The organism is Nocardia gipuzkoensis, assembly GCF_021183645.1.
GTDB classification, from domain to species: domain Bacteria; phylum Actinomycetota; class Actinomycetes; order Mycobacteriales; family Mycobacteriaceae; genus Nocardia; species Nocardia abscessus.
In genome coordinates, this window is the sequence record NZ_CP089225.1 from 7,371,231 (window position 1) to 7,486,573 (window position 115,343).

Below are 115,343 nucleotides of genomic sequence, written 5' to 3' on the forward strand. Positions count from 1 at the left end.
CCGGGCCTCGGGCGGCCCTGTGGAGGAACTCGGCGGCAGTCCGGCGGGGTGGGACCGCCGCCGACGTGAGTGCTGCCGGAATCAAGGACGACTGTCGCGGAGGAAGTCGCGGATGAGGACCGCCCACTCCTCCGGCCGCTCGATGAAGGGCAGATGCCCGGTGGCGATCTCCGCGTAGCGCGCGCCGGCGATGGCGTCGGCGAGTTGGCGGTGGTGATGCGGCGTGACGAGCTGATCGAGCGTGGTGGAGATGACGAGGGTCGGCACCGCGAGCGCGTCGAGGTCGGCCCGGACGTCGACGTGGTCGATGAGCAGATCGAGATGCTCCGGCGTGCCGGGCGGAATCGTGGCCGCAGTGGTCGCGATGGCGGTGTCGAGGTCGGTCTGGGCGACGACGTCCAGAGCCGATGCGCTGAAGCCGATCAGGGCGATGAAGGCGGCCAGGTGCTCCAGGTCGCCTGCGCGCAGCAGGTCGCGCCAGAGCTGCGCCGCCAGCAGCAACCGCGGGTTGGGATAGGCGAAGCCCGCGGTGAGGACCAGGGCGGTGACGCGGTCGGGGTAGCGGGTGGCGGCACGGATGGCGACCGGGCTGCCCAGCGAGTACCCGGCGATGGCGAAGGTCTCCACGCCCTCCTCGACGGCGGCGGCGACCAGCTCGTCGGCCAAAGCGTCCAGGGTGAGCGGTGCATCGGCGCGCTCGGTGCGGCCGGTGCCGGGATAGTCCGGGCCGACGACAGTGTGGTGTTCGGCCAGCGTGCCCATGATGGGGCCATAGTTGGCGTCGATGCCACCGCCGGCGCCATGGGCCAGCAGCAGGCCCGGACCGTTGCCGCGCACGACGCGGCCAAGACTGGAGGTGGGCAGAACAGTGGACGTGGTTTCCTCGATCATGACCGCTACGCTAAAGTCTCACATCAGTGTGAGAGTCAATGCGGCGAGGTAGAGGTCACATGCGCATCGGAGAGATGGTCCGCCGCACCGGAGTGAGCGAACGGCTGCTGCGCTACTACGAGGAGCACGCACTGTTGGCGCCGATGAGACTGCCCAGCGGCTACCGGGTCTACAGCGACGCGGACGTGAACACCGTCCGGCGCATCCGCACCCTGCTCGCCGCCGGTCTGTCGACCGCCACCATCGCCCAGGTCCTGCCATGCGTCCGAGACGACGGCCCGAACCTCGCGCCCGTATGCTCCGACCTGGTGGCACAGCTGCGCCGAGAACGCGAGCGCATCACCCACTCGATCGAGCAACTGCAGGCGTCGCAAGGCATCCTCGACACCGTGATCGCCGCCGGACCGGCCGACGCCGATCCCGACGCCACAATCCAGCAGCCATTGCCGGGACGCTGATGCGAGGGAGACGGTAGGGCATCGGCCGCCCGCCGTCCCCCGACCTGCCGACCGAGTGCGCTCAACCACATCGAGGTGGGCGGAAGAATTCCGGCCAGAAGCGCGGCCGGAGTTCGGGACTCGGTGAGCACGCCCATCCGTTCGGCGTCCCATACCTGCGGCGAGCGGCCTGCCCGGCCCGCACACCGCTCAGCGGCGCCGCCCACATCGGCAAAGAACGCCGCTTCGCCTACTCACACCACAGTGCACCCAGTAAGACCGGTGATCCAGCCAAGCCGGCACACTCCGCCACCGTCAAGCAGTCGGCGCGGGCTCGCGCTCGCTGACCTCGACCTGCTCGCCGGAGTCGACAGCCGCCCGAGTCACCGTCACCCACGTGTTGTTCACCGCCGCCGTCCCCGAAAACGTGTCCGTCAACGCCGGATCGTGCAGCAGATTCACATTCGCCCCCGGCAACGACGCCGCCACCGTCCACCCGACACCGGGCTCCTGATGCCCCCACCCGTGCGGGATCGCGACCGCTCCGGCCCGAATATCGTCACTGACCTCCAACGGCACCACAATCGACCCGGTCCGGGAACGCACCGTCACCGGCTCACCATCCCGCAATTCCCGCGCCGCCGCATCGTCCGGATGCATCAGCGCGGTGCAACGATCGCGCCCCTTCACCATCGACGGCACATTGTGCAGCCATGAATTGTTGCTGCGCAGATGACGGCGACCGATCAACTTCAAGTCGTAGCCCTCGGCCGGCGTCGTCAACGCCTTCCCCTGCTGCGCGTCCGCGAGCACATCACGCGCGGCGGCCACGAAATCCTCCGGCGCCAGATGCACTTTCCGATCCTTGGTACCGAGCAGCGAACGCAGCCGCGGCCGCAGCGGTCCCAGATCGATGCCACCGGCCGCCGCACGCGCCTTCGCCACGGTCAAACCCTTGCGGCCCCGCCGCAACACCCCGTACGGACCCGCCGCCACCCCGAGCGCGGCGATCCGCACCGGACTGACCCGATCGAACAACCCATTCAGCACCCGCGCGGTGAACCGGCGAGCCGGCAGCGGCACCATCTCGGTGATCAGCCGCGCCATGATCTGCCAATCCTCCAACCCGTCGGCGGGCGGCTCGAACACCCGCGCGTCGAAACGCAGATTGTTGCGCACACTGAACACCGGGAACAGGATGTTGACGTCCTCCCGCTCCAACGGCGAAATCGGCGGCAGGATGATGTCCGCGTGCCGCGTTGTCTCCGTGACGTACATGTCCACGGCCACATAGAAATCCAGCGAATCCAGCGCCGCCCCCAACCGGCCCCGCTGCGGCGTCGACAACACCGGATTGCCCGCATACGTGATCATCGCGCGGATCCGTCCCGGCCCCTCGGCCAGGATGTCCTCCGCCAATGCCGCCACCGGCAACTCCGAACGGAACGACTTGTAGGTCCCGGAACGATCCGTCCACGCCCCGTACCCCATCGGCAGATACTTCCCATACCGTGGCGCATCGATCGGCGGCGTCGCGAACATCTGACCACCCGCCCGATCCAGATTCCCCGTCACGGCGTTGATCGTGTTCACCAACCAATGCGTCAACGTACCGGTCACCTGCTGACACACCCCGATCCGCGCGTACAGCACCGCCGAGGACGCCGCCGCGTGCTCCCGGGCGAGCCCGCGAATCGTCTCCGCGTCCACTCCCGCGTACGCCGCCATCCGCTCCGGAGACGCCTCGCTCACCAGCGCACGCAACCGCTCCCAGCCGGTGCTCGACGCGCGAATCGCGTTCTCGTCACACAAACCCTCGGCCACCAGCACATGCAGCATCCCCAGCAGCAGATACACGTCGCCACCCGGAGCCACCGAGACATGCTCATCGGCCAGCCGCGCCGTCTCCGTGCGCCGCGGATCGATCACCACGACCTTCCCACCGCGCCGCCGCACGTCCCGAATCCGCTGCTTCGCATTCGGCATCGTGGTCACCGACCCGTTCGACACAGCCGGATTCGCGCCCAGGATCACCAGACGATCGGTCCGATCGATATCGGTCACCGGCATCAGCACATTCGAGCCGAACATCCGCCAAGCGACGAACTCCTGCGGGAACTGATCGATCGAGGACGCCGAGAAGAAATTCCGGGTCAACAGCACCGCCCGCAGCATCCCCGCGTACAGCACCGACGAACTGTGCGCGGCCGGATTACCGAGATACATGCCGATCGCGCTGTGCCCGTGCTCGCGACGCACCTTCCGCAACCGCTGCCCGATCTCCCGGAACGCCTCCTCCCACCCGATCGGCTCGAACGACGAACCCACCCGCCGCACCGGCGTCCGCAACCGATCCGGATCATGATGCAACCCACCCATCGCCGTCGCTTTCGGGCAGATGTACCCCTTCGACAGCACGTCCTGCGGATTACCCTCGATCCGCGTCACCTGATCGCCGGAGACCGTGACGAGAATTCCGCAGTGTGCCTCGCACAAGGTGCACTGCCGGGCAATGGTGGTAGCACTCATGAATTTTCACCTTCTGCCGGATCGCTTCCCACAGGCTAACCGGGACGCCCACCTTCCGTACAGGTCTGTATGTCGGACGGATCCGGGCGTGCACATGCATGTCGTGCCACCCGTCCGCGTGCAACGCGGCGCCGCACTTGACACCTTCCAGCGCGAATCCCGCCTTCACCGCCGCACGACATGACGGCAGATTGTGCACCGAATGCAGCACCTCCAGCCGATGGAAACCCACCTCGAACGCCCACCGGGCCACCCGATCCACCGCCGCAGGCGTCACACCGCGGCCCCGCCACTGCGGAGCGGTCCAATACGCGATCTCCGAGACCCCCTCGGACGGCGACATGTTCCGCAACGCGACCCGCGCTGCCACCACGTCATCAACGACGACCGCCCACTGCGGACCGGAACCATTCGTCCATCCCGCCCGCCAGCGCGCGATCAACTCCAGAGCCTCGGCTTCGGAGTCCACACTGCGAACATGCCAGCGCTGTATGTCCGGATCCTGGTAGACGGCGCGAACGACAGCAGCGTCGGCATTCGACCAAGGCCGCAACAGCACTGCCGCACTCCGCAGTGCGGGCTGAGGTCCCGCGGCGAACACCTCGGCAGCGACCACTTCGGGCAGCAGAGCAGACACACCCGGATTGTCCCCGGGCCCGCCGACCGCCGCCACGAAATATTCGAGACTGCCGACCGTTTCACCGACGATGCAGCCACCCTTGATGCATCAGGTCCGACATTCCGATCTGCGACAACTTCGTCACGGTGACAACTCAGCATTCGGTCGCGGAGAACCAGCAGGGGAGCGTGCCACCGGCTACGTGCTCGCAACCTCGGCGACGGCACCGGCCGCGGGTTCCGGCCTCGGTGACTCGAACCCCGGCAGAAAGCGGTCGACCGCGGGAATCATCAGGTGGATCAGCGGGCCGATACCGAAGGCGTACACCAGCGTTCCGATGCCGACGCTGCCGCCGAGGACGAACCCGGTCGTCAACACCGCCACCTCGATCGCCGTGCGCACCACCCACACCGACTTGCCGGTTCGCCGGACCAGTCCAGTCATCAGTCCATCCCGCGGCCCCGGCCCCATCCCGGCACCGATGTACAGCACACTCGCCACCGCGTTCAGCACAACAGCGGCGATCATGGCGCCGACCCGCACCGCCAGCAGATCCCACGACGGCAGCCACGCCAACCCCGCGTCGACCGACAACGCGATCACCACGACATTGCTCACCGTCCCCAACCCGGGCACCTGCCGCAGCGGAATCCACGCCAACAGCACCGCGACGCCGGTAACCGCCGTCACAGCGCCGAAACTGATCGGCACATGCCGCGCCACGCCCTGATGGAACACATCCCACGGATCCAACCCGAGCCCCGCCCGCACCATCACCGCCATCGACAACCCGTACAACCACAACCCGACATACAACGCGATCAACCGACGAACCAGCACCCATCCAGCGTGCCCACAACGAAGTCCCGGAAAAAGGGCCGCTTGCGGGGTACTGGACCGCACATGGGAGCCGAACACCGCCCCGGCGAAGCTTCATACCGAGCAACCCACCGACAGCGTCGCCCTGACGCACCGTGCGATCAACCAGTCGGCAAGTCGCTCAGAGCGGGCATCACGCTGGTATCGATGCCTTCCTTCTCGAGAAGTCGGTACACTCTGTCGTGCTCATCGCCAACGAGGCGCTGGACATACTCGATGCCGTCGAGGTGGTCCAACTCATGCTGGAGAACTCTCGCCAGCAGTTCACTGGCGGCGATTACCACCAAGTCGCCCGAGGGAGTCCACGCTCGCAGCAGGATTCTGCGGGGCCGAACCACGGTGGCCGAGCTGCCTTCCACCTGGAGCGATAGGCATCCCTCGCGATACTCCCAGCAGCCACCGCGAGAAATCAGTTCCGGATTGACCAGCACGTCGGGAGCGATCTGGGGGAGTGCATGCGCCAGCGCCCGAACCCGCACCCCGACTTGATTGGCCGCCAGCCCGATACCGCTCGCCTGCCGCATGATCCGACGCAAGTGCTCACCGAACTCCTCTACCAATTCGGTCAACTCGCCGACTGGCGTGGTGGCGCAGTGGATGGCCGGGTAGCCGACCGGTACCACGCCTTGTTTCGCCCACGCCGATTGCGCCGTCGAAGGCCAGCGGTTGTCGATGAGTTCGGTCGCCAGCCGCGCTCCGGTCAACGCTCCATCGATCAGCTCCCACCGCCTGGCGACAACCTGCCTGCGCAGTGTTGCTCGCTGGCTCACCGATAAGGGGAACCGGCGCCCGCAACTACACGCGGCGTAGGTCAGCGGTATCGCCTGTCCCGGCGACTGAATCAACACCTTGTTCAATGGAGCGCACGGGGCGCTGCCGCGCCGCCGGCAGGGACCGCCCGCCCGACTGAGCGGCTGCTTGCTGCCTTCACGCCGTTTGCTGGTTCGTCTCGCCGAAGTCATCCCGTTTCGTCTCCGCACCCTCGTGGTGATTCTGCAATTCCCCATCGTCCGAGCTGGAGTCGGCGTCCTGCTCGTCGGATGAATCCCCGGCCAACGCTTTACACAGCACGTCGACCAAATCATTCGGCCATTTCGCGCGTTCGCCAGTGGTCTTGATGGTTCGCAGGCCCTGCGTTCGCTGCCGGACGGAGGCCAATCCGTGCGATCTAGCCATCAACCTGACAGCGAAGCCGTGCTTCCCGACCATGGCGGCACCCAGGCCGGCATAGAACCAGTGCACAGCGCTGCGAGGTTCGAGGAGCACTCCGAGCCCGGCGGCGTTGTACAGCTGCGTTCCTTCCAGCGCACCCAAATGGTCCTTCTCGAGCTCCCCGACCTCGGATACGTTGCCGAGCAGATGAATCGCAGCATCTGCGCCTCGTGCCATCCCGTACGAGACCACGTAGACATGGCCCTCATACGGCGGCCAGGTACTCACCATGGACGCGGCGAAAGTGAGCAGTGCGCGCGCTTCGGCACAAAGAATGACCTCCCGGTTCTCATGGAGGAACTGCACAGATTCCGCGATCTTCCTGGCTACCGTCTTGTTGACCCACTGGTCGAGAACTTCGGCCAGCGCGCTCAGATGCTGTAGCGGGGTGGTGGTGTCGTCGGGGACCAAGACGGGCAGCTGAACTCTGTCTCGGCGCAGATCTTCCGACAGTCGCTCGATCTCCAACGCACGCACTTCCGGCATGCAGTCTTGGATCAAGCTCTGCATAGCCTCTTCGACGCTCTCGCGGTTCTGATGCCCGCGAGTAGGAGCCAGCACCCACCGGAGCCGGGACCAAACCCGCTTCGTCAAAAGACTATTGACGAACTGCAGTTTGCGACCTCTATCCGCATCCGAGGACCAGGTGACGCCGGCCGCCTTCAACCAGTCCGCATCGACTCGGATTTCATCGTCCGGCAGAGAGTCACGCCGCATCGTCATTTCCGCGGCCCCGGATATCACACCGAGACACGACTCGACGAGGTCCGCCTCGGCTCGCGCGCTCGAAAGCGCATCATGCAGTGCCGAGTAACAGGTCTGAGTGGAATCCACGAGTCCGAGAAGTTCATCCGCCATCTCGATGACACCTCGCTGGGCGAGGTGGATGACAAACGCCGAGCGAAGATATCCGGGTATCCGCTCCTCCAGGATCGGGGCAGCGAGCTTAGCAGCCTTGATCGAGGAGACTCCCGCCATCGCGATCACCGCGATCATTCGGCCTTCCACCCGAAGTGCCGTGGCACGCGACACTTCCCCGACCGCTCGCTGACCGGTCGCCCCGCTGGCAGCCAGCCCGGTACACAACGACATCCACGTATCGTGCCCCCGGTCGAGCCGGGTCAAGAATTCGGCAACAGCCGCGACGGCCTCGTCGACATGCGCGGACGCCAGAGCGACAAGCAACTCGACCTGAAAAACATCCGAGTCCTCGTTCGGGGCGGTCGCCAAGGTGACAACCGCGTCCAACGTCTCGCGGTCCAAGGAAACCTTGTTCTGGATCAACGCGGTCGCGAGTCGGCATCGAACCCAAGTCGGATACCCAGTCGTCAAGACGAGGGACCTCGCCTGTTCGATCTCCTGGCTCTGCTCGGCACGGATGAGCTCGATGAAGTTCCGAACCTTGTAGCCGATCGAGATCCAGCCGACCGACAGTTGATCACGCAGGACCCGAATACCGATCTCGCCGAGCTCAGCGAGCAGCCGTGCGGTCACAGCGCGATCTGTCCAGGCAACGTTGTTGTTGGTCAGGATGTCACGGGCAGTGTCGACCACCGCGAGCTCACCACAGCGCAGCAACGCGTGCACCAGCGGCACCAGCCGGACAGTCGTCAGATTGGGGTCGCTCTTCATCCGCAAACCCAGGGGAACCAAGTCATCCGCACCGCCGGTGATCAGCTCTGCCAGCAACGGAGCACGGACGTTCACATCCCCGAACGCGTCGGCCACCACCGCACGGACATGCGCCACCTCGGCGCCCCCCAGATTGAGCAGCGCCTGACCGGCTCGGATTCGCGGCGCGGGCTGTAAGTCCTGCTGTCTGAGCACACCCAGCACCAACGCAAGGCCACCAGGCGCCTCGACCGGTATCCCGGCGGCGATGTCAGCCTGGTCCGCCGGCCCAACCGAGCGGATGAAACCCATCACGCCGGCAACCGCGTCGTCGGCCCCACTCAGAATGAAAGCGCGCGCCAGAGCAATGCGCGCTGAACCGGTCAGTCCTTGATTATGAATGTTGGCTTTGGTCAGACTCAACCCACTCGCGTCACCCCGCTCGGTCAGCGCCGCGATGAGTGAGAGACGTACCAGCGCCGGAGTGTCCTCATCCATCGCCGCCGCCCTGGCCCGGCTGACAGCCTCCGGAACCTTGCTACGGACCAACGCCGCCAGAGCCTCCACACCCCGGTTCCAGTCGAAAATCCGCAGTGACCCGAGCATTCCGCATACCCGATCAACTACCGCTTCTCGACTTCGCGGCGAAGCCGGATTGGCACCCCGATGGGCCGCCGCCAAGCATCGCGCGGCAATCAGGGTCTGCTCGTTCCATGGATCGTCGTCGACGAGCAACCAACTCAGCAGCGCATCGACGTCTTTGACGCGCTCGGCGACCGCCGGAAAGACCTCACGCCATGCAGGATCGAACCAGCGGTGTTTACCCAGCATCGAATACATCCGCTCCGCGGGCAGATCGCTCAGGTACACGGCCGCGCAGTACTCACCCAGTATGGGATGCGCGAAGCGAACGCCAGGCCGATCCGACCGTCGAGTGTCCGCGACGAGGAGCCCGTCGAACAGGTACTCCCACATCACATGGTCACCCGGAGGCTTCAGATTACTGGCGCGCCGCAGGTCACAATAGGCGTTCCAGCGCGCCTCCGCGTTCACCCGCAGGCGCGCGTAACGCGGGGTCTCTCGAAGTGCATCTTCCAGATCCCCTCGAACGAATCGCTCGGTTCGCGCACGCCACTCATCGGTGATCTGCCCGATGGCCGTAGCCAGCGAGGCCAACCGCATCGCCGCGTCCGGCGGACTGATCGGGTCGAACGCTTGCTGAGCCGCGTTGTCCCGCCACCGGCCGGACAGCATACCCAGCAGCACGGCCTGATAGACAGCGTTCTGTGACGTCGGCAGATCCTCGACATCGCTGACCTCGGCCTCGTGTGTCAGCAGACACAAAAAGCTCGACAACAATGGCACACGAGCCAATATCCGCAGCTCCGGCGATTCGACAAGCTTGGCCTTGAGCGCCAGAGCCTTCTGCGGCGCACGCTCGAACCAGCCCTCGATGAACGACGTGATCTGACTCGGGGCGAAGCCGGTCACCCGGACGTGTAGCGGCTCCTTCAGCACAATCTTCAAGTCCGCGGTCAGACCGGCATCCGGGCGCGAGGACAGCACAACCTGATTTCGCCCCTCGGTCAGGGCCGTCAGCGCTTGCTTGACCGGCTCCTTGCTCGAGCTCGGCAACTCATCGAAGCCATCCAGGCAGACGATCAGCAAGCCGGCTTGATGGGCCACCCTGATCACGGCGGCCGCTTGATCCGAATGCACATCCGACGTGTTGTCCATGTCATTGACGAATGCCTCGATCACCGCTTCCACCGGAGAGTCGGGCGTGTGCCTGAGCGCTTGCGCAAAAGCAGGGCACGTGATCAGCAGGGGAACCTGGACGGCCGCGAATATCCCATCCTCCTGCTCCAACCGGGTCAGTGAATTACGCGCAACAGAGGTGGTGTGCGTCCGAAGCAGCCAACTCTTCCCATAGCCCGGCAGGCCGTGGACGACCACGGCGGGCCACGGACTGCGCAACGGGTTCCACTTGAACGCCGCCTCCGGTGTCGGGCTTGCCTCGTCCACAGCTTTCGGCGTCGTGCTGCGCACCCGAGTGATCTCGGTATCGCTCGCCAACTCGTTGCCACTCAGCGGATAGACCCATGGGGGTTGATGGATCCGGTCGGGCTCGACATCAGAAGGCAGCAAGCTGGAACGCATGTCACTGCGGGCGATGATTGCGCGAAGCACGTCGGCAGTTACCCCGACCAGGTCTGCATCACCGCCACCGTCTCGTGCGAACACCCACCGCCGGTCGACTCTGTGGAACTCCTCGTTCGCCAGCCAGACATCGGGCCAGCGCTCACGAATTTCCGTGGCGGAGACAGCCACTCCGCCCATCGGCCCTTCCCTGCCTCTGCGGGCCTTGACGATTCCGACAACACGCCCCGTAGCACATTCCAGTAGCGGGCCCCCGCTTTGTCCGTCGGTGATCAGGCCATCGGCAACACTGATGAGCGAACCACCCGGTTCGGTGCGAAAGGTCTCGAATCGCAACCGGGTGCTATCCGCGGCGACATCGATGGTCGCTCCGGACGAATACCCCTCAGCGAACATGTCCGGGCTTCTCGTGCAGGTGCCCAGTTGCACGCACGGATGTTTGGGCGCGTCGTCCTCCGACAGCGACAGGAGCGCGAGATCCGGGAGCTCGAAGACACCCTCGCGCGTCGGCCAGTACGGCTCGATCTTCGCGATGGTGACCGGCCCTACCTTCTTGCCGTCCGCCAGGACCACGAACACCTCGTCACGCACACCGGCCAGGACATGAGCTGCCGTGACCACGCTGTTGGGTCCCACGAAGAACCCCGAACCCGCGAATGTGCCGTCAGGGCCGACAATTTGCACGGTACAGGCACGCAGCAGTTGCTCCAGTCCGACGGAGTCGTACGTGACGGGCATCTGAATCAACCCCGCGTGAAAGTGGCTACCACCTGAACCGATGCTTCACCATTGGCGGTGACAAAGGCCTCGATAGCTTTTCCCGCCCCGGTGGTGATCTTCACGCCGAAGGTCAACTGCAACGTGGACAAGCGCAGGGCATCAGCATCTCCCGGATCACGTCCGTCGTCGACTTCGGCCACCACCTGATCGATCAGCTCCGCGACCGTCTTCCCGATGATCTTTCCGCTCATGCGGACCGCCGCCTCGCCAACAACGGTGGCGCCCCGCGCCACTCGATGTCGCGCGACATCGGAATAGCCATCCGACGAGGTCCGGCTGAGCGCTACCACTTCTTCCGACGTTCCGAAAAGTTCGATACCGATCTGCGAGTCACTGCCAGCTGTCGAGCTCATGAAATACCTTTACGGCGAGTTGAATATGATGACAAGAACGTCAGATGCCGTCCGTGAGCTGGGCGGTGCTACTTCATCCGAGTCGATGTCGCCAATTCTATGAACCCGCAGCATCGGACGACAGAATTATGGACGGCAATTATCGACCGTCTCCGAGAATCACCGAGCACCATAGAGCACGAATTCACGTGCGCGAGCAACATATTGCTCGAGACCACCGCACGCACCCCCTGTGCGGGGCACACCCGGGGGAGTCGCCCCCCGAACCGAACCGTGCGGTTTGCGCCGATAAGATCGCCACCGGCCAGATGCCCCGATAGCCGGAGGTCGCTCGAGACGTTCACCGATCGTCACAGCAGGGTCGCGCGCAGTTCCACTCAGGCAAGAGCCCGTGCCCCATGATTCGTCACAGTGACGTTTGCGTGCTTCCACCGAGGCGCAGCCAGGAGAGCGAGGTCTAGGAAAATTCCAAGATTGATCAATCGAAGGTAGAAACACCGAAAAATTTCCACCAAACGGACAAAGCGCCGATTGGAGGCGTGACAACAGAATCACCACCCAGGCGTCGAGCCGGAACCGATCCAGCTCGGCACGCCGGCCCACGAACACGAAGAGCGGCAACGACATACAGCACATATCCGCTCCGCCGACCCGCGCCGAATTTCCGCCGATAATCAACATTATGTCAACTAGAGCGTCGGACGGGCTGCCGGACCCTTCCCCGCGGCTCACTCATCGCGCGAGCCGGTCCCAGTGCTGAGGTGAGACGTCTCGGCGAGACCGAGCATCGTGCGGTTGCGCCAGTAGTCGTCGTGCCGCAGATGCGTGATCGCGCCGGGCTCGGTCGCGAAAGACGCGAAGCCGACTGCCTCGACCGGGATCATCATCCATGTGGTGATGACGAACGTCAGCGCGTAACCGTGCGTCACGACGATATGGTCATGCTCTGTGTCGGCAATCAATTCGTGGACGCACCCACCCACCCGGGTCGCGACCTCCCGCCGTGTCTCGGCGCCAGGAACAGGTCCGCGATGATCGAGGCGATCATGATCGGGTGCGGGTACTTGACGCTGGGCAAGCCACGCGTTCGGCCGCCCACCCGCTTCCCCGAAGCTGATCTCCCGCAGCCGCTGATCCGGCGTCACCGGAACGCCTAGTGCCGTCGCCAGAATGCGGGCCGTCTCGGTACAACGGGCGAGATCGGAGGTCGTGATCCGGATCGGCCGCGACGCGCCGTCACGTCGGCGGGCCAACTCTTCGGCTATCCGGTGGGCGTCACGCCGACCCCGCGCCGTCAGCTTCGAGTCGTACCAGCCGCCGACGAGATCGCGTTCGGTGTGCTCCGCGTGCGGGTGACTCACCACATAAAGGTCCTGCATGCCACTCCCCTTGGCTCGCTACCCGAGACCCGGCCCGGATCCTCTCGCGGCTCACCATATCGTCACCGAACCGCACGTTCCCGCCTCGACGCCAGGCCCATCCCCGAAACACGGCCTGGCGCCAAGCCATCCGAACTCAGGCCAAGGTGTCGGCGAGTTCCGCGTGCAGATCGAACAAGGCGGGGATTTGATCCGCTGGCCGGCGGCCCATGCCGCACTCGGTGGCGATGCCGAACTCCGCGATCGTGCGGCGGGCGGTTTCGATGCGCTGGAGTGCGCCCGCACGGCCGTCGGTGGCGTGGACCAGGCCGAGGTGCAGATCCGTTTCCGGTGGAAGAGCGAGGTCGGCAAGCGGTGCGAAGTATTCGGCGTCGGTGCGCGAGCGCGGGACCGGCAGGTGAATCCAATTGACCGGACGATCCAGCCCCGCCAGAACGCGACCGGCGACAGCCGCGAGCCGGCCGGTGTCGGAGGGCTCCGCGAAATGACGATGACCGAAATCGCCGTAGCAGAGGTGATAGCCGAGTTCGACGGGCTCGGGCACCGCAGCGCCCAGCCGTACGAGCCGCTGCCCTACTTCCTCCAGCTGCGTCGGGTAGTCGGACCCGAACCAGGAAGGAAAGATGCCCTCGAAGATGGCGAACTCGACCGCGGCATCCCATTGCACCGCAAGGTCATCCGGCGGAATCGCAGCGATGATGACACCGAGTTCATCGAGCAGCCGCGCTTCGTATCTGCGCTCCAACTCCCCCTGCGGCCCAGCGACGAACGCCCCGATCACCGCGATAGGCGTAGGCAAGCTGACCTGGAACCGGGTGCCCGCCGGGATCGTGCCCTCCTCGCGCAGCTCACGGAACACCTGCCAGGAGTCGAGGGCGGCCTCCGCGTAACCCAGCGGACCGAAGTCGATCGATGCCGCGTCCACGCCGGGCTTGGGTTGCACCCGTTCACTCGGCCCGTACTCCGGGCTCGGCGGCGGAACGGTTTCCAGGTCCGGATGCGCCTGCATCTTGGGCAGCTGCCACACCACCCAGTTGTCGCGCACTCCGGTCTCACCGTCCGGAATACGCTTCAGATGCGTCCCGATTCGCTGCGCCGCCTCCGAGAAGACCGTCCGCGCATCCGCCAATGGGACACTGCCGCACAGATGAACTCCACGCCCCTTACCCACCGCAACCTCCTACCCATGGCCTATCACCGGTCGAGCCGACCTGGTCGAAACCAGACGGTTGCCACGTATCCACGTCGAGCCTGGAGTGCGCAGCAGGCAATTGATCAGCTCGCGTTACGCGATGCAGCGTAGGCGCGAATCACCGCGCCAGATCCCCACCACTGGGAAATCCTCAGCGACCAGTTCACCGGCCGAGCCGACGCTGCCGCGGCGACCGAACTCCCCGCCGCCGATCCGGTCGATTGGTTGCGTGTGTGCGGTAGCCATCTGAGCGGATCCGCGCTTCGACAGGGACTCCGTCGCAGCGACTCCACCTTGCCGATCACCGCGACCGACAACAACAATCACGCCATTCGTCGGCCCGAGGCTCTCGGCTGTTCTGGAGGTTAAGTCACCATCTGCGAACTACTCGTCCTCGTCAACGGCCTGCCTGGCTCCGGGAAATCCACCTTGGCTCCGGCATTGGCGCGAGAACTGGGCGCGCATTTGATCACCAAAGATGCCATCAAGGAGGCGCTGAGCGCCGGACTCGACCACGGCTCCGTCCCACCGAATATCGGCGCGATCGCGATGGAAGCGGCATGGGCGCTCGCCGCCGCGCTATCCGGTGTCGTACTGGTAGACTCGTGGTGGTTCAAACCCCGGGACACCCGGTACGCCGCCGCGGGCATCGCGACTTCCGGCGCGACCCGAACCGTGGAGGTCTGGTGTGCGGTTCCCTCGGAACTCGCCCGTGCGCGATACCGCGGTCGTACGCGCGCGGCCCTGTACCACGACGACGCCCACCTCGCCCACGACTGGGACCGCTGGGCGCGACTGGCCGAGCCGCTCGCCCTCACACCGGTCGTCGTCGTCGACACCACCGTGCCGGTCGACTGCCCGGAACTCGCGCGGCAGGTGATGGCTGCGGCCACCGTCGCAATCGATGACGTTCTCTAGACCAAAGCATTTGCCGCGCACAGCTGTACGCCCCATCGCGCGGAATCCCTACGACCCTAGGTTTCAAGGCGCGCACCGAGTCCCACCACCGTCTCGCGACGGATGACGAGTACTCCAGCCCGGGTCCACCCGTGCTGTCCTTGTGGTTTTTGTATTGTCCGGGTCGTTGTAGGCGAGTGTTCAAGTAGAGGTATAGATGCATATATACGCACAGCAGCGTATCGCAATCATTCACACCATATCTGCGACACCGCTGAGTCGACCTCCCTCCGAGAAGCACCGCACAGCGGTGGCTGGTATCGGCGCGCAGATTCATCGTCCGCACAGCACCCCGAGCTCGCGCCGGTACCCGAGCACTCCCCTACCCAACCGCCGGTTCTCCTCGGTTTTCGCACCCCACAACCGTATTCGCCTACCGATAGGAAGCTGAACTAACGTTCGAATGGTGCTTGGACATTCACATGCGACCAGTGGCGCGCTGGCCTGGTCTGCGGCAGCGGCGACGCTGCCGGTAACGATCTTGACCTATCCGGCTCTACAGGATGCGACGGGGCGCCTGGGCACCGTCGATCTTTTGCTGGGAGTTTTTCTCACGGCCGGGGCCGCGCTGCTGCCCGATGCGGACCACCCGGACGGGACGATCTCGCACACGCTGGGTCCGATCACGCACACCGCATGCAAGCTCATCTCATGGGCTTCGGGCGGCCACCGCGGCGCCACCCACTCCCTGGCCTTCGTCGCGGCCGCGGCCTACGGCACCTGGGCAGGCGAGCACTGGCTCGGGCGCTGGTTCACGCTGAGCCTGGTCTTCTTCCTACTGGCTCTCGCCGTGCGCGCCCTGCACCTGTGCCCCTCCGGCAACAACTTCAAGGCGTGGGGGCCGATCGTGGTCCTCGCTTCCGCCGGCACGTTCGCGATGGAGCACTGGATCGCCGACAAGCCGGTCTGGCTTCCCTTCGCCGTCGGACTGGGCGCCTTGGCCCACCTGATCGGTGATTGCCTCACCGATCGCGGCTGCCGCCTGTTCTGGCCCTTCGGTCTCCGGGTCCGATTCCCCCTCATCGATCGCACCGGGAACTTGGTCGAAACACTTGTCGTGGCGCCATTGTTCACGCTCGGAACGCTCGCCATCCTTTGGTACACCATCACCCACCAGCCCTGACAGTCGCCGCGCTGCTGCCGACCTCCGATGCCCCGGCGAGATGATCACCGCCGACTCGCAGACCCGGCAGCAGCGCCGACCAGCTCGTCCGCCGAGACCCATCTCGCCAGCCCCTCCCCTGGTTTCCATGCTGTTGTTGAATCGGCATGTTGTCGATTGGCGATCGCGGGTGGATTTGGTGATATATGAGTAGATGCGCATATCTACGTAAGACAATGTATTGTAGCTGGGTAGGCAGGGGCAGCATCAATGACCCGCTCGGGCTCCGCTACCTGCCTCAGACGTATTCCACTCGCCTATCCCGCACCGTTTCTCACCGGAACTCCGCACTCCTCCGGCTACCCTGATGGCCATGCTCGCCTCGACAATGCGGCCGCAGCGTTGGACGCCACCGCCCTCCCCTGCCCGCGCTCGCCGAACTCGCAGCACCCCACCCCTTCCCGAGCTCAGGCGTCTCGAATTGCCGGGCAACGGCCCGGAGGATGTCGTGCTCTCCCCCGACGGCAGGATCATCGCGGGCATCGAGAGTGGCGCGATTCTCAGCATCGATCCGGCGACCGGTGATGTACGCGAGCTCGCGAACACCGGCGGCCGCCCGCTCGGCCTGCACGCGGACGCCGACGGACGTGTGCTGATCTGCGATTTCGAGCGCGGACTGCTCGAGCTGGACACCGACGGACGCCTGGCCGTCCTGGTCGACGAGATCGAGGGCGAGCGCCTGCGATTCGCCAGTAATGTCGTGCGCGACGTGGACGGCACGATCTACTTCTCGGCGTCGTCGCGCCGGTACGCACTCGACGAATACATGGGCGACCTCCTGGAGCACTCGGGCACCGGCCGCCTGTTCCGCCGCGACCCCGCGGGCAAGGTGGAGACGCTGATCGATGATCTGCAGTTCGCCAACGGTGTTGTTGTGGCGCCCGACCGTTCCTGCGTGGTCGTCGCGGAAACCGGCGGGTACCGGCTGACGCGCTACTGGCTGACCGGCCCCGAGGCGGGCACGCAGGAACGGCTGATCGAGAACTTGCCCGGCTTTCCCGACAACCTCGGCCTGGGCAGCGACGGCCTGATCTGGGTCACCCTTCCGTCACCGCGGAATCCGTTGCTGGACCGGCTTCTTCCGTTGCCCGGCATTCTCCGGCGCATCGTGTGGACGCTGCCGGAGTGGGTGCAGCCGAAGCCGGCTCGGACGGTGTGGGTGCTGGCGGTGAATTTCGAGGGCGAGATCGTGCACGACCTTCAAGTCGAAGGCACCGACTATTCGTTGGTGACCGGTGTGGTCGAGCAGGATGGTGTGCTGTATCTGGGCAGCCTCACCGAGTCCGCGGTGGCGGTATCGCGGGTGCCATAGGGTTCCCGCACTCAATTCAGTGAACACTTGTACACTGAACCCATGACGAACGACGTACGCCAACGGCAGGCGGAGGTCAGGGCGCTGGCCCGGCTCGCCGGTGACGAACTCGGCGGCGCTGTCGAAGGGATCGCGGCGGTGCACCGGGCGATCGCGCACCGCGTGTTCGCCGCGGCGCGCTGGGGCGTGGGACCGGCGGCGGCTCCGGTCGAGCTGATGCACGATGTGATCGCCGAGGGCGTCTACCGGGTGGTCAGCGGGTCGGCGGTGGCGGCGGGAATGGTCGCGGAGCGAACCGCGGATCTGCCCGGCGCCGTGCCTTCACGCACGGTGTACGGCTCGGGGATCCTCGCCGCCCTGCAAGGTTTGATCGGTGACGATCTCGAGCGGACCCGACCGATACTGGCGGGGCCGATGTCCTTTCGTGTCGACGGCGCTCCCGTGCGCGCCGAGCTGGTCGGTGCGCGGATCCGGCGGCCCGGTTCGCATGTCGTGGTCTTCTTGCACGGGTTGGTGGAGACCGAGCATGCGTGGCGTTTCGGCGGCGGTTCGACTTACGCCGAGCGATTGGAGTCGGACACCGAGTGCACGGCGTTGCACGTCCGGTACAACTCCGGTCTGCACATCTCGGAGAACGCCGGGCAGTTCAGTGAGCTGATGCGGTGTCTGGTCGAGCGGTGGCCGGTGCCGATCGAGCGGGTGTCGCTGGTGGGTCATTCGATGGGTGGGCTGGTCGCGCGCGGTGCGTGCTTCCAGGCGGCTGAGGCGGGGCTGCCGTGGGTGCGGTTGGTGCGAGAGGTGGTGTGCCTCGGTTCACCTCATCTGGGCGCGCCGCTGGAGCAGTTGGTGCACTACGCGTCGGCGGCGCTGGTGCGGGTGCCGGAGACCCGACCGTTCGGGCGTCTGCTGCGTCGGCGCAGTGCGGGTATCCGGGACCTGCGGGACGGTTCCCTGGTGGACGAGGATTGGCGGGATCTGGACGTGGACGCGCTGCGTCGCCGGGTGGTCCGCGAGGTTCCGCTGCTGGCGGGTGCGAAGCACTATTTCGTGACCGCCATTGTCACGCGTAGTCCGCGGCATCCGCTGGGCCGCGTGGTCGGTGACGGGCTGGTTCTCACGCCGAGCGGCTCGGGTCGTGGTCGCGCCCGTCGCATCGGTTTCGACGTCGATCACGGCATGCATCTCGCGTCGGCGCATCACTTCACGTTGCTCAATCATGAGGCGGTGTACCGCGCCCTGCGCGGCTGGCTGGCTCCCGGAGCGGCCGGCCTCGCCGAGGAGGCCGCCCACTGAACTGTTGCGGGCGGGACAGGGCGCGGCCATGTCCCGCCCGTGGGCTCAGAGGAGGTCTTCGGGGTCGGCGTCGGCTTCGACGCGGACGTCTTCGGCGAAGCGGCTTTCGGCATCGTCGTGGTCGGTGTGGGCCGCGTAGAGAAGCAGGCAGCCGCGGATGCCGTCGAGGAGGTCTTCGAGGAGGTCGAGGGCGGGGCGGGCGGGGTCGAGGCGGCTGATGCGGAAGCCGGCGAGCATGGCCTCGCGGGTGTCGGCGTCGACGCCGAATCGGTGGGCCTGCGCTTCCATTTCGGCGACGCGGGCGACGAGGGTCCACGGGGCCGGGATGCGGCCTTCGTGCACGGCCATCGCTTCGGCGATCAGGTCGAGGACGACTTCGGTCGGGGTGTCGCCCGCGGCGAGGCGTTCGAGGACGAGGGTGGGTGTCTCGACTTGGAGTGCTTCGATCTCGTCGGCTTCGGCGACGACGTCGGTGGTGGGTACGTTGGCGGCTTCTCCGGCGACTTCGGCGGCGGCGTAGAGCCAGTGCGCGGCGGCGACGGAGGCGGAGGCGGGGTCGAGTTCGGTGAACAGTTCGATGCTGCCGAGCGGGTCGGTGCGCAGGAGCGCGTCGGCGGCGTGGACCTGGGCCGGGGAGACGTCGGGGCGGGACAGTTCGACGGCTTGGCGGGCGCGACCGGAGAGGTCGCCGCGTTCGGCGGATTCGATGGCTTCCTGTTCGGTGCGGACTTCGGCGGCGACGGTGTCGCGCAGGGCGTCGTCGTCGATGTCGTGCAGGGTGCGTCCGATGCGGTGGGCGGATTCGACGACGCCGCTGTAGGAGACGAGCAGTCCTTCGTCGGTGGGCAGGTTGGGGCTGCGCAGGCCGGTTTCGACCTCCTTGAAGTTGCGGCGTTCCTCGGCGCGGCGCCATGCCTCGCTGTTGGGGACGTCGGGGTCGCCCGCGGCGCTGGCGGGATGGGTGTAGGTGCGCCATTGGAAGCGCGAGAGGGTGGTGAGGTTCGACGCCAGATCGGTTGCCTGGTCCGTGGTCACCTGCGGAGGCAGGGTGGCCACCGTCTGGGCGAGGTCGCCTCGTCCGGTCGCCCAGGTGGCGACGAGGGCGGCGCGGTCGGCATCGAATGCGTATCTGGTCACCTTGGCCAGTCTGGTCGATCGGCGGCGTCCGCGCTCGGCCAATTGATGCGCAGGTGTGATGAGGTGCGGCGTTTCGCGGGGACGCGCTGGCAGGATGGGGGCATGACTGTCGATCATGGTGATCCCGGCGACGGGCCCTCGGTGCCGCCGCCGCTCGCGCCGGTGCTGCATCCGGCTCGTCCGTCGGCGGCGGAGGAGGCGAGAACCGTTGCGGCGGCGTCGAATACCGCGACGCTGGCCAGTCTCGCCGAGGATGGTTCGCCGTGGGCGTCGCTGGTGACGTACGGGTTGCTGGAGGGGCAGCCGGTGTTGTGTGTGTCGCGGCTGGCCGAGCACGGGCGCAATCTGGCCGCGGACGGTCGGGCGAGTGTGGCGGTGGTGGCGCCGGATCCGCCTGCGGATCCGTTGGCGGGTGCCAGGGTCACGCTGGCGGGGGTGGTGGAGCGTCCGGTGGGTGCGGAGGCGGTGGCGGCGCGGGAGGCGTATCTGGCGGCGGTCGCGGCGGGGCGGATGTACATCGATTACAGCGACTTCTCGTTGTGGGTGTTGCGGGTGCGGCGGGTGCGCTGGGTGGGTGGGTATGGGCGGATGGATTCGGCGAGCGCGCAGGAGTATGCGGCGGCGGAGCCGGATCCGGTGTTGCCGGTGGCGGCTCGGGCGGTGGCGCATCTCAACGACGATCACGCCGAGGCGTTGCTGGGTATGGCGCGGCGGCTGGGTGGATATCCCGACGCCACGGAGGCGAGTTGTGAGCGCGCCGACCGTTACGGCTTGGATTTGCGGGTGGTGACGCCGCGGGGTGTGGCGCGCACGAGGGTGGGGTATGCGGCGCGGCTCGATGGGGTCGAGCAGTTGCGGGCGGCGACGGTGGAGTTGGCGCGGCGGGCGCGGGCGGAGTGAGAGCGGAATCGTGACGATGGTGCGACCGGCGACACGCGGACTGCTGCCAGGGAAGCCAGCAATTTGACAGTTACGCTACGGCGATGCGTATACGCACTGGGCGGCGCGGGTTCGCCGCGCTGTCGGCCGCTGCGGCGATGCTGATGACTTCGGGTGTTTCCGCTGCTCAGCCGAGCCGGGAGTTGCCTGCGTTCGGTGCGGACTTTCTGTGGGGTGTGTCGTCGTCGGGGTTTCAGTCCGAAGGGCATGCGCCCGACAGCAACTGGTCGCGTTATATCGAGTCGGGCGCGACGGCGGATCCGTATCGCGATTCGGTGGATTTCGCGCGCCACTACATCGGTGATGTCGAGCTGGCGGCGCGTCTGGGTGTGCGGGTCTACCGGGTGGGTATCGAGTGGGCGCGGTTGCAGCCCGCGCCGCATGCCTGGGACGAGGCGGCGTTCGGGTTCTACGACAACGTGATCGCGCGGATTGTCGCGGCGGGGATGCGGCCGATGCTGACTTTGGACCATTGGGTGTATCCGGGGTGGGCGTTGGACCGTGGCGGGTGGCGTAATCCGGGCATGGTGGCGGATTGGCTGGCGAACATGCGCAAGGTGGTGCACCGGTATTCCTCGCGTGATCCGTTGTGGGTGACGTTCAACGAGCCTGCCGCGTATGTCGGCACCGAGTTGCGCACCGGTGGGATCAGTGTCGAGGAGGCGCCGGTGATGGTGGATCACATCGCGCAGGCGCACAACGAGATCTACGACGTCATTCATAGCGCTCGGCCGGGTGCGCAGGTGACGAGCAATCTGGGCTATGTGGCGGGTGCGGAGACGGAGGTCAATCAGCCGATCGTGGATCGGATCTCGGCGAAGTTGGACTTCATCGGTGTCGATTACTATTTCGCTCCGCTGCCGCAGGCCGGGGAGTCGGCGCAGGGCGGTGCGGAGGGTGGTCCCGCGATGTGGGAGCTGCCGGTGCATCCGGAGGGTATCTACTACGCGTTGCGGCATTACGCGCGTCAGTTCCCGGATCGTCCGCTGTATGTCGTGGAGAACGGTCTTCCGACGGAGAACGGGCAGGTCCGGCCGGATGGTTATACCCGGGCCGATCACTTGCGGGACACGGTGTATTGGCTGCAGCGGGCGAAGGCGGACGGGATGAACGTCATCGGCTACAACTATTGGAGTCTGACCGACAATTACGAGTGGGGTTCTTACGCGCCGCGGTTCGGGCTCTACACGGTGGATGTGCTGACCGATCCGACGTTGCGGCGCCGCCCGACCGACGCGGTCGGGGCCTATGCGGATTTGATCCGCGCGGGTGGTGTGCGGCCCGGTTATCAGCCGACGCGGGCTCCGGTCCCCTGTGTTCAGATCGATGCACCGGAGATCTGCACCGGGGATGGCCCGGCCTGAGCGACGGCGCTGGGCGATGGTGGTTGCCGCCGCGAGGGGGGGTGTTCCGGTAACGTCGGCTCGAGAGCATGTCGTTCGCGGGGTGGTGCACGCTCCGCCCGGAAAGGTGATTCATGACGACCGACAGTCACCTGCCGCTCGGCTTGGAGTACCCGGCGGCGTCCTTCTCGGAGTATCTGCGCCGTTACGCGCCGCAGTTGTTGCCCGATCAGGGCTTCGGCGCCGGTGGTGGCGTGGCGCCGCACGGGACGACGATCGTCGCGATCAGTTATCACGGTGGTGTGCTGGTGGCCGGTGACCGGCGGGGCACGATGGCGAATCTGGTGGCGACGCGGGATATGCAGAAGGTCTTCGTCACCGATACGTATTCGGCGGCCGGTTTCGCGGGCACGGTGGGGATGGCGTTGGAGATGATCCGGTTGTTCGCGGTGGAGCTCGAGCACTACGAGAAGATCGAGGGGGCTGCGCTGACGTTCGACGGCAAGGCCACGAAGTTGTCGGCGATGGTGCGCGCCAATCTGCCTGCGGCGCTGCAGGGTATGGCGGTGGTTCCGCTGCTGGTCGGCTATGACCCGGATGCCGCGGACCCGCGGCGGGCGGGGCGGATCGTGTCGTACGACGCGGTGGGTAGCCGGCACGAGGAGCGTTTCGGTTACACCGCTGTCGGGTCGGGGTCGGTGTTCGCGGAGTCGTCGTTGAAGAAGACCTATCGCCGCGATATCGATGCGCAAGGGGCGCTGCGTCTGGCGGTGGAGGCGCTGTTCGACGCGGCCGATGACGATACCGCGACGGGCGGTCCGGATCTGCTGCGCGAGATCTACCCGACCGCGGTGCTGGTCGACGCCGAAGGTGCGGTGGAGGTTCCGGACGAGAGTCTGGCGGAGATCGCCCGTGTCGTCGTCGACGCGCGTGCGTCGGCGGGGCGTTGAGCAGCGGGGTTCCGCCTCTGGTACTGCGCCGGTCCGGAAGGTGTGGTCGGATGTGGCTTCCGGAGCGGGGAAATATGTTCGCGCCCGGCCCGAAGGACTGATCCGCTGAGGGTGTCGAAATCAGGGCTGCACGGGTGGGATTCGGGATATCCGGCCGGGATTCGTGCGCGTGTGGCGGAGATTTGTGACCGAAATCCCACTGCGCACATGTTAAGCGTGTCACAGCAATTGGCGGGGGCCTGGTTCGGCAATGGTGCGGTGAAACGGCAAAGGCCGAGGCCAACGCGATGGGCAAAATGTTACTCATCGGTTGGGTCGCTTTCCGCTCGTATGCCGCTGGAGCTGCGGTGATGTGTGGGACATCGATCACGCTTGCCCACGGTCGCGGCGGTGCATACGGTGATTTTCGTCGATGGTCGATGACGCCCGTATCGAATTACACCTCATTCATGTGTCGCGATTTCGACCCCTGGGCAATTTCACTGTTATTGCGTTGGGCGGCAGCGAATTTCACGCGGCACCGGCGAAACCGGAGCAATGGTACAAAACACCCCCTGGCAGGCAACCGAAGCGCGACACCGTGGGAGCGGCGGCTCCGATCATCCGGCACGCGGCGCGACACCACCACGGGGGTTGGACTGGGGTTTTCTGTACGCCGCGGCCACGAGTCTCGCCGCGTTCGTCCTGCTGTTCCAGCCGTGGCTCTCGGCGTCGGGCTCGGGTGGCGAGGCGCGCTCGGACGCGTTCGGCCGGATCACCGGTTTCACCGAGGGTTTCGACGAGTTTTCGGTGTCGAAGTTCCGTGATGTGAACATCAGTGGCGCCTGGGGTCTGCTGGCCGCCGCCGCGATGGTGGTCACCGTGTTCGCCGTGCTGGCGCAGGCGCGGTCGCGTTCCCGTGCGCTGGCCCATCTGGTGATGGGCTCCAGTGTGGCCGTGGCGATTCTGGTGCTGTGCGGGTTGCTGTACCTGGATGCCAGGGGGCCGGAATTGCGGGTCCTGATCGACCAGGGCGAAGGCTTCGGTGCGGGGTTGCTGCACCGGGTGCTCGACGAGGCGGCGACGAGCGGGTCGGGTGAGCGCCGGATGGCCGGAGCCGGGCTGACGCCCGTGGCGTTGGCTGTCGGCGTGATGACCGCCGCGGCCGCGGTGGTCGCGGTCGCGCAAGGCGCCCGCCGCTACGGTCTCAGTCCGATGCGAGCGCTGACGTGGCTCGTGACGCCGCTGCCCGCCGAGCAGCAGCAGGCTCCGGCGGCGGCCACCGAGGCGCCACGCCCGGCGGAGCGACCCGCGCCGGAGACCGACCAGGTGCTGTGGGACGAACTCGTCTTCGACGACGATCTGGTCGCCAACATCACGTGGGTGCGGAATACGAATCCGCCACAGCACGACACCACCGCTGCCCCTGTCAAGACGCCGGTTCTCACCCGCTAGCGTTCGGTGGTCCGTCCAGCCCGCGCACGCGCGCACGTGTTTCGGCCGACCACTGGACGTATTCCAGCTGTGCGCCGTCGGCGTGACGGACGTACACAAACGTTCCGGTGGCGCTGGTGAACGGTCCGGCGACGAGTTCCGCGCCGTAGTCGGTCACCGTCCGCAGGAGTGCGTCGAGATCGTCGACGACGATCGGGCCGACGGTGCTGCGGTACTTCTCGACGTCTTCCGGCTTGCCCGCGATGAGCAGGAAGTCCCCGATGGCGGCGAGTTCGGCGTTCTCGAAGCCGAAACGCAGGTCCGCCGGTGCGCCGACCAGCCGTTCGTAGATCGGCAGGGCGGTGTCGAGGTCGGCGACGAAGGCTCTGGCATAGGTTTTCAGGATGCGCACGCAGTGGTCCCGGTCAGCTCGGTAGCGGGGGAAGTTCGAGGTTCTCGCGGAAGGTGGCGCCGACGTAGTCGGAACCGACGATTCGGCGGCGGCGCAGTTCCGGCAGCAGCCCGTTGACGACGAAGTCACGGGTGCGGTCGTCGGCGAGCCCGCCGAGGGAGATCACATCCAGGACGCCCGCGTCGTAGCGTTCTTCGATCGCGTCGGCGAGCTGTTCGGGAGTTCCGACGGCGGCCCAGTGGCCGGTGTCCTTGGCGGCGATGATCAGTTCGCGCAGCGTCTTTCCCGACCGCGCGAAGTTGCTGAAGATCTCCACCCGCCCACGCCTGCGGTGTACCGCGGTCACGTCGGGAAGCAGGGTCTGCGGTAGCGGCTTGTCCAGCGGCAGGCCGGACAGGTCGACGCCGCCGCCGAGCATGTCGGCCAGGGCGGCGCGTCCGGCCTCGAAGTCGGTCGCCTCCGCTTGTTCCCGCGCCAGGCGCCGGGCGGCGGCTTCGGTCGCGCCGTAGGTGGCGTGGAACGAGCTCATGATCAAGGGCAGGCCCTCGGCGCGGCCGAGTTCCCCGGCGCGGGCGCGGATGCGCTTGGTGTAGGTGACCGCGTCTTCCAGGGTGGGCAGCGAGGTGAACACGACTTCGGCGAACCGCGCGCCCAATTCGATACCCCCGGCGGATTGCCCTGCCTGGAACTGGACCGGCCTGCGCTGCGGCAGCGGCGGGATGTTCAGCGGCCCGCGCACGGTGTAGTACTGCCCCGTGTAGTCGATCGGGCGGACCCTGCCGGCATCCAGGATCGCGCCGCCGCGCCCGTCGGAGGTCAGAGCGCCCGGCTGCCAGCTGTCGAACAGGGCGTTGACCACTTCGAGGGATTCGGTGGCGCGTGCGTAGCGCTCTTCGGGGCTGGGCAGTTCCTGATCGCCGTAGTTCTCCTCCCCGACCGAGGAGGTCACCGCGTTCCAGGCCGCGCGTCCGTTGCTGATGTGGTCGAGTGTGCCGAACAGCCGCGCGAGGTTGTAGGGGTGATGGAAGGTGGTGGTCACCGTCGCGATCAGCCCGACATGCGAGGTCACGGCGCTCAGTGCGGAGAGGAAGATCAAGGGTTCCTGCGCTCCGATCGCGCCTTGCGCGCCGAAGCTCAGCAGGTCGGCGGCGAAGAGGGCGTCGAACTTGTGCCGTTCGGCGATTTTCGCGACCTCGATCGACGACGCGACCGTGGTGGCGGCCGGATCGATGGCCGCGGCGTAGACGCTCACCGCACCGCTCACTCCCGTGACGGTCTTCAGCGGTCGCCGCCGCCTTCCAGCATGGCCCATTGCGGCGACGCTACCGGCGCGTGCCGGCGCCGTCGTGGGTTGCGCTCAGCGGGATGTTTTCTGCCCGAGTCGGAGAGCGGGCACCCCAGCAGTGTCCGGACGCCGAGGTTCGCGGTTCTATGCCCGCTCCGGCCGGGCGCCGTCGCGTTCGTCTGATGTGGGGCGGTCCGCTCGCGGCACTCGCACCACTCCGGTGTCGAGGTCGATGTCGAACCGCGGCGTGTGGGGTTGCCCGGCGCTGTCCTCGCTGCCCTCATGGGTCAGCTTCTTGCCCGGAAACAGCTCCCCGATGACGCCCATACGATCACGATACGCGTCGGCGGTGTCCGAGCCGCTGGACCGTCTCGCCGCCCGGGTTCGTGCTGCTGGTCGCCCGGTCGCCGGCCGATAGCCAAGGGGCAGTCCCATTTCGGCACCCCTGGGGCGGCGGCTGGGCTAGCATCGGGTTTGCTTCGATCGGCCGAGGACCGCGGCACGGGGAGCACTGGGCGACCGACAACGAATCGAACGACAGATCGGCCCACCGCATGGAACAAGACGCCGACCTCGCCCAGGCCCGGGTCTTCTTGGAGTTGCTGACCGTCCGCGCCCAGACGCTGGCGCGCGAGCTGGGATTCGCCTATCGCGACGCCGCCGCACGGCACGAGTTGCACACCGAATTGTGCGCCGTGCGCCGCTACATCGAGCGGCTGCACCGTAGATTCCCGGAAATTGCCTCGCCCCAAGGTAATCGGCCGCTCACCGCGCCGGGATACGGTTCCGGGTGGCCCCGGACGTTGGGGTGAGGATCCGCCGCCGGCGCCGCGTCGCCGGCCATGGGCGGCCGTGAGATGCCGTGTCACGACGGGGCGCCGTGCCGGGTCTCAGCGTCCCGGCGCGGAGGCTGTGTGCGCGCGGACGGGCACGGTGAGCATGGCGACGATCATGTCCACGATCTCCGCGTCGTCCCCGGGGCGGGCGGTGCGGATGCCCGATTCCAGGGTGCGCTCGTAGTCGGCGATCAGCGCGAGCATGACGGTGGTCATGGTTTCCAGGCGCTGCCTGCGCAGACGTCCCGGCAGGCCGAGCGCGGCGTCGAGCCGGGTGGCGATGATCCGGACCGCCGCCCGGTCGGCTCCGGCGAGGCGGCGGGCGTCGGCGACCACGGGATGGGTGCGCACGACTTCCAGGAACCGCCCCAGATGGGTCACTCCGTCGTGGCCGAGCAGTTCCAGGATGGGCGTGGCGAGCATGGCGACGAGGGTGGGCAGGTCGTTGGCGCCGCCCGTGGCCTCGTGGGCGGCCAGCAACTGCATGCGCCGGTGTTCGAGCCAGTTCATCCGCCGCTCGACGATGGCCTCGATCAGTCCGGTGCGCGAATCGAAGTAATAGTGCACGGCGGAGTTGTTGCGCTGACCTGCCGCGGCGGCGATGTCGCGCAGCGGCACGTCGACGCCGCGTTCGGCGATGAGGCGTTCCCCGGCGTCGAGCAAGGCGGTGCGCGAAGCGGCGCTCGGCATACCCGCACTGTACTAAACACGAGTATTGACGATGTTAAACACAGATGCTTAATTAAACGTTGTGGATAATGTGGCGGTGGTCACCGGTGCCGCGTCCGGGCTCGGCGCCGCGCTGTGCCGCCTGCTGGCCGCGCGGGGCGTCGCGGTCGTGGCCGCCGACACCGATGCCGCCGGGCTGGTGGGTCTGGCCGCCGATACCGCGATCCACACACAGGTCATCGATGTCTCCGACGACGAGCAGGTGCGCCGCCTCATCCACAGCGCCGTCGCCGAGTTCGGACGCATCGACTTCCTGTTCAACAATGCCGGTATCCGCCTCGGTGGGGCCGTCGAGCACATCCCGTTGCCGCAGTGGCAGCGGATCGTGGACGTGAACCTCTGGGGTGTGGTGCACGGTACACGCCACGCCTACCCCCTGATGCGGACGCAGGGCTCCGGTCACATCGTCAACATGGCGTCCATCGCGGGACTGACACCGGTGTCGCCCTCGGCCGCCTACGCGATGACCGAGCACGCGGTGGTCGGACTGAGCACCGCGCTGCGGGTCGAGGCGGCCGCGGCGGGGGTCAGGGTGAGCGTGGCGGTGCCGGGAGGGGTCGCGACCGACATCGTCGATTCCGGGATCGACCTGCCCGGGTACTCCTTTCGCGGACCCGTGCGCCGGATGCCGATCGGGATGATCAGCTCGGAACGGGCCGCGGCGCACATCCTGCGTGGGATGCGGAAGAACAAGCCGTACATCGTGTTCCCCCACTACAACAAGGCGGTGGTCGCCGCCTACCGGTGGTGTCCGAGCCTGCTGGGCCGCGCCGGAGGACGCCGATGATCGCCGGCGGGCCGATCTTTCAACTGTGCTGGGTGGTGGAAGATCTGGGCGCGGCGTGCGAGAGGTTCACCACCCGGTACGGGGTCGGCGAGTGGTTCACCATCCCGGATGTCCACTTCGGGCCCTCGGCCGCCGAACTGCGTGGCGCGCCGGCCGATTACACGATCAGTGTGGCGCTCGGCTACGCGGGCGGCCAGCAGCTGGAATTGATCGAGCCACGGGGCGGGGTGAGCCTGTACGCCGAGCATCTCGACCGTCTCGGCCCCGGGCTGCATCACGCCGCCTGGGTGCCCGCCGACTATGACGCCGCGCTCGCCGAGGCCGCCGCGGCAGGTATCGAAGTCGTCGCGCGCGGCAGGTTCGAAGGCGTCGGGATGGAGTTCGCCTACCTCGACGGCGGGCCGATCGGGTCGCACATCGAACTGATGCGGCTGTCGCGGGAGATGAAGGCCGTGTTCGACCACTTGATTCCGGAAGGCTTCACCAACCCATGGCAGTAGGCGGTGACCTCTCGGGTGACCTCGACACCATCGAGGCCGCTTCGAGCCGCTTGCGGCAGTTCCCCTCACGTCTCGGCGACGGCCCGGTCCGCGGGCACCGGCGCCGGGACCCGCGCGGCGCGCACGACGCGCCAGGAAGGCGAGCACTATGCGCTTCACCTACGCCGAGACCATGACCGATCCGTCGTATTACCTCGCTCTGGCCAAGGCCGCCGAGGAGGCCGGTTACACCTCGATGGCAGTCGCCGACAGCGTGGCGTACCCGAAGGAATCCGACGCGAAATATCCATACACCCCCGACGGTAGCCGGGAGTTCTTGGAGGACAAGCCGTTCATCGAGGCGTTCGTGCTCAGTGCGGCGATGGCGGCGGTCACCACCACCCTGCGTTTCACCCCGTTCGTGCTGAAGCTGCCGATCCGGCCGCCGGTGCTGGTGGCCAAACAGGCCGCCTCGGTGGCCGCGCTGAGCGGCAACCGGTTCGGGCTCGGCGTCGGCATCAGCCCGTGGCCGGACGATTTCGAGATCATGGGGGTGCCGTTCGACAAGCGTGGTGCGCGGATGGACGAATGCATCGACATCGTGCGCGGGCTCTCGGCGGGCGGATACTTCGAATACCACGGGCAGTTCTACGACATTCCGCCGATCAAGATCAGCCCGGTGCCGACCGAACCGGTGCCCATCCTGATCGGCGGCCACAGCAAGCCCGCGCTGCGCCGGGCCGCCCAGCGCGGCGACGGGTGGATGCACGCCGGTGGCGACGGCGCCGAACTCGACCGGCTGCTGGCCGAACTGGACGCACTGCGCGCGGAGTACGGCACCCGCAAGGATTTCGAGGTGCACGTCATCTCGCTGGACGGCTTCACCGTGGACGGCGTCAAGCGCCTGGAGGATAAAGGCGTCACCGACGTGATCGTCGGTTTCCGGCTGCCCTACACCACCGAGCAGGACACCGAGCCGCTGGAGACGAAGATCGCCAACCTGTCCCGCTTCGCGGAGAAGGTCATCGCGCGGGTCGACGGGTGACCGGCCGATCCGGTCAGGACGCCAGCGCCGCACCGGCCGCGGCGAGGGCCTGCGCGCGGTAGCCCGCGCCGAACAGCACGACGTGCACCAGCAGCGGATGCAACTGGTGCAGCGGCGTGCGGGTGCGCCAGCCGTCGGCCAGCGGATGGGTCTCGTGGTAGGCCGCGCGGATACGGTCCAGGTGCGGGGCGCCGAAGAGGGCGAGCATGGCCAGGTCGGTCTCGCGGTGGCCCGCGTGCGCGGCAGGATCGATGAGCATCGCCCGCCGCTCGGTCCACAGGATGTTGCCCGACCACAGGTCGCCGTGGATGCGCGCCGGGGGTTCGGCGGGTCCGGCGAGGTCATCGATGCGGTCGATGACGCGCTCGACCAGGCGGGTTCCGTCGGCACCGAGATGCGCGGCGGCAGAAGGAAGATAGGGCGCGAGACGATGTTCGGCGTACCACTGCGACCACGGGCCGTCCATCGGGGTGTTGGGCAGCGGCAGGCTCGCGATCCAGCCTTCCCACGGCGCACCGAACCGGGCGCAGCCACCGGCGTGCAGCGCGGCGAGTTCGCGGCCGAGTCGCTCGGCGGCAGCGGGCGTGGGTGCGGTTTCCGCCAGCCAGGGCAGCACCAGCATCCGATCGTCGGCGGCGAGCACCTGCGGCAGCAAAGCGCCGGTCCCGTCACCGCGTGTGCCGGTTTCCGTGTTTCGCAGCCAGGCCAGACCCGCCGCTTCGGCCGTGAAGACGGACGTCGGGGTGGCCGAGGCCTTCACGAACACGGTTCGGGCGTCGGCCAATTCGGCGCGGTGCAGCGTCCACGCATGGCGCGCGCCGAGATCGGTGACGGCGCGCACGGGCAGGCCGAGCAGTGCGGACAGCTGGGCGGCGCGGCTCACCGGGCGCCCGCGGTGAGGCGTTTCATGGTGTCCTCGTCGGCGGGGAAGAACGACTCGATGGCCAGTTCGGCGACGGTGACGTTCATCGGGGTTCCGAAGACCGTCGTGACGCTGAGCAGCGACAACTCGTCGCCGTCGTGTTCGATCCGCAGCGGGACCACCGCCTGGTCGGGTTCGGGAACCGCGAGCTCCACTTCGCCTCCCGGGTAGGACCGCAGCTCCTCGAGCAGGTCGGCCAGTTCCCGGGAGCCGGTCACCTCGGCCTGGCGCGCCAGGCGGGCGAAGATGTGGCCGCGCCACTCGGCGAGGTTGCGGATGCGGCCGGCCATGCCGTCGGGGTGCAGGCTCAGTCGCAGCGCGTTCACCGGCGGTCTGGTCAGCTCCGGGTCGATGCCCGCGATGAGCACGGCCACCCCGCTGTTGGCGTCGATCATCGTCCAGTTCTGGTCGATGGCCAGCGCCGGGTAGGGCTCGTGCCCGGCGAGGATCTGGCGCATGGCCCCGCGGACGGCGTCCATGGCGGGGGTGTCCAGGCCGGGTTGCGCGTAGGCGGGGGCGTAGCCCGCGGCCAGCAACACGCGGTTGCGTTCGCGCAACGGGATCTCCAGATGCTCGGACAGGTGCACGATCATGGTCCGGCTCGGTGTGGCTCGTCCGGTCTCGATGAAGCTCAGGTGCCGCGCCGAGGTATCGGCCCGCCCGGCCAGCTCCAGTTGGCTCAGTCTGCGTTCCAGACGCCAGTGCCGCAGCAGGTCACCGGCCGTTGGGGTAGTCACGCCCCGATCCTACGAACAGCCCTACGGCAGGGCGATTACTTCTCGGGTAAGCGACATCCGTACCCGGGACGAACCGTCCGGGTCGTGGCACCGGGGCATCCGGCCGGAAGCCCGTCTTCCGGCCGGGTGTCGGGTGATCTCAGGCCATCTCGGGAACGCGCAGGTGCGCGAACGACAGGTCGAACTCTCCTACTTCGAGCACGTTGGCACCCACCTGTTGGGTGGCCTGTGCCCTGATCCGATTGGTCTGCTCGCGGCTGCCTTCCATCGCCGCCCGGGATTCCCATACGGTCGCGCCCACCGCGCGGCCGCTCGCCCGGTCGATGAACAGGCTTGCGCTGCAGAATCCGTCGAGCATCTCCGTCTGCGGCAGCACTTCGGTCTTGAACGTTTCGGCCAGCCGGTCGAGCTGGCTCGGGTCGACCTGCACCCACGAGCACCGGGCGCAGGCATTGTCGCCGGACGGATGGTCACGGTGCATCACCGCGATCTCCCATTCCTCGACCCGTTCCACCCGGCCGCCGAGCTGCCGGGCCAGGCCCTCGCGCAGCTGCTGAACGCGGCCTCTGCTGGCGTGCAGTGCCTGCTCGGACTCCCACGACGTCGTGGCGATGCAGCGTCCGGTCGACCGGTCGGTCATCAAGGACATTCCGACCCACCCTTGGATCTCGGGCAGATTCGGCATCACTTCATCACGGAGGTATGCGGTCCCGTCGTCGATCGACGACGCCTGGGCCGCAATTGTGCTGGAACGTGCGTACACGGGCCACCTCCCACCTGGTCAGGGTGGCGCCCCGGTGGCGCCACCGGACATAACTCACCTTCCTCCAGGCCGCGCCCACACGCAATGCCCCCGTGGTGCGCGAATCGACCGGTCGATTCCGGCCGACGGGATTCCTTTGCGCAGCCGGAGCAGGGTGAGCACGGGCACGTGCGAGGCGTGAGAGAGTGCTCGGGTGACTACGGCCATAACGCCCGGGGCGGGGTTGGTGGTGCTGTGCACGGTCATGGTCGTGGGTGCGGCGGCGGTGTACCGGGTGGCCGGGCTGGGGCGGGTGTCGGTGGCGCCGGGCGCGGCCGTGCGGGGCGCGGCCCAGCTCGCGGCGGTGGCGCTGATCCTGACCGCCGCGCTGGCGCAGCTGTGGTCGTCTTTCCTGGTGCTGGCGGTGATGTTCGGCGCGGCGGTGGCGACCGCGGCGCGGCGGGCCCGCGCGGGGCGCTCGGCGCTGTGGCTGACTGCGGCGCTGGGCTCGGGCCTCGGTGTGGTGCTGCCCCTGCTGCTGCTCAGCGGCGTCGTGCCGCTCACCGGCGTGGCGCTGGTGCCGATCGGCGGCATCGTTCTCGGCGGCACGATGACGGCGACCTCGCTCGCGGCGCGGCGCGCCCTGGACGCGATCGAGCAGCGATGGGGCGAGGTGGAAGCCGCGCTCGGTCTCGGGTTCAGCGAGCGCGACGCGCGCCTGGAGATCATCCGGCCCACGGCCGCCGACGCGCTGCTACCGGGCGTCGACCAGACCCGCACGGTGGGGCTGGTGACCCTGCCGGGGGCCTTCGTCGGCGTTCTGCTCGCGACCGGTTCCGCGGCACAGGCCGCCGCGGTGCAGGTCATGGTGCTGACCGGGTTGCTGCTGGCGCAGTCCTGCGCTGTGGCGGTCACCATCGAACTCGTCGCCCGCAGGAGGGTGCATCGCCTCGCCACCGCGGCGCGGGCCGACCGCCCCTCCCCGAGCCGCGTGCACGGTTCGCCCCGGTGATCCCCCGTCGACCGTGCCGGTGCGATCGACGCCGCCGTAGCCTGGGACGATGCCCGATCTGGTGGAGCTCGAGGACTCCGAGTCGCTGCGCCTGGCGCGCCTGTTCCTCGGCCGGACAGTGGATCTCGTCGTCGACCGTCCCTACGGGAGCCGTCACCCGCGGTGCGGATTCCGGTACCTGCTCAACTACGGCTACGTTCCGGTCACCCGCGCACCCGACGGCGAGGAACTCGACGGCTACTATCTCGGACCGCCCGAGCCGATACCGTGGGCGCGCGGACTGTGCGTCGGGATCATCCACCGCCGCTACGACGATGACGACAAGCTGATCGTCGTCCCGACCGGCAGCCCCGTCCCGGACGACGCGGCGATCGCCGACGCCGTCGCGTTCCAGGAGACCCCGGTCACTACGTCATCGCCCGGCAGTGACCGGCAGGCCGCGCGGCCGCGCCGATTGGGCGCGCGGATAGCGGGTAGGCCCCTGCCATGGAACTGTTGGTGATTCTCGCACTCGCGGTGCTGGTCGGCGCGGTGATCCTGTATCGCAAGAGGACCGGCAAGCGGCCCGGCGCACCCGAGGTACCAGGAAACGACGGCGAGTAGGGAGCGGTTATGAGCGCGATGGATCCCGATCCGGCGAAAACCCCTGATCTGGAGCCGGGCGGCGGGGTGCCGCCGGGCGCTACCCCGCCGGACACACCCCAGACCTCTGGGCTGTCGGCGCCGGAGCCGAGCACCAGACACCATTTCCCGGTCACCGGGATCATGGCGATGCTCATCGTGGCGGTGGTGATCCTGCTGTTCGTCGCCGCGGCGGTCGGGATCGTGGTGTCGATGCTGTGACCTGCCCCCGCTGGCGGCCGGCCGATCAGACAACGGCCGACCGCGCGGGTGGTCGCGCCCGGAAGGTCACAGAATCGGCCGGCCGCCGGTGACCGCGATGCGGGCGCCGGAGATGTAGCTGCCGTCCTCGGAGGCCAGCAGCACGTAGGTGGAGGCCAGTTCGGCGGGCTGACCGGCACGGCCCAACGGCGTGTCGTCACCGAAGTGGGTGACCTTCTCGACGGGCATGGTGGAGGGGATCAAAGGCGTCCAGATCGGCCCGGGCGCGACGCTGTTGACCCGGATTCCCCGCTCGCCCAGCAATTGCGCGAGGCTGGCGGAGAAGTTGGCGATGGCGGCTTTCGTCGCCGCGTACGGCGCCAGGGTGGGCGAGGGCATATCGGAGTTCACCGAGGAGCTGCCGATGATCGATGACCCCGGGGGCATGTGCGGCAGCGCCGCTTTCACCAGGTAGAAGTAGGCGTTGATGTTCAGTTTGACGGTGTGCTCGAATTCCTCGTCACTGATCTCCTCCAAAGTCTCGTGCGTCATCTGGTAGGCCGCGTTGCTCACCAGCACGTCGACTTTCCCGAATTCCCGCACCGCCCGATCGATCACGGCGCGGCAGTGGGCGGCCTCGGACAGGTCGCCCGGCACGAGCACCGCTTTGCGGCCGGCCGCCGTCACCAGGTCGGCGACTTCCTTCGCGTCGTCGTCCTCGTCGAGGTAGGAGATCAACACGTCCGCGCCTTCGCGCGCGTAGGCGATCGCCACCGCCCGTCCGATGCCGCTGTCGGCGCCGGTGACGACCGCGGCCTTGCCGGTCAGTTTGCCGGACCCGCGGTAGCTGTCCTCGCCACAGTCCGGCACCGGGGTCATCTTGGCCTGGACACCGGGAACGTTCTGCTGCTGGTCGGGAAACCCCATGTCGGGCTCCTCCTTCTCCGCTTCGGGGTTACGGGTGCTTCACATGTCCTGCTTCTGCCGCCAGTCGCGCACCGCGTCGCGGGCCCGGTCGAACAGCGCCAACGGCGGTCCGGCCAGGAGGTTCGCGGCCGCGGACTCCCCCGCGTGCGGGTGCGGGCGGGTGGGCGCCACGGCCTCGGCGGCGCGCACCGAGCCCGCCATCCGCCGCAACTGACTGGTCGGGAACTGCGCGCGCAGCAGGGTGAACTCTTCGGTTTCCTCGTGCGCGGCGTGCTCGGCCACGGCGTCGGCGAACTTCGCGAGTTCGGTGTCGAAATCGGGATGGTCCACCCCGAGGTCGTACAGGTCCGCCAGGGCGCGTTTGGCGGCGTTCTCCTCCTCCAGCCGCGGCTGCACGATGTCGGCGTCGGCACCGAAGCGGGCTCGCCCGGCGACGGGGTGCACGACCTCCTCCTCGGCGCTTTCGTGCACGGCCAGCAACCGCACCAGCTCGGTGAACAGCTCCTGCTTCGTGCCGTTGCCTGCCTTCAGTCGCGCCAGCAGCGCGAAGATCTCCTCGTGCTGGGCGGTCAGCAGTTCGACGACATCCTGATCGGTCATCGCACACTCGTTTCTGTCGCTACGGAATGAACTCCTGGACTTTGGTTTTGGCGCCCTGCGCGATGAGGTGCCACGCGTCCGGGTCGCCGCGCAACACGGCTTCGGCGGTGTCCTTCATCTGGTCCCAGGTCGCGTGCGGCGGAATGGGCGGCACGTCGGGGTCGCAGTGCACGTCCAGCAGCACGGGGCCGTCGGCGTGCAGGGCGCGGTCCCAGGCCGGGCCGAGTTCCTCGGGTGTCCGCACGGTGATCCCCGCCAGGCCCGCAGTGCGCGCGAACTCGGCATAGGAGACGTCGGGCAGGGTTTGTGATTCCTCGAATTTCGGGGCGCCGCCCATGGCGCGCAGCTCCCAGGTGACCTGGTTGAGGTCGTTGTTGTGGAAGACGCACACGACCAGGCGCGGGTCGCTCCAGCGCGGGCGGTAGCGGGCGATGGTGAGCAGTTCGGCGAGGCCGTTCATCTGCATGGCGCCGTCGCCGACCAGCGCGATCACCGGACGGTCCGGGTGGGCGAACTTCGCTCCGATGGCGTAGGGCACGCCGGGGCCCATGGTGGCCAGTGTGCCCGACAGCGACCCGCGCATCCGGCCGCGCAAGCGCAGGCAGCGGGCATACCAGTTGGTGGAGGACCCGGAATCCGCGGTGACGATGGCGTCGTCGGGGATGCGCTCGGACAGCTCCCAGACCACCCGCATGGGGTTGACCGGTTCGGCGTCCAGCAGGCATTGGCGTTCGACGGTCTGCCACCAGCGGGCGACGTTCTTCTCGATCCGTTCCCGCCATGTGCGGTCGTCCTTGCGCCGCACCAGCGGAATCAATTCGGCCAAAGTGGATCTCGCGTCGCCGACCAGGTTCACCTCGGTCGGGTACCGCATGCCGATCATGGTGCCGTCGATGTCGATCTGCACCGCGCGCGCCTGCCCGAACTCGGGCAGGAATTGGCTGTAGGGGAAGTTCGATCCGACGATCAACAGCGTGTCGCAGTCACGCATGAGCTCGTAACTGGGCCTGGTGCCGAGCAATCCGATCGCGCCGGTGACGAAAGGCAGATCGTCGGGCAGGACGTCCTTGCCCAGCAGCGCCTTCGCCACGCCCGCGCCGGTGCGCTCGGCCAGCTCGACGACTTCCTCGGCGGCCGAGCGGGCGCCCTGCCCGATCAGGATCGCGACCTTCGATCCGGCGTCGAGCACCTCCGCCGCGCGCCGGATGTCTTCGTGCGCGGGAATCACTCGCGCCCAAGCCGATCCGGGCGGGCTCGACGGCACCTGCTTGAACGCGTGCTGCGGTGGCCGGTACTGCTCCTCTTGCAGATCCGCAGGCACGATCACGGCGGTCGGGGCCCGTCGGGCGGCCGCGACCCGGAAGGCGCGGTCCAGCGCGTTGGGCAACTGGCTTGCCACGTTCACCTCGACCAGGTAGTCCGAGGCGACGTCTTTGAACAGGCTCTGCAGATCGACTTCCTGCTGGTAGCTGCCGCCCATCGCGCTGCGCGCGGTCTGCCCGACGATCGCCACCACCGGGACGTGGTCGAGCTTCGCGTCGTACAAACCGTTGAGCAGATGGATCGCCCCCGGCCCCGAGGTCGCGGTGCACACGCCCACCTTGCCGCTGAACTTGGCGTATCCGGTGGCCTGGAACGCCGACATCTCCTCGTGGCGGGCTTGGATGAACGCCGGCTTGTCGTCCGCGCGGCCGAAAGCGGCGATCAGGCCGTTGATCCCGTCACCGGGATAGCCGAAGACCTGCTCGACGCCCCATTCCCGCAGACGCTGCACCACGTAGTCGCCGACCTGTTGAGCCATCGGGTTCCTCCTGTCCATGTGCCGGTGGCAGGGTCCGTCGCCAGGCGGGTACCCGGGCGGTCGGACCCCAATCAGCGCCTGCCGCCGCCCCTAGGGGGTGGCCGGCTGGGACAGCAACCCGGGAAGCAGCGCCGCGGCCGCGGTGGCGGTCACCGAACACGTGGTCGCGATCCCCCACCCGACCGGATCCAGCGGGCGGCAACCGAAGTAGGTGCACAGCCCCGGCGTCATCACCACCGCGCCGAGCACCGCGCCGCTGGCGGCCGTGGTGATCCACACCAGGGGGCTGCGGTAGCCGGAGACCAGGGTCTGGCCGAGTTGCGTGCCGATGAGCGCGACCAAGCCGATGGTGGCGGCGCGGCGCTGGGTGCCGGTCATCCGGCCGAGGGTCCAGGCGACCGACGCGCTGGTGGCGGTGGCGACGCCGCGGACGCCGAGGGTGCGCAGCAGGTCCGTGCCCAGGTGCGCCCGCGGGAGTTCGGCGAGCCGTTCGGCCGCCCGCTGCGCCTGCGACTGCGGATCGTCGGTGTCGTCGGGATCGACCGCGTCGCCGTCCCGCGCCAGTGCCAGCGCCATCGCCGGGAACATGTCGGTGAGCATGTTCACCAGCAGGAACTGCCTGGTACCCAGCGGCGCCTGGCCGCTGACGGCGGTGCCGTACAGGGTGAACGCCACTTCGCCCGCGTTGCCGCCGACCAGTACGCCGACGGCGTCGGTGACCCGCTGCCACATGCCGCGCCCTTCGACGAGGGCGTGCAGCAGTACCAGCGGGTCGGGCCGGGTGAGCACCATGTCGGCGGCGTTGCGGGCGGCGACCGAACCCTGTGCGGCCAAACCGATTCCGACGTCGGCGGTGCGGATCGCGGCCGCGTCGTTGCTGCCGTCGCCGGTCATGCCGACGACGTGACCGGCGCGGCGCAGCGCCGCGACGATGCGCACCTTCTGTTCCGGATCGACGCGGGCGAAGACCGTGCCGTGTTCGATCAGCTCCGCCTGCGCGGTCTCGTCGAGACCGTCCAGATCCGCGCCGGTCACCACTTCCCGCGCCTCGATGCCGAGCTGGCGGGCCACCGCCGCCGCGGTCACCGGATGGTCGCCGGTGATCATGCGCACGCTGATCCCGTTCCGCTGCAACGCGGTGACCAGGGGCAATGTTTGCGGGCGCGGAGCGTCGGCGAGTCCGAGGAACCCGAGCAGGGTGAGTTCGACGACCGCCGCCTCGACGTCGTCGGGTTCGGCGCGCAGGTCGCGGCGGGCCACCACCAGCACCCGCAGGCCCTGCTCGGCGAGATCGCGCACCGCCCGTTCGGCGCGCTCACGCACCTGGTCGTCGAAGGGATGATCGGTGTCGTTCGACCGCACCTTGGTGCAGCGCGACAGCACGACCTCGGGCGCGCCCTTCACGATCAGCCGCAGCTTGTCGGCGGTGTGCCCGAGCGTGGCGGCGTAGCCGCGGTTGGATTCGAAGGGGATCTCCTCGATCGGGTCCCAGTGGCGGACGTCGTCACCGAGCACCTCGTCCGCGGCATCCAGCACCGCACGGTCGGTGGCGTGCACGATCGGGCCCTCGGCGGGATCGGGGCAGGCGCGAGCCGCGGCCCGCAGGAGCCGGTGGGCGTCCTCGGAGTCGGCGTCCGGCGACCACTGCGCGTCCAGGCCGGCCAGGGTGGTCAGGCGCAGCCGCCCCTCGGTGAGGGTGCCGGTCTTGTCGAAGCACAGGGTGTCCACCCGGCCCAGCGCCTCCACGGTACGGCTGGCGCGCACCAGCACACCGTGCCGGGAGAGCCTGCGAGCGGCGGCGAGCTGAGCGACGGTGGCCACCAGCGGCAGTCCCTCGGGCACCGCGGCGACCGCGACCGCCACACCGTCGGCGATCGCGGTCCGCAGCGGCCTGCCACGCAGCAGGCCGAGCCCGGTCACGACACCGCCGCCGGTCAAGGTCAGCGGCAGGGCGCGGTCGGTCAAGCGGCGCAACTGCGCTTGCACGCCGCCTTTCTCCGGCGGGATGGCCCCGGCGGCGGCGCGGCCGGCCTGGGTGTCGGAGCCGACGGCCACGACGACGGCCCGGCCGGTGCCGTTGACCACGGTGCTGCCGTCGAAGACCATGCAGGCGCGGTCGGCGACCGACGCGCCCGGGGTGGCGGGAACCTCCTTCTCGACGGTGATCGACTCGCCGGTGAGCCCGGATTCGTCCATCTCGAGGTCGTCGGCGCGCAGCAGCCGTGCGTCGGCGGGGACCACGTCCCCGGCGCGCAGCACGATCACGTCGCCGAGCGTCAGCAGGTTCGCAGGCACCCGGCGCTCGTCCGGTTCACCCGCGTCGAGTTCGGTGCGATCGATCACCCGGGCGGTGAGCCGTTCGCGCTCGAACAAACGGTGCAGCGCGTCCTCGGCGCGCTGGCGCTGCCAGGCGGAGACCAGCGCGTTGACCGCGAGCACCGACGACAGCAGCACCGCGTCCGACGGCGCGCCGAGCACGGCGGTGGCGACCGCGCCGACCCCGAGGATCGGGGTCAGCGGGTCGGCCAGTTCGCGGCGCAGTTGGCCCGCGAACGACGCCGCCGAGGCGATGACGTTCGCCCCTGGGATGCGGGCGGCGGCACTGGGCTGGGCTCGCTCGTCCAGCGCGACGGGCTCGGGCAACCGGCTCAGCACCTCGTCGGGTTCGAGGGCGTGCCAGGGCAGCAGCGGGGCGAGCGTGACCGGTGGCGGCGTCCGTGCCGAACGCCAGCCGGTGTAGGCGCCGCTGAGCAGACCGGTGTAGTGGGCGGCGGTCATGGGTGAGGACCTGCCTGCGCTGCCCGGCGCGACGGCCAGCAGCAGCCCGCCCAGCGCAGCCGCGGACAGGGCCAGCGAGCGGCCGCGTTCACTCACCTGACGCGCCGGGGCCACGGCGGCCAGCACCCGGTGCACCTGGCCGAGGTCGCGGCAGACCGCGTCGGCGGTCCAGGGTATCTGCAGCGCGTTGTCCTCCCGGGTGGCGAGCCCGACCGCCACATCGGCGAACGCCAGTGCCTTGTGCGCGCGGGGACTCAGCACGGCGACGACGTGACCGTCTTGCTGCAAGGTGCGCACCAGCTTGCTCAGCGACCGCGACGGGGAGACGCATTCGTCCGCCAGCGACCGCAACTCGGCGGCGTCCTCGCCCGCGACGAGGGTGATGCGCAGGCCCGCGCTGCGGGCCCGGCCCAGGACGGCGTGCGCTCGCCGGTCGAGTTCGCGTCCGACCAGCACTCGCCCGACCGGTGTCCCGTTGTCGTGCAGTTCCCGCCATACCGGGCGGCGCGTCCCACCCTGATCGACCTTGCCGGTCGCGGGGTGCACCAGCCGCCGCCGGCCGTCGGATGACCGGGCGTGGCCGTTGGACCGGAAGTCGCCCTCCGGGCCTGCGGCGGTCTCCTGATCCCATAGCAGGCGCTGGCCGGCGCTCCACACCTCGGCGAGCGACCATTTCTCGTCGGTCGATTGGGCTTCCAGCACCACCCGGCGCGAGGTCAGCAGCGACTCTCCGTCGACGACCAGTGCCGACAATCGGTCCAGCCGCCGCCATACTCTCGGGTGGATCGTCAGCACTCCCGCGCGGCCCAGCACCGTCGAGACGATGGCGCCGTAGGCCTCCCGGCTCGCCCGCGCCGCCTTGGGCGCGCCGAGCTCCAACGCGTCGGCCGCGCCGAAAAGGCCACGGCCGCCCAGTACCGAGGTGACCGCGCCCGCGAGGGCGCCCACGGCCGTTTCGTCGGCGACCCGTTCGATCGGTCCCTGCGGCATCTCCACGATGCGGGTGGGCGGCGTCAGCGGTTCGCGCACTTCCGCGGGGCGGCGGTCGATCTCGGCCTCCCAGTTGCGCCATTGCGCGTATCTGGTCAGCGACTCGGTCAGGGTGAAACCGCGGTGCACCGCGTCGATCAGGAGGTTCGCCGTCCCCGCGGCGGCGCTGTTGCCCAGGGCGTTGCCGATGGCGTTGGCGGTGGTGAGCACCAAGTCGGTCCGTGTCCGGCCGAGCTGTTCCTCGAGCTGTTTACGCAGCCGGGGCTGGGTGTCGACGAAGGCGGCCGCCGCGCGCAGGACCCGGGCGGGCGCACGCAGCGGAAGCACCGCGCTCACCGTGGACAGTCCGATCGCGCACACGTCGCCCGCGACCTGGATTCCGGCCGCCAGCAGCGGTTCCCGGTCCCCGGGATGCTCGCAGCCGCGGCTCCAGTCCAGGTCGCCCACCGCGGTGTCGGCCTCGACGGACTCGATGGCCGCGACCAAGGCGGGCAGGTCGGCCGCGCCGTGCGCGAGCGCCGCGACGACCCGGCCGGTCACCGCGTTGACCCGCCACCAGCGCACATCGCGGCGCTTGTCCAGAATCTGGTGCAGCGCCTGCGTGACATCGCCGCTCTTGCCGGAGTCCAAACCCCGGACCTCGACCGTGGCGCGGTCCTCGTACAGCGCGACCCGGCGGCGGGAACGCAGCGCATGCGGATCGACCAGTGCCGCCAGTTCGTCGCGCAACTCCTCGTCGCGGCGCAGATTCAGCAGCGACGCACCCGCTCGCGCGCCCGCGGCCACCATCTGCACCGGCGCCTGCGCCGCTTTGGTCCCCAGATCGACGGCCTTCTCCACACCCGCGCGGGCCATCTCCGCCGCGACGGAGGTCGGCGCTTCGAGCCACCACGGTGAGACGACTCCGCGTAGTAAAAAGCTCATACCCGGCGAGCTACCCAGGCGCGGACAGAGCAAACCGGACCGCCTGCGGTCGCGGACGACCGCGGCCGGGTCCGGTGCGGACCCGCTGCCCCGGTCAGTTCGTGGCGGTCGGGTCGAGGACGATCTTCACCGCACCGTCGGTTTTCTGCTGGAACATGGCGTAGGCCCGCGCGGCGTCGGCCAGCGGCAGGCGGTGGGTCGCGAAGGACTCCACACCCAGCGGGTCGCCGTCGCGCAGCAGCGGCATGATGTCGCCGACCCACCGTTTGACGTTCGCCTGACCCATCCGCACCTGGATCTGCTTGTCGAACAGCACCCGCATCGGCAGCGGGTCGAGCATGCCGCCGTAGACGCCGATCAGCGAGATCGTGCCACCGCGACGCACGATGTCGATCGCGGAGTGCAGCGCCGCGAGCCGATCGATGCCCGCGGTATCCATCACCTTCTGCGCCACCGCATCCGGCAGGAACGCCGCCGAGCGCTGCGCCACCGAGGCGATGGGCGAGCCGTGGGCCTCCATCCCGACCGCGTCGATGACCGAGTCGGTGCCCCGGCCGTCGGTCCAGCCGCGGATGATGTCGCCGACCGGCTCGTCGACCGACTCCAGGTCGATCACCTCGACGCCGCGCTCGGCCGCCCGTGCCAGCCGCTCGGGCACCCGGTCGACGCCGATCACGCGATAGCCGCGATGGGCCGCGACCCGGCAGGCCATGTCCCCGATCGGGCCGAGGCCGAGCACGGTCACCGATCCGCCGTCCGGCACCGCGGCGTACTCCACCGCCTGCCAGGCGGTGGGCAGCACGTCGGACAAGTACAAGAACCGCGAATCGGGCGGGCCGTCCGGCACCTTGACGTGGGTGGCGTCCGCATGCGGCACGCGCAGATACTCCGCTTGGCCGCCGGGCACCTGCCCGTAGAGCTTCGAATAGCCGAACAGCGCCGCCCCGCAGCCGTACTTGCGGACCTGGGTGGTCTCGCACTGGGTGGGCAGGCCGGTCCGGCACATGTAGCAAGAGCCGCAGCTGATCTGGAACGGGATCACGACGCGGTCGCCGCGGGCCAGGTCCGTGACGGCCGAACCGGTCTCCACCACCCGTCCCATCGGTTCGTGGCCGAGCACGTCGCCGCTGCTCATGTACGCGCCGAGCACTTCGTACAGATGCAGGTCGGATCCGCAGATGCCGGTGGAGGTGACCTCGATGATCGCGTCCGTCGGGGCCTCGATCCGCGGGTCGGGCACCGTCTCGACGGCGATCTTGCGTCGTCCTTGCCAAGTCACTGCCTTCATCCGGCACTCCTCGGGTCGGGGTCGATACGTCCCGGTCCTACCCGGGGACCTCCGCCCGAAACTTCGGCGGCGTATGCCCGACCGGCGGCAGGGTAGACGCCGGGCCCGCGGGGCCCGCATTCGCCGCGTGCGTCACCGGCCTGCACGCCGGACGTGTGCCGCGGCCGATTTCGGGTAGGCGGAAGCCGTGGACCATACACGAGCTCCTCTGCTGGAAGCGCTTGCCGACTATCACCGGCTGGGCCGGTACGGCTTCACTCCGCCCGGACATCGGCAAGGACGCGGGACCGACGAACGCGTCCTGGACGTCATCGGCCGCGACGCGTTCGCCGCCGATGTGCTGGCGATCGCCGGCCTGGACGACCGGCTCGCGCGCGGCGGCTATCTCACCCGCGCCGAGGCGCTGATGGCCGACGCGGTGCGCGCGGAATCCGCGTTCTTCTCCACCTGTGGCAGTTCGCTGTCGGTCAAGGCCGCCATGATGGCGGTCGCGGGCGGACACGAGGGCGGCCTGCTCATCCCGCGCGACAGCCACAAGTCGATCGTGGCCGGTCTCATCTTCTCCGGTGTCCAGCCGCACTGGATCACGCCTCGATGGGACGCCGAGCACCACCTGTCGCATCCGCCCTCGCCCCAGCAGGTGCGCGAGGCGTGGGAGGAGTATCCGGACGCCGCGGGCGCGCTGATCGTGAGCCCGAGCCCCTACGGCACCTGCGCGGACATCTCCGCCATCGCCGACGTGTGCCACGAGCGTGGCAAGCCCCTCATCGTCGACGAGGCGTGGGGCGCGCACTTGCCGTTTCACGAAGACCTGCCGACCTGGGCGATGGACGCGGGGGCGGACGTCTGCGTGGTCAGTGTGCACAAGATGGGCGCGGGCTTCGAACAGGGCTCGGTGTTTCACCTGCAAGGCGATCTCATCGATCCGATCCGGCTCAGCGAATGCGCCGACCTGCTGATGACCACCAGCCCGAATGTCCTGGTCTACGCCGCGCTCGACGGCTGGCGCAGGCAGATGGTCGAGCAGGGACACGAACTGCTCACCGCGGCGCTGCGAGTCGCCCAACAGGCCAGGCGGCAGCTGGGCGAGATACCCGGCATCAGAGTGCTGGAAGACGAGCTGCTCGGCGCCGAAGCCTCGCACGACCTCGATCGGCTGCAGGTGCTCATGGACGTGTCCGGCACCGGAGCCAGTGGCTACCGAGCCGCGGACTGGTTGCGCGAGCACCGCCGCCTCGACGTGGGACTCAGCGACCACCGCCATGTGCTCGCCACGCTGTCGATCGCCGACGACAAGGACACCGTCGACACCTTGGTCGACGGCGTCGCGGCATGGCGCGACCAGCTGACCGATCCCCAGCCGCCCGCCATCCACCTGCCCTCACCGCAAGACCTGCAATTGGACACCGTGATGCTGCCGCGCGACGCGTTCTTCGGCCCGGTCGAGCCGGTGGACGCCCACGACGCCGTCGGCCGCGTCGCCGCCGAGCAGCTCACGCCGTACCCGCCGGGCATTCCGGTGGTCGTGCCCGGCGAGCGGATCGACGCGGCGGTCGTCGACTACTTGCGCACCGGGCTCGACGCGGGAATGAACGTGCCGGACGCCACCGATCCCCAGCTGCGCACGATCCGTGTCGTGGCAAAAGGTTGAGCCCGGAACATGCTGTGATCAGGAGGTTTTCCCTATGGCCGGACCGACAGCCGTCGCCCTCGTGTGCACGCTGAAGAAGTCACCCGCCGAGTCCAGCAGCGACCTCATCGCCCGCCAGGTGCTCGATGAGCTGGCCCAGCACGACGTGCAGGGCTCGGTACTGCGCGTGGTCGACTACGAGGTGCTGCCCGGAGTCACCGCCGACGAGGGCCCCGGCGATCAGTGGCCTGCGATTCGCGAACGGATCGCCGCGGCCGACATCCTGCTGGTCGCCACACCCACCTGGGTCGGGCACATGTCCTCGGTGGCGCAGCGGGTGCTGGAACGATTGGACGCCGAATTATCCGAAACCGACGACGAGGGCAGGCCGGCGATGGTCGGCAAGGTGGCCACCGTCGCGGTGGTCGGCAACGAGGACGGCGCGCACAAGATCGTCGCCGACCTGTATCAAGGGCTCAACGACATCGGATTCACCATCCCCGCGCAGGGCTGTACGTATTGGAACGATCAAGCCATGGGCGGTACCGACTACCAGGATCTCGACTCGGTGCCCAAGGCGGTGGCCTCGGCGACCGCGGCGCTGGCCAGGAACGCCGCCCACCTGGCCAAGGTGCTCGACACCCAGCAGTACCCGCCCGCGGGGTGATTCCGCGGCGACCGGTCCCGCGACCTCCCGCCGGCCACCGGCGGGAGGTCGCCGCGTTCAGGCCAGTACCGCGTCGACCGTCTTCTTCAGCGCCGAAGGCTTGGCGGGCGAGGTCGGCGCCTTCTTCCGTAGTTCCTGCAGCCGGGCCCCGATGTCCTGAAGTTGCTTGCGCCCCAACTGCTCTCGCACCTTGGGGAACCAGTCGTTCTCTTCCTCATCGATGTGGTGGTCGACGTTCTCGATCAGCACGGTGGCCTTGGCGGTGAAGTGCTCGTCGTCGGGCTTCATCATCGCCAGCTCGGTAACCAGCACATCGGCGACGTGATGCTCCTCGTAGGACTCCAGGATGTCCTCCTGGAGCCCGGGAACGAGTTTGCGCACCTCCGGATACATGCACTCGTTCTCCAGATAGGTGTGCACGGTGAGCGCCTCGATGATCTTGTTCACCACCTCCCCCTTCCGCTCGACGGCGTCCTCCCCCTCCTTCTCGAACTCGCGGAACAGCTTCCGGATCGCCTTGTGATCCTCGCGCAGCAGTACGATCGCGTCGGTCGTCATCGCTTTCTCCTCGCCTCGGATGCCGGTCTGTTGCCGACATTCCCGGCGCCACGGCGCCGAAACACCACCGGATGCCGTGCGGCCGGACCGGTATCGGGCCGTAAGGTGGGCAGCAGACAGCGCAGGAAGGACGCAGATGCCACAGGCGGACGAGTACGCACACGAACTGGCCGAACTGGCGCGGGGCGCGCAGATCACCGTCGCGGTCGCCGAATCGCTCACCTCGGGCCGGTTGTCGGCCACGCTGGGGGCGGCGTCGAACTCGTCGGAATGGTTCCGCGGCGGCCTCGTGGCCTACAGCTCGGAGGTCAAGCACACCGTGCTCGGGGTGCCCGACGTGCCGGTGGTGTCGCAGACCGCGGCCGAAGCGATGGCCACCGGCGTGCGAGAGTTGCTGAACGCGGTTGTGGCCGTGGCGGTCACCGGTGCGGGCGGCCCTGATCCGCAGGACGGCGAACCGCCGGGCTCGGTCTGGTTCGCCATCGCCACCGAGCACGCCGTGCGCGCATGGCACCGCCGGTTCGACGGCGACCCGTCCGACGTGGTCGCCCAGACCGTTGCCTGCGCGACCGAGTCGCTGCTGGACACCGCGCGCGTACTGCGCTCGCATCATTCGCCCGCGTGAACGCCGGTCATGACGAACGGCGATGCTTGCGGTGGCTGGTGTCGCAGAACGGATAGTTCTTCGAGCGCCGGCACAAGCACAGCGCCACCATGAACCGGTCGCAGCGGATCGTCCGGCCGTCGGCGGTGACCAGCTCCACCGGGCCCTCGATCAACGCGGGACCGTCGGCGGTGAGCGTCACGCGGCGCCACTGCTCATTGTCGGATGCGGTCGGCACGGAGCACCACCAGATCTTCCATACGCTGGCCGGGCTCGATCAGCCCGGCCGACTCCAGCCACCCCGCGCGGCGGCGCAGCACCGGCCCGAACGGCACGGTCGCCCGTGCCACGACGGCGGCCTTCAACTCCAGCGCGCGCAACTGGTCCAGGGTCGTATCGGGATCGCACAGTGCCGAATGCACGATCAACGCGACCCCCCGTGGTTTCAGCAGGGCGGGCAGCGCCGCGCACAACTGGTCGAGTATCGTCCTGCCGCCGGTCCCGGCGTCCCACGCACGTGCGATACCGCGGGTGTCGGTGCCTTCGGGAGCGGGGACATAGGGTGGGTTGGCCAGCACGAGGTCGAAGCTGCGTCCGCCGAGTACCGCGCCGAAATCACCGCGCAGCACCTCGGCGTCGATGCCGCGCAGCCGGCAGTTCAACCAGGCCGACACCACCGCGGAGCGGGATACATCCACCGCGGTCACTCGCGTCGCTCCCGTTCGCGCGGCGGCCACGGCCAAGGCGCCGGTGCCGGTGCACACGTCCAGGGCATGTCCGCCGCGCGGAACGCCCGCCTCCGACAGGGCGCGCACGAGCAACCACGTGTCCAGCTGCGGCGGATAGACGCCGGGGGGTCGAATCAACATCACTTTTCGCGGATAACCCGCTGAACGCCGCTTAATCGTCCGCGCCGACGGCTCCGCTCCCGGATGCGCGCAACGAGCTGCGACCCGCGCGCCAGGCGTCCAGCACATGATCGGCGAATCGGTCTTCCAGCAAGTTCGTCACCTGGATGCCGAACGCCACCGACTCGGTGAGCCCGGGTTCCTGCCGCAGCAGGTCGCCGATCACGCCGGTCCGCATGACCTGCTCGTGCACGGCGTCGGCTTCGACGTGCTCGCGATAGAACAGCACACACGCCGGATCGGCGTTCAAACGCCGCAACGCCTCCACCATGCGCTGGGCTCCGGGCGGCGAAGTGATCTCCACCGTCGCGAAATGGCCCACCAGCGCCCCGCGCCACGACCGGTGCAGACCGAACAGCGACATCATGTTCACCAGCGCCAGCATCGGCGCGGGAACCACGTCCAGATAGTGCAGGTACGCCGGATCCAGCCCGGCGCCGACCAGCAGATCGGCGTACAGCTGCGCGTGCACGCGTTCGCCGCGTCCACCTCCGAACTCGTCGAACTCCACCGCCACCAGCGATGCCTTGGCCTGTCCGCGCAAGCGCGGGATCACCCAGGCGTAGGGGTCGGCCTCCTTGTGGTGGTAGATCGAACGATGCACGAAGTACTCGCGCATCTGCCACCACTCGCCCTCGTCGCGCAGGAACCGGCTGACTCCGGCCGGGTCGGCGGGAGTGACCAGCAACTGATCGAGTTCGGCGTCGAGATCGGCTCCGCCGGGCACGTCCTCGCGCAACGCCCCCAGGAACCGCTGTTCCAGCGCGGCGCGCAGACCGAGCAGGCCCGGGTCCCATTCCCATCCCGCGTCCACCGCCGCGAAGCCGTGATAGTGCAGCTCATAGCAGGTGTGCAGGGCCAGATGCAGATCCTCGCCGTACGGATCCGCCGGACCCGGCTCCGGGACCGAACCGCCCGGTTCGCCGCGCAGCAACTCCACTACCGCCTCGGACAGCTCGCCGCGGGGCTGGGGCAGTTCGTGTGTCTGGGCGCCTGTCATGACCGTCATAGTGGTCGCTTACCCCGGTCCGCCGCCGTTATCGCGGCCCGGCACGGAAAGAATCCGCCTGCGCGCCTCCCGCGCCGCCGCCGCGGCGGCGCGGGAACTCGCCCGGAACTACCCGTTCGCCTTTTTGTACGCCTCGACGACCTCGGCCGAGATCCGGCCGCGCGCCGAGACGTCGATTCCGTTTTTGCGCGCCCATTCCCGGATAACCGTGGCCTGCTCCCGATCGTTCGCCGAACGCAGGACACCGCCGCGCCCGCGCCGCGTGCGACCGACTTTGCGGGCGTACGGAACCCACTGGTCGAAGAATCCGCGCAACTGACCGGCATTGTCCGCCGACAAGTCCATCTCGTAGGCCACGCCGTCCACGGCGAAAGACACAGTTTCCTCGGCCTGAGACTTGCCGTCGTAGTCATCGACCAGAGTCACGACGACCTTGCGTGCCATAGAGATAATCCCTTCACGGTTACCGAGCGCGTGCAGTCGAAAAAACAATCGTAGCCAGTAGATAACAGATCAGTTCCACCACGGGAACAGCGGGGTCCCTGCCGCGGCACGAGACGCGTGCGGCGAACAGTGCACCGCCGGGACAGTGGAGCCTTCACATATTGCACGCGCAACCGGCCGACCGGCAAACGGCACCTACCGGAACGCCCCTGCCGTACTCCGACGGCGGCGTTGCGCGGCGACGCGCGGACGCTCGGTGCGGCGCGGCCCGCACCCGGATCTCGACGCTTCCATGGCGGCAGCCCAGCGCGCTCGGAAAATCCTGCCGCACGGACGCCGAATGCGTCGGCGCCGAGTACCTGCCGCCTCGGACCACCCGACGTAATCGCAAGCGGGCCGCCGCATTCCGCATGCGCGGTGGAGAGGCGGAAACCTCCCCACAGCTGAGAAGGCGACGACGCGGACGCCGCCTTAGTCTGGACGACGCCCGGTCCAGCCGGAATACTGGCGTGCGCCGGTTTCGCCGGAGTCGACCACCCCGGGTATGGCGCATTCGGTCGACTCACCGCTCGGAAGAAAGGACCATCTCCCGATTCTGCAGACAGGCAGTCGGCCCGTTGAGGACGGCGGGGGGCCGAGTACCGTTCCGAACTCTGTCGAGCGAGTGGGACGTCCGCGCGACGCGGATCCCAGCAACGAATCAGATGTCGGCCGATTCGCGGAATTCGGCCAGACGAGCCCAGTGCACGAGCGGAAGTCGATAGTATGCGTGTGGCCTTGTTGCCCGCAGGTACCAGGGGCGATCATCAACCGTATCTCGCGTTGGCGGACGAGTTCCGCGCCCGCGGGCACGACGTGGAAATCACCGCCACCCGCAATCAGGCGCACATCGTGCGCAATGCGGGCTTCGAACCCCATGTGATTCCCTTCGACGCCGCGGAATTGCTCGAGACGCCCGCGGCCAGACAGGCATTGGCCTCCGGCAGGACGCTGCCGTTCATTCGCATCATGCTCGACACGGTGAAGATCATCGAGGGTGGGCGCGGGGTGGCGATGCACGAGGTGCTCGCGAAAGCCTGCGCGGACGCGGATGTCGTCGTCGCCTGCGCGTCGACATTGCCCTGGGCGATGGAGTTCCGGGAGAAGACCGGTACGCCGGTGATCGGCTGCCTGCCCTACCCGCTCGAGCGCACCGGAGAGTTCCCGTCGTCGTTCATGGCGAAGAACATGACGTCGTCCCGGATTCTGTCGCGCGCGAGTTATAGCCTTTTCGAATTGTCCTATACGTTCCTGTATCGCAAGGTCGATCGCCAATTGCGTCAGCAGATGGGGCTGCCGGGCAAGCCACGCAATCCTTTTCGGCGACTGCGCGACGAGCGGATACCGCTGGTTCACATGGTGAGCCCGGTGCTGTTGCCGAAGCCGCACGATTGGCCGGAACGCGCGACGGTCGTCGGCGCCCCCATACTGCCGCAGCGGCTGCGGGACGCCTGGGGTGAAGCGGTCATCGACCCGGAACTCGACGCCTGGCTCGGCGAAGGCGAACCACCGATCTATTTCTGCATGACCGGAATGCCCGTCGTCGACCCGGTGGAGTGCCACCGGATGATCGCCACGGTCTGTGCGCGACTGGGCGCGCGGGCCCTCGTCACGGTGAAAGGCGAGGGATTTCCGAAGGGATTCAGCGCCGATCGCGCTCTGCTGGTCATCGATTCGTTCGACTACGACCGAGTGCTGCCGCGCTGCCGCGCCGTGGTGCACCACGGCGGCAGCGGAAACACCCACGACGTGGTGCGCGCGGGAATTCCGGCCGTGGTGATCCCGGTGCACAGCGATCAATTCTTCTACGGCTGGCGCATCGCCGGGCTCGGTATCGGAGCAACGTTCCCGTATCGCCGGATCACTCCGGATCGCCTGTACCAGGCGCTGGCCCGAGCCCTCACGCCGCAGGCGCGGCAGCGAGCCGAGGAGATCGGCCGCACGGTCGGGGCGGAGAACGGTGTGCTCGCCGTGGTCGACGCCGTCGAGAAACTCGCCACCGCGGCCACCTGACCATGAGACGCCGGACGGCGCCCGTGGGAATCGCGGCATCGTCCGATGAGCGCACGACCCCCGTGACAGTCGAGTTCCGAAGGTTGTACCGCATGACCGAATACCGTTCGTTCGTCGATGTGCTGCTCACCCGTGGTGAGACGTTGAACGCCGGGACCGCCTACCGATTCCTGCGCACCGGTGACGCGGACGGCGCCGTCGACGACATCACCTACGCCGCCGTGTCGGTCCGCGCGCGGGCGATCGCCGCCGCGTTGCAGGACGGCGGCGTGCGCCGGGCCCTGCTGCTCTATCCGTCCGGATTGGCTTTCATCGCAGGGTTTTTCGGCTGCCTGGCCGCCGACGTGGTGGCCGTGCCCGCACCGCTGCCGCAGCTGGATGCCCGGTCGCTGCGGCGGCTGCGGCACATGGTCACCGATGCGGGTGTCGACGCGGTACTCACCACCGCGCAGGTCCGCGCCGACGCGCGCGCGGCGATCGAGCAACTGCCGGAACTGGCCGCGCTGACCTGGCTGGCGACCGACGAGATCCCCGACGACGCGGCCGCGGCGTGGCGCCGGCCCGCCGTCGGCCCCGACTCGGTGGCCTTTCTGCAGTACACCTCGGGTTCGACCAGCGCGCCGCGCGGCGTCGTGGTGACGCATGCGAACCTGCTGCACAACGAGCGCGCCATCGCCTCGGCCCTGGGCCATACGCCGGATGTGGTGGACTCGCTCACCGACGCGCTGTTCGTCAGCTGGCTGCCGATGTACCACGACATGGGGCTCATCGCGCCCGTGTTGCAGACGATGTTCGTCGGCGCGAACGCGGTGCTGTTGTCCCCCCAGCATTTTCTGCAGCGCCCCGAGCGCTGGCCGCAGGCGGTGGCCGCGTTCGGCGCGCACACCAGCGGGGGGCCCAACTTCGGCTACGAGCTGTGCCTGCGCCGGATGTCGCCCGCGCAGATCGACCGGCTCGACCTGCGCGGCTGGAAAGTGGCCTTCAACGGCGCGGAGACGGTGCGCCCGGCCACGGTGCGCCGGTTCGCCGACACCTTCCGCAGCGCGGGTTTCCGGGCGGAGTCCTTCCAGCCGGTCTACGGCTTGGCCGAGGCGACGCTCATCGTCAGCGCCGCCGAAATCGGCGCGCAACCCACGGTGGTCCTGCCGCCCGGCCGGTCGGAGCTGGTCGGCGTGGGGCGCCCCGCCGAGGGATTGTCGATCGCCATCGTGGATCCGGAGCAACGCACGGAGTGCGCCGAAGGCGCCGAGGGCGAGATCTGGGTGTCCGGAACCAGTGTCGCCGCCGGATATTTCGGCAACGAGCAGGCCACCGCCGAGACCTTCCATGCCAGGCTCGGCGACGACGACCGCGCGTTCCTGCGCACCGGCGATCTGGGTTTCCTGTCCGGCGGTGAGCTGTTCGTCACCGGGCGGCGCAAGGACCTGCTGATCATCGACGGCAAGAACCATTACCCGCAGGATTTGGAGCTGACCGTCGAAACCGCGCACGACAGCGTCCGGCCCGGGTGCGTGGCGGCGTTCTCGGTGGACGAGGGCATCGACGGGGAACTGCCCGTCGTGGTCGCGGAGGTGCGCACCGAGAACCCCGCCGAGCTCGCCGACGCCGAAGACGCGATCCGCGCCGCGATCGGTGCCGAGCACGGGCTCACGCTGCGGTCGGTGGTCTTGATCCGTCCCGGTGAGCTGCTGAAGACCAGCAGCGGCAAGGTGCAGCGGCAGGCCTGCCGCGCGGCGTATCTCGACGACGAGTTCTCCCCCGTGCTGCCCGTGCGCGGCGAGTTCGAGGACGCGCCGACCGCCGACCCGTCGTCGGCGGCGATCACCGCCGACGAGATGCAGACCTGGCTGGTGGAGATCATCGCCCGGTTGGCGTACCTCGATCCCGCCCGGATCGACGTGCACCGCCCGCTGGTCGAATTCGGCCTCGGCTCCGCGGATCTCGTCGAACTCGTGGTGGAGCTGTCCGACCGCGTCGGGCATACGCTGGACACGAATCTGTTCTTCGAGCACCCCACCATCGCACAGGTGGTCGCGGCGCTGCACCGCACCGAAGCCGATGCCGCGCCGGTCCAGCACCAGGAACGCACCGGCGACGACGCCATCGCGATCATCTCGATGGCCTGTCGTTTCCCGGGCGGCGCCGACGACCCGGAATCGCTGTGGCGCCTGCTCGACGAGGGGCGCGACGGGCTGTCGGACGTGCCGCCGGGCCGCTGGAGCGTCGACGGGCTCTACGACCCGGACCCGGCCGCCGAGGGCAAGGCGTACACCTTCCGCGGCGGATACCTCGGCCAGGTGGACGAGTTCGACGCCGCGTTCTTCGGGATCGGGCCGCGTGAGGCGGCGGTGATGGACCCGCAGCAACGGCTCATGCTGGAACTGAGCTGGGAGGCGATCGAACGGTCCGGCCGCGACCCCAGGCAGTTGCAGGGCAGCATGACCGGTGTCTATTTCGGGGTGTACAGCACCGGCTATCTCGCCGATCCCGCTCCGCACCAGTTGAACGGACAGGTCGGCACCGGCCTTTCCCCCAGTGTGGCCTCCGGCCGGGTCGCGTACACGCTCGGCTTGCACGGACCCGCCGTCACTCTCGACACAGCGTGTTCGTCGGCGATCGTCGCGATGCACCTGGCCGCCCAGGCGCTGCGCGCGGGCGAGTGCGATCTCGCCCTGGCCGGCGGCGCGACACTGCTGATGGGCCCGACCGCGCACGTGGAGCTGTGCAAACTCGGTGTCCTGTCGCCGTCGGGACGCTGCGCGCCGTTCTCGGCGGGCGCGGACGGCACGGTATGGGCCGAAGGCGCCGGCTTGGTGCTGCTGAAGCGGCTCGACGACGCCCGGCGCGACGGCGACCGGGTGCTGGCGGTGGTCCGCGGCTCCGCGGTCAACCAGGATGGCCGCAGCCAAGGGATCAGCGCCCCCAGCGGATTCGCCCAGGAGCAGGTCCTGCGGGCGGCGTTGCGCGCCGCGGGCGTGGCGCCCGAGGACGTGGACTACGTGGAAGCCCACGGCACCGGCACCGCGCTCGGCGACCCCATCGAAGCACGCGCCCTGGCCCGCGTCTACGGTCCCGGCCGTACGCCGGATCGCCCGCTCGGGGTGGGCTCGCTGAAATCCAATCTGGGGCACACGCAAGCGGCGGCCGGAATCGGCGGCGTCATCAAGCTGGTGCTCGGTCTGCAGCACGAGCGGATACCGGGAATGGCCTACGACGGGCCGCCGACCCCGCAGCTGGACTGGGCCGGAAGCGGATTGGTCGTGCGCACCGATCCCGCGCCCTGGCCCCGCGCCGCCCGTCCGCGTCGCGCCGGAGTCAGCGCGTTCGGGCTCAGCGGCACCAACGCCCACCTGATCCTCGAGGAAGCTCCCGCACTCGACGACCCGTCCGACGACTTCGACGACGAGCCGGACTACAGACAACTGGCGCTGCTGCCGATCTCGGCCCGGAACCGGACTTCGCTGCGCGGTCAGGCGCGGCGTTTGCTCGAGCACGTCACCGGAGACGTCACGCCGCCGCCGGCCCTGGTGTCCCGCTCCCTCGCCATGCAACGTACCCCGTTCGAATGGCGGGCCGTCGTCGTGGCGGCCGACGATGCCGAGATGCGCTCGGCGCTGGACGATCTCGTCGGCGAACGGTCGGCGCCCGATGTCGTGGTCGCCGCCGACGCGGCGCTCACCGCGGGTAAGACGGCGTTCGTCTTCCCGGGGCAGGGCGTGCAGTGGGCCGGAATGGCGCGTGACATGCTGGCCCGCTCGGAGGTCTTCCGCGCCGAATTCGCCCGATGCGACGAAGCGTTCCGGCACCGCACCGGATGGTCGCTGGCGACCGCGCTGTTCGGGCTCACCGCGGCGCAACTCGGCGACTTCACCGTGGTGCAACCGCTGCTGTTCGCCACGATGGCGGCGCTCGCGGCGACCTGGCGGGACGCGGGTGTCACACCGGATGCCGTGATCGGGCACAGCCAAGGCGAGATCGCCGCGGCCTATGTCTCGGGTGCGTTGAGCCTCGACGCGGCCGCCCAGGTGGTCGTGGCCCGCAGCCGCCTCATGGCCGGCATCGCCGAGGAGGGCGCGATGGCGATGGTCGGCCTGCCCGCGCAGCGGCTCGAACAGCGCTTGGCGGCGCTGCAGCCGGCGGTGTCGATCGCGGCGATCAACATCCCTCGCTCGACGATCGTGGCGGGGACCCGCCATGCGGTCGAGACGCTGGTGCGTGAGCTGGAGGCCGAGCAGGTCGAGGTGCGGATACTGGCCGCGGGACCGGCGCTGGCCGGACATTCCGTTCTGCTGGAACCGATCCGGGAGCAACTGCTGGACGAGCTCGCCGGGGTGACCGCCGTCCCACCGGCCGTCGCGTGGTACTCGACCGTGCTGGGCGAACAGTTGGCCGACGCCTGCGCCGACGCCGCCTACTGGTATCGCAACGCACGCGAACCGGTCCGCTTCGCGAGCACCATCGAGCGCATGATCGGCGACGGGTTCCGTTATTTCGTGGAACTCGGGGTGCATCCGCTGCTCACCACGGCGGTGCGGACAGTCGCGGAGGAGTCCGGCCGGGAAATCGTCGCGGTCGGGTCGCTGGTGCGCGACGCCGACGGGCCGCGCAGCCTGGCCCGTGCGCAGGCCGCGCTGTGGGTGGCGGGCCGCGACCTCGACTGGTCGCGGCTGGTGCCCGCCCAGGGCAGCGTCGATCTGCCGACCTACGCCTTCGACCGGCGGCGGTTCTGGACCGAATCGGTGTCCGAGGACGCCTCCGCGCTGGGGTTGCAGGCCGCGGGCCATCCGTTCGTCGGCGCCGTCGTGCCGCAACCGGATTCCGGCGGCGTGACGCTGACCGGCCGCCTCTCGCTGCGGACCCATCCGTGGCTGGCCGAGCACGCCGCGCCCGCCGCGGTCGTCGTGCCCGGCACCGGGCTGGTCGAACTCGCCATCCGCGCCGGTGACGAGGTGGCCGCCGACGTCGTGCGGGAACTCGTGCTGCACGCTCCGCTGGTCGTCCCGCAGGACGCGGCGGTGCAGATCCAGGTGGTCGTGGGCGACGCCGACGCCACCGGCGGCAGGCCCGTCTCGATCCACTCCCGCTGGGAGCGAGATCTCGACACCTCGTGGACGCTGCACGCCCGCGGGGTGCTGGCGGCGACCGCCGGAACCGATGCGGGCGCCGTCGACACCACGCGGTGGCCTCCGGCGGACGCGGCGGCGGTCGACGTCGAGGACATGTACGCGCGGTTGTCCGAGCGCGGGCACCGGTACGGCCCGCTGTTCCGGTCGGTGCGGGCGGCGTGGCGGCGCGGCGCGGAGGTCTTCGCCGAGGTGGCGCTTCCGGAGCATGCCCACGGTGATGCCGCGCGGTTCGAGATCCATCCCGCCCTGTTCGACTCCGCACTGCACGCGGCGCTGCTGCTCGGCGCGGGCGAAAGCGGTTCGGCGCTGCTGCCTTTCGCCTGGACCGGCGTGACTCTGCATGCCTCCGGCGCGACGGCGTTGCGGGTGCGGATCACCCAGGCCGGCGACGGGGTACGTGTCCTGGCGAACGATCACACCGGACAGCCGGTCGTGTCGGTGGAATCACTGCTCCTGCGGCCCGCGCCCGCGGCACAGGTACTCGACGGGGCGCTGTCCGCCGCGCACCGCACCTTGTTCCGGCCGGAGTGGACACCAGTTCCCGCCCCTGCGATCGTCCGGCCGGTCGTCGCGGTGCCCTGGTCGCGGCTCGGACCGCACGACGCGGCGCCGGACGCGGTGGTCATCGAAGTCGCCGAGGGTGATTCGATCGACGCGGTGCACGCCGCGGCACGGCAGACCCTCGAGGCCTTGCAGGCCACACTCGACGACCCGCGACTGGGCGCGGCGACGATCGTGGTGCGCACCCGGCAGGCGATGGCGCTGCCCGGGGAGGACGTCCCGAACACCGCGGGAGCCGCGGTCTGGGGACTGGCTCGCACGGCGCAGTCGGAGAACCCGGACCGCGTCGTGGTGGTGGACAGCGCCGACGCCGAGGTCGACATCGCGGCGGTCCTCGCCTCCGGTGCGGCACAAGTCATGGTGCGTGGCGGTGCCCTGTTCGCACCGCGGCTCGTGCGGCCTGCCGCGGCCGGGCTCGCGCCGAGTGGACCCGATTTCGGGGACGGTTTCGTGCTCGTCACCGGAGCGCCGGGACGGCTCGGCTCGCTGCTGGCCGCGCATCTGGTGCGCGCCCACGGCGTCACCAAGCTCCTGCTGGCCAGCCGGCGAGGCTCCGACGGCCCCGGTGCGGACGCCTTGCGCGCCGAACTCACCGGTCTCGGCGCGCAGGTGGTCTTCGCCCGGTGCGACGTGGCCGATCGAGCCGCGCTGGCCGAGGTCCTGCGCGGACGCACGCTCAGCGGCGTCGTGCACGCGGCCATGGTCCTCGATGACGTCACACTGGGATCGCTGACTGCGCAACGGCTCCGAGCGGTCCTTCGACCGAAGGTCGACGCGGCGTATCACCTGCACGAGCTGACCTCGGACATGGACCTGGCGTGCTTCGTGCTGTTCTCCTCGGTCGCGGGCGTCCTGGGCAATCCCGGTCAGGCGAACTACGCGGCCGCCAACGCCTACCTCGATGCCCTCGCCACCCATCGGGCAGCGCAGGGGCGTACCGCGCAGTCGCTGGCCTGGGGTCCGTGGAGCCTCGATATGCACGAGGTGATGGCGGCGGCGGACATCCGTCGCATGGAACGCACCGGTGTGCGCCCGTTCGCCGCGCTCGACGGCTTGGCCGCGTTCGACGCGGCGCTGCGGCGGACCGAACCGGTGCTGGCGCCGATGCGGATCGACGCCGACGCGATGCGGCGCGCGCCGATCGTTGCGCCGATGCTGCGCGGACTGATCCGTCCGTCGACGCGCCGCACGGCCGTCCACCGCGCGGCCACCGACCCGTCGGCGCGGTCGCGGTTCGCCGAGCGGCTGCGCGGATTGCCGCCCGAAGCGGCGGCCGCGGTCGCGGTGGATGTGGTGGCGCGCTGGGCCGCCGACGTGCTCGGTCACGCGGGCGCGGACGCCGTCGCGCCGGACCGGTCGTTCCAGAGCCTGGGCATGGACTCGCTCATGGCGGTGGAACTGCGCAACCGGTTGCGCGACGACACCGGAATCCTGGTGCCGCTCGGCGAGATCTTCACCCACCAGAGTCCGGCCGCGCTGGCCACCTACCTCGTCGAACAGGCGGCACGCACGGACGGCGGCGTGCCCGCCGTGGCCGAGGGCGCGCAGAAGGTCCCCGATGTCGTCACTCTGCCCGTCACCCGGGACCTGATGCGGCTGCTGCGGACACAGCGGCAAGGCGTGCCGAGTGCCGCCCAGACCGGCGGACTGGCCATGCGGCTGCACACGGCGGTCGAACGCACCGAACTGGAAGCGATGCTGGCCCGCCTCGCCGGACGCCACGCGGCGCTGCGCACGGTGATCGTGCCGAGCGACGAGCACGGCACCCAGCTCCAGGTGCGGTCCGCGCCGGGCGGGCCGCTGCTGCGGTGGACGGTCGTCGAGCAGCTCGACCACGCCGTCGCGCGAGCACGGTTGCGCGAGCTGATGAGCGAGCCGTTCGACCTGGCGAAGGGACCGCTGTGGCGGTTCGAGCTGTTGGTGTCCGGTTCCGGCGAGCAGATGCTGATCTTCGGCGCACACCACGGCATGTGCGATGTCCAGTCGATGTTGCTGGTGGCCGGGGAGATCGACGCCGAGCTGTCCGGGACGCTCTTCCCGGATACCCTGTCCAACAAGGACATTCACGATCTGCTCGCGGCGCAGGCGCCGCAGGGCGAGCCCGACGCCGAGTGGCGAAGGGAGTTCGCCGGGTGCCGCCGCCTCGACCTCACCCTCGCCCGGCCCAGACCCGCGCAGCGCAGTCACAGCGCGGGAGAGGTGCTGCTGGCACTGCCCGCCGAGCTTCAGGACGGTGTGGCGCGGCGCGCTCGGGAGCTGGGCATCACGCCCGCGGCGTTGTTCCTCGGCACGCTGACCGTGCTGCTGGCCCGGCGGCAGGACAACGATCGTTTCGCGCTCGCCGTCCCGGTGGACACCCGCATCCACGCCGACGCCCCCACCGGCGTCGGCTACTTCGGCGTGCCGGTGCCCTATCCGGCGACCGTGGAGCCGGGCGAGTCGATCGATGACCTGCTGCGCCGTGCGGGAGACCGGCTGCGGCGCCTGCTCGTACCGGGAGCCGGCTTCTCCGACGCCCTCGGTGCGCTCGCCGCGGAAGGCCTGTACCGGGACAACGCGCCGCTGGTCGAGGTGTACTTCAACTATCTGCGGGCCAATTCCGCCGTGCACCGCGCGGAACTGGTCCCCGTGGGAACCGGGTACTCCGATCTCGATCTGATGGTGGCCGTGCTGGCCGACGCGGGCCAGGTCTGGTTCACCTACAACGCGGACATCATCGATGACGCGACCTGCACCCGCCTCGGCCACGACTACCTCACGCTGCTCGGCGAGGTGATCGAGCACCCCGGCCTGCCGGTGCGCCCGGGGTCGCGCGCGCCGAGCCCGGCCGTACCCGGCGGCGTCGCGTTCGCGGCCACGTTCGCGCTGGGCAAGCTGCCGGATCTGTATCACGCCGCGTCGGCGCCCGCCCACGGCGAGGACGGACCGACCGTGCTCGAGGCGCCCTATCACCACGTCCTGGCCGGATTGCGCGACCCGTCCGGCGTCTTCGCGCAGCCGTCCACCGCCCTGGGCATCGTCTTGCTGCGGGCGGCGGACCTAGAGCGATTCGGTGCGCTCACCGACGACGCGCTCGCCGAACTGACCGAGCAGTACCCCGCCGCCGTCCGGGAGGCGTCCGAGCGTGCCCGGGTGCCGATCATCGTCGGCTTCCTGCCCGCACCCGATCTGGACGAGCGCCTGCGCCACTGGGAGCACCGGACCGCGGGGCGGCTGCGGGAGATCCCCGGCGTCGCGGTGCTCACCGAGCCCGACTGGACACGGGACCATCAGGTAGCGCACCGTTTCGACGCGCAGACCGACGCGCTGGCCCATCTGCCGTTCACCGAGGAGTTCCAGGCCGCGGTGGCGCTGACGCTCGCGGCCGTCGCACGCGTCGCTCTGCTGCCCGCGCCGAAGGTCATCGCCGTGGACGGTGACGACACCCTGTGGAGCGGCGTCGTGGACGAGGTCGGCCCCACGGCGGTCACCTTCGACGCACCACGGCTCGCGCTGGCGCGGCGGTTGCGGCAATGGCGCGCCGCGGGCACCCTGCTGGTGCTGATCAGCAACAACGACGAGGAATCCGTCCGAGCCGTGCTCGACCGCCCGGACAGCCCGCTGCGCGCCACCGACTTCACCGTCGTGTCCACCGGATGGGACAGCAAGCCCGAGCGGCTGGAAAAGGCCGCGCGGACAGTGGGATTCGCCCTCGACGGCGTGGTCTGTCTCGACGACAACCCGGTCGAGATCGCGAAAATACGAGCGCGTGCACCGGAAGTGCTCGCGGTGACCTGTCCGCCGGCCCGGGAACTGGAGGCGTTCCTCACCCGGTTGTGGCCGGTGACCCCGGTGGCCGTGACCGCGGAGGACTCCGAGCGCGCGGAGTTCTACCGGCGCGAACGCGAACGCGACCTGGCCCGGGAGCAACTGGACTTCGCGCAGTTCCTCGACGGCCTGCAGCTGGCGGTGACCGTCGAGCCGCTGTCCGAGCAGAGCATGCCCCGCGCGGTCCAGCTCGTCCGGCGGACCAGCCAATTCGTGCTGGGTGCCGGCACCGAGGAGGATGTCGAGCGGTGGCGGGAGGACGGCGAGGTGTGGACCGCATCGGCGCGCGATCGGTTCGGCGACTACGGCACCGTCGCGCTGCTCGCGCTGCGCACCGACGGCGCCGCGTTGCGGTTGCGCGGATGGCATCTCAGCTGCCGCGCCCTCGGCCGAGGGGTCGAGGAACGCCTGCTCGGCTGGCTGGCCGAGCGCGCGGCGGCGCTGGGCTGCGCGACGGTGCGGATGACCGTGCACCGCACCGCGCGCAACGTGCCCGCCCGCCGCTTGGCCGCCGCGCTCGGCGGCGGCGCCATCGATGCCGAGCGACTCGAGGTCGAAGTACCGCTGGACCGCCTGCGGACGTTCCGATCCTGGGCGCAATGACCGTGGCCGACAAGGAGTTTTCCGTGCGCAGTCCGAACGGCGAGCACCCACCGCATGCCGAGCGAGCCGATCGGCGCGCGCTCGCCGAGGCCATCGAAAGCGGTGGCGGTCTCGACGTGTCCGCGTTGCTGGCGCGCGCGGGTGGGCCGGTGACCACGCGGACGGCGATGGAGAGTCCCGGCCGGTGGAGCCCCGAGTCGCTCACGGCGGCGGTGACCGGGGTGGCGAACCGATTCACCGCCGAGACGATCGGGCCGGAGACGGATTTATTCGACGGCGGCGGCACGTCCGTCGCCGCGGTCGAGTTCGTCGCGGCGCTGGCCACCGAACTCGACGTGCATCTCGACCTGGACGACGTCTTCGCCGACGCGCGCCCGCGCAGGCTGGCGCAACGCTGGTTGAGCGCTCACCCCCCATCCACCGAACGCGATCTGCCCGTGGCGGAGACAGTTGCGGTGGACGAAGAGTTCGCGCAGCTCATGTCCGATGTCGCCGGAGCCGACCGGCTCCCTCTGGTCGACCCGCCGGACCGGGTCGTCCCGCGGTGCATCCTGCTCACCGGCGCCACCGGTTTCCTGGGCAGCCATCTGCTGCTGGACCTGTTGCGCAGCAGCGACGCGCAGGTGGTCTGCCTGGTCCGCGCGCAGGACGACGCGGACGCCCTCGACCGGCTGGCCGCCGCGCTGACGCGGTTCCTGCTGCCGTGGTCCCCGGAGGTGCGCAGGCGGGTGACGGTGCTGCCCGGTGACCTGCGTGAGCCGAACCTCGGCCTGTCCGAACAACGCTGGGCGGCGCTGGCGGACGAGGTCGACGCCATCGTCAATGTCGGCGCCGCGGTGGACTTCCTGCGTGGCTACCGGTCACTGCGCCGCGCGAACGTCCTCGGTCCGCTCACCCTGGCCCGGCTGGCGGCGACCGGGAGACCCAAACCACTGCATCACGTCTCCTCGATCGCGGTGTTCAACGAGCTCGGCATCGCCGCCATGGGTGAGGACGATCCGGTGGCGAATATCGGCAAGCTGGTGATCGGCTACGACCGGACGAAATGGGCGGCCGAGGCGGTCATGCGGCGGGCGCGCGAACACGGACTGGTCGTGACGGTGCTGCGGCCCGGCGGCATCGGCGGCCACCGCGAGACCGGCGCACACAATCCGCGCGACCTCAACAGCGGCATCATCGCGGCGCTGTCGCGGTTCGGCACTGTCCCCGCACTACACAATCTCCATGTCGCGCCGGTGGATTGGGTGAGCAAGGTCGCGGCGGCGATCGTGTGCGCGCCGACGGCGTGGGGCCACAACTACCACCTCACCGGCACACCCACCACCCTCGAGCAGATGCTCGGCGAATCCGCCGCGATCGGCATGGACATGCGGGTACAGCACTGGGCCGCGTGGTGCGACGAGGTGGTGGAACGGATCCGCACCGAGCCGGTGCCGGAACTGGAATCGCTGGCACAGGTATTGCGCAGCCCCATCGCGCGCCATCCGCTGGAGACGATGGCATCGGTGCCCGCCGCCACCGACGAGCGCACCCGCGCTTTCCTGCGCGCGCACCATCTGCCCGCGCCCATCCGCTACGGCGCGCAGTCGCAACGCAAGACGCTGGAAATGCTCGCCGGCACCGGAGCGGCGCGGCTACCGCAACCGGAAGACGCACCCTATCTGTGGTTCTCGGAGACATTGGCGGGGACGCTCGGGCCCGCAGGCGCACCGGCCGGCACGTCCTGCACCCTGAATCTGCGGCTGTCCATCGCGAGCACCCACCAGCTGGTGGCCGGGCGCACCGTCGACGTCAGCGGCGAACTGCGGTGCACGCTGCTGCACGACGCGCCGCTCACCGTGACCGGTGCGCTGTCGGTCCGCCCGCACGACGGCATCCCGATACGGCACGGGCTGAAGCACCCGCTCATGCACTACCGGCTGTCGCTGCGCGACGCCGACGGCGGCACGTGGTGGTTGTCCGGCTACAAATACGCCGAGGCGCGGCGCACCCTGATCCGGCAGGCGCGCACGCTCACCGTCGAACTCGGCCGCGACGGCGAACCGGCGGGCTTCGCGGGCGAGGTCGCCGTCCCGCTGGACACCTACCTGCGCGATCAGATCGACGGCATCCACGTGGATCCGCGGTTGTCCGAGCGTCAGCGACGGACCGCGAAACTGTTGTGGCTGAGCTGGTTCGGGTCCCAGCTCGGCAAGGGCCTGCTGGAACCGGCGCTGCGCTTGGGCACCGAACTGCTGGATCTGCGCCGAAACGCGAAGGAGTTCCGCTGATGCTCACCCCGATCCGGCCGGGCGCCGGGCTGACGGTGCAGGAGATCCCGTTCCGGACCACCGACGGCACCCGGTTGGGCCTGCGCCGCGTCGTCGTCGATGATCCCGACCGGCCCGCGGTGCTGCTGGTGCACGGCCACGGCGTGTCCTCGGAGATGTTCCTGCTCCCCGAAACCCGCACGATCGTCGACGCGCTGGTCGACGCCGGATACCAGCCGTGGCTGCTGGACTGGCGCGGCAGCAGCCGCCTGCCGTACAACGCCTCCGGGCCGCGCTTCAGCTTCGACGACGTGGCGCTCTACGACCTGCCCGAGGCCGTCGGGGAGATCCGGCAGCGCATCGGCGACCAGCCGTTGTTCGTGGTCGCGCACTGTGTCGGGGCCTTGGCGCTGTCGATGAGCATGACCGCGGGACTGGTACCGGGTTTGGCCGGAGTCGTCGCCCAGGGCGTCTTCCTCACGCCGAAGGTGAGCAACGCGGTGCGGATGCGGGTACTGGTGGGCGGCGAACTACTCGGCTCCCGGCTGCACCACCTCGAATCCGACTTCCGCAAAGTCGGGCTGTGGTCGCGGAAAACGCTGCTGTACGCGCTGCTCACGCGGAAAGGGGAATGCACCGACCCCACCTGCCGGATGGTCCACGGCAGCTGGGGCATGGGCGCCGAACTGTTCGTGCACGACCACCTCGACCCGCGCACCCACGACCGCCTGGCGGAGCTGTTCGGCCCGATCCCGGTGCACGTGCTGCCCCAGCTGCGGCGGATGGAGCTGGCGCACGCCGTCCAACGATGGAACGACAACGACGACCGCTACCGCGTGCTGCCGGAGAACGCCCTGGACCACGCCGACCGGATCGACTGCCCGGTACTGCTGCTGTCGGGCAGCCGCAACGAGGTCTGGCTCGATTCGAACAAGCTGTGCCACGACGTGCTCACCACCCGCAACCCCCAGCTGGACATCCGCTACGCCGAAATCCCCTCCTACGGTCACCTCGACACCTTCCTCGGTCGCGGCGCGGCCCTGGACGTGTACGGGCACATCCTGGAATTCCTCGACGACTGCGGGCGTCCCGCGTCCCGATCGGTCGGCACGGCGTGAGCAGACACACCCGCGACAGCCGTTCGCTGCGCATCGCGATGTTCGCGGATTTCCACCCGGCCACCCTCGGTGGGATCCAGACATCGATGCGCGCGCAACGCACGGCGTTGGAGCGGCTCGGCCATCGCGTCACCGTATTCACCATCCCGCCACCGGAACTCACACCGCCGGACCCGGGAATCGTCGTTCTCGCGACCACGGGTGGATTGGCCGTGAACGGCTACCCCGTGGCCCTGCCGACCCGCAGGAACGCACGCCTCATCGATGCGGCGTTCGCCGAACGCGGCTTCGACCTCGTGCACGCGCAGACCACCTACGGCGCGGGCGTGGCCGGATTGCGCGCCGCGCGCCGCCACGGCCTGCCCCTCGTCCAGTCGATGCACAGCCGCGACGACTCCTTCATCGAACGCAATTCCCCGTTCCCCTACCTCGCCGCGCTCACGATGCGCGTCCTGCACGGCGGGTTCGTCGGCCTGCGCACCGCGATGCCGCGCCTGCCCGAAAGCCGGACGGCGCGCCATGCTTGGCGGCCGCTGGTCGCCCAAGCACAGGCCGCCGACCACGTTGTCGTGCCGACCCGGCATTTCGCTCAGCGGTTGGCAGCGCACGGCGTGGACCGTCCGATGCACGTGGTGTCCAACGGAGTCGACGACGATCTGGTGCGCGCCCTGCCGCAGCGCTCCAGCGACCGGGGTCGGCTGCTGCGCGTTCTGTGGTGCGGTCGTTTCTCCGCCGAGAAGCGGCCGCTGGAGGCCATCGAAGCGGTGCATCGGGCCGAGGGCTGCCTCCTCGACGTCTACGGCGCGGGCGCGCTGGAGCCTCGCCTGCGCTCGGCCGTCGACCGCCTCGGGCTGCGCGAGCGGGTTCGGCTGCACGGTGAGGTGAGCCAGGCGGAGTGCCTGGCGGCCATGCGCACCCACGACGTGCTGCTTTTCCCGTCCGCCGGGTGCGACACGCAGGGCATGGTGCTGCTCGAGGCCGTCGCGGCGGGCCTGCCGGTGCTGCACTGCGACCCGGACGTCACCGAAACCGTCCCCGCGGGCGGGGAATACCGCGCCCGCGATGCCTCGACGGACGCGCTCGCCGAAGCGCTGCGCGAACTGGCGGATCATCCGGACCGGCTCGACGCCATGCGCGAGGTGCTGGCACGCCACGCCGACCGGACCCTGCAGTCGCGGTTCACCGCGCGACTGGTGTCGGTCTACACCGAGGCGATCGCCGCCGCCGCGTCAGCTCGGTTGGCGTAGCGGCAGGCCCGCGGCCGTGTAGATCGCATCGATGACGCTCATCGTCGCCACGGCGTCCTCCGGCGAAGTGAGCACCGGCTCACCGTGGCGCACCGCCGCGACGAAGGCCTCGAGCTGATAGGCGTACGTCGTGCGGCGCGAGGTCTTCTCGGTGCGGCTGCCGCGCTCCGAACGCACCGACAGCCTGCGCGGCAGCTGCGGCGCCACGGGGTTGACCACCCGCATTTCGCCACGTTCGCCCACCACGCGCGCGCCGATGCGCAGCACATCCGACGACCACATCGAGCAGCGGATCCGCCCGGTGTGACCGGAAGGGAAACGCAACTGGGCGCTCATCGCGCGGTCGATGTGCGGGCCGCGCAACTTCGCGGTCGCCGCGACGACTTCCGGGTCCTCGCCGCCGAACACCCTGGCCATGTGGACCGCGTAGCAGCCCGCGTCCATCAACGCCCCGCCGGCGAGCGTGTAGTCGTAGCGGATATCGGAGAATCGCGGCAGCGGAAAGCACATGGCGGTGTCCACGCGCACCAGCTTGCCGAGTTCGCCGGAGGCGATGATCTGCTCCGCCCGCCGGGTCATCGGGTGGTAGCGGTAGTGGAACGCCTCCATCACCACCCGGTCCGACGTCGCGGCCAGCGCGGCGATCTGCCTGGCCTCGGCGGCGTTGGCGGTGAACGGCTTTTCGCACAGCACGTGTTTTCCCGCGGCGAGTGCCTCTTTCGTCCACCGGCCGTGCAGACCGTTCGGCAGCGGGTTGTAGACGGCGTCGATGTCGGGCGCGGCCACCAGGGCCGCGTAGCTGTCGAAGACCTGCGCGATGCCGTGCTTGCGCGCGAACGCACTCCCACGTTCCTGATCGCGAGCCGCCACAGCCGCCACCAGCACGTCCGGGTTCTGCCCGGCGGGACGCACCAGTGCGGCCGGTGCGATGCGGGCGGCGCCCAAGATGCCGATCCGCAGGGGCGGCCCGGAGTGTGTCATGCGCGCGACTGTAGCAATGGATCCGATTGCGCCGCCGGGCGATCCGTCAGGCAGACGGCGCATCACCGTACACGGTGAGCCAGATCGCCCGGCCCAGCGCCTCGGCCAGCGCGTCGTCGGTGACCCCGGAACCGGAGGAGAAGCCGACGGCGATCGCGCGTTCGACCATCGAGGTCAGCACCACAGCGGTGGCCTGCGGATCGATCGCCGGGCTGATCCGGCCCGCGGCGCGGTCGTTCTCCAGCCGGGACCGCACCACCTCCACGAACGACGCGACCCGGCCACGCCAGTAGGCGCCGACGTCACGGTCGTAGGCCGCCACCTCGCTCAGCGCCAGCAGCAGCGACCGGTGTTCCCGGAACCCGGCGATCATGGTGCGCACCGCCGTCACGACTCCGGCCTGGCGATCGGTGTGCTCGGCGATCCACCATCGTTCGGCGGCCTCGAACAGATCCGCCGTGGCCAGTTCGGCCATGCGGATCAGCAGCTGACTCTTGTCCGGGAAATACCGGTAGAACGTCGACCTGGCCGATTGGGATGCGGCGGCGATCCGGTGGACGGCGATCTCGGTGTAGGGCGTGCCGTCGGCGAGCAGCTCCTCCACCGCGGCGAGGACTCGTCGCTCGAACTCCGCACGCCGGTCGTCGACGGGTTTGCGCGCGTTCCTGGGGATCCGGGTCAGCGAGGGCATCCGGCTCCTCTCTGCGGCGAAACGGCCGCGTCGTTCGGCTGTGCCGGTCGGGTGCGTGGCACCACGGCCTCCATTCTGCCGACACGGCACCGATATTGACATTCGGACAGGCACCGTCCACCATCGATCGGACACAGTGTCCGAGACTATATGACCGAGGTGTTCGGGCATGCACGGATCCGCCGCCCCGGCAATCGAGCACACCGACGTGGTCGTGGTCGGCGCGCGATGCGCGGGCTCGGCGGCCGCGATCGCGTTCGTGCGCGCCGGCCGTGACGTCGTCGCACTGGACGCGGCGCGCTTTCCCTCCGACACCCTCTCCACGCACCTGCTGTGGCCCGGCGGCCTGGCCGAGCTGGGCCGCGCGGGCGCCCTGAAGCGTGTCCGGCAGCTCGGGGCGCCCGCGCTGACCACAGCCTTGGCCGACGGCGGCGGCTATCAGGTCCGGTCGTCCTTCACGCCGGTGGACGGCATCGACTACGCGATGTGTATCCGGCGAACCGGCTTGGACGCCGCGCTCGTGGCGACCGCCGTCGACGCCGGGGCCCGGGTCCGCGAGGGCGTGCGGGTCACCGATCTGCTCTGGTCCGGCGATCGCTGTGCCGGCGTCCGCTATACCGACCGCGGCGGCGTGCACGAGGTGCGCGCCCGCCTGGTAGTCGGGGCGGACGGCCGCCGCAGCACGGTGGCCCGGCTGGCCGGCGCCGAGCGGCCCCGGCTGACCGCACCGAGTGGACGGGACTGCTACTTCGCGTACTGGCAGGACGGATCGGCCGACCAGCGGCACGTCGCGGCGCAGTGGCGGCGCGGCCCCGACCTCGGCACCGCGTTTCCCTGCGACGACGGGTTGCTGCTGAGCCTCGTGCAGCCGCCCGCGCGGCCCGGCACACCGGGCGCCGGACGCGCCGAGCGCCGGTATCAGGAGGCTGTGGAGCGGTTGCCGGGACTGCAACTGCGGCTGCGCGACTGCCGCCGGGTGGGGCGGGTGCGTTCGGCCACCGGCCTGGCGTCCTACTTCCGGCGCTCGACCGGACCGGGCTGGGCGCTGCCCGGTGACGCCGGGCATTTCAAGGACCCGGTGACCGCGCAGGGCATCCGAGACGCGCTGCGCTACGGGCGATTGCTCGGCGAACTCGCCGCTCCGGCGCTCGACGACATCGAGCACCTCGACACCGCCCTCGCCGCGTGGGAACGGCTGCGCGACAGCGAATGTCTGGGCGTCTACCAGTGGACCAACCGGCTGGCCCGGGGCACCGCGATGCGCCCGCTGGAGATCGAACTCTATCGGCAGGCCGCCGCCGACCCGGCGCTGGCCGACGCGGTCACCGCCATCTTCTCTCGCACGGTACATCCCGAGGACGTCTTCACTCCCGCCCGCGGCGCGGCATTGGCGGCGGGTGCGCTGCGCGATTCGTGGCACACCCCGTGGCCCGTGCTCGCGGATCTCGTGGGCGAATGCCGCGACACGATCTCCGAACGACGGGAGGCCCGCGCCTTCGCGCGCACCGATCCCGCCACCGTCATCCCGTCCCGGCCGCCGCGGGGCTTCCTCGCGGCATCTTCAGGAGATCGACATGCATGACCCGCGCCTTCGGCCGACCATCGACCTCACCCGCCGCGACCTGTTGCGCGGCGCGCTCGCGGCCGGAGCTGCCGTCGCCGCCGCCCCCGCGCACGCCGCAGCACCCGAAGCGCGCCGAACGCCCGGGCTGCGCACCGGGGGAAAGTCGGTCGCGGTGCTCGGCGGCGGGGTAGCCGGGCTGTCGGCGGCCCACGAACTGATCGAGCGCGGATACCAGGTCACCGTCTACGAACCGGCCTTCCTCGGCGGCAAGGCACGCAGTATGGGCGTGCCGGGCACCGGCACCGACGGCCGCATGGATCTGCCCGGCGAGCACGGCTTCCGGTTCTTTCCCGGCTGCTATCAGAACCTCCCGGACACCATGCGCCGAATTCCCTTCCCCGGCAATCCCGATGGCGTCGCGGGCAATCTCGTCCGGGTCGAGGGCACCGTGGCGGGCTTCCGCGGCAGGCCGCCGATCTTCGCGCCGGTCGAGCTCGCGGGCATCGATCAGCTCACTCCGCACCGGTTGCAGAACACCCTCATCGGCGCCTTCGGCTTCATTCCGGAACTGCCACCGGCCGAGCTCGCGTTCTTCGCCAAACAGATGGCCGTCTGGTTCACTTCGTGTACCGAACGGCGTTTCGGGCAGTGGGAATACGTGACGTGGGAGCGGATCCTGCGCGCCGAGGGCAAGTCGGCGGCATACCGCGAATATTTGGTCAGCGCCCTCACCCGGATCACCGTGGCGGCCAAGCCCCAGGTGAGTTCGGCCCGCACGATCGGCACCATCGGTGAGGCGCTGGTGCTGGCGGGGACCGGGGCGATCCCGCAGTACTCCGCCGGGATCGATCGGATTCTCAACCGCCCCACCAACGAAGCGTGGATCGATCCCTGGGTGAGGTATCTGCGGTCCCGGGGCGTGCGATTCGTTCCCGGGCAGCGGGCGGCGGGGCTGGAGTTGCGCGCCGGCCGCATCGCTTCGGCGACGGTGACCGATGCCGACGGCCGGTCGACCCCGGTGACCGCGGACTGGTACCTGTGCGCCATGCCGGTGGAGAAGGCGGTCACGCTGCTCAGCGACGAAATCCTCGACGCCGACCCGCATCTGGCGGGCATGCGGCAGCTGCGGACCGACTGGATGGTCGGCATCCAGTACTACCTCACCCGATCCACCGACCTGCCGGAAGGCCACATCGCCGCGCTCGGGTCACCGTGGGCGCTCACGGCCTTGCGCCAAGCCCCGATGTGGGTGGGTGACTTCGCTGCCCGGTACGGCGACGGAACGGTGCGCGAATGCCTGTCGGTGGACATCTCCGACTGGGACTCCCCCGGCATCCGCTTCCGCCGACCCGCCAAGCAGTGCACCGCCGCCGAGATCGCCGAAGAGGTGTGGGCTCAGCTCACCGAATGGCTCAACACCGCGACGGGGTGGCTGCGCCCCGAGGACATCCGCTCCTGGCATCTCGATCCCGGGGTCACCTGGACCGCGAACGGAGTCCACAACGAAACCCCGCTGCTGGTCAACACCGTCGGTTCCTACGACCACCGGCCGGAGGCCCGCTGCGCTGTGCCGAACCTGTTCTTCGGCGGCGACCACGTGCGCAACAATATCGATCTCGCCACAATGGAGGGCGCCAACGAATCCGGGCGCGCGGCGGCCAACGCGATCTTGGACGCCGCAGACGACCCCGCACCCCGGGTTCCGGTCTACCCGCTGGTGTCGCTGCCGATCTTCGAGCCGTGGAAACGCATCGACGCCGACCGGTACCGTGCCGGTTTGCCGCACCTGCTCGACATATGACCGGCCGGAACACGCCGCGGCGCGATGTTCCGGCGCCGCGGCGCCGGAACGCGCCCGAGCATGCCTAGGACGCCTCGGCGGCAGTGATGCTCGTGGTTGCCAGGATCGTCCGCGCGACCAGCCGCGGGTCATCGATCATCGGCACGTGACCGGTGCCCGGCAGCACGGAGAACACGGCTTCGGGCAGCCGTGCCCGGGCGATCGCCGCGTGGATCTCCTCGGGAAGAACACGATCGTGCTGCGCCCACGCCACCGTGATCGGGCACGGCAACGGATCGAGCCGGGCCACTTGCTCGTCGGTGCCGAGCAGATCGGCGGTGACGGTGCAGCCCAGCAGGTCGCGTAAGAAGGTCATGGCTTGCGCCGCGCTGGCGCGATCGCCGTGCACGGCGATGTTGCGTAACGCCACTCGCCGGGCCACCGCACTGCGCAGTGCGAGCGGGGCGAACAGGCCCAGCAGCCGCCCGGTGATCGCCTCGCGGGCGATGCGGCGCGTGGCGGCCTTCTGGCTTCTCGCGCCGGATTCCCAGAAGCCCGCGGGCGAGAGGGCGCAGACGGTCTCGGCACGCCCGCGGCGGGCCAATTCGATCGCCATCCATCCCCCCAGCGAATTGCCCGCGATGTGCACCCGGCGCAGCCCCAGCGCGTCCAGCCGCCGCTCGATGTCGTCCACCAGATGCTCGACCCGCGCCGGCCGCCGCAGGGCGGGCGGGCCGCCCCGATGCCCGACGGCGGTCGGCGTGATCACCTCGTGCCGCGCGGCGAGCAAGGGCGTGACGTCGTCCCACACCCGTTCGGACATGGTGACACCGTGCAGAAGAACGAGCGGGGGCTTGCTTGGCATTGGCGTCCCTTCGAGTTCGTAGTGCGATCTCGAAGGTGGATACCACAACGGCACCTACGGTGCCAGCGGAAACCCCACTTCACCGGTCGATCGCGGCGACCGTCGCCGGCGTTTGCCCGGCGCAATGCTGACCGGCTGGAGCGGTATCGCCACACTGCTCGACACCGCGACCGCATCGAGCCGATCAGCCCGCACCGACTCGCCCGGTCAGACCGCCTCCGGACGCCAGGTCGCCACCGCCCAGATCACGACGACGTTCAGCGCGATCACCAGGATGGACCATGCCGGGTAGTACGGCAGCCACATGAAGTTCGCGATGATCGATAGGGCCGCCAAGCCGATCGCCACCACCCGCGCCCACGTGGCGCCGGTCATCAAGCCCAGCGCGGCGATGACCAGGAGGATGCCGAGCACGATGTGGATCCAACCCCACGAGGTGGTGTCGAACTTGTAGACGTATTCGGTGCCGACAACATACAGATCGTCCTCGGCGACGGCGGAAATGCCCTCGAAGATCGATAGCACACCGACGGTCAGCAGCAGGATCGCTGCCGCTATGGACGTGCCCGCCGCGATGCCACGGCGGACGGGGTGTGCCTCCGGTTCGCTCATGTGCGTCATCGGTCGCCCCCTTTCTCGGGAAGTTTGTGGACGCCTTCCGAATCTCCACTACTCGCACCGGTCGGCACTTCACCCGTTTCGGGTGACTCCGGCGCTTCCGGGCACGGGGGGATGAAAATTCCATAACGACCACCCACGACGGGATCGAGGGGACTTTCCACCGGGTAAGTTCCGCTACCGAGGCGCGGTAGTGATCTGTCAGCACAGGGCCCGGGAGGCACGGTGACCACCTCGCACGTCCCCGCTCTACGCCGCATCCCCGCCGCGGCGGAATCCGTTGCCGAAATACCCGTATCGCCGTTCACTCCGATCCCCCGGCCGGACCTGTCGGCCGCCGCCGACGAGGTGACCAACACCCGCGATGGACACGTGCTGCTGCTGTGCGCACCGGCCGGAACCGGAAAGTCGGTGCTGATGGCGGACTGGGCAGCCCGGCGCGCGACAGGCACCTCCGACGTCGCGTGGCTGACCGTCACCGCGCAGCTCGACGACGCGGCGGCGCTGTGGACCGTGCTGCACGCACGCTTCGGCGTCGCGGCCACCGAACGCTCGGGACCGCCCACCGCGCAGGCCGCCGCGCTCGTCGAGACGCTGTCCGCACGGGCGAGGCCGACCGTCCTGGTGCTCGACGACGCCCACCTGATCACCGATCCGCCCGCGCTCGCCGGTCTCGAATATCTTCTGCAGCACGCGCCGCCGTCCGTCACGACAGTGCTGTGCGCCCGCTTCGCGCCGCCGATCCGCTGGCACACCCTCGGTCTGCATTCCCGGCTGACCCGCTGGGGCATGACCGAACTGGCCTTCACACCGGATCAGGTCGACACGCTCTGCCGCGATCACGGCTGCGAACTCACCGGCGCCGAACTCGACGCGCTCTACGCGCTGACCCGCGGCTGGGCCGCGCTCGTGCGCATCGCCGCCACCCACCTGAGTACCGGAACCGACGACCGCGCCGCCGCGCTGACCGTGCTCGCGCGCCCGGCGCGGGCGGTCGCCGATTTCCTGAGCGACGAACTCGTCGAGTCGCTGCCCTCCGCACTGCGCCAGTTCCTCATCTACACCAGCATTCCCGTGTCGTTCACCGAGCAGCTCGCCGACGAACTCGTCGGCGGCGGCGCGAGCCATCATCTCTACGAACTCGATCGGATCGACTTCCCGATCGATTCCGTCGTGCACGGCGGCGAGATGTGGTTCGCCTGTCATCCGCTGTTGCGTGCCCATTTTCTCGCCGAAGCCCGCCGGCTCGGACCGCAACTGTGCGCGGACCTGCATCGCCAGGCGGCCCGCTGGTTGCGTCGCGCGGGACTGCCCGCGGCCGCGCTGCCGCACCAGCTCGCGGTCGGGGACCGGGCGGAGCTGTGCGAATTCTTGTCCACGTGTGCGTTGCGCATCGTTCTCGACGGCGAGGGCGCGACGCTGTTCGAACTGGTGGCCCGCTCGGCGCCGGGCTTGCTCGACGATCCCTTCCTGTGGCTGGTGCGCGTGGTGGACGCGCTCGTCGCGGGCAGCACCGCCGCCGCGGTCGCGTGCCTGGACACCGCGACCGCGCGACGTGCCGCCATGCTCTCCTTCGCCTCCGCCGAACGGCTGGACACGCTCACCCTCGCCGCGACGATCGACGTCGCGGCGACCACCGGGGCCGTCCTGCCCCGTTTCCCGGCCGAGGTCGCGCCGACCGGCGACCCCGATCTCGACGCGTATGCCGCGATCCAGGTCGCCACCGCCTTCGTCGCGGACGGCGCGGTCGCGCACGGCGAACAACTGCTGCACGCCGGACTCGCGGTGGCCGAGCACGCGGGCCGCCCCCGTCTGGTGCTGCGTGCGCTGACCCGGCTGGCATTCGCCGCCGACACCGTCGACGCGGCCACCGCGATGCGCGACCGGGCGGCGCGCGCGCTGGCGGTCGCCGACGAACACGGCCTGTCGGAGGCATCGGACGCCGTGCAGGCGGCCGCGATGGCCGCCTACGGCGCCTACCTGCAAGGCGAGACGCCCGACGCGGCGCAGATCTGCGCCGTGCTCACCGAGCGCGTCGATCACGACGGGTCCTACGGTCCGGTCGCGGGGTGGCGCGGCCACGTCGTGGGCCGTCTGCTCCAGCTCGAGCAGGCCGAGGAACAGTCCGCCGCGGTCGACGCACTGCGCCGCAGCCTGCTGGTCCTGCTGGAGCACAAGGCGGTGCCCGCCGCGACGGGCAGCCTGATCCTGCCGGTGGTCTGGGCGCTGCTGCGGGTACACGATGCCAGGACCGCGCAGCTGCTGGTCGAGCGCGCCCGCGGCATCGTCGGCGAACTGCCCGAGGTCCGGTTGGCCGACGCGGCTCTGCACGCCGCGGCCGATCGCCGCAAGGCGACCTGCGCGATCCTCGAACCCCTGCTCGACCCGGCGAGCGAACTGCGCCCGGTCAGTGCGATCACCGGATGGCTGTTGTACTCCGCGACGCAACACGAGGCCCGCGCGCCGGCCAAGGCCCTCGCCGCGCTGGAGAACGCCCTGAGTTCCGCCGCACCGCATCGGCTGTTGCGGCCGTTCCTCGACGTGCCCGCCGCGATGGGATTGCTGGACAGCTACGCGGGCCGTTTCGGCCGGTCGGAGACGTTCGCGGAGTCGATCCGGCGTCATCCCGCCGCGCGCCGCAGGCCCGCCTACCCCGCCTTGACCCACACCGAGATGACCGTGCTCAAGCAGTTACCGTCCGGACGCACCGCCCAGCAGATCGCCGAGGACCTCGGCGTCTCGGTCAACACCGTGAAGACCCACCTGCGCGGGATCTATGGCAAATTGGGGACGAATTCCCGGGTCGAGGCCCTCGACCACGCACGCCGCGGCGGACTGCTCTGACGCGGTGACCCGTCGATGCCCCCTTCCCGGCGCCGTGCACGGCCTTACGCTGAGTCATGGCCCTTTCACGTCGGAGATTGTTGCGAGTCGGCGCCGCGGGGTCGGCCACGTTGCTGGTGGGAACAGCCGCGGCGAGCAGTGCCCGATTCCCCGCCCCACGCCGGCTCGGCGACCCGTTCGCCTTGGGCATAGCGTCCGGCGATCCCGCTCCCGACGGGGTGGTGCTGTGGACGCGGCTGGCCCCCGACCCGCTGGCGCCGGACGGGCTCGGCGGCATGCCCAGCGGCCCGGTCACCGTCGACTACGAAGTCGCGCACGACGAGCACTTCCGCCAGGTGGTGGCGCGCGGGTCGGCGGTGGCCACGCGCGCACTCGGCCACAGCGTGCATCCGGAGGTGCACGGATTGGCGCCGGACCGCTGGTATTTCTACCGGTTTCGGGCAGGCTCGGCCGTATCGGCGGTCGGCAGGACCCGCACCGCCCCGGCGCCCGGGCAGGCCATGGCGCGGTTGCGTTTCGCGTTCGCCTCCTGCCAGTCGTGGAGCTCCGGCTACTACACCGCCTACGAGCACATGAGCCAGGAAGACCTGGACCTGGTGGTGCATCTGGGCGACTACATCTACGAGCGGGCCTGGGTGCGGGGCCGGGCGGGCGTCGACATGGGGCCGAATTTCCGCGACGAGGCCGTTGACCTGCCCGGCTACCGCTTGCGCTACGCACTGTACAAATCGGAGCACCCGCTGCGCGCCGCGCACGCGGCGTTCCCGTGGCTGGTCACGATGGACGATCACGAGGTCGACAACAACTGGGCGGCGGGCTCGCCCGGCATCGGCCTGGACATCTGGCGCGTCCCGGCCCTGTTCCGCCGCCGCCGCGCGGCCGCCTTCCAGGCCATGTACGAGCACCAGCCGCTGCGGCTGGCGCAACTGCCGACCGCGGCGGGGATGCGGATGCATCGCCGCTTCCGGTTCGGCGACCTCGCGGAGATCACGATGCTCGACACGCGCCAATACCGCACACCGCAGGCTTGTGACGGTGCCGTGGTCGACGGCTGCGCCGAGCGGCTCGCGCCGGATCGAACTATTCTCGGTGCGGCACAGCGGGAGTGGCTGATCGACGGCTTGACCCGGTCGACGGCCCGCTGGCAGGTCCTCGGCAACCAGGTCGGCATGAGCCAGAACGACTCCGACCCGGGCCCGGCGCTCAGCGTCTCCACCGACTCCTGGGACGGCTACGTCGCCGATCGCAACGCCGTGCTGGGCGCCGCCGCGGCGCGCGGCGCGGGCAACCTGGTGGTGATCACCGGTGACCGGCACGAGAACCAAGCCGCCGATCTGCGGCGCGACTACGCCGATCCCAGCTCACCGGTCGTGGCGGCGGAATTCACCGGCACCTCGATCACCAGCAACGGCGACGGAACCGATCTGAGCGACAAAGGCCGCACACTGCTCGCCGCGAACCCGGATATCAAATTCTTCAACGCCCAGCGCGGGTATGTCCGGGTCGAACTCGACCATCAGCTGTGGCGCAACGATTTTCGCGTCGTTCCCTTCGTCCGCCGTCCCGGCGCGCCCATCCACACGCGCGCCGGTTATGTCGTCCAGAACGGGATTCCGGGTGTCGTCCAGGCATGGGATCCCGGCACCCCTGCCCCACCGGAGCCTTCCGCCGACACCGCCAGTCGAGCCGACACCGACCGCGGCCACCGATGACGAGGCGGGCGGACCCGCCTGCTCTCGAGCCGGGGCTCAGCCCGGCGCGGAGTCCGAACGCAGGACGAGCACGGTGATCTCGCTCGGGGCGAACACTCGCAGCTGCGGCCCCCAGAAGCCGGTGCCCCGGCTGGTGTAGAGCTGGGTGCGGTCACCGTGGCGGCTCAGCCCCGCGACGACAGGCTGTTCGAGCCGGACGAGATAGTGGAAGGGCCAGATCTGGCCGCCGTGAGTATGGCCGGAGATCTGCAGCGCGACACCCGCGGCCGCGGCCTCGCGGACCTGCCTGGGCTGATGGGCCAGCAGCACGACCGGCGCGTCCGGGTCCGCGCCCGCCAGCGCGGCGGGCAGGTCGGGGCCGTGACCGGTCAGGCCGATGCCGGTCGGGTCATCGATGCCCGCGATCACCAGTTGATCGTCGCCGCGGCGCACGGTCTCGTGCTGGTTGTGCAAGGGCTGCCAGCCGAGCGAGGCCATGTGATCGATCCAGCCCTGGGCGTCGCCGAAATACTCGTGGTTGCCCGTGATGTAGAACCGGCCGAGTTCGGCCTCGACCTTGCCGAGCGGATCCACCTGCGCGTGCCGCTTCGCCACCGACCCGTCCGCGAGATCACCAGCGTGACAGGCGATGTCGGGGTGCTGCGCGTTGACCACCTCGACCACGCGTTCCGACCAGCGCAGCCGGTCGAGTGCGGCGTAATGGGTGTCGGTCACGACGACCATGCGCAGTCCGTCCAGCGCCGGTCCGAGACCGGGAATGGTCACCTGCACCGTGCGCACCCGCGGCACCCGGCGCGCCTCGAACACACCCCACGCCACCAGCACCGTCGCGGCCGCGAGCACGCCCACCGCGACGATCCGGGAGCGCGCCGGATCACCGACGCCCGCGACGGTCAATCCGGCGCGCGCGAGATTCCCGAGCACCGACCAGCTGAAGAACACCCACATCACGCCGAGCAAGGTGTCGCCGACGATCGCCGCGACATCCGACTGCGCGGGCCCGTGACCGAGGAACATCGACGCGGGCAGGCAGGCGAACCCGAGCAGGAACAGTACGGAACCCAGCCAGAACAGCGGGCCGGATTCCTGGGTCGGCGCCGCTACCAGAGTCCACCAGGGCAGCAGGAACAGTACGGCGGGAATCGCCAGGAACAAGATCAGGCGGGGCACAAACTTCAAGAGGGCTCGTCCTCGTGCGCGGGTGTAGCGCGCGGTCCCTCTCCGGCGCCATGGGCGCTCTCGACCATAGCAGCGGTTACGCCACCCCGAGCCGGTCCGCGGCGACGGCGAGATCCTTGTCACCGCGGCCGGACAGGCACAGCACGATCACCGAGTCCTCCGGAACCTCGCCGCGGCCGGCCATCTCCATCAGGTAGCCGACGGCATGGGCGGATTCGAGTGCGGCGAGGATGCCTTCGGTATGGCTGAGTGCCTGCATGCCGCGCAGCGCGACGGCGTCGGTGGCGGCGCGATAGGTTACGCGGCCACTGTCCTTCAGGTGGCTGAGTTCGGGACCCACGCCCGGATAGTCCAGCCCCGCCGCGATGCTGTGCGTGCGCGCGATCTGGCCGTCCTCGTCCTGCAGCAGATAGCTGTAGGACCCGTCGATCTCCCCGGGGCTGCCCATGCAGAGGGTCGCCGCGTGCTCGCCGGTGTCGACCCCGAGGCCGGCGGCTTCGACACCGATCAGCCGCACCCCCTGATCGCCCGCGAACGGATGGAAGACCCCGATGGCGTTGCTGCCGCCGCCCACGCAGGCCAGGACGTAATCGGGCAGCTTGCCCTCGGCGCGCACGATCTGGTTCCTGGTCTCCGCGCCGATCACCGTCTGGAAATCCCGCACGATCCGCGGATACGGCGCGGGCCCGGCAGCGGTGCCGAACAGGTAGTGGGTGGTGTCCACGTTGGCCACCCAGTCGCGCACCGACTCGGTGATCGCCTCCTTCAGCCGTCGCGAACCGATGTCCACCGGTCGCACGTCGGCGCCGAGCAGCTTCATCCGCACCACGTTCGACGCCTGCCGCCGCATGTCCTCGGTCCCCATGTAGACGACGCAGGTCAGTCCGAGCATCGCCGACACCGTCGCGACCGCGACGCCGTGCTGGCCCGCTCCGGTCTCCGCGACGATCCGCTGCTTACCCATCCGCCTGGCCAGCAACGCCTGCCCGAGCGCATTGTTGATCTTGTGAGCGCCCGTGTGGGCCATGTCCTCGCGCTTGAGATACACCCGGGCGCCCGGCACACCCAGCAACTCCGTGAACCGCCGTATCTGATGCAGCAATGTGGGCCTGCCCACCCGATCGCGCAACAGCTCCCGATACTCGGCCATGAACCCGGCGTCAGCCCGCGCGAGGCCGTAGGCGTCCTCCAGAGCCAACAGCGCCGCCATCAATCCCTCGGGGACGAATCTGCCGCCGAACACGCCGAACCGCCCGCGTTCGTCGGGGAACATCTCGTGCCGGTAGCCGCTCACCGCCACGTCGTGGTCAATCCTCATCAACACCAACGCTTTCACCGCCAAAGAGCCGACGGGTCAGTCTGTTCCGCTAGCGCTAGCACAACCCCACGGGTTGGCAACAAGCGAGTTAACAGACTAAATCGTTCGGATCGCTAAGGTGTTCTCACTGGTGGAGGCGCTCGGCGCGGCCGGGCACGGCGCGCGTGGCTACCGGTCGGCAGGCACGGTGGCGGAGACCTGCGCGACCAGCCGCCACGGCCGCTCGGTGTCGGTCGTGGCCTTGCCACTGGTGAGGATCGCACCGGACAGTCCGCGCGCCGGGTCGGCCCAGCCGTACTGCGTGGTCAATCCACTTCGGCCGAAATGCGACCCGGTGTCGCGGCCGAACTTCGACCTGCGCCCGCCGAGCTCGAAGCCGGCTCGGCTGACCCGTCCGGCCACACCGGGTATCCGGCGGGCCGGTCGCACCGCCTCGGCCAACGTCTCGGGCCGGATGATCCTGCGGCCGTCCGGTGCGCCGCGCGTGAGAATCTCGTAGAACCGGGACAATTCGGCCGCGGTGGTGACCAGATTGCCCGAGGGCAACTCGGCGGCGAGGAAGGCGTCGGTGGCCGCGCGTGAGGCGCGGTCCATTCGTCCGCCGATCGCTTTGCGCGCCAGATAGCTCGCGGTTCGTGACGGAGCCGGACCGGTCTTCACGCTGGGCACGACCTTGTCGAGATCCTCGGGCCGCACGCCGAAGTTGGTCCAGCGGAACCCGAACGGCTCGAGCACCTGCTCGGCCAGATGCTCGCGCAGACGCTTGCCGGTCGCGCGCTGCACCAGCAGGCGCAGAACCAATCCGAGGGTCAGCGCGTGGTACACCCGGAACCGTCCCGGCTTCCAGCTCGGGACGAGGTCGGCCAGCGCGCGCACGGCCAGTTCCTCGTCGAGGACCAGGTCGACGCCCTGATACGGCGGGGTGACGAACGGAATCCCGGCGGAGTGCGAGAGCAGGTCACCGATCGTGATGGCGGCCTTGCCGTTCGCCGCGAACTCCGGGATGTAGCCGGACACCGGCTCGTCCAGAGTGAACGCGCCCTGCTCGACGAGCATGAACATCAGCGCACCGGCCACGCCCTTCGCGGTCGAGAAGCCGCAGAACGGAGTGTCCGGGGTGGCCAAGACCTTGACCGCGTCCGGCCCGTCGCCCGGCGCGTTGCCCCAGCCGTGGCCGATGGTCCGGTTCAGCACGATTCTGCCGTCGCGGCGCAAGCAGAACTGAATCGCCGGGGTACTGCCCAGGCGATACCACGCCTGGACCGACTCCCACAGGGATTCCACGCCGGAGCGGCTGAGCCCGGCCGCCGCGGGATCGTCCTCGGGGCCCCGGGTCGTCACCGCGTCCAAGTCCTCGACGATCGTCACCGATCCAGCCGTTGCTGTGCTCACCCGGCCAGCTTATCCACCGTCGGCGGGTGCCGCCGTGCCGCTCACAGCGGCGCCGACCGCCACCACTGGTCGAACAGGTCCTGACCGGTGTGGTGATCCCAGGACACGTCGACGACGACCCATGCCAGGGCAGGGTCGTCGAAGCCGACGGTGAGCAGTCCGGTATTGCCGCCCGGGTAGTGACTCCAGCGCACCCGTCCGGTACCGGACGGCCTGCGCCAGCTGTCCCGGCGGGTGGTGTCGTTGTCGATGTTGGTGTCGAACGTCGAGTCGCGCCGGGGGTCACCGCGCCGGAAAGACCACACGTACCAATGGATGCCGTTGTCCTGACGGCATTCGACCGCGGGGGCTCCGCCGTTGTTGACCACGTCGATGTCGGTGCATCGTGCGCCCTGATAACCGGACCCGTCCGGGGTGGCCGGGAGCAGACCTGGCAACAGCGCGACCAGTTCGGCGTTGCGCCCCCATGCCGTCGAGCCCGCGGCCGTGGTCGCACTCGGCGGCGGCGTGGTGGTATCGGGCGCGGTGGACGGAGGTGCGCTACCCGCAATCCCCACTCCCGGAACGGTGTTCGAGCCGAGGACCAGCGCACCGGCGAGCGCGAGCGACAGCACCAGCACCGCGGCCGCGGTGACCAGGAGGCGAGGCGAAATCCGCGCGGGCCGAGCGGGCTGCGGTGCGGCGACGGGGTGCGGCCGGGGCGGCGCAGGCGGCGGGGCGAATGCCGCCACGGCAGCGACGGCCAGTGCGCGGCAATTCTCGTAGCGATCTTCCGGACGCTTCGCCATCGCGGTGGCGATGACGGCGTCCAGCGCCGCGGGCAGCATCGGGTCGGCCGCCGAGGGTAGTGGCGGCGGTTCGGCCAGATGTGCCCGCAGCACCGCCGCAGGCGTCGTGCGCGCGAACGGCATGGCGCCGGTGAGCATTTGGTAGAGGGTCGCGCCGAGGGCGTAGACGTCGCAGCGATGGTCGAGCGCCTCGCCCCGGATCTGCTCGGGAGCGACGTAACCGAGCGTCGCGATCAGCGCGCCCGCGGCGGTCAGCCCGGTGGTGTCGTCGCGGCTGCGCGCGATGCCGAAATCGGTGACGAAGACGTGGTCGCGCCCGTCGTCGCCGGTGGCGACCAGCAGGTTGGCCGGTTTGACGTCCCGGTGCAGCAGCCCGCGCCGGTGCGCGGCGTCGAGTCCCTCGGCTGCCTGGGCGAGGATCTCGATCACCCGGCTCGGCGGCAGCGCACGCGACCGCTGCCCGATCAGCTGTGCCACGTCCGAACCCGCTACATACCGCATCGACATCCACAGCTGGTCGTCGTCGCTGCCGCGGTCGTAGATCTCCACGACGTTCGGATGGTCCAGTCGCGCGGCCAATTCGGCTTCCCGCTGGAACCGGGCGCGGAATTCGGGGTCGGCGCCCGCCGAGGGGTCGAGGACCTTCAGCGCGACCGACCGCGGCAGCCGTGGATGACGCGCCAGATACACCGTCCCCATGCCACCCGAGCCGAGCGTGCGCTCGATGCGATACCCGGCGAATACCGAACCTGGGCGCAGCGTCATATTCTTCTCGTCCTCGGGTCAGATCGGCGCACCGCTCCACCATCTGTCGTACACGTCCTGGCCGCCGGTGCCGCCGGACGCGCCGACGGTGCAGAAGCTGCGGTGATCGGTGAACGCCACGTCCAGCAAGCCGAAGCCGGCGAGGCTGTCGGTGGCCCAGCGGACCGTGCCCGCGCCGGACGGCCGCGTCCACGGCTGTTCGTGCAGGTCGGCGCGGCCGAGGGTGTCGGAGGTATAGGTCACCGGGCGGCGGGACGGGTCGCAGCGGATGTTGACGTTGATCCCGTCGTCGGTGGCGGCCGGGCAGTGCAGCCAGGCGCCGCGATCGTCGTTGAGGGCGCAGCGTATCCCCTGATAGCCCACACCTTCGGGGTCGGAGGGAAGCAGGTTCGGGAACGCCTCGACGATGTAGGCGGCCGGGCCCCAGGCGGACGTGGCCGGAGTGCTGGTGGCCGCGGTGGTGGCCATGGCAGACGAAACGACCGACGGCGGTGCGGCGACCGGAGTTCCGCCGGATCGTTCACCGGCGCGCAGGAGAACCACGGCCGGCGTCGCGAGCACGACCAGCGCGACCGCCCCCGCGATCAGCGCGGACCGTCCGGCACCCGCACGCGGAGGTGGTGGCGGGAACGCAGGGGCGGGCGGGCGCGGCGCAGGCTCGAGCGCGCGGATCGCGGCGGCCGCCAACTCCGCGCAGCTGGCGTATCTGGCCGCCGGGTTCTTCGCCATCGCCCGCACGACCACCTCGTCGATGGCCGCGGGCAGCGCCGGGTTGGCCAGCGAAGGGCGCGGCGGCGGCTCGTACAGATGGGCCTGCAGACTGGCTGCCGGCGTACGTTTACCGAACGGCACTGCGCCGGTTAGCATTTCGTACAGGGTGCAGCCGAGGGAGTAGATGTCGGCGCGATGGTCGAGCGGCCCGCCGGTCAGCTGTTCCGGCGCGGCGTAGGCGAAGCTGGCCAGCACCGAGCCCGTCGTGGTCAGCGACGCGGTGGCTTCCAGCGGCCGGGCGATCCCGAAGTCGGTGATGCGTACCGCGTCCGACCCGTCGTCGGCCGTGGACACCAGAATGTTCGCCGGTTTCACGTCGCGGTGCAGCAATCCGCTGCGATGCGCCGCGTCCAGCCCGCGCGCCGCCGCGGCGACGATCCGCACCGCACGCCGGGCGGGCAGCACCGTCGGACCGCGGCGCACCAGCTCCGCGGCGTCCACGCCGTCGACGTACCGCATGCCGATCCACAGGAGGTCGCCTTCGGCGCCCCGGTCGTAGATGGAGACGACATTCGGATGCTCGAGCCGGGCCGCCGATTCCGCCTCCCGTTCGAACCGAGCCCGGAATTCCGCGTCCGCCCCCAGATCCGGATCGAGAATTTTCACCGCGTCCAGGCGCGGCAGCCGCGGATGCTCGGCCAGATACACCGCACCCATCCCACCCGCCCCGATCCGGCGAATGATGCGATAACCAGCGAAGACATCGCCAGGCTGCACAGACACGACGCGCCCTCCTCCCTGACCGAGCAGAATACCGGCCACCGCGTCGTCTACCCGGCCGAGCCCAGGCACTCCGCACCGGCGCGGCCGCCCACAGAGCGAGAGACCGAGCTGTTGGTGCCTCGAGCGGCTCGACCCGGCGGGGACCCGCGACCGCAGCCGCACCGTCGGGAGGACACGAGTCGGCGGGCGGCGTCATTCGGCTGGGCCGGGCCGGGATCAGCGGCCTTGCAGCCAGCTCTCCCGCAGTTTCAAGTGGTTGTCCCACCACGCCTGTACCACTGCGGGGTCGGCGTTCCAGGGTGGCGGTGGGGACTCTCCCGGGAAGAGGAAGGGTTCGTCAGGGGCTGCGGCGGTGGCCGGCGGCGGGGCCGGTGGTTCCGGGGAGATAGTCGTCGTCGTAGGCCGGTGCCTATGCGGCGTCGGCGGCTGCTCGACAGGCGGCGGACCCGGCGGGACCGGTTCGATGGGGAGAGGCTGGGCGTTCGCCGGGTATGGTGCCGGTTGCGGCGGCACCTCCGGTCCGGGATACGGGCCGGGAGTGGAAGCCGAGTCGGGCGACGGGGCGACAGGAATTTGCTCGAGCGCGGGAGCCGGGGGCACCGCAGCGGGATTCGGCTCGGCAAGCTGGGGCGCGGAGATGGGCACCTGCATAGGGCCATCGATCTCGGCATTCGCCGGGCGGTTCTCGCGTGCTTGCACGACCGCAATCGCGGCTCCGCCCAGCAGCGCGGCCGCGGCCGCCCCGGCCAGCACCACGCGGCCGACATGTCCGCGATCGGCCACTGGCGGCGCTGTCGGCGCGCTTCGGAACGGAGCGGCGGCGACCAGAGCGGCACCGTACGCGGCCGCCTCGGCGTAGTCGGGTGCCACGATCACGGGGGCGGTGAAGCCCAGCCGCAACGCCGCGACAATGTCCGGATTTCCCGCCGACGAGCCGCACAAGACGACAGCGTCGGGCACCAGCCCTGCCGCCTCCGAAGCCACGTGGATCCGGTCGATCGCCGAGCCAGCGGTCTCGGCGTCGACGACACCGGACGACCACGAGTCGAAGGCGAGGATTTCCTCCCGATTCGGCCCGACCACGAGATAGGACGTGTGGTAGCCGACGAGCTCGAGGACCAGCAGAGTTCCGTACTCCGCCAAGCCCGGTGTGTTCTCGACCAGCGCCTGCAGCGCGGTCTTGGTCGACACGAGCGACGACGAGCGCCACATCGCCGACGACAGTTGTGACACGATCGCCCGCCGCTCCGCCACCGTCCGGTACGCCACCGCGACGTCATCGATTTCGGTGTCGGATCCGGCGTCGGCGGTCAACGCGTCGAGGGCGGCGGCGACCGACGCGGCGGTCGAGTGCTCGACCGGCTGTTCGACCTCCCGCAGCACCGTGGGCCGGGTACCTTGTCGCGCCGTGGACGACAGCATCACGCCACGCACCACGGCTTGTTCCGCTGAAATACCGACTGTGGCCCTCATGAGATCACCTCTGCTCGAGACCGGTCTTGGAAGAGGTTCGTCACCGCGGTCGCCAACGATTGGCCGAGGTTCGTTTTCCCACCGTGCACAGTCGCGTAACGCCCCTGATGACAGGCCGCGAAAACTACGACGGCAATTCTCGCGCAGCCAGGAGAACGTCCCGTCCGGCGTCTGCGACACATCGCACGCTACACCCTTTACCAGGGCATTTCATCAAAGAACGCGAGTTGACGCGGCACGACCGCCCTTTGCCGCGATCATCCGCCGTCGCGGCGCTTTTGTCGGTGTCGAGGTTCCGAAACGATGATCGCTGAATATTTGCTCTATACCGCTGACCGAAGCGACAATGGGCATCGCCCAGAATGTGTTCGTCCGGTCCGGAGAACGCTTCGGTGTGCCTCGCCGGCGCCTGCGGCCAGTCGCCGAGCAGGCCGCGGGAAGGTCGTATCGCAGCTCATCGCGCGCCCCGAGGTGTCGGCTCGGACAGGCCACATGCGCGCGAATCAGCTCGATGAACCTGAAGCTCCGGACGTGGACAGGCACTAGCGACCAGCCCTGACCGGAGGAACGCCCCGCAGCGGGCCGCCTGCACCACCGCGGATCAGCACGGCGCTCCGAAACGAACGTCAGCCGAAGTCCCGCACACTTCTGCGCGGGCTCGTCGGCTCCTCGCAGACAGTGCGTGACGATCACTGCGTCCACGAGGCCGGCCCCCGCGCGCAAGGCAGAAGCTCCCGAGTCAGCCCGCCGGTGGGGGCGGCGGCGGTGCGGGCAGTGGAATCACGATGCCGAAGGGGAGGGTGATCCCAGGCGGCGGCGTGGGAACCGGTTCGGGGGCGGGCGCCGGTTCGGGTTCCGGGGCGGGCGGTGTGGCGGTGGCCGGCTCGGGATTACCAGGTGCCGCGTCCTGCTCAGGGGCACCAGGCGCGGTGTGCTGCTCGGGCGCACTTGATTCGGGGCCGGTGGCGGCGTCCGAGCCCGGTTGCGCGCAATCGGCCGCTCCGGCCTCGCCCAGTGCGGATTGCCCGGCGGAATCCGGATTCGCCTGCGCCGCAGGGTTGTTCGGGTCGTGGCCGGGTAGCTGGCCGGGGGCCGCGCCGAAGGGTTGCCCAGGCGCGAGCGGGGTTCGCCCGATGCCGGCCTGTCCCGGTTGCGGCATGGGCGCGGGGATCGGTTGCGCCGCACACGGATGCACCGGAGGTGGTGGTGGGCAGAAGATCCCGCACGGGATCGGCGGCAGACCCGGAATCGTGATCATCACCTGCGTCGGCTGCGGCCGCGGCCGCGGCAACGGCGCCTGACCCGCCGCCCGCGCCTGCTCACCCGGATCGGTACCCGGCACACCGGTACGCACCGCCGACATATCCGAACCCGGCGACAACACCCCCGGCGGCACCAGATCCGGCGAAATCCGCACCTGCGTCGGCGACCCCCCACTGCGATAAGCCGCCGACCAACTCAGCACATTCGCCGCATACGCCATCGAGTTGTTGTACCGCAACACCGCCCGCAACTCCTGCGACCGATCCCGCAGATCCACACCCCCCGAACACAAATACTTCCCCGCCGCCAACGCCGCATCGAACACATTGTGCGGATCGGCCACCCCGTCCCCGTTCCCGTCCGCACCATAAGCCCCCCACGTCCCCGGCAAGAACTGCATCGGACCCAACGCCCGCACAAACCCCCCATCAGCAGCCCTGATCACCTCGTTCCCCGGCAAAGTCCCATCCAACGCCGGACCCAGAATCGGCGACACCGTCGTACCCGCCGCATCCGTACGCCCACCCCGCGCATGCCCCGACTCGATCCGCCCGATCCCCGCCAGCAGATTCCACGACAACCCACACCCCGGCGCCGAAGACCCCAACGCCAACTCCGCATTCCGATACGCCGCCAACACCACCTCCGGAATCCCCAACGCACCCCCCACCGCGGGCAACGTAACCTCCTGCAACGGCACCACACCCGCCATCGGCGGCGACACCGCCCGCAACCGCCGCGGCAACTCCGGCGACACCGGCAACAACCCCGCCACCCGCGACTCCCCACCGCCGGCGCCCGCGCCGCCCGCATCACCGGCGCTCCCACTCGAAGACGCCGCCGCCAACACCTCCGGCGCCTGCGGCGCACCGGCACCCACCGGCGACTGCACCCCCGAACCACTCACCACCACACCAGCAACAACCAAAGCCGAGACCGTTATCGGAGCAGATACACGCATTCGGCCACACCCAATCCTCGACGTCGTCCGCGTCTCGGGACGGATGAACCGCACGGGACAACGGAGTCCTTCTTGCCTGGCCGCATCCACGACCCCGGCCCGCGCCGCCCAGCGGTGCGAACCTGCGATAACAAACGGTACACAACACCGAGTACATCGCGGGTGAGATCCTGGAAATTCACACTAACTTAATGCTGATCGCGGCCCCTCTCGATCCAGAGTACCGGCCCATCCCACCGCACGCCCGTGCCCATTTCCGCCCCTGCTGCCACGGACAACGATCCGCGAAGACGTAGGCGCACTTCGCATGTCGGCCGACGTGGCACGATTCGAGCGTCGGTACCAGACCTCCGGCTCACCAGCACCATGTCTGCGATCGAGGCTGCGGGCGACGGCAAGCCACGAAAGGTTCTCGTGCGGAAAGCGTTCCAGTTACCCAGCGTCGCCTAGGTCTTCCCGTCCGCGTCCTCGGGCGACTCTCCGGCAACCGGCCCGGCGAGGTTGGCGGTCAGCATGCGCACGGCGGCCACGCGCAGATCCGGGCGGGGACGGCGGGAGGTCAGCTCCGCCAGACAGATCTCGCCGACCATGGCGACCTTCAGCCGGGAGGCGGCATCGGGATCGGGCCACCCGGCGGCGACCATGTCCGGCCGCCCCACGGCGATGAACAGCTCGTGGCGGTGGCGGATCTCCTCGCGCAGGTCCGGATCGGTGCGCGCCTGGACCATGAACGCCTCGGTGCCGCGGGCGTCGAGGCAGGCGTCCAGGAACGCGTCGAGACTGGGGCCGATTCGTTCGATGCCCGGTGGGATTCCGTCCAGCGCGGCGGCCACCGACTGCGACAGCGCGTCGAAGAAACGGCGGTGCAGCGCGATGACGTAGCTGCGGCGGTTGACGAAGTGGTGATAGAAGGTGCCCTTGGCCATCCCGGCTTCCTCGACCACCGCGTTGATCGAAAGCCGGTGCAGCCCCTCGCGTTCCGCCACCACGGTGCCGGCGATGAGCAGCGCCGTGCGTCCGGGGTCGGCAATGACTGTCATGCTTTCGAATTCTCCCCACTCTTTCTGGAAAGCCTAGTGCCGGGCACCGGCCGCACCTACGCTGTGACCGATCGGTCGGTCGTAGCCTAGCCGGGTTCCGGATGGACCATCGGGTCATCGAGGACCGATCTGATTCCGGGCGTCCCTGGGGGTTCGAATTGTCCGCTGAGTGTAAATTGGTGAGCGGCGACGTGGTGCCGCTGGCGTCGAACGCGCACTATTGGGTATCGATCGACGAACTGCTGCCCGCGGATTCGCCGCGGTCGAACGGCGAGGACCGCCGGCATATCGCGCGGCTGGCCGAAAGCGAAAACGAATTGCCGCCGATACTGGTGCACCGCAGCACGATGCGGGTCATCGACGGAATGCATCGGTTGCGCGCCGCACAATGGCTCGGTCACGAGCGGATCGCGGTTGTGTTCTTCGACGGGACGCAGGCCGAGGCTTTTCTGCGCGGTGTCGAACTGAATACGACGCACGGGCTTCCGTTGACGCTCTCGGACCGTAAAGCGGCGGCCGAGCGGATCATCGAGACGATGCCCCAATTGTCCGACCGCGCCATCGCGGCCACCACGGGGTTGTCCGCGCGCACGGTGGCCACGCTGCGTAAACGTTCGAGTGCGGAAGTTCCGCAGTCGAACGTTCGTATCGGCGCCGACGGCAGGCGCAGGCCGATGGACCGCGCGCAACGCCGCCGCCGCGTCGCCGAGCTCCTGGCGGCCTCGCCGGACATGCCGTTGCGCGCGCTGGCCGCCGCCGCCGAGGTGTCCATCAGTACCGCGCACGCGATCCGCAAGCGTCTGCGCGAGACGGGATCGTCCGAATCCGACGGTGCCGCCGATCAGCCCGAGGGCAGTGCGCTGCTGCTGCAGCAACTCACCCGGGATCCCGCGATGCGGCACAGCCAGCAGGGCCGTGACCTGCTGCGGTGGCTGCACACCCACTCGATGCAGCGCGAGGTGTGGACCGCGCTGGTCGCCGCGGTCCCGCCGCATTGCATTCCAGCCGTCGCCGAACTCGCCAGCCGCAACGCCAAGGAGTGGCGCGCACTGGCCGGCTACATCGATTCCGGTTCCGCCGAATAGCACCGAGCCACCGTCGCATTCGCGCGGCCGGAGTTCGAGAAAAGGTCACTCATCATGCTCGTTGGTCTCGCACGCCTGGCAATCCGGCGCCCACGATCGATCCTCTGGGGTGCGCTGCTCGCCGGGCTCGTCTGTGTCGCGCTGGGCTGGTCGGCGCCCGCCCATCTGAAGTCCGGCGGCTACATCCCGTCCGACACCGAGTCCGCCGAGGTCGCCGCGTTGCTCAACCGCGACTTCCCCGGCGCGGCGCCGAACCTCGTGCTGCTGGTCACGGCGCCGGACGGACTCGACAGTCCCGCGGCGCGCGCGACGGGCGAGCGTCTGACCGCGGATCTGCGCGGACGAGGCGAGATCGACGCGGTCCAGTCCTACTGGGAGCTTCCGCCGGATCTGCGGCAGGCGCTGCGCGGCAACGACGGCCGCTCCGGTCTGGTCCTGGCGCACGTCACCGGGGACGACACCGACGCGCCCAAGCGGGCGGGAGCGATCGCCGAACAGCTGAGCGGCGAGGTCGCCGACGTCACCGTGCGGGCGGGCGGCCAGGCGGTGGCCTTCGACGAGATGAGCCATCGAATCGTCACCGACCTGCTGATCACCGAGGCGATCGCGGTGCCGCTGACGGGGCTGGCGTTGATCCTGGTCTTCGGCAGCGTGACGGCCGCGCTGATCCCGTTGGCCGTCGGCGTGTTCAACATCTTCGCGACGCTGCCGATCCTGCGGCTGCTCACCGAGGTGGGCGACGTGTCGATCTTCGCGCTGAACATGATGAGCGCATTGGGTTTCGCGGTCGCGATCGATTCGAGCCTGTTCATGGTCAGCAGGTTTCGGGAAGAACTCGCCGGAGGCAGCGACACCGCCGCCGCGGTCGTGCGCACGGCGCGGACCGCGGGGCGCACCGTCCTGTTCTCCGGTGTGGTCATCGCGCTGTCGCTGTCGACGCTGCTGATCTTCCCGCTGTACTTCCTCCGTTCGCTGGCCTATGCGGGACTGGCCGTGCTCGGGGCGGCGGTGTTCACCACGCTGCTGCTGGTGCCCGCGGCACTGGCCCTGCTCGGCCCCCGGGTGGACGCGCTCGACCTGCGAATTCCGCTGCGCCGCCGATTCCGCCTGCCGTCGCCGCGTCCGGTCGAGGTCACCGAGACGCGGTGGTACCGGACGGTGCGGCTGGTCATGCGCCGCCCGGTGCCGGCCGCGCTGGCGGTGATCGCGCTGCTGCTGGTGCTGGGTTCACCGTTCCTGTCCATCCGCTTCGGAGCCGCCGACGACCGGGTCATCAGCGGGGCGTCCAGCCACGAGGTCGGCGACGCGTTGCGCACCGGCTTCCGGGAGAACGCCATGGCCGGAGTTCTCGTGGCCCTGCCCGGTTACCGGGGCGGCGACGCCGAAATAACCGCCTACGCCGAGCGATTGTCGCGGATCGACGGTGTCACGTCGGTGCTGTCCGCGGCGGGCGTCTACATCGGCGGTCTGCGAGTCGCCGCCGCGCCGCCGGGCATGCGCAACGACGCGGGCACGTATCTGCGCCTCGGCACGCGGCTCGACCCGTACTCCGCCGCCGCGATCGACCAGCTCGACCAGGTGCGCGCCGTGCCCGCGCCCGGACGGGCACTGCTCGGCGGCGCGGCGGCGGAGAGCGTCGACGCGCTGGACGCGCTCGCAGCCAAAATCCCTCTGGCCGTTGTCGTGATCGCGCTGTCGACCCTGGTGGTGCTGTTCTTCTTCACCGGCAGCGTGCTGCTTCCGGTCAAAGCGCTGCTGCTCAACACGCTTTCGCTGGCGGCGACCTTCGGCGCCATGGTCTGGGTCTTCCAGCAGGGGCACCTGTCCGGCCTGCTCGGCTTCACCCCGACCGGCTACCTCGTGCCGACCATGCCGATCCTGATGTTCTGCATCGCCTTCGGCGTCTCGATGGACTACGAGGTGTTCCTGTTGTCCCGCATCCGCGAGGAGTGGCTCGCCTCCGGCGACAACACCCGGGCCGTGGCCACCGGCGTCGCCCGCACCGCACGCATCTTCACCGCCGCCGCCTGCCTGATGGCGATCGCCTTCGCGGGCATGGTGACCTCGCACGTGTCGTTCATCCAGCTGTTCGGCCTCGGCCTGACCCTGGCGGTGCTCACCGACGCCACGTTGATCCGCGGCGTCCTCGCGCCCGCGTTGATGCGGCTGCTCGGCTCGGCCAATTGGTGGGCGCCGCGCCGGCTCGCCCGCCTGCACGAACGTATCGAAATTCCCGAGACCAGCGCCGCTCTCGAACCCGTACCCAAATAGCGCGAGAGGAACAACATGGCGAAATTCCGCACGGGCGTGATGGATTCCGGTGTCTACACCCGGTTCGCGCCGGATCTGCAATTTCGCGGCAGCCGCTCGGTGGCGATGGCGGGCGGAGCGGACTCGCTCTGGGTGACCGACCATCTGCCCTCGATCCTGCCTGCCTCGATCTGGACACCCCGCCACGTCGGCATCACCCGGCTCGCGCCGCACGCCGACGGCATCTACGAACCGTGGACCGCGCTGGGCTATCTGGCCGCGCAGAACCGCGTGGCCCGGCTGCGGCTCGGGGTCGGCGTCACCGACGCGGGCCGCCGCAATCCGGCGGTGACCGCGCAGGCCGCGGCCACCCTGCACCAGTTGAGCAGGGGCCGGGCCATTCTCGGCATCGGCACCGGCATCCGGGACAACAATGAGCCCTACGGCGTGGACTGGACCGCCCCGGTCGGACGGTTCGAGGAGGCGCTCGCGACCATCAGGGCGCTGTGGGATTCCCGCGGCAGCCTCGTGACCAGGGACTCACCGCACTTCCCGCTGCGCAACGCGGTCTTCGACGTGCCGCCCTATCGGGGCACCCGCCCGGAGATCTGGGTGGCCGCGGGCGGGCCGCGCATGCTGCGGGCCGCCGGACGCTACGCCGACGTCTGGTTCCCGGGCTTCGCCCAGCGCCCGCACGAGTACCGCCACCGGCTCGAGCGGGTGCGCGCCGCGGCCTCGGACGCGGGCCGGGACCCCATGGCGGTCGCGCCCGCCGCCGTGTTCAGCGTGCTCACCGCGGCGCGGCCCGCCGAGGTGGACGCTCTCGTGGACAGCGTGGGCGCGCGAGCGCTCACCCTGTGCGCGCCCGGAGAGATGTGGACCAGGCACGGTGCCACCCACCCGCTGGGCGAGGACTTCACCGGCCTGCAGGACTACCTGCCACAGACCCTCGACGAGCGCACCGTGCTGGACTACATCGAGAAGGTCCCGGCGTCGCTGGTGCGGGAATTCTGTTTGACCGGAACACCGGACGAGATCGTCGAGCAGGTCGCGGACTGGCGCGACCACGGTTTGCGCTACGCCGTCCTCATGAATCTCAGCGCAATTCACCCGCGCCTCGCGCGCGGGATGTTCTCGAACGCGCCACTGGTGGCGACTTTGCGGAAATTGAAAAGACTCTGACGCAAGACAATTGACGGCTCGGTGGCAGCGCAATAGCATTGCCATTCGAGCGAAGAAGCTCGTCAGATATTTGTGCTGCTGCGGTCGGGGGGCTCAGCATGGTCCCGCATTTCAGGCCAGGAGAAACAATGGTCGACATTGCAATAGTGGGTATCGGCTGCCGTTTTCCAGGCGGTGTATTCGACCCGAAGAGTTACTGGGATTTCCTGCTCGATAAAGGCGACGGAATCGTCGATATCCCGCCGGACCGGTGGAGTATCGAGAAGTACTACGACCCGGACCCGGACGCGCCGGGGCGTATGTACACCCGGCGCGGCGGCTTTCTCACCCAGCCGCTGTGGGATTTCGACGCCGACTTCTTCGGCATCGCCCAGAAGGAGGCCGCCATCCTCGACCCCCAGCAGCGACTGCTGCTGGAGGTGACGTGGGAGGCGCTCGACGACGCCGGCATGGCGGGCCGGGTCTCCGGCCACCGCGTCGGCGTCTACGTCGGCGGGTTCATCCTGGACAACGTGCTCGGACGCAGCGGTCCGCTGGTGCGCTCGGCGATCACCAACCACACCGCGATGAGTGCCTCGCACACGTTGCTGTCCAACCGCATCTCGTACCTGCTCGACCTGCACGGGCCCAGCCTCACCGTCGACACCGCATGCTCGTCCTCGCTGGTGGCCACGCATCTGGCGGTACAGGCCATCGCCAACGGCGAATGCGAGATCGCGCTGGCCGGCGGAGCGAACGCGATGCTGCAACCGGAGACGTTCATCTCGATGTGCAAGGGCCGGTTCCTGTCCTTCGACGGGCGCTGCAAGACCTTCGACGCCGCCGCCGACGGGTACGGCCGGGCCGAAGGCGCCGGGGCGGTGCTGCTCAAGCCCCTGGACGTGGCGCAGCGCGACAACGACCGCGTCTATGCCGTCATCCGCGCGACGGGCGTGAACCAGGACGGCCGCACCATGGCCATCCCGGTGCCGAATCCCGTCGCGCAGGAGCAGCTCGCCCGTCAGGTGCGCGACGACGCCGGTGTCGCCGCGCACGAGGTGAGCTACCTCGAGGCGCACGGCACCGGCACGGCGGTCGGCGATCCGATCGAGATGTCGGCGCTGGGTGCGGTGTACGGCGCGGTGGACGGCCGCGGCGAACCGGTGCCGGTCGGTTCGGTGAAGAACAATTTCGGGCACACCGAGGCCGCGGCCGGGGTCGCGAGCCTGATCAAGGCCGCGCTCACCCTGCACCATCGCACGGTCGCACCCCAATTCGACTTGACCACACCGAATCCGGAGATCGCGTTCGACGAGCTGCGACTACGGGTCCCGCTGCGGCCCGAGCCGCTGTCCGCGGCGCCGGGCAAGGGCGTGGTCGCGGTCAACGGCTTCGGCTACGGGGGCACCAACGCCCACGCCATCCTCGTCGAAGCGCCACCGCGGGCCCCGCGGGCCGACGACGAACGCGCGGTACCGCGGGTGCTGCCGATCTCCGGGCGCCACGAGACCGCGGTCCGGACGCTCGCCGGCGAACTCGCGCAAGCGCTCGACCGGCATCCCGCCGAAGCGGTGACCGCGGCCGCGTGGACCAGGCGCGCCCACCACCCCCTACGGGCCGGTTTCGCCTACGACGACGCCGACGATCTGCGCACCCAGCTGCGGGCCTTCGCCGCGGGCGAGGGACGGGCCCCGTCCCGGATCATCGGCGACGGTGCGGTGGAGCCGGTCTTCGTCTTCAGCGGAATGGGCCCGCAGTGGTGGGGCATGGGCCGCGAGCTGCTCACCACCGACAGCACGTTCGCCAAGGTCGCCAGCGAGATCGACCGCGAGTTCGTCTCCATCGCGGGCTGGTCGATCCTCGAGGAGATGCTCGCCGACGAGGCAGGCTCCCGGATCACGCGCACCGCGTTCGCGCAGCCGGCCAACTTCGTGCTGCAGGCCGCACTGACCGCCGAACTCGCCGAGTACGGCGTGTATCCCGCCGTGGTGGTCGGGCACAGCGTCGGCGAGGTCACCGCCGCGTACGTGTCCGGCGCGCTGTCGCTGCGCGACGCGCTGACCGTCAGCTACCACCGCGCCCGGCTGCAGGCGACCACCGCGGGCACCGGCGGCATGCTGGCCCTGGGTATGTCCGAGGAGCAGGCCCGCGAATTGCTCGCCCGCACCGACAGCATCTCGATCGCCGCGGTGAACAGCCCCGGCGCGGTCACCCTCGCCGGCGACAGCGCGGACCTCGAACTGCTGCGCGACACCCTGTCGGCCACCGGCACGTTCGCGCGCAGCCTACGAGTCGAGGTGCCGTACCACAGCCATCTGATGGACCCGATCCTCGATGACCTGCGTGGCGCACTGGCCCAGCTCGCGCCGCGGGACGCGAAGCTCACCACGTATTCCACCGTGACCGCCGACGAGATCGCCGGCACCGACTGGGACGCGGACTACTGGTGCCGCAACGTGCGGGAGCCGGTCCGGTTCGCCGATGCCATCGGCGCGCTGGTCGACGCGGGTCACCGGGTCTTCCTCGAGGTGGGGCCACACCCGGTGCTCAGCGGCAACATCCGCGAGATGCTGATCCACCGCGGAGTGATCGGCGCCGCGGTCACCACGCTGTCCCGGGATCTGCGCGACCACAACAACGTGCTGCGCGCCGTCGCGGACCTGTATGTCGCCGGCTCGCTGGACGGTTCGTCCGTGCCGGGCCGACCGGACTCGAACGTCGAGCACCTGGATCTGCCCGCCTACCCCTGGCAGCGCAAACGCGTCTGGCACGACGAGCCGGTCACCCTGCTCGACCGCCTCGGCACGCCGGAGGGCTACGCGCTGCTGGGCGATCCCACGACCGCGGCGAACTCGGAATGGGAAGTGCAGCTGTCGGTTACCCGGCTGCCCTGGCTGCGCGACCATGTCGTGGCCGGACATGTCGTGCTGCCCGGGGCGGCCTACCTCGACGCCGCGCTCAGCGCCGCCGTCGAGCGCACCGGACGCACGAGCGTCGGCCTCGAGTCGGTGGAATTCGTCGCGCCGCTGGTGATCGACGAACACGACGTCCCGGTCCTGCGGGTAAGCGTCGAGGAGTCGACCAAACGCTTCCGGATCCACTCGCGCTCGGCCACCGCCACCACATGGACGCTCAACGCGCACGGCAGGCTCATCGAAGCCGACTTCACCGCCGCGGTGGTCGATCTCGACGCCCCGGACCGCGCCGCCGCCGTCGCGGGCGCGGATCTCTATCGAGGCCTGGCAACGCGCGGACTGGACTACGGGCCCGCGTTCCAGCGCATCGTCTCCGCCGTCGTCGGTGCGGACGCGGTGGTCGCCTCGCTCGCACCGGTCGAGGAGGCCGCCCCGGTCCGGCATCTGGCCCACCCGGCACTGGTCGACGCCGCGCTGCAGTGCGTCGCCGCGCTGGCCGCGGATTCCGGCAGCGACGTGGCCATCGTGCCCGCCGCTATCGCCGGGGTGCGCTGGCTGGGCCCGCTGCCGGAGCGTCCACGGGTGGTCGTCACCCGGCGCGGCGTGGACCCGCTGCGCGCCGACATCGCGATCGTCGGGGAACACGGCGAGGTCGCCATGCGGCTGCTCGGTGTCGAGTTCCGCCCGGTCAGCACGGCGGTCGATGTCACCCATCAGCTGGAACGCGTTTTCTATCAGCCCGTCTGGGAGATCGTCGAGGCGCCTGCGGGCGAGCGTCCCGCCGAGGAGGAAATGGTGGTCGCCGTCGCTGTCGGCGCCGACGCGGCCGCCCGTGCGGCGGCGCTGCTGGGCGACCGGACCGGCGTCACCGTCGTGCTCGACGATCCCGAACACGGCGGCAACGACGAGCGTCTGCGGCTGGCGCTGCGCTCACCCGAGGGCGCCCCGCTCGCCGAACGAATCAGGGTGGTCGGCGTTTTCGGTGCGGCATTCGACGGGGCGCGCAACGTCTACTGGCTCGCGCGCGTGGCGAACGCCATCGAGCACCTGCTCGCCGACGCACCGCAGGTCCGGGTCCACGGCGTCGTCGTCACCGAGAACGCGCTGTGCACGCCCGCCGACACCGCCGCGCAGGTATCGCACGGCGCGCTGGTGGGTGCACGGCGCGCCCTGCTCAACGAACAGCCCGCCGCCCGCTGGCGGCTGGTCGACGCCGGCGCGCGGGATGCCGCGGCGCAGGCCGCACTCGTCTTCGTCGACGACGTGCCCGACGAGGTCGGCGTGCGCGGCGCCGACCACTGGGCGGTCCGCCTGGAGCGGAACTTCGCCGCGCATCTCGACGAGCGCAACCGGGCCACGCCGCTGCCGGACCCGGACGCCTCCTTCGTGGTGGAGATTCCGAAGTCTCGGTTGCTGTCGGATCTGGCGCTGCGCGAGGCCGATCGGGTGGCGCCCGGCCCGGGCGAGGTCGAGGTCCGGATGGAGACGGCCGGGCTCAACTACAAGGACGCGATGAAGGTCATCGGCGTGCTCACCGAAAAAGAACTCGCGGGCACTTATTTCGGCACGACGGTCGGCATGGAGGGCTCCGGTGTGGTCGTGCGTGTCGGGCCCGGCGTCACCGACGTCGCGGTCGGCGACCGGATGATGGTGTGCGCCCGCGACATCCTGCGCAAGTACGTGACCATGCCCGTGGACGCGGGCGCGACGCTGCCGCACCGGCTGCTGCCCGGCGAGGACTACGACCCGCTGACCTGCGGGTCCGGGCTGCCCTTCCTCACCGCGGAATTCGGGCTGCGGACGCTGGCGCGATTGCGGCCGGAGGAGACCGTGCTGGTGCACGGCGCGGCGGGCGGCATGGGCATGGCCGCGGTGCAGGTCGCGCTGGACATCGGTGCCACGGTGATCGCCACGGCGGGCACGCCCGACCGGCGTGCGGAGGTGCGCGAGCTCGGCGCGCAGTACGTGCTGAATTCGCGGTCGGCCGATTTCGTCGACGAGATCGCCGAGCTGACCGGCGGACGCGGCGTCGACGTCGTCTACAGTTCGGCTCCCGGCGAGATCCTGCGGCAGAACTTCCGGGTTGCCGCGGAGTTCGGCCGCGTCGTCGACATCGGCAAGGCCGACATCTACACCGGCGGGGTCATCGATCTGGGGCCCTTCGACCGCAACCTCACGTTCTTCTCCGTCGACATGGACCGGGCGCTGGCCCACGACCCGGAACTGCTGCGCACGCCGATGCGGGCGAGCCAAGTGGCGTTGCGCGCGGGGACCTACCGGTATCTGCCGTACTCGGCCTACCCGGTGTCCGAACTGGCCGCGGCGTTCGAATCGGTCGCACGATCCGACCAGATCGGCCGGGTCGTGCTCGACCTGCGCGAACACCAGCCGATGGTGCGCCCGAAACTCGCCCACCCGCGCATCGACCCGGACGGCTGCTATCTGGTGACCGGCGGCTTCGGCGGCTTCGGCCTGGCCACCGCCCGCTGGCTGGTCGCCGAGGGCGCGCGCACACTGGTCCTGGCCGGACGCAGCGGCGCGTCCACCCCGCAGGCCCAGACGCAGGTCGCGGCGTTCACGGCGGCGGGCGTGACGGTGCTCGAAGAACGGGTGGACATCGCCGACTACGCCGCGACGGCCGCCCTCATCGACCGCATCCGGTCCGTCGCGCCGCTGCGCGGGATATTCCACGCGGCGGGGGTGGTGAACAACCTGCCGATCCCGCAGATCACGCCGGAGTCGCTGAACGAGCTGTTCGCCAAAGTTCGTGGGGCGCAGCATCTGGACCGTGCCGTCGACGCGGCGGGCCTCGAGCTGGACATGTTCGTGCTGTACTCCTCGATCAGCGCGCTGGGCTGCATCACACCGCAGATCGGGTATGCCGCCGCCAACGCCGCGCTGGACGCGCTCGCCGCCGACCGGCGCGCCCGCGGTGCGGCGGCGCTCGCGGTGAACTGGGGCTTCATGAGCGGCGGCGGCATGGCCGACAAGACCGAGGCACTGGCGGACTACGTGAAGTCGATCGGCTTCCTGCCCATCGACATGGACCGCGCGACCGCCCTGCTGCGGGAATGCCTGGCCCTCGACACCGCTCAGGTCGCGGTGGCCGATATCGACTGGACGGTGTGGTCGCGGGTGGCGCGCCCGTCCACCGACACCCGGCGTTTCCGCGAGCTGCTCGCCGACATCGGAGTCGGCGGTGAAGGCGGCGGCACGCTGCGCGCCGAAATCCTCACGCTGCCCGCCGAACAGCGAGCCGACTTCGTCGCCCAGCGCCTCGCCGATCAGCTCGCGGTGGTGCTCGGCGTGGACACCGGAACCGTCAACATCGACGAGCCGGTCACCGACCTCGGCATGGACTCGCTCATGGCGATGGAGTTCGGCGCCCGCACCGAGAAGGAGCTCGACGTGAAGATCTCCGCCCTCGAACTGAGCAGGGGCCTGTCGCTGCGCGGCATCGGCGCCAAGGTGGTCAGCCAGTTCGCCGAGCCCGGCGACGCGCAGGCCGCGGCATGAAAGGAACCGACATGTCCACCGAGCTGATCGCCTACGCCGATATCGACGCCGTCCTCGGCCACCGGGACGGGCGGTTCTTCGGCGAGGGATACAAGCGGATCACCCACCGCATCTTCGACATCACCCTCGACCGCGACCCGCAGGACCGTCCGCGGCTGACGGCGAAGGCCGGAGTGCACTATCCGCTGGACTGGTCGCGCAAGAGCACCCGGGTGCTGGTCCCGCACGTGAGCAGCATCGACTGCTCGATCCTCGGCTACCGGCTGCTCGAGGTGATCCTGCGCGAGTGCTACGGGCTGACCGACAGCGAAATCCGTGCCAGCTGGGTGCCTTTCGTCCAGTTCAGCAGCGGAACCATCGCGACGGAGTCACTGGCGGAGTTCTCCATCAGCGCCACGGTCGTCGCGGTGGAGGGCAAGACGATCAGCATCACCGGAGCGCTGGGCGGCGCGATGAGCCTGGAGGCCACCGTGGCGCTGCCGGTGACGCCGCCACCGTGGCGAGCCGAACGACGCATCGTGCACGAGACCGGGCGAGGATACTTCCACGGCGGGGTCTATGACCGCGGGCAGTATCTGCGCAATGTCGTCGTCTCCGACGGCAACAGCCGGGCCCGCGCCGATTTCGCGCTCAGCGAACCGGATCCGGCGGGCCCCTGGCACGGCGTGGCCGACGCCTACCAACCCTCCGTCACGCTGGTCGACGCGACGGTGATCCTGGCGCAGCTGTCCCAGGTCGTGCTCTACGAGCTGGACAACATCGCCCGGAAGGACAGCGAGACGCTGTGGATGCGCCGGATGACCGCCCGCGCGTCCGCTCCCCCGGCGCCGTTCACCGCCGGCACCGCGACCACACACATGGTGCGCTCGATGGTCCTCGCCTTCGGCGGCGGCGACTGGCGCATCTCCAGCTGGGCATCGGACTTCGCGGGATGCGAGATCCGGTACGACCTCGCTCACCGACTGCCCGCCTAGCCCGCGCATCCCCGAACGTTCAGAAAGGCATTCCCATGTCGGGAAACAACTATCGACGCATCGTCATCTCCGGGACCTACTCGACCGGAAAGACCACGACTTCCACGGCGCTGTCGCTGCTGACCGGTATCCCCCGGGTGGACGCCTCCTCGGCCCGCGAGGTGGTCACCGAGCTCTACCCTGGCATGCGATTCCAGGACCTGAGCACGACCGAGCTGATGGCGCTCGGTTTCCGCAGGCTGGAGTTACGCATCCAGGCCGAGGCGATCCTCGACGCGCAAGGCGGATTCATCGCCGACGGCTCGGTGCTCAACGAGTGGATCTACGGCACCACGCGGCTGGTCACCGGCCCCAATCCCGGGTCGAGCCGATGGCACAAGGCCGTCAAGAACACCATCACCCTGCCCGGCCGGCCGTTCTATCGCCGCTATCTCAACGCCTACGGCGACATGGCCCGGCAGCGGGCCCGGCAGAACTACGACATCTTCTTCCACCTCCCGGTGGAGGTGCCGATGGACCCCGACGGCCACCGTCCGGTCGACGAGCGCTATCGCGCCATCTCCGATCGGCAACTGCTGCACGCGATCAGCGAACTCGGGCAACCGGTGGTGACGGTGCGCGGCACCCCGCAACAGCGCCTGGAATCGATCGTCGCGATGCTCGACATCCCCACCGTGATGGACATCGACGTCGCGGTGAAAGAGGCGATGGAGATCGTGCGCAGCAGCCGTGAGCGCGTCCAGGAAACGATCATCGCCCAGCAACAGCCGAACACTCTCCGCCGCAAGATCAAGTTCGCCACCCGCGTTTAGGAGCACGCCATGACCGTCCTGCTGGACAAGACCAAGCGCTACAACCCGATCGACTCGTGGTTCTACGACAATTTCATCTCCGACGCCGTCCGGGAGATGACCCCGACCCTGTTCGACGACATCGTCGCCCAGCTCGACGACGGCGCGCAGGTGCTCGACGTCGGTTGCGGCGGTGGGCAACTCGCGGTCGGGCTGGCCACCGCGGGGACCACGCTGCGGCTGACCGGCATCGATCTCTCGCCGCAACAGGTGCGCCGGGCTCGCAAACGCGGTGCCGCCCTGGGCAGCCGCATCCAGTTCCGGGAGGGATCGGCGATGGACCTGCCGTTCCCCGACGCCGCCTACGACGCGGTGATCAGCTCGGGTTCGATCAAGCACTGGCCGAATCAGCGCAAGGGGCTCGCGGAGATGCTCCGGGTGCTGCGGCCCGGTGGCCTGCTGCTGGTCATCGAGGCCGACCGCGGTTGCACCTTCGAGGACGCCCGCTCCTTCGTCGACCGCTGGAAGCTGCCGCAGCCGATGGCGCGGGCGTGCCTGCCGTTCTTCCGCACCTACATCGCCGGCTACGGCATCGATCTGGAGGACGGCCGCGAACTCGTCGCCGATCTCCCGGTCACCGACGCGACGGTGCGCCGCATCGCGGGTGAGCCCGGCATTCAGATCACCGCGCGCAAACGGGACGAGTAACCACCGGTCGCAGCGGCGAGTCCGGAGGGTGGGTGGCGTCAGGGCCGAGACGCCATCCCCCCGCCGCGGTAGCCGAGGCGGGGGGATGGCGGCCACCGCAGGCCCAGCGTCTCGGCTCGATTCGGCAGCTCACGGGCGCCGGGCACGCTGCGGTTTACGCGCCGCCTCCTCGGTCACCTCGGCCTGCCGGTCGGCGGGCACGAGGCGGCGGATGTCCTCACGCGAGCCGATCATCAGTTTCTGCAGGATCGCCGCCATCTGGGCGTCGACGGTCTTGAACGAGCTGCCGCGCCGGGCGGCGATGGCGGTATTGGTCCAGCCCGCCGCCGCCAGCACGGCCACGTCCTGTTCGGCCGCCGACAGCTCCGGCCAGCGCGAGGGGCGGCTGCGCCGCACCGGATGCTCCAGGGGCAGTCGGTCCAGCGACAGGTTCCCCAGCGCCAGCTGCGCCACCTCGCCCAGTTCCGGGCGCAGCAGCGCGCCCTCTCGCTCCGCCTCCGCGAAGGCGGTCTCCCCCAGCACCGCTCGGGCGGTCTCGGCCGCGATGTCGGTCTCGGTGGCGAACGGACCGAGATTGGCGATGTCCACGCCGAGCCGGTCCCGGAACGTGGCGCCGCCGCCGGTGAGCCGCGCGATGTCGCGCGCCCAACCCGTCACGGCATCGGAGCGCTCGCCGGGCGCGTCGCGGATCAGGCGCGCCAGCGTCCAGGCTCGAATGTGGACGGCCCACACCACTCCCCACTGATCCCGCATCGCGAGCTGAGTCGTCAGCGACGTCCGCACCACGACCGCCGCTTCGCTCGGGTCGCCGTGTTTGATCAGCGCGATCGCCCAGACCAGACCCGCCCATGACGCCGCCCACCGCGCCCCGGAGCGCTCCGCGTGGTCCAGATGCCGCCGGGCGATCTCCAGCGCCTGCGCGGGCGTGCCGAGGAATGCTCCGGCCAGCGCCTCGAACAGCTCGGCCATCGCGGCGGGGCCGTGTTGTCCCTCCACGGCGAATCGTGCCCTGGCACGGGCCAGGACCGCGATCGCGCGCACGTCACGGTGCACCAGCATGAGCTCGGCACCCCTGGCGAATTCGACCGGAGCGGGCAGATCGACGTCGCGGTCGGGCTGCTCACGCCACCTCGACCGGGCCGCGGCGTCCGGCACGCACAGCGCGACGCACTCGTCGAGCATCCGCTCGGCGTCGCGGTGCATGCCCTGGCACAGGCTGATCCAGGCGATCAGCGACATCGCCGTGACCTGCAGCGGCACCGGCTGGGTGCCGAGGTCCCGGCTGGCGGCCAGCGTGCGCTCGGCCCACCGGCGCGGTTCGCGCAACGAGCCGGTGAAGAACGGGCTGCGCAGCGCGATCAGCCCGACCGCGATCTCCAACCCGACCGCGGCCTCCTCGGGCGTGGCGAGGCTGCCCGCCATGGCACACAGCAGGTTGTCCCACGCCGCCCGCGCCCAATCCAGCAGCTCCTGCTCGGCCGGGCCGAACCATCCGGCTCGAGCCGCGACGATTTTGTCGCGGTAATAGCGACGGTGCCTGCGCTCCAGCCGGGCGCGTTCGCCGTCACGTTCGTCCAGCCGCTGCTGGGCGAACACCCGGAAACTCTCCAGCAGCGAGTAGCGCACCGTGGTCGCGGTCAGGTGGACCGACACCAGCGATTGGTCGGCCAGCCGCTCCAGCAGGACTTCGATCTCGGCGCGGGCCAAACCGTCCGGGCCGCTGGGGTCGTCGTCGGCGCAGACCGCCTCGATCGCCTCCAGCTCGGCGCCGACGTCCAGCCCCGGCGCGTCCGCGGCCTCGTGGTCGACGTCGTACCCGGCCGCGAACACCGACAGACGGTCGAACAGCTGCCGCTCCTTGTCCCGGCACAGGTCGTACGACCACGCGATGACGTCGCGAATGCCTCGGTGGCGCGTGTCGGCCCCGACCCGGGGGCCGGGCGACCAGCGCAGCCGCCGGTCGCTCGCCTCGCCGCTGAGGTCGCGCAGGATCATCGGCAGCGGCTGACGCACCAATCGCGCGGCGGCCAGCCGGATGTAGAGCGGATGATTGTGCACGTGCCGGCAGATCGCCGCGGCCACCTCGGCCTCGGCCTCGCCGATGGTGTGCCCGGTCAGGCCCGCGCGGGCCCGGAACAGGGTCAGTGCCTGCTGTCCGGACAGCGCGGGCACCGGCACCAGCTGCTCGTCGACCCATCCGATCGCCTCACGGCTGGTGGCCAGCACGGTGAGCCCGGGCGCGGCGTCGAGTAGATCGGCGATCACCCGGCCCGCACCCTCCAGCACGTGTTCACAGTTGTCCATCACCAGGATCGTCTGCAGGGTGCGCCCGACCGCGTCGCGGCGGCGCAAAGTGTCCAGCACCGCCTCCCACGCCGATCTCCCGGAGAAGTCGGCGTCGATCAGGGAGCGAGCGACCTGTTCCTCGACCGCCGCCCCGTCTGCGCCCCGGGACAGCAGTGCCAGACGCACCCAGTGCACGGGCACGCGCCGGGCCTTGTGGAACCGGTGCACGGCTTCGGCCGCCAGCCGGGTCTTGCCGATACCGCCCGCTCCGATCAGCGTGACCAGGCGGCTACCCCCCAGCAGCGCCATCCCGATCTTCTCCAGCTCACGTTCGCGCCCCACGAAATCGCTGGCGGCCGCGGGCGGCAGCCCCGGGCCCGACGCACGTCCTACCGACACAACAGGGCAGCGTAGTCGGATCACGATCCGGAGATCCGCGGGTCTCTACCGATGCGCCGAACCCACCTATGCGCCGACCATTTCGCTATCACGGCAGTCGATCTCACGACCGAAAGGACACCACGGTGGGACAGATACTGGTACTCGGCGCGGGCGAATGCGGATTACCCCTCGCCCACCGCCTGCTGCGCGGCGGCCGTCCCGTCACGCTGGTGACCGATCGCGACGCCGAGGCGATCCTCGCGGGCACGGTGACCAGCACCCAGGTCAAGTTCCCGGCGACGCTCGACCTGGAAGCCGACCTCGGCCTCGGTTTCTGGCGCTCGACCGCGCCGAACATCGAGGGCATCCGGTTCACCATGGTGGTCGATCGTGCGGCGGTGGTCACCTGGACCGGACGATTGACCCGGCCCGCGCAGAGCGTGGATCAGCGGACGGTGTTCGCGCGCTGGCTCGCCGAGTTCCTGGCCGAGGGCGGTGACCTGCGCGTCGCCACGCCGTCGGTACCGGACCTCGATCGCATCGCCGCGGGCTACGAGTTGACCGTGGTGACCCGCGCCGGGCACGAGCTCGCCGAATGCTTCGAACCCGATCCGGCGTGGCCGGTGCCCGCCGGGCCCCTGCGGCGGCTCGCCGTGCTGTACCTGGACGGTGTCGAGCCGGACCCGGAACGCCTCGGCTCCTACACCGCGCTGCCCGAGCACGGCGAAGTGATCTCCTATCCCGGCCTGACCGGGCGCCCGGGGCAGGAACGCCGCTGCGAGATGCTTCTTTTCGAGGCGCGGCCGGGCGGCGCGCTGGACGTGTTCGACCAGCACGGCACACCCGCGCAACGCTGGTCGCAGGCCAGAGGGCTGCTCGAGGCGCACTTGCCCGCCGAGATCGCCGACCGGTACCGGCACGCCGAACCGACCGACGCCGGGGCGACGCTGGTGGGCGCGGTGACTCCGGCCATGCGCAGGCCGGTGGGCATCCTGCCGTCGGGCAGGCCGGTGCTGGGCGGCGGCGACGTCCTCTGCCGCATGGACCCGGGCGGCGCGCAAGGCGCCAACAACGCCGTGCACTGCGCGATCCGCTACGGCGAAGCGATCCTGCACGATCCGGACGGTCCCTACGACAGTGCCTGGATGGAGTGGGCGGCCGCACCCTGGCTCACGGCCGTCGCGCACCCGGCCGCGCGGTGGACGGCGACGGTGCTCGATCCGCCCCCCGCGATGCAGGAGATGATGCTGGCCGCCCAGCACGACACGACACTGGCCGACGCCTTCGCCGACACCTTCGCGCGACCGGCCAACCTGGCTCGGTTCGCCGCGAGCGTGCCGTCTTGACCGAGCCCCGCCCGGGTTTCAGGGCTGCCAGGGCGGCGTTTCGGGGAACACCACCGGGAGTTCGGCGAGGGCGCGGTGAAAAGGCCCTGGCCGCCAGCTCAATTCGTGTATCGGCATGGCAGTCCGCAACTCCGGCAACGCGTCCAGCAATTGGTCGACCGCGTCCTGAGCGATCAGATATGCCGGGCTGCGGGCCGGGCAGGCGTGCGGTCCGGCGCCCCAGGCCAGATGCGACCGGTTGCCGCTGTGATTGTTCGCGCTGATCGCCGGATCGTTGTTGCAGGCCGCGAAGCTGATGACGACCGGCTGGTGGGCGGGCAACCACACGTGGTCGATGAGGATCGGCTGACGCGGATAGGTGACCGAGAAGTTGGCCATCGGCGGGTCGGTGAACAACACCTCGTCCAGCGCGTCGCGGGTGGACAGGCTCCCACCGAGGACTTCGCCGCCGAACCGATCATCGGTGAGGATCAGCAGCAGGGTGTTGATGATCAGGTTCTGCAGCGGTTCGATGCCCGCGCCGTAGAGCACGACGAGCTGGTGGATCATCTCCGCGTCGTCCAAACCGGCCGGATGCCGCAGCAGCCGGGTGGTGATGTCCTCGCCCGGCTGGGCGCGCTTGAGTTCGAGCAGCCGCAGCAGTGCGCTGCCGAACATCCGATTGCCCTCCTCCGCGTCCACGCCGTCGAACACGGCGGCGGTCGCGGCGGCGACCTCCTGCCCGATCTCCGGCGGGCAGCCGAGCATGGCGTTGATCGCCGCGAAGGCGAGCGGAAAGGCGTACTGCGAGACCAGATCCGCGCTGCCCGCCTGGCAGAAGGAGTTGATCAGCGGAACCGCGATCCGCTCCACCGTGGCATGCAGGACGTGCAGGTCGACGGCGTTGATGCTCGCGGTGTTCGCCTGGCGGTAGCGTGCGTGTTCCTCGCCCGTGCTGCGCATGGCGTTGGGCCGCCACTCCAGCACCGGCAGCACCGGGCAATCGGCGGGGACGTTCGCCTGCCAGGTGCGCGGGTCGGCGGGAAAATGCTGCGGGTCGTGCATGATTCGCACGGCGGTGTGATAGCTGAGCACCAAGGTCGCCGGCACGCCCGGCGCCAGCTCGACCGGCGCCATCGAACCGTAGCGGGCGCGCATTTCTCGATAGGCGCGCTGCGGATCGGCCGCGAACCCCGGCGAATACAGCGCTACCCGCTCGACGGGGGTGCCGAGGGGCGAGCCGTGCTGGTGCGCGGTCTGGTCGAGGTCTCGGGGCGTGGTCAACGTGTGACTCCCACAGTAGAAGCGTCTTCGGTGAGTGCGCTCGGGTGAGCTCGACGCGCACCGTCGCAACGCCGCTGTCGTTCGGTCCGTGCGGTGCACCGATGCGACCCGTCGCCCCGACCGCCAGCGGATCGACACATAGGATGGCCGGGTAGGTAGGTCGCGGACATCGGTAGAGGCGGCCGACCTGCGTCGATGCGACCACTCCTGGCGCGCGGCAACCGAATCGAGTCCGCGGCGCGAGCGATCCACCGCTGTCGATCCCGTGACGGTCACCCACGGGTGAACGTCCGGCACGCGACACACATCGAAATGCTCGACGGCGCTGGGATATCCACTGTGGGCGGCGGGAACGGCATCGCAGGTCCGGCGGGAGCACGGCAGGCCACCGTGCGCTCGCATGCACGGGAACACAAGCACTTCGGCGCGCAGAGGGCTGGTGTATAACTTCCATCGGCCCGGTCGCCTCCACCGACAAGCGATAGCGAGACACGATGCACGGTTACCTGAACCAGGTGTCCCAAAGCACGACGCCCTCCGGCTATCCCACGCGCGAGCCCGAGACACGCGCGGTCGAACCGCCCCGCAGCGCGGATCTGGTCTGCACCGCACTGTTGTGGTTGCTGCCCGCGACGCTGGCCGCCATGTCGGCGGTCCTCGCGCCGTGGTTCCTGATGGCGGGCGGGATCTGCGACTCCAAGCCGGAGTGCCGGGTCGACACCAGCGCCGGCGTCTGGATCATGGTCGGCGGCGGAATCGTCGGATTCGCCGTGGGCGCGTTGCTGTCGGGTATGGCGGCCCGGCAAGGGCGGGCCTTGTTCCCGGGTGCGCTGATCGGCGCCGTCCTGGTCGTGCTCGCCTGGTTCGCCGCTTCGTTCCTCATGGGCTGAGACGCCGGTCGGCAGGCTCTCGCACCCGGTCACGGGAAGTGGTGCGTGTACGATTCGCCGGAATCACTTCACCGGGGGAGCTCGGGCACGGCCGGGCTGAGAGGGCGAACCGCACGCTTCGCCGACCGCATGAACCTGTCCGGGTAATGCCGGCGTAGGGAGAGCGTTTCCGTCATGTCGTCGTCGACCCGTGCCACCGTGGGGCAGGAAGCCCCGCTGACCCTCGAGCAGCCCGCACCGAAGGTGCTCTCGTTCTGGGACCAGAGCGCGTTCTGGGCCAACCTGGGCGTCAGCCTCTTCGCGTTCTCCGGTGCGTACACGGTGCTGGCGCCCAGCGCCGAGGGCGCCGCGCAGATCTCGATCGCCGCCGGCATTCTGGCGACCGTCCTCGGCACGGTGGTGGGCGGACTGATGCTCGGAGCGGCGGCGCTGACCGGCGCGCGCACCGGGCAACCCGCGATGGTCCTGCTGCGCGGGCTGTTCGGTGCGAGACTCAGTTACCTGCCCACGGTGCTCAACATCGCTCAATTGCTCGGCTGGGGCACCTTCGAGCTGATCGTCATCGGCGACGCGGCCGAAGAACTGTTCGGCGGCGGCCCGCACTGGCTCTACGTGGTGGCCGCCGGTGTGCTGACGACGGTGCTCACGATCTGGCCGCTCGGATCGGTCCGGCTGCTGCGCAGGTTCGTGACCGCCGGTGTCGTGATCGCCCTGGTCTGGTTCTACGTGCAGTTCTTCCGCGCCGGTCTGCCCGATCTGCGGGCGAACCCGGGACCGGCCGGCGGCGGGCCGTTCGGCGTCGACTGGAACCTCTTCTGGATCGCGACCGACGCCGCCTTGGCCGTCTCGATTTCTTGGGTCCCGGTCGCGGCCGACTACACCCGGCACGCCCGCAGCGGCCGCTCGGCGTTCGGCGCGGCCGGCGGCGCGTACGCGCTCACCCAGATCATCGCCTACGTCCTCGGCCTCTTCGCGCTGGCGCTCGCGACCGGCTCGGGCGGACCGTACGAGGCGTTCCTGCAGGTGAGCCTCGGCGCGCTGTTCTTCTTCGTCTTCGTGCTGCGGGAGGCGGACCAGTCCTTCGCCAATGTCTACTCCACCGCCGTGTCGATCCAGAATCTCGCACCGCGCGTCGACCGCCGGGTGCTCTCGATCGGCCTCGGCGCCCTGATCACGGTTTCGGCCCTCTGGTTGAACATGGCGAACTACTTCGGGTTCCTCGGGCTGATCGGCTCGGTGTTCGTGCCGCTGCTGGGGGTGCTGGTCGCCGACTTCTTCCTGCGCGGAGGTGGCGAGTGGAACACCGCGAGCGACGCGCCTGCGCGATGGGGAATGGTTGTCGCGTGGCTGACCGGGTTCGTGGTGTATCAAATGGTCAACCCCGGTGACGCCGGGGTCTGGACCGAGTTCTGGGTTCGGGTCCGACAGGCCGTGCACTTCACCGGCCAGGCGTGGATGAGCGCCTCGCTGCTGTCGTTCCTGGCGGCGCTGACGACGGCCTGGCTGGTGGGGCGGATCGCGGCGAGGACCGCGTCGGCGTAGCGAATTTGCCACCATGGAGGGATGGGTCAGATCCGGATCGGCACCTCGGGATGGGTGTACCCGCCGTGGCGCGGGACCTTCTATCCGCAGGGCCTGACGCACAAGCGGGAGTTGGCTTACCTGTCGGAGCGGCTCGACAGCGTCGAGATCAACGGCTCGTTCTATTCGCTGCAGCGTCCGTCCAGCTATCAAAAATGGGCGGAGCAGACCCCGGACGATTTCGTGTTCGCGGTGAAGGGCAGCCGGTTCATCACCCATATGAAGCGGCTGCGCGACGGTGACGAGCCGCTGGCCAACTTCCTCGCCTCCGGCGTGCTGGCGCTCGGCCCCAAACTGGGCCCGATTCTCTGGCAATTGCCGCCGACCTTCCGATTCGAGGCGGACGTGCTGGACGCCTTTCTGTCCCGGCTCCCCCGCGGCACCGAGCAGGCCGCCGAGATCGCGCGGCGGCACGACCACCGCGTCGACCCCGCGTACACGAGCACCGACGCCGACCGGCCGATGCGGCACGCCCTCGAGATACGGCACGAGAGCTTCGCGACCCCGGCCTGCACCGAATTGCTCACCCGCCACGACGTGGCACTGGTTGTGGCCGACGCGGCGGGCAAATATCCGCTGCTGGAAGAGGTCACCGCCGATTTCGTCTACATCCGGTTGCACGGGCACGACGAGCTCTATGTCAGCGGATACACCGACGAGGGCTTGGACATGTGGGCGGAGAAGATCCGCTCGTGGGCCGGGTCCGGCGACGTCTATACCTATTTCGACAACGATGCGAAGGTGAAGGCGCCGCGCGATGCCATGGCGTTGCGAGAGCGCCTGGAACCGGTCGTGTCACCACGGCCAACGGGGTGAGGACAGAAAGGACGCCGGTGCGGCAGGTCGCGGTCTGCGGGCCGAGGGAGTGCACGGAACAGGAAGCGAAGTGGGCGCGCGGTCGGCGGGCTCTTGGCGCAAGCGGGGGCGACCGTGCTGTGCGGTGGCGGTACCGGCGTCATGGCCGCGGTCGCCGCGGGTGCCGCCGAGGCCGGTGGACTGGTGATCGGCGTGCGTCCGGACACCGACCGCAGCGTGGCGTGTGCCGGGTTGTCGGCGGTGCTGTTCACGAATATGGGTGAGGCGCGCAATGCGATCCTCGTCGAGTCGGCGGACGCGGTGATCGTCATCGGCGGCTCGTGGGGCACGCTGTCGGAGGTCGCGCTCGCTCGGCGGCGCGGTGGGATTCCGGTTGTCTCCCTGGGCGGTTGGGAGGTTCGCGACGCGAACGGACATCCGCTGGCGGCGACGGTGATCGCGGCCGACCCGGTCGACGCGGTGCGCCGGGCGCTCGACGGCATCGGCGCGGCGCGGCCCGATCCGACCTGACGCCACCGGTCGGCGCGCACCACCGGCGTCGCCTACGCATCCGGTCCGATCGCCATAGGGGTGACGCCGTCGCGGCAGCAGGCTAGGCCGACTGACGCAGGGGATGCAGGGCGGCCAGCGCCCGCAGGGCGTCGGCGCGCGAAATGGGCTGGTCGTTCTCCAGGGCGGCCAGTTCCAGCTCGATCCAGTCCCGGATGAGCGCCGACATGGTCACGTTGCGCTGCTCGGCGGCCTTCTTCACCCGCTGGTGCAGGTCGAGCGGGATGCGCAGGGACGTGGTGACGGTGACCGTGTCCTCGGCGCGCAGCGGCGGGGGCAACTCGGCCGGTTCGACTGGCGCGTCAGTGTATTCGAGACCGGACAGGAAGTCCTGGACGTCCCTCGGATTCGTCGGATAGTCAGTCATCGGCGTGCTCCCAACGCTCGAGTTCGGCCACCTGGGCCTCGGTCATCTCGACCGCGCCCAGAATGTCCCACTGCCAGCCTTCGGTGCGGCGGACAGCGACGATGAGTGGCCGGCCTGCCTCGGTCCGGCCCCACACCGTCAGGACCGCGAGTTCGTTCCGGCCACGCGCCTGCCGAGGCCATCGGCGGGCGCCCATGAGCACCTGCAGCACTTCGCGGGGATAACCGGTGGACGGTAGGTATTCGAATCATGCGCTATTCCTTCCTCGCTCGTTGATGGTTCAGGCGACCGCGCAGGTCGGGGTCGTGTTGGCAGAACGTGTCTGCTACCGATCACCGCGATTCATTGGGGCCGCACCCTTCGGGTGACCGTAAGAAACGTGTCACCAGGTACATGAGCGTTACGCTCGGGGTGCGGGGCCGCTGATGATGCGGTGGATGGTGGAGCGGCCGACGCTGTATTCCTGGGCGAGGTCGGCCAGGCTCGCGTTGTCGTCGGGGTCGTGGTATCGGCGGTGGATCGTTTTCCGGGCGGAGAGAGGCAGTTGGGGCTGTTTGCCTTTGAGGCGGCCTTTTGCGCGAGCCTTGGCCATTCCCTCGCGGGTGCGTAGGTGGTTGAGGTTGGCCTCGAATTCGGCGACCATGGCGAGGGTTTGCAGGAACAGCTTGCCGAACGGGTCGGCCCAGTCATAGGTCTGGCTGCCGAGCCCGAACAGGATCTCTCGCTCGCGCAGGCGGGTGAGGATCTGGCCGGCCTCGGCCATATTGCGGGCGAACCGGTCGAACACGGAACACCGCGACCATGGCCTGAGTTCTCCGGCCGTGGTGTTCCGTTGGTCGATCGGCTTACGGAACACCCGATGTCAGCAACGCCGTCCGTACTCTGCACTTCATGACAGCTTCAGGCGTTCGGGGCCGGAAGGCGGACCGTGCCGACGGTGGGCTCCTGAGGGGTGGGCCCGGCGCTGAAATCGTCTGGCCGTCATGGTGTGATCGGCGTCGCGAGCAACGAGGTTCCCTTCACTGTGGTGTGGGATCCCACCCTGTGCAGCGAGACCGACAGGCCATGTGCAACGGATTCTGCATCGAATTCCCAGTCGTTGTAGTTGTCGAAGGCGGGATCGTCTGCGGCTAGGAGTCTTGGAGTCGCCGGTCGCCGCCGCTCGTTGATCCACGCAAGCATCTCATCGCGGCTCGCCGGACCCATGGAGTCGTTGCCGTACAGATCGTAGAAGCACGATTGCAGTACCTTGCCCTGCTCCGCGACGGTCCAGTCCGACCAGTCGCCGCAGCCGCTCTGGTACCCGTGGCCATAGGAGTGTGCCGCACCGAAGCGGGCACTGAGCGCTTCGAGGTCTGCTTCCAGGACTCCCTTGTGCACCAGCAGGGTCCAGCCGTCGAACGCCGGAGTGACGACAACCGCCTTGTCGGGCGGCAGGTCACCTTGCGCATCGAAGAGCCGGGCGGCCTCTCGGAAGCCGACCGGCACCGCGCCGGTGAGCTGGAAAGCGTCGAGCACCGCCGCCTGGTCGCTGGTCGGGACCGCGTACCAGGCGCACTCGTCGACGAAGGTGGATTCGAGCGGCTCGACAGCGTCGAGATCCTGCGCGCGACGATGCAGGAGGGGCCGATCGAGTGTCGCGTCGCGGGCCACCGGTCCACCCGAAAGCAGCTGGTCGGCGGCCTGACTCGCCCAACCGCCGGCCAACATGCCGACGAGCACCGCCGTGCGCGGCCGCAGGCCGTACCCATTGTGGACGGTGATGCCGAGGGACTCGGCGAGGTGCTCGGTGCCGGTGCGTGCGAGCGCATCGACGACAAGCGCGAAATCGTCGGGGGAAACCCTGGAGAGCACGCGCTGGTACTCGTGGAGGTATTCGCCGACCTTTTCGTTCAGAAGGTCCAGCACCGCCGTGAGCCGCTCGCGACACTGCTGGTGGCCTTCACCGGCGCGGTGGTACAGCGGGCCCAGAACGCAATGCCTGACCTCCGGATCGGGGTGCAGCAACTGCTCGCGAAAGGACATCGTTGTGTCGGTCACGGCGCGTAGCGTATCCCTCCCGCCCTAGCTTCCCAGGGCTGACCGGTGAGGTCCATTTCGACATCCCGTGTGACAGGAGTCGCTCCCATGACCGCGGGGTCAGTCCCGCCGACCAGGCCATTCCCTGGGACTTGATCAGCAACTGTGAAAGCGTTTAGTCCCCCAGAGCCAGGCGGCTGTTCATGTTCAGCTTGACCTCCCCATACGGCAGCACGTGTGACCAGAACAGTGGGGTCAGGCCGCGTTCGTCCTCGGCGGTGAGCACTCCGTCCCATTCGGGGTCGGCGAGAATGTCCTGGATCATCAGCACGTTGGGATAGACCAGAGCGGCCTGGCAGATACGCAGGCACAGCACGCTCATCTCCTGTTCGTCGCGCCGGTTGGACCGAGGTCGGCATCCCTGCGGATGGCCACGAACGCCTCGTTGATCGAGCGCGGTGATAGCCTGCCCACTCGCTCGGTTATCCAGAGCGCAGGATGCTTTCCCGGGCAGTATCGCGGCCGCAGATCCGTCAGCCACTCCTCCAGAACATCGGTGGCCCGATCCATTTCCGGCACCAGTAGCACCGACCGCCGCTTCGGCGGCGCCCCCTTCGAGGACTTCCCGAAACGCACCATCACGCTGCCGAACCGGCCACGCCCCGGCATCTTGGGATTCCGGCGCAGATCGACCATATCCAGCTTCGATGTTTCGGTGCGGCGCAGCCCATAAGCGTAGATCGTCTTCAGCACCGCAGCGTCACGGGCCGCACCCAGAGCGCCCTTCACCCCTTTTCCCGTGATCTTGCTGGGCCGCGCCTCGGCAGCAGCGAACAGGGCCTGAATCTCGTCGTAGGTGAGCGGTCGCCGACGCGGATCGCCCTCGTAGTCCACCCGATGCGCGATCGAGTTGCTTTCGTGGAAGATCAGCTGCGGCACTTCGCCGAACCTCTCCTCACACGCCTTGGCCCACCCGTAATGCGGATCGACCAGGAACTCCAGAAACAAGTTGATCGCAACTTCGTAGCCACGGGCGGTCGGCACCGCCCGCGGCTTGTCCATGCTGCGCAGGTGGTCGATGAACGCCTCGCCCTCCGCGGGCGTCCACTGCCACGGATACAACCCGGTGAAATCCACCACGCGGCGGATCAACCGCAAGCGCGGATTTGTGGTCGAACCCTGGAGGAAGCGAGCGGACTGCTGCCGCCTCCACCCTCCAGCATGGCCTCGAACAGGGCCGGCGCTGGATCGAGGTGAACGACGTTCTCCGCTAGAACGAGATGCGCAGAACCAGGTGGCTGCAAGGTCACCGCACTGTTGTATCAGATGCAACGTTGATGCGCAGCAACAATGCGCACCAGGTCAGCGCCCCGACTTCCGATTGCCAGCATTCATCCGCCGACGCCTCGATCAGCCAGGATGACGATCCCGCGACTCGACGGAATGTTGCAGCAGATGCAATTCCGCTTA

Annotated in this window: 87 protein-coding genes and 1 riboswitch; of the genes, 40 read left to right on the plus strand and 47 right to left on the minus strand. The window is 69.5% G+C overall.

Annotated elements, in window-relative coordinates:
* Positions 1 to 81: 81 nt before the first annotated feature.
* Positions 82 to 891 carry an alpha/beta fold hydrolase gene (locus LTT66_RS33545; RefSeq protein WP_233062510.1) on the minus strand — a complete coding sequence of 270 codons (810 nt, stop codon included), beginning with the start codon at positions 889 to 891 and terminating at the stop codon, positions 82 to 84.
* A 59-nt stretch (positions 892 to 950) separates the two neighbouring features.
* Here LTT66_RS33545 and LTT66_RS33550 point away from each other — a divergent pair, with 59 nt between their 5' ends.
* Positions 951 to 1,349: a MerR family transcriptional regulator gene (locus LTT66_RS33550; protein ID WP_233062511.1), complete on the plus strand. Its 399-nt coding sequence runs from the start codon at positions 951 to 953 to the stop codon at positions 1,347 to 1,349.
* 294 nt (positions 1,350 to 1,643) lie between these two features.
* Here the strand turns inward: LTT66_RS33550 and LTT66_RS33555 are convergent, their stop codons facing one another.
* The 8 genes from LTT66_RS33555 to LTT66_RS33590 all read right to left on the minus strand — a co-directional run bounded on the left by LTT66_RS33555 (position 1,644) and on the right by LTT66_RS33590 (position 14,021).
* Positions 1,644 to 3,857 (minus strand): molybdopterin oxidoreductase family protein, encoded by a 2,214-nt coding sequence (locus LTT66_RS33555; RefSeq protein ID WP_233062512.1) that lies wholly within the window; start codon positions 3,855 to 3,857, stop codon positions 1,644 to 1,646.
* Complete coding sequence (locus tag LTT66_RS33560) at positions 3,757 to 4,530, minus strand: GNAT family N-acetyltransferase (protein ID WP_332909654.1); 774 nt, start codon at positions 4,528 to 4,530, stop codon at positions 3,757 to 3,759. Before LTT66_RS33560 ends, LTT66_RS33555 begins: the two co-directional genes overlap by 101 nt.
* Before the next feature lie 144 nt (positions 4,531 to 4,674).
* The gene (yczE, locus tag LTT66_RS33565; RefSeq protein ID WP_408638703.1) at positions 4,675 to 5,316 is read right to left on the minus strand and encodes a membrane protein YczE; all 642 of its coding nucleotides are present in this window, start codon (positions 5,314 to 5,316) and stop codon (positions 4,675 to 4,677) included.
* Positions 5,317 to 5,456: 140 nt separating this feature from the next.
* Positions 5,457 to 6,203: a peptide deformylase gene (locus LTT66_RS33570; RefSeq protein ID WP_233069488.1), complete on the minus strand. Its 747-nt coding sequence runs from the start codon at positions 6,201 to 6,203 to the stop codon at positions 5,457 to 5,459.
* Between the two features lie 79 nt (positions 6,204 to 6,282).
* On the minus strand, positions 6,283 to 11,076 hold the full coding sequence (locus LTT66_RS33575) for a serine protease (protein WP_233062513.1): 4,794 nt from the start codon (positions 11,074 to 11,076) through the stop codon (positions 6,283 to 6,285).
* 5 nt (positions 11,077 to 11,081) lie between these two features.
* Complete coding sequence (locus LTT66_RS33580) at positions 11,082 to 11,471, minus strand: hypothetical protein (protein ID WP_233062514.1); 390 nt, start codon at positions 11,469 to 11,471, stop codon at positions 11,082 to 11,084.
* Between the two features lie 728 nt (positions 11,472 to 12,199).
* Complete coding sequence (locus LTT66_RS33585; RefSeq protein WP_233062515.1) at positions 12,200 to 12,850, minus strand: histidine phosphatase family protein; 651 nt, start codon at positions 12,848 to 12,850, stop codon at positions 12,200 to 12,202.
* A 136-nt stretch (positions 12,851 to 12,986) separates the two neighbouring features.
* Positions 12,987 to 14,021, minus strand: coding sequence for a hypothetical protein (locus LTT66_RS33590; RefSeq protein ID WP_233062516.1), 1,035 nt, complete (start codon positions 14,019 to 14,021; stop codon positions 12,987 to 12,989).
* Positions 14,022 to 14,471: 450 nt separating this feature from the next.
* Here LTT66_RS33590 and LTT66_RS33595 point away from each other — a divergent pair, with 450 nt between their 5' ends.
* The 4 genes from LTT66_RS33595 (at position 14,472) to LTT66_RS33610 (ending at position 18,766) form a co-directional block, all read left to right on the plus strand.
* Positions 14,472 to 14,960 (plus strand): hypothetical protein, encoded by a 489-nt coding sequence (locus tag LTT66_RS33595; protein WP_233062517.1) that lies wholly within the window; start codon positions 14,472 to 14,474, stop codon positions 14,958 to 14,960.
* 442 nt (positions 14,961 to 15,402) lie between these two features.
* Entirely contained in the window at positions 15,403 to 16,122 is a 720-nt protein-coding gene (locus LTT66_RS33600; protein WP_233062518.1) for a metal-dependent hydrolase, read from the plus strand.
* A gap of 352 nt (positions 16,123 to 16,474) precedes the next feature.
* Positions 16,475 to 17,473 carry an SMP-30/gluconolactonase/LRE family protein gene (locus LTT66_RS33605; RefSeq protein ID WP_233062519.1) on the plus strand — a complete coding sequence of 333 codons (999 nt, stop codon included), beginning with the start codon at positions 16,475 to 16,477 and terminating at the stop codon, positions 17,471 to 17,473.
* 42 nt (positions 17,474 to 17,515) lie between these two features.
* Positions 17,516 to 18,766: an esterase/lipase family protein gene (locus tag LTT66_RS33610; protein ID WP_233062520.1), complete on the plus strand. Its 1,251-nt coding sequence runs from the start codon at positions 17,516 to 17,518 to the stop codon at positions 18,764 to 18,766.
* A gap of 45 nt (positions 18,767 to 18,811) precedes the next feature.
* On the opposite strand, the gene LTT66_RS33615 is transcribed toward LTT66_RS33610, so the two are convergent.
* Positions 18,812 to 19,903, minus strand: a complete 1,092-nt coding sequence (locus LTT66_RS33615; protein WP_233062521.1) for a hypothetical protein — start codon at positions 19,901 to 19,903, stop codon at positions 18,812 to 18,814.
* 102 nt (positions 19,904 to 20,005) lie between these two features.
* Between LTT66_RS33615 and LTT66_RS33620 the strand changes: the two genes are divergently transcribed.
* From LTT66_RS33620 to LTT66_RS33635, 4 genes are all read left to right on the plus strand, one after another.
* Positions 20,006 to 20,803, plus strand: coding sequence for a HugZ family pyridoxamine 5'-phosphate oxidase (locus LTT66_RS33620; protein WP_233062522.1), 798 nt, complete (start codon positions 20,006 to 20,008; stop codon positions 20,801 to 20,803).
* An 83-nt stretch (positions 20,804 to 20,886) separates the two neighbouring features.
* Positions 20,887 to 22,206: a family 1 glycosylhydrolase gene (locus tag LTT66_RS33625; RefSeq protein ID WP_233062523.1), complete on the plus strand. Its 1,320-nt coding sequence runs from the start codon at positions 20,887 to 20,889 to the stop codon at positions 22,204 to 22,206.
* 113 nt (positions 22,207 to 22,319) lie between these two features.
* Complete coding sequence (gene prcB, locus LTT66_RS33630) at positions 22,320 to 23,135, plus strand: proteasome subunit beta (RefSeq protein WP_233062524.1); 816 nt, start codon at positions 22,320 to 22,322, stop codon at positions 23,133 to 23,135.
* Positions 23,136 to 23,768: 633 nt separating this feature from the next.
* Positions 23,769 to 24,569, plus strand: a complete 801-nt coding sequence (locus LTT66_RS33635) for a hypothetical protein (protein ID WP_233062525.1) — start codon at positions 23,769 to 23,771, stop codon at positions 24,567 to 24,569.
* On the opposite strand, the gene LTT66_RS33640 is transcribed toward LTT66_RS33635, so the two are convergent.
* From LTT66_RS33640 to LTT66_RS33650, 3 genes are all read right to left on the minus strand, one after another.
* Positions 24,559 to 24,960: a VOC family protein gene (locus LTT66_RS33640; RefSeq protein ID WP_181723936.1), complete on the minus strand. Its 402-nt coding sequence runs from the start codon at positions 24,958 to 24,960 to the stop codon at positions 24,559 to 24,561. The genes LTT66_RS33635 and LTT66_RS33640 overlap by 11 nt on opposite strands.
* 13 nt (positions 24,961 to 24,973) lie before the next feature.
* A complete protein-coding gene (locus LTT66_RS33645) occupies positions 24,974 to 26,272 on the minus strand; it encodes an NtaA/DmoA family FMN-dependent monooxygenase (RefSeq protein ID WP_233062526.1) in 1,299 nt (432 codons plus the stop codon).
* Positions 26,273 to 26,389: 117 nt separating this feature from the next.
* Positions 26,390 to 26,572: a hypothetical protein gene (locus LTT66_RS33650; protein WP_233062527.1), complete on the minus strand. Its 183-nt coding sequence runs from the start codon at positions 26,570 to 26,572 to the stop codon at positions 26,390 to 26,392.
* A 227-nt stretch (positions 26,573 to 26,799) separates the two neighbouring features.
* Between LTT66_RS33650 and LTT66_RS33655 the strand changes: the two genes are divergently transcribed.
* A complete protein-coding gene (locus LTT66_RS33655) occupies positions 26,800 to 27,057 on the plus strand; it encodes a hypothetical protein (protein ID WP_181723939.1) in 258 nt (85 codons plus the stop codon).
* A gap of 78 nt (positions 27,058 to 27,135) precedes the next feature.
* On the opposite strand, the gene LTT66_RS33660 is transcribed toward LTT66_RS33655, so the two are convergent.
* On the minus strand, positions 27,136 to 27,771 hold the full coding sequence (locus LTT66_RS33660; RefSeq protein ID WP_233062528.1) for a TetR/AcrR family transcriptional regulator: 636 nt from the start codon (positions 27,769 to 27,771) through the stop codon (positions 27,136 to 27,138).
* A 76-nt stretch (positions 27,772 to 27,847) separates the two neighbouring features.
* Here LTT66_RS33660 and LTT66_RS33665 point away from each other — a divergent pair, with 76 nt between their 5' ends.
* From LTT66_RS33665 to LTT66_RS33675, 3 genes are all read left to right on the plus strand, one after another.
* Positions 27,848 to 28,597, plus strand: a complete 750-nt coding sequence (locus tag LTT66_RS33665; RefSeq protein WP_233062529.1) for an SDR family NAD(P)-dependent oxidoreductase — start codon at positions 27,848 to 27,850, stop codon at positions 28,595 to 28,597.
* On the plus strand, positions 28,594 to 29,097 hold the full coding sequence (locus LTT66_RS33670; RefSeq protein WP_233062530.1) for a VOC family protein: 504 nt from the start codon (positions 28,594 to 28,596) through the stop codon (positions 29,095 to 29,097). The genes LTT66_RS33665 and LTT66_RS33670 overlap by 4 nt, the downstream gene beginning before the upstream one ends.
* 148 nt (positions 29,098 to 29,245) lie before the next feature.
* Positions 29,246 to 30,121, plus strand: a complete 876-nt coding sequence (locus LTT66_RS33675; RefSeq protein WP_233062531.1) for a TIGR03619 family F420-dependent LLM class oxidoreductase — start codon at positions 29,246 to 29,248, stop codon at positions 30,119 to 30,121.
* 13 nt (positions 30,122 to 30,134) lie between these two features.
* Here LTT66_RS33675 and LTT66_RS33680 read toward each other — a convergent pair whose 3' ends face one another.
* From LTT66_RS33680 to LTT66_RS33690, 3 genes are all read right to left on the minus strand, one after another.
* Positions 30,135 to 31,004 carry a fructosamine kinase family protein gene (locus LTT66_RS33680; protein ID WP_233062532.1) on the minus strand — a complete coding sequence of 290 codons (870 nt, stop codon included), beginning with the start codon at positions 31,002 to 31,004 and terminating at the stop codon, positions 30,135 to 30,137.
* Positions 31,001 to 31,780, minus strand: a complete 780-nt coding sequence (locus LTT66_RS33685; RefSeq protein WP_195101675.1) for a helix-turn-helix domain-containing protein — start codon at positions 31,778 to 31,780, stop codon at positions 31,001 to 31,003. The genes LTT66_RS33680 and LTT66_RS33685 overlap by 4 nt, the downstream gene beginning before the upstream one ends.
* A gap of 139 nt (positions 31,781 to 31,919) precedes the next feature.
* A complete protein-coding gene (locus tag LTT66_RS33690) occupies positions 31,920 to 32,543 on the minus strand; it encodes a hypothetical protein (RefSeq protein ID WP_233062533.1) in 624 nt (207 codons plus the stop codon).
* 244 nt (positions 32,544 to 32,787) lie between these two features.
* On the opposite strand from LTT66_RS33690, the gene LTT66_RS33695 reads away from it, so the two are divergent.
* The 3 genes from LTT66_RS33695 to LTT66_RS33705 all read left to right on the plus strand — a co-directional run bounded on the left by LTT66_RS33695 (position 32,788) and on the right by LTT66_RS33705 (position 34,377).
* Positions 32,788 to 33,534 carry an ABC transporter permease gene (locus LTT66_RS33695; protein WP_233069489.1) on the plus strand — a complete coding sequence of 249 codons (747 nt, stop codon included), beginning with the start codon at positions 32,788 to 32,790 and terminating at the stop codon, positions 33,532 to 33,534.
* 49 nt (positions 33,535 to 33,583) lie between these two features.
* Positions 33,584 to 34,036 carry an inorganic diphosphatase gene (locus LTT66_RS33700; protein WP_233062534.1) on the plus strand — a complete coding sequence of 151 codons (453 nt, stop codon included), beginning with the start codon at positions 33,584 to 33,586 and terminating at the stop codon, positions 34,034 to 34,036.
* Between the two features lie 110 nt (positions 34,037 to 34,146).
* Positions 34,147 to 34,377: a DUF6480 family protein gene (locus LTT66_RS33705; protein ID WP_181723949.1), complete on the plus strand. Its 231-nt coding sequence runs from the start codon at positions 34,147 to 34,149 to the stop codon at positions 34,375 to 34,377.
* A gap of 66 nt (positions 34,378 to 34,443) precedes the next feature.
* On the opposite strand, the gene LTT66_RS33710 is transcribed toward LTT66_RS33705, so the two are convergent.
* From LTT66_RS33710 to LTT66_RS33730, 5 genes are all read right to left on the minus strand, one after another.
* Positions 34,444 to 35,283, minus strand: a complete 840-nt coding sequence (locus LTT66_RS33710) for an SDR family oxidoreductase (RefSeq protein WP_233062535.1) — start codon at positions 35,281 to 35,283, stop codon at positions 34,444 to 34,446.
* 39 nt (positions 35,284 to 35,322) lie between these two features.
* Complete coding sequence (locus LTT66_RS33715; RefSeq protein WP_233062536.1) at positions 35,323 to 35,883, minus strand: hemerythrin domain-containing protein; 561 nt, start codon at positions 35,881 to 35,883, stop codon at positions 35,323 to 35,325.
* A 19-nt stretch (positions 35,884 to 35,902) separates the two neighbouring features.
* Entirely contained in the window at positions 35,903 to 37,684 is a 1,782-nt protein-coding gene (locus tag LTT66_RS33720) for a thiamine pyrophosphate-requiring protein (protein WP_233062537.1), read from the minus strand.
* 90 nt (positions 37,685 to 37,774) lie between these two features.
* Positions 37,775 to 42,376, minus strand: a complete 4,602-nt coding sequence (locus tag LTT66_RS33725; protein ID WP_233062538.1) for a cation-translocating P-type ATPase — start codon at positions 42,374 to 42,376, stop codon at positions 37,775 to 37,777.
* Positions 42,377 to 42,470: 94 nt separating this feature from the next.
* On the minus strand, positions 42,471 to 43,664 hold the full coding sequence (locus LTT66_RS33730) for a zinc-dependent alcohol dehydrogenase (RefSeq protein WP_233062539.1): 1,194 nt from the start codon (positions 43,662 to 43,664) through the stop codon (positions 42,471 to 42,473).
* Between the two features lie 187 nt (positions 43,665 to 43,851).
* On the opposite strand from LTT66_RS33730, the gene LTT66_RS33735 reads away from it, so the two are divergent.
* Positions 43,852 to 45,315, plus strand: coding sequence for an aminotransferase class I/II-fold pyridoxal phosphate-dependent enzyme (locus LTT66_RS33735; RefSeq protein ID WP_233062540.1), 1,464 nt, complete (start codon positions 43,852 to 43,854; stop codon positions 45,313 to 45,315).
* Between the two features lie 34 nt (positions 45,316 to 45,349).
* Positions 45,350 to 45,961, plus strand: a complete 612-nt coding sequence (locus tag LTT66_RS33740) for a flavodoxin family protein (RefSeq protein ID WP_233062541.1) — start codon at positions 45,350 to 45,352, stop codon at positions 45,959 to 45,961.
* Between the two features lie 57 nt (positions 45,962 to 46,018).
* Here the strand turns inward: LTT66_RS33740 and LTT66_RS33745 are convergent, their stop codons facing one another.
* On the minus strand, positions 46,019 to 46,519 hold the full coding sequence (locus tag LTT66_RS33745; RefSeq protein WP_233062542.1) for a hemerythrin domain-containing protein: 501 nt from the start codon (positions 46,517 to 46,519) through the stop codon (positions 46,019 to 46,021).
* Between the two features lie 136 nt (positions 46,520 to 46,655).
* Here LTT66_RS33745 and LTT66_RS33750 point away from each other — a divergent pair, with 136 nt between their 5' ends.
* Positions 46,656 to 47,144, plus strand: coding sequence for a CinA family protein (locus tag LTT66_RS33750; protein WP_233062543.1), 489 nt, complete (start codon positions 46,656 to 46,658; stop codon positions 47,142 to 47,144).
* Between the two features lie 7 nt (positions 47,145 to 47,151).
* Here LTT66_RS33750 and LTT66_RS33755 read toward each other — a convergent pair whose 3' ends face one another.
* The 4 genes from LTT66_RS33755 to LTT66_RS33770 all read right to left on the minus strand — a co-directional run bounded on the left by LTT66_RS33755 (position 47,152) and on the right by LTT66_RS33770 (position 49,484).
* Complete coding sequence (locus LTT66_RS33755) at positions 47,152 to 47,361, minus strand: CDGSH iron-sulfur domain-containing protein (protein ID WP_181723959.1); 210 nt, start codon at positions 47,359 to 47,361, stop codon at positions 47,152 to 47,154.
* The gene (locus tag LTT66_RS33760) at positions 47,339 to 47,992 is read right to left on the minus strand and encodes a HemK2/MTQ2 family protein methyltransferase (protein ID WP_332909655.1); all 654 of its coding nucleotides are present in this window, start codon (positions 47,990 to 47,992) and stop codon (positions 47,339 to 47,341) included. Before LTT66_RS33760 ends, LTT66_RS33755 begins: the two co-directional genes overlap by 23 nt.
* Before the next feature lie 31 nt (positions 47,993 to 48,023).
* Positions 48,024 to 49,040, minus strand: a complete 1,017-nt coding sequence (locus LTT66_RS33765) for an iron-containing redox enzyme family protein (RefSeq protein ID WP_408638704.1) — start codon at positions 49,038 to 49,040, stop codon at positions 48,024 to 48,026.
* A gap of 108 nt (positions 49,041 to 49,148) precedes the next feature.
* Entirely contained in the window at positions 49,149 to 49,484 is a 336-nt protein-coding gene (locus tag LTT66_RS33770; RefSeq protein WP_043725771.1) for a histone-like nucleoid-structuring protein Lsr2, read from the minus strand.
* Positions 49,485 to 50,249: 765 nt separating this feature from the next.
* Here LTT66_RS33770 and LTT66_RS33775 point away from each other — a divergent pair.
* From LTT66_RS33775 to LTT66_RS33795, 5 genes are all read left to right on the plus strand, one after another.
* Entirely contained in the window at positions 50,250 to 51,536 is a 1,287-nt protein-coding gene (locus LTT66_RS33775; protein ID WP_233062546.1) for a glycosyltransferase, read from the plus strand.
* Between the two features lie 92 nt (positions 51,537 to 51,628).
* Positions 51,629 to 61,633 (plus strand): hybrid fatty acyl-AMP ligase/type I polyketide synthase, encoded by a 10,005-nt coding sequence (locus LTT66_RS33780; RefSeq protein WP_233062547.1) that lies wholly within the window; start codon positions 51,629 to 51,631, stop codon positions 61,631 to 61,633.
* Positions 61,634 to 61,656: 23 nt separating this feature from the next.
* Positions 61,657 to 63,903, plus strand: a complete 2,247-nt coding sequence (locus tag LTT66_RS33785; protein ID WP_233062548.1) for a thioester reductase domain-containing protein — start codon at positions 61,657 to 61,659, stop codon at positions 63,901 to 63,903.
* On the plus strand, positions 63,903 to 65,000 hold the full coding sequence (locus LTT66_RS33790; protein ID WP_233062549.1) for an alpha/beta hydrolase: 1,098 nt from the start codon (positions 63,903 to 63,905) through the stop codon (positions 64,998 to 65,000). Before LTT66_RS33785 ends, LTT66_RS33790 begins: the two co-directional genes overlap by 1 nt.
* Positions 64,997 to 66,247, plus strand: coding sequence for a glycosyltransferase (locus LTT66_RS33795; RefSeq protein WP_233062550.1), 1,251 nt, complete (start codon positions 64,997 to 64,999; stop codon positions 66,245 to 66,247). Before LTT66_RS33790 ends, LTT66_RS33795 begins: the two co-directional genes overlap by 4 nt.
* Here LTT66_RS33795 and LTT66_RS33800 read toward each other — a convergent pair.
* On the minus strand, positions 66,230 to 67,228 hold the full coding sequence (locus LTT66_RS33800) for a Gfo/Idh/MocA family protein (protein WP_233062551.1): 999 nt from the start codon (positions 67,226 to 67,228) through the stop codon (positions 66,230 to 66,232). The two genes, LTT66_RS33795 and LTT66_RS33800, sit on opposite strands and share 18 nt — an antisense overlap.
* Before the next feature lie 46 nt (positions 67,229 to 67,274).
* Positions 67,275 to 67,919: a TetR/AcrR family transcriptional regulator gene (locus tag LTT66_RS33805; protein WP_233062552.1), complete on the minus strand. Its 645-nt coding sequence runs from the start codon at positions 67,917 to 67,919 to the stop codon at positions 67,275 to 67,277.
* 169 nt (positions 67,920 to 68,088) lie between these two features.
* Between LTT66_RS33805 and LTT66_RS33810 the strand changes: the two genes are divergently transcribed.
* The gene (locus tag LTT66_RS33810; protein ID WP_233062553.1) at positions 68,089 to 69,501 is read left to right on the plus strand and encodes an NAD(P)/FAD-dependent oxidoreductase; all 1,413 of its coding nucleotides are present in this window, start codon (positions 68,089 to 68,091) and stop codon (positions 69,499 to 69,501) included.
* The gene (locus LTT66_RS33815) at positions 69,494 to 71,284 is read left to right on the plus strand and encodes a hydroxysqualene dehydroxylase (RefSeq protein WP_233062554.1); all 1,791 of its coding nucleotides are present in this window, start codon (positions 69,494 to 69,496) and stop codon (positions 71,282 to 71,284) included. The genes LTT66_RS33810 and LTT66_RS33815 overlap by 8 nt, the downstream gene beginning before the upstream one ends.
* Before the next feature lie 64 nt (positions 71,285 to 71,348).
* On the opposite strand, the gene LTT66_RS33820 is transcribed toward LTT66_RS33815, so the two are convergent.
* Both LTT66_RS33820 and LTT66_RS33825 read right to left on the minus strand, forming a co-directional pair.
* On the minus strand, positions 71,349 to 72,086 hold the full coding sequence (locus LTT66_RS33820; RefSeq protein WP_233062555.1) for an alpha/beta fold hydrolase: 738 nt from the start codon (positions 72,084 to 72,086) through the stop codon (positions 71,349 to 71,351).
* 249 nt (positions 72,087 to 72,335) lie between these two features.
* Positions 72,336 to 72,749 (minus strand): DUF7144 family membrane protein, encoded by a 414-nt coding sequence (locus LTT66_RS33825; protein WP_408638705.1) that lies wholly within the window; start codon positions 72,747 to 72,749, stop codon positions 72,336 to 72,338.
* Between the two features lie 222 nt (positions 72,750 to 72,971).
* Between LTT66_RS33825 and LTT66_RS33830 the strand changes: the two genes are divergently transcribed.
* Together LTT66_RS33830 and LTT66_RS33835 are read left to right on the plus strand one after the other, a co-directional pair.
* Positions 72,972 to 75,590: a LuxR C-terminal-related transcriptional regulator gene (locus LTT66_RS33830; protein WP_233062556.1), complete on the plus strand. Its 2,619-nt coding sequence runs from the start codon at positions 72,972 to 72,974 to the stop codon at positions 75,588 to 75,590.
* 56 nt (positions 75,591 to 75,646) lie between these two features.
* Positions 75,647 to 77,302: an alkaline phosphatase D family protein gene (locus tag LTT66_RS33835; protein WP_233062557.1), complete on the plus strand. Its 1,656-nt coding sequence runs from the start codon at positions 75,647 to 75,649 to the stop codon at positions 77,300 to 77,302.
* A 36-nt stretch (positions 77,303 to 77,338) separates the two neighbouring features.
* Here the strand turns inward: LTT66_RS33835 and LTT66_RS33840 are convergent, their stop codons facing one another.
* The 8 genes from LTT66_RS33840 to LTT66_RS33875 all read right to left on the minus strand — a co-directional run bounded on the left by LTT66_RS33840 (position 77,339) and on the right by LTT66_RS33875 (position 88,975).
* Positions 77,339 to 78,481: a metallophosphoesterase gene (locus tag LTT66_RS33840; protein WP_233062558.1), complete on the minus strand. Its 1,143-nt coding sequence runs from the start codon at positions 78,479 to 78,481 to the stop codon at positions 77,339 to 77,341.
* 76 nt (positions 78,482 to 78,557) lie between these two features.
* Complete coding sequence (trpB, locus tag LTT66_RS33845; protein ID WP_233062559.1) at positions 78,558 to 79,799, minus strand: tryptophan synthase subunit beta; 1,242 nt, start codon at positions 79,797 to 79,799, stop codon at positions 78,558 to 78,560.
* 168 nt (positions 79,800 to 79,967) lie between these two features.
* On the minus strand, positions 79,968 to 81,191 hold the full coding sequence (locus LTT66_RS33850) for a beta-lactamase family protein (RefSeq protein ID WP_233062560.1): 1,224 nt from the start codon (positions 81,189 to 81,191) through the stop codon (positions 79,968 to 79,970).
* A gap of 41 nt (positions 81,192 to 81,232) precedes the next feature.
* Positions 81,233 to 82,744, minus strand: coding sequence for a serine/threonine-protein kinase (locus LTT66_RS33855; RefSeq protein ID WP_233062561.1), 1,512 nt, complete (start codon positions 82,742 to 82,744; stop codon positions 81,233 to 81,235).
* An 18-nt stretch (positions 82,745 to 82,762) separates the two neighbouring features.
* Positions 82,763 to 84,238, minus strand: coding sequence for a serine/threonine-protein kinase (locus LTT66_RS33860; RefSeq protein WP_233062562.1), 1,476 nt, complete (start codon positions 84,236 to 84,238; stop codon positions 82,763 to 82,765).
* 216 nt (positions 84,239 to 84,454) lie between these two features.
* Entirely contained in the window at positions 84,455 to 85,711 is a 1,257-nt protein-coding gene (locus LTT66_RS33865) for a hypothetical protein (protein ID WP_233062563.1), read from the minus strand.
* Positions 85,712 to 86,450: 739 nt separating this feature from the next.
* A complete protein-coding gene (locus LTT66_RS37170) occupies positions 86,451 to 87,881 on the minus strand; it encodes a lytic murein transglycosylase (protein WP_332909656.1) in 1,431 nt (476 codons plus the stop codon).
* 500 nt (positions 87,882 to 88,381) lie between these two features.
* The gene (locus LTT66_RS33875; RefSeq protein ID WP_233062564.1) at positions 88,382 to 88,975 is read right to left on the minus strand and encodes a TetR/AcrR family transcriptional regulator; all 594 of its coding nucleotides are present in this window, start codon (positions 88,973 to 88,975) and stop codon (positions 88,382 to 88,384) included.
* A gap of 179 nt (positions 88,976 to 89,154) precedes the next feature.
* Between LTT66_RS33875 and LTT66_RS33880 the strand changes: the two genes are divergently transcribed.
* The 7 genes from LTT66_RS33880 (at position 89,155) to LTT66_RS33910 (ending at position 102,375) form a co-directional block, all read left to right on the plus strand.
* Positions 89,155 to 90,060, plus strand: a complete 906-nt coding sequence (locus tag LTT66_RS33880) for a ParB/RepB/Spo0J family partition protein (RefSeq protein ID WP_233062565.1) — start codon at positions 89,155 to 89,157, stop codon at positions 90,058 to 90,060.
* Between the two features lie 54 nt (positions 90,061 to 90,114).
* Positions 90,115 to 92,331: an MMPL family transporter gene (locus tag LTT66_RS33885; RefSeq protein ID WP_233062566.1), complete on the plus strand. Its 2,217-nt coding sequence runs from the start codon at positions 90,115 to 90,117 to the stop codon at positions 92,329 to 92,331.
* Positions 92,332 to 92,346: 15 nt separating this feature from the next.
* Positions 92,347 to 93,492 carry an LLM class flavin-dependent oxidoreductase gene (locus LTT66_RS33890; RefSeq protein ID WP_233062567.1) on the plus strand — a complete coding sequence of 382 codons (1,146 nt, stop codon included), beginning with the start codon at positions 92,347 to 92,349 and terminating at the stop codon, positions 93,490 to 93,492.
* 128 nt (positions 93,493 to 93,620) lie between these two features.
* A complete protein-coding gene (locus LTT66_RS33895; protein ID WP_233062568.1) occupies positions 93,621 to 99,902 on the plus strand; it encodes a type I polyketide synthase in 6,282 nt (2,093 codons plus the stop codon).
* Positions 99,903 to 99,913: 11 nt separating this feature from the next.
* Positions 99,914 to 100,876, plus strand: coding sequence for an AvrD family protein (locus LTT66_RS33900; protein ID WP_233062569.1), 963 nt, complete (start codon positions 99,914 to 99,916; stop codon positions 100,874 to 100,876).
* Between the two features lie 35 nt (positions 100,877 to 100,911).
* Positions 100,912 to 101,688: an ATP/GTP-binding protein gene (locus LTT66_RS33905; protein ID WP_233062570.1), complete on the plus strand. Its 777-nt coding sequence runs from the start codon at positions 100,912 to 100,914 to the stop codon at positions 101,686 to 101,688.
* A 9-nt stretch (positions 101,689 to 101,697) separates the two neighbouring features.
* Complete coding sequence (locus LTT66_RS33910; protein WP_181724381.1) at positions 101,698 to 102,375, plus strand: class I SAM-dependent methyltransferase; 678 nt, start codon at positions 101,698 to 101,700, stop codon at positions 102,373 to 102,375.
* Between the two features lie 129 nt (positions 102,376 to 102,504).
* On the opposite strand, the gene LTT66_RS33915 is transcribed toward LTT66_RS33910, so the two are convergent.
* The gene (locus LTT66_RS33915) at positions 102,505 to 105,060 is read right to left on the minus strand and encodes a helix-turn-helix transcriptional regulator (protein WP_233062571.1); all 2,556 of its coding nucleotides are present in this window, start codon (positions 105,058 to 105,060) and stop codon (positions 102,505 to 102,507) included.
* Positions 105,061 to 105,185: 125 nt separating this feature from the next.
* Between LTT66_RS33915 and LTT66_RS33920 the strand changes: the two genes are divergently transcribed.
* Positions 105,186 to 106,388 (plus strand): styrene monooxygenase/indole monooxygenase family protein, encoded by a 1,203-nt coding sequence (locus LTT66_RS33920; RefSeq protein WP_233062572.1) that lies wholly within the window; start codon positions 105,186 to 105,188, stop codon positions 106,386 to 106,388.
* A gap of 18 nt (positions 106,389 to 106,406) precedes the next feature.
* Here LTT66_RS33920 and LTT66_RS33925 read toward each other — a convergent pair whose 3' ends face one another.
* Entirely contained in the window at positions 106,407 to 107,651 is a 1,245-nt protein-coding gene (locus LTT66_RS33925; protein ID WP_233062573.1) for a cytochrome P450, read from the minus strand.
* 515 nt (positions 107,652 to 108,166) lie between these two features.
* On the opposite strand from LTT66_RS33925, the gene LTT66_RS33930 reads away from it, so the two are divergent.
* From LTT66_RS33930 to LTT66_RS33945, 4 genes are all read left to right on the plus strand, one after another.
* Positions 108,167 to 108,541, plus strand: coding sequence for a hypothetical protein (locus LTT66_RS33930; RefSeq protein ID WP_233062574.1), 375 nt, complete (start codon positions 108,167 to 108,169; stop codon positions 108,539 to 108,541).
* Between the two features lie 63 nt (positions 108,542 to 108,604).
* A riboswitch (TPP riboswitch) is annotated at positions 108,605 to 108,720 on the plus strand.
* Positions 108,716 to 110,083: a purine-cytosine permease family protein gene (locus LTT66_RS33935; RefSeq protein ID WP_233062575.1), complete on the plus strand. Its 1,368-nt coding sequence runs from the start codon at positions 108,716 to 108,718 to the stop codon at positions 110,081 to 110,083. It overlaps the preceding riboswitch by 5 nt.
* A 21-nt stretch (positions 110,084 to 110,104) precedes the next feature.
* Positions 110,105 to 110,938, plus strand: coding sequence for a DUF72 domain-containing protein (locus tag LTT66_RS33940; RefSeq protein ID WP_233062576.1), 834 nt, complete (start codon positions 110,105 to 110,107; stop codon positions 110,936 to 110,938).
* A 93-nt stretch (positions 110,939 to 111,031) separates the two neighbouring features.
* Positions 111,032 to 111,448 carry an SLOG cluster 4 domain-containing protein gene (locus tag LTT66_RS33945; RefSeq protein ID WP_233062577.1) on the plus strand — a complete coding sequence of 139 codons (417 nt, stop codon included), beginning with the start codon at positions 111,032 to 111,034 and terminating at the stop codon, positions 111,446 to 111,448.
* A gap of 82 nt (positions 111,449 to 111,530) precedes the next feature.
* On the opposite strand, the gene LTT66_RS33950 is transcribed toward LTT66_RS33945, so the two are convergent.
* The 6 genes from LTT66_RS33950 to LTT66_RS33975 form a co-directional block, all read right to left on the minus strand.
* Complete coding sequence (locus LTT66_RS33950; protein WP_181724373.1) at positions 111,531 to 111,854, minus strand: ribbon-helix-helix domain-containing protein; 324 nt, start codon at positions 111,852 to 111,854, stop codon at positions 111,531 to 111,533.
* Positions 111,847 to 112,065 carry a hypothetical protein gene (locus tag LTT66_RS33955; RefSeq protein WP_233062578.1) on the minus strand — a complete coding sequence of 73 codons (219 nt, stop codon included), beginning with the start codon at positions 112,063 to 112,065 and terminating at the stop codon, positions 111,847 to 111,849. Before LTT66_RS33955 ends, LTT66_RS33950 begins: the two co-directional genes overlap by 8 nt.
* 189 nt (positions 112,066 to 112,254) lie before the next feature.
* Complete coding sequence (locus LTT66_RS33960; RefSeq protein ID WP_233062579.1) at positions 112,255 to 112,641, minus strand: recombinase family protein; 387 nt, start codon at positions 112,639 to 112,641, stop codon at positions 112,255 to 112,257.
* Between the two features lie 194 nt (positions 112,642 to 112,835).
* Entirely contained in the window at positions 112,836 to 113,894 is a 1,059-nt protein-coding gene (locus LTT66_RS33965; protein ID WP_233062580.1) for a hypothetical protein, read from the minus strand.
* A 154-nt stretch (positions 113,895 to 114,048) separates the two neighbouring features.
* Positions 114,049 to 114,255, minus strand: a complete 207-nt coding sequence (locus tag LTT66_RS33970) for a transposase (protein ID WP_233062581.1) — start codon at positions 114,253 to 114,255, stop codon at positions 114,049 to 114,051.
* Positions 114,252 to 114,935, minus strand: a complete 684-nt coding sequence (locus LTT66_RS33975; protein WP_233062582.1) for a site-specific integrase — start codon at positions 114,933 to 114,935, stop codon at positions 114,252 to 114,254. Before LTT66_RS33975 ends, LTT66_RS33970 begins: the two co-directional genes overlap by 4 nt.
* Between the last annotated feature and the right edge of the window lie 408 nt (positions 114,936 to 115,343).

What these genes read in the sequence shown, in the direction of transcription:
- LTT66_RS33545 (WP_233062510.1), bottom strand. Translation starts at nt 891, where the DNA reads ATGATCGAGGAAACCACGTCCACTGTTCTGCCCACCTCCAGTCTTGGC.
- LTT66_RS33550 (WP_233062511.1), top strand. Translation starts at nt 951, where the DNA reads ATGCGCATCGGAGAGATGGTCCGCCGCACCGGAGTGAGCGAACGGCTG.
- LTT66_RS33555 (WP_233062512.1), bottom strand. Translation starts at nt 3,857, where the DNA reads ATGAGTGCTACCACCATTGCCCGGCAGTGCACCTTGTGCGAGGCACAC.
- LTT66_RS33575 (WP_233062513.1), bottom strand. Translation starts at nt 11,076, where the DNA reads ATGCCCGTCACGTACGACTCCGTCGGACTGGAGCAACTGCTGCGTGCC.
- LTT66_RS33580 (WP_233062514.1), bottom strand. Translation starts at nt 11,471, where the DNA reads ATGAGCTCGACAGCTGGCAGTGACTCGCAGATCGGTATCGAACTTTTC.
- LTT66_RS33585 (WP_233062515.1), bottom strand. Translation starts at nt 12,850, where the DNA reads ATGCAGGACCTTTATGTGGTGAGTCACCCGCACGCGGAGCACACCGAA.
- LTT66_RS33600 (WP_233062518.1), top strand. Translation starts at nt 15,403, where the DNA reads ATGGTGCTTGGACATTCACATGCGACCAGTGGCGCGCTGGCCTGGTCT.
- LTT66_RS33605 (WP_233062519.1), top strand. Translation starts at nt 16,475, where the DNA reads ATGCTCGCCTCGACAATGCGGCCGCAGCGTTGGACGCCACCGCCCTCC.
- LTT66_RS33610 (WP_233062520.1), top strand. Translation starts at nt 17,516, where the DNA reads ATGACGAACGACGTACGCCAACGGCAGGCGGAGGTCAGGGCGCTGGCC.
- LTT66_RS33620 (WP_233062522.1), top strand. Translation starts at nt 20,006, where the DNA reads ATGACTGTCGATCATGGTGATCCCGGCGACGGGCCCTCGGTGCCGCCG.
- LTT66_RS33625 (WP_233062523.1), top strand. Translation starts at nt 20,887, where the DNA reads ATGCGTATACGCACTGGGCGGCGCGGGTTCGCCGCGCTGTCGGCCGCT.
- prcB (WP_233062524.1), top strand. Translation starts at nt 22,320, where the DNA reads ATGACGACCGACAGTCACCTGCCGCTCGGCTTGGAGTACCCGGCGGCG.
- LTT66_RS33645 (WP_233062526.1), bottom strand. Translation starts at nt 26,272, where the DNA reads ATGGGCCATGCTGGAAGGCGGCGGCGACCGCTGAAGACCGTCACGGGA.
- LTT66_RS33650 (WP_233062527.1), bottom strand. Translation starts at nt 26,572, where the DNA reads ATGGGCGTCATCGGGGAGCTGTTTCCGGGCAAGAAGCTGACCCATGAG.
- LTT66_RS33655 (WP_181723939.1), top strand. Translation starts at nt 26,800, where the DNA reads ATGGAACAAGACGCCGACCTCGCCCAGGCCCGGGTCTTCTTGGAGTTG.
- LTT66_RS33660 (WP_233062528.1), bottom strand. Translation starts at nt 27,771, where the DNA reads ATGCCGAGCGCCGCTTCGCGCACCGCCTTGCTCGACGCCGGGGAACGC.
- LTT66_RS33670 (WP_233062530.1), top strand. Translation starts at nt 28,594, where the DNA reads ATGATCGCCGGCGGGCCGATCTTTCAACTGTGCTGGGTGGTGGAAGAT.
- LTT66_RS33675 (WP_233062531.1), top strand. Translation starts at nt 29,246, where the DNA reads ATGCGCTTCACCTACGCCGAGACCATGACCGATCCGTCGTATTACCTC.
- LTT66_RS33695 (WP_233069489.1), top strand. Translation starts at nt 32,788, where the DNA reads ATGGTCGTGGGTGCGGCGGCGGTGTACCGGGTGGCCGGGCTGGGGCGG.
- LTT66_RS33700 (WP_233062534.1), top strand. Translation starts at nt 33,584, where the DNA reads ATGCCCGATCTGGTGGAGCTCGAGGACTCCGAGTCGCTGCGCCTGGCG.
- LTT66_RS33705 (WP_181723949.1), top strand. Translation starts at nt 34,147, where the DNA reads ATGAGCGCGATGGATCCCGATCCGGCGAAAACCCCTGATCTGGAGCCG.
- LTT66_RS33710 (WP_233062535.1), bottom strand. Translation starts at nt 35,283, where the DNA reads ATGGGGTTTCCCGACCAGCAGCAGAACGTTCCCGGTGTCCAGGCCAAG.
- LTT66_RS33715 (WP_233062536.1), bottom strand. Translation starts at nt 35,883, where the DNA reads ATGACCGATCAGGATGTCGTCGAACTGCTGACCGCCCAGCACGAGGAG.
- LTT66_RS33720 (WP_233062537.1), bottom strand. Translation starts at nt 37,684, where the DNA reads ATGGCTCAACAGGTCGGCGACTACGTGGTGCAGCGTCTGCGGGAATGG.
- LTT66_RS33725 (WP_233062538.1), bottom strand. Translation starts at nt 42,376, where the DNA reads ATGAGCTTTTTACTACGCGGAGTCGTCTCACCGTGGTGGCTCGAAGCG.
- LTT66_RS33730 (WP_233062539.1), bottom strand. Translation starts at nt 43,664, where the DNA reads ATGAAGGCAGTGACTTGGCAAGGACGACGCAAGATCGCCGTCGAGACG.
- LTT66_RS33740 (WP_233062541.1), top strand. Translation starts at nt 45,350, where the DNA reads ATGGCCGGACCGACAGCCGTCGCCCTCGTGTGCACGCTGAAGAAGTCA.
- LTT66_RS33745 (WP_233062542.1), bottom strand. Translation starts at nt 46,519, where the DNA reads ATGACGACCGACGCGATCGTACTGCTGCGCGAGGATCACAAGGCGATC.
- LTT66_RS33750 (WP_233062543.1), top strand. Translation starts at nt 46,656, where the DNA reads ATGCCACAGGCGGACGAGTACGCACACGAACTGGCCGAACTGGCGCGG.
- LTT66_RS33760 (WP_332909655.1), bottom strand. Translation starts at nt 47,992, where the DNA reads ATGTTGATTCGACCCCCCGGCGTCTATCCGCCGCAGCTGGACACGTGG.
- LTT66_RS33765 (WP_408638704.1), bottom strand. Translation starts at nt 49,040, where the DNA reads ATGACGGTCATGACAGGCGCCCAGACACACGAACTGCCCCAGCCCCGC.
- LTT66_RS33770 (WP_043725771.1), bottom strand. Translation starts at nt 49,484, where the DNA reads ATGGCACGCAAGGTCGTCGTGACTCTGGTCGATGACTACGACGGCAAG.
- LTT66_RS33775 (WP_233062546.1), top strand. Translation starts at nt 50,250, where the DNA reads ATGCGTGTGGCCTTGTTGCCCGCAGGTACCAGGGGCGATCATCAACCG.
- LTT66_RS33780 (WP_233062547.1), top strand. Translation starts at nt 51,629, where the DNA reads ATGACCGAATACCGTTCGTTCGTCGATGTGCTGCTCACCCGTGGTGAG.
- LTT66_RS33790 (WP_233062549.1), top strand. Translation starts at nt 63,903, where the DNA reads ATGCTCACCCCGATCCGGCCGGGCGCCGGGCTGACGGTGCAGGAGATC.
- LTT66_RS33800 (WP_233062551.1), bottom strand. Translation starts at nt 67,228, where the DNA reads ATGACACACTCCGGGCCGCCCCTGCGGATCGGCATCTTGGGCGCCGCC.
- LTT66_RS33805 (WP_233062552.1), bottom strand. Translation starts at nt 67,919, where the DNA reads ATGCCCTCGCTGACCCGGATCCCCAGGAACGCGCGCAAACCCGTCGAC.
- LTT66_RS33810 (WP_233062553.1), top strand. Translation starts at nt 68,089, where the DNA reads ATGCACGGATCCGCCGCCCCGGCAATCGAGCACACCGACGTGGTCGTG.
- LTT66_RS33815 (WP_233062554.1), top strand. Translation starts at nt 69,494, where the DNA reads ATGCATGACCCGCGCCTTCGGCCGACCATCGACCTCACCCGCCGCGAC.
- LTT66_RS33820 (WP_233062555.1), bottom strand. Translation starts at nt 72,086, where the DNA reads ATGTCCGAACGGGTGTGGGACGACGTCACGCCCTTGCTCGCCGCGCGG.
- LTT66_RS33825 (WP_408638705.1), bottom strand. Translation starts at nt 72,749, where the DNA reads ATGACGCACATGAGCGAACCGGAGGCACACCCCGTCCGCCGTGGCATC.
- LTT66_RS33835 (WP_233062557.1), top strand. Translation starts at nt 75,647, where the DNA reads ATGGCCCTTTCACGTCGGAGATTGTTGCGAGTCGGCGCCGCGGGGTCG.
- trpB (WP_233062559.1), bottom strand. Translation starts at nt 79,799, where the DNA reads ATGAGGATTGACCACGACGTGGCGGTGAGCGGCTACCGGCACGAGATG.
- LTT66_RS33855 (WP_233062561.1), bottom strand. Translation starts at nt 82,744, where the DNA reads ATGACGCTGCGCCCAGGTTCGGTATTCGCCGGGTATCGCATCGAGCGC.
- LTT66_RS33865 (WP_233062563.1), bottom strand. Translation starts at nt 85,711, where the DNA reads ATGAGGGCCACAGTCGGTATTTCAGCGGAACAAGCCGTGGTGCGTGGC.
- LTT66_RS33875 (WP_233062564.1), bottom strand. Translation starts at nt 88,975, where the DNA reads ATGACAGTCATTGCCGACCCCGGACGCACGGCGCTGCTCATCGCCGGC.
- LTT66_RS33885 (WP_233062566.1), top strand. Translation starts at nt 90,115, where the DNA reads ATGCTCGTTGGTCTCGCACGCCTGGCAATCCGGCGCCCACGATCGATC.
- LTT66_RS33890 (WP_233062567.1), top strand. Translation starts at nt 92,347, where the DNA reads ATGGCGAAATTCCGCACGGGCGTGATGGATTCCGGTGTCTACACCCGG.
- LTT66_RS33895 (WP_233062568.1), top strand. Translation starts at nt 93,621, where the DNA reads ATGGTCGACATTGCAATAGTGGGTATCGGCTGCCGTTTTCCAGGCGGT.
- LTT66_RS33900 (WP_233062569.1), top strand. Translation starts at nt 99,914, where the DNA reads ATGTCCACCGAGCTGATCGCCTACGCCGATATCGACGCCGTCCTCGGC.
- LTT66_RS33905 (WP_233062570.1), top strand. Translation starts at nt 100,912, where the DNA reads ATGTCGGGAAACAACTATCGACGCATCGTCATCTCCGGGACCTACTCG.
- LTT66_RS33910 (WP_181724381.1), top strand. Translation starts at nt 101,698, where the DNA reads ATGACCGTCCTGCTGGACAAGACCAAGCGCTACAACCCGATCGACTCG.
- LTT66_RS33935 (WP_233062575.1), top strand. Translation starts at nt 108,716, where the DNA reads ATGTCGTCGTCGACCCGTGCCACCGTGGGGCAGGAAGCCCCGCTGACC.
- LTT66_RS33940 (WP_233062576.1), top strand. Translation starts at nt 110,105, where the DNA reads ATGGGTCAGATCCGGATCGGCACCTCGGGATGGGTGTACCCGCCGTGG.
- LTT66_RS33950 (WP_181724373.1), bottom strand. Translation starts at nt 111,854, where the DNA reads ATGACTGACTATCCGACGAATCCGAGGGACGTCCAGGACTTCCTGTCC.
- LTT66_RS33970 (WP_233062581.1), bottom strand. Translation starts at nt 114,255, where the DNA reads ATGAGCGTGCTGTGCCTGCGTATCTGCCAGGCCGCTCTGGTCTATCCC.
- LTT66_RS33975 (WP_233062582.1), bottom strand. Translation starts at nt 114,935, where the DNA reads ATGGACAAGCCGCGGGCGGTGCCGACCGCCCGTGGCTACGAAGTTGCG.